Origin of the sequence: Streptomyces sp. NPDC057438 (assembly GCF_042802995.1) — a bacterium.
GTDB lineage: Bacteria > Actinomycetota > Actinomycetes > Streptomycetales > Streptomycetaceae > Streptomyces.
Map to the genome: position 1 here is coordinate 1 of NZ_JBHVDD010000007.1, position 115,343 is coordinate 115,343.

The 115,343-nt window shown below is 71.4% G+C and carries 84 protein-coding genes and 13 pseudogenes (1 of these 97 running past the window's edge); 58 read left to right on the forward strand and 39 right to left on the reverse strand.

From position 1 onward, the window contains the following. The 12 genes and pseudogenes from ACFU5F_RS06460 to ACFU5F_RS06515 form a co-directional block, all read left to right on the forward strand. A pseudogene (locus ACFU5F_RS06460) lies at positions 1-2,584 on the forward strand (molybdopterin-dependent oxidoreductase); the annotation flags it as partial. 1 nt (position 2,585) lies between these two features. Next, positions 2,586-4,154, forward strand: coding sequence for a nitrate reductase subunit beta (narH, locus tag ACFU5F_RS06465; RefSeq protein WP_383882808.1), 1,569 nt, complete (start codon positions 2,586-2,588; stop codon positions 4,152-4,154). Further along, complete coding sequence (gene narJ, locus ACFU5F_RS06470; protein ID WP_383882810.1) at positions 4,151-4,978, forward strand: nitrate reductase molybdenum cofactor assembly chaperone; 828 nt, start codon at positions 4,151-4,153, stop codon at positions 4,976-4,978. Before narH ends, narJ begins: the two co-directional genes overlap by 4 nt. Next, positions 4,975-5,751 carry a respiratory nitrate reductase subunit gamma gene (gene narI / locus ACFU5F_RS06475; protein ID WP_383882812.1) on the forward strand — a complete coding sequence of 259 codons (777 nt, stop codon included), beginning with the start codon at positions 4,975-4,977 and terminating at the stop codon, positions 5,749-5,751. The genes narJ and narI overlap by 4 nt, the downstream gene beginning before the upstream one ends. Before the next feature lie 92 nt (positions 5,752-5,843). Beyond that, positions 5,844-6,151 (forward strand): annotated as a pseudogene (locus ACFU5F_RS06480) (vitamin K epoxide reductase family protein); the annotation flags it as partial. 55 nt (positions 6,152-6,206) lie between these two features. Then, positions 6,207-6,824: pseudogene (locus tag ACFU5F_RS06485) on the forward strand (lipid II:glycine glycyltransferase FemX); the annotation flags it as partial. Beyond that, the gene (locus tag ACFU5F_RS06490) at positions 6,798-7,127 is read left to right on the forward strand and encodes a zinc ribbon domain-containing protein YjdM (RefSeq protein WP_383883118.1); all 330 of its coding nucleotides are present in this window, start codon (positions 6,798-6,800) and stop codon (positions 7,125-7,127) included. The pseudogene ACFU5F_RS06485 and the gene ACFU5F_RS06490, both read left to right, overlap by 27 nt. A 221-nt stretch (positions 7,128-7,348) precedes the next feature. After that, positions 7,349-7,690, forward strand: coding sequence for an ArsR/SmtB family transcription factor (locus ACFU5F_RS06495; protein ID WP_383882814.1), 342 nt, complete (start codon positions 7,349-7,351; stop codon positions 7,688-7,690). Beyond that, a complete protein-coding gene (locus tag ACFU5F_RS06500) occupies positions 7,687-9,420 on the forward strand; it encodes a SulP family inorganic anion transporter (RefSeq protein ID WP_383882816.1) in 1,734 nt (577 codons plus the stop codon). The genes ACFU5F_RS06495 and ACFU5F_RS06500 overlap by 4 nt, the downstream gene beginning before the upstream one ends. Before the next feature lie 209 nt (positions 9,421-9,629). Further along, complete coding sequence (locus ACFU5F_RS06505; protein ID WP_383882818.1) at positions 9,630-10,097, forward strand: hypothetical protein; 468 nt, start codon at positions 9,630-9,632, stop codon at positions 10,095-10,097. A gap of 837 nt (positions 10,098-10,934) precedes the next feature. Beyond that, positions 10,935-11,285 (forward strand): ArsR/SmtB family transcription factor, encoded by a 351-nt coding sequence (locus ACFU5F_RS06510; RefSeq protein WP_383883121.1) that lies wholly within the window; start codon positions 10,935-10,937, stop codon positions 11,283-11,285. A gap of 81 nt (positions 11,286-11,366) precedes the next feature. Beyond that, positions 11,367-11,552 (forward strand): cupin domain-containing protein, encoded by a 186-nt coding sequence (locus ACFU5F_RS06515; RefSeq protein ID WP_383882821.1) that lies wholly within the window; start codon positions 11,367-11,369, stop codon positions 11,550-11,552. A 29-nt stretch (positions 11,553-11,581) separates the two neighbouring features. Here ACFU5F_RS06515 and ACFU5F_RS06520 read toward each other — a convergent pair whose 3' ends face one another. Next, positions 11,582-12,283 (reverse strand): PE-PGRS family protein, encoded by a 702-nt coding sequence (locus tag ACFU5F_RS06520; protein ID WP_383882823.1) that lies wholly within the window; start codon positions 12,281-12,283, stop codon positions 11,582-11,584. 174 nt (positions 12,284-12,457) lie between these two features. Between ACFU5F_RS06520 and ACFU5F_RS06525 the strand changes: the two genes are divergently transcribed. Continuing rightward, positions 12,458-13,042 (forward strand): hypothetical protein, encoded by a 585-nt coding sequence (locus tag ACFU5F_RS06525; RefSeq protein WP_338895174.1) that lies wholly within the window; start codon positions 12,458-12,460, stop codon positions 13,040-13,042. Positions 13,043-13,447: 405 nt separating this feature from the next. Here ACFU5F_RS06525 and ACFU5F_RS06530 read toward each other — a convergent pair whose 3' ends face one another. Next, positions 13,448-13,924 (reverse strand): hypothetical protein, encoded by a 477-nt coding sequence (locus tag ACFU5F_RS06530; RefSeq protein ID WP_383882826.1) that lies wholly within the window; start codon positions 13,922-13,924, stop codon positions 13,448-13,450. Positions 13,925-14,733: 809 nt separating this feature from the next. Here ACFU5F_RS06530 and ACFU5F_RS06535 point away from each other — a divergent pair. Then, a complete protein-coding gene (locus ACFU5F_RS06535; protein WP_383882829.1) occupies positions 14,734-15,630 on the forward strand; it encodes a universal stress protein in 897 nt (298 codons plus the stop codon). 360 nt (positions 15,631-15,990) lie between these two features. Here the strand turns inward: ACFU5F_RS06535 and ACFU5F_RS06540 are convergent. The 3 genes and pseudogenes from ACFU5F_RS06540 to ACFU5F_RS06550 form a co-directional block, all read right to left on the reverse strand. Beyond that, positions 15,991-16,619: pseudogene (locus ACFU5F_RS06540) on the reverse strand (nitroreductase); the annotation flags it as partial. A 193-nt stretch (positions 16,620-16,812) separates the two neighbouring features. Next, the gene (gene gap / locus ACFU5F_RS06545) at positions 16,813-17,841 is read right to left on the reverse strand and encodes a type I glyceraldehyde-3-phosphate dehydrogenase (protein WP_383882831.1); all 1,029 of its coding nucleotides are present in this window, start codon (positions 17,839-17,841) and stop codon (positions 16,813-16,815) included. 143 nt (positions 17,842-17,984) lie between these two features. Beyond that, a complete protein-coding gene (locus tag ACFU5F_RS06550; RefSeq protein ID WP_383882834.1) occupies positions 17,985-18,677 on the reverse strand; it encodes a response regulator in 693 nt (230 codons plus the stop codon). Between the two features lie 353 nt (positions 18,678-19,030). Here ACFU5F_RS06550 and ACFU5F_RS06555 point away from each other — a divergent pair, with 353 nt between their 5' ends. From ACFU5F_RS06555 to ACFU5F_RS06570, 4 genes and pseudogenes are all read left to right on the forward strand, one after another. After that, on the forward strand, positions 19,031-19,942 hold the full coding sequence (locus ACFU5F_RS06555; protein WP_383882837.1) for a universal stress protein: 912 nt from the start codon (positions 19,031-19,033) through the stop codon (positions 19,940-19,942). Between the two features lie 127 nt (positions 19,943-20,069). Then, complete coding sequence (gene adhP / locus ACFU5F_RS06560; protein WP_383882839.1) at positions 20,070-21,080, forward strand: alcohol dehydrogenase AdhP; 1,011 nt, start codon at positions 20,070-20,072, stop codon at positions 21,078-21,080. 111 nt (positions 21,081-21,191) lie between these two features. Next, positions 21,192-23,885, forward strand: coding sequence for a pyruvate, phosphate dikinase (gene ppdK, locus ACFU5F_RS06565; RefSeq protein WP_383882841.1), 2,694 nt, complete (start codon positions 21,192-21,194; stop codon positions 23,883-23,885). Positions 23,886-24,005: 120 nt separating this feature from the next. After that, positions 24,006-25,107: pseudogene (locus ACFU5F_RS06570) on the forward strand (putative PEP-binding protein). A 71-nt stretch (positions 25,108-25,178) separates the two neighbouring features. On the opposite strand, the gene ACFU5F_RS06575 reads toward ACFU5F_RS06570, so the two are convergent. After that, a complete protein-coding gene (locus ACFU5F_RS06575; protein ID WP_383882844.1) occupies positions 25,179-27,968 on the reverse strand; it encodes a cation-translocating P-type ATPase in 2,790 nt (929 codons plus the stop codon). A 2-nt stretch (positions 27,969-27,970) separates the two neighbouring features. Then, positions 27,971-28,852: a universal stress protein gene (locus ACFU5F_RS06580; protein ID WP_383882847.1), complete on the reverse strand. Its 882-nt coding sequence runs from the start codon at positions 28,850-28,852 to the stop codon at positions 27,971-27,973. Positions 28,853-29,136: 284 nt separating this feature from the next. Between ACFU5F_RS06580 and ACFU5F_RS06585 the strand changes: the two genes are divergently transcribed. Continuing rightward, positions 29,137-29,616: a cation:proton antiporter regulatory subunit gene (locus ACFU5F_RS06585; protein ID WP_383882850.1), complete on the forward strand. Its 480-nt coding sequence runs from the start codon at positions 29,137-29,139 to the stop codon at positions 29,614-29,616. 3 nt (positions 29,617-29,619) lie between these two features. Further along, positions 29,620-30,876, forward strand: coding sequence for a cation:proton antiporter (locus tag ACFU5F_RS06590; protein ID WP_383882853.1), 1,257 nt, complete (start codon positions 29,620-29,622; stop codon positions 30,874-30,876). Here the strand turns inward: ACFU5F_RS06590 and ACFU5F_RS06595 are convergent. After that, a complete protein-coding gene (locus ACFU5F_RS06595) occupies positions 30,806-31,693 on the reverse strand; it encodes a universal stress protein (protein ID WP_383882856.1) in 888 nt (295 codons plus the stop codon). The genes ACFU5F_RS06590 and ACFU5F_RS06595 overlap by 71 nt on opposite strands. A gap of 1,022 nt (positions 31,694-32,715) precedes the next feature. Here ACFU5F_RS06595 and ACFU5F_RS06600 point away from each other — a divergent pair. Continuing rightward, positions 32,716-33,441 (forward strand): CBS domain-containing protein, encoded by a 726-nt coding sequence (locus ACFU5F_RS06600; RefSeq protein ID WP_383883124.1) that lies wholly within the window; start codon positions 32,716-32,718, stop codon positions 33,439-33,441. Here ACFU5F_RS06600 and ACFU5F_RS06605 read toward each other — a convergent pair. After that, entirely contained in the window at positions 33,359-34,231 is an 873-nt protein-coding gene (locus ACFU5F_RS06605) for an NADPH-dependent F420 reductase (RefSeq protein ID WP_383882859.1), read from the reverse strand. The genes ACFU5F_RS06600 and ACFU5F_RS06605 overlap by 83 nt on opposite strands. Positions 34,232-34,505: 274 nt before the next feature. On the opposite strand from ACFU5F_RS06605, the gene adhE reads away from it, so the two are divergent. Beyond that, positions 34,506-37,166, forward strand: a complete 2,661-nt coding sequence (gene adhE, locus ACFU5F_RS06610) for a bifunctional acetaldehyde-CoA/alcohol dehydrogenase (RefSeq protein WP_383882862.1) — start codon at positions 34,506-34,508, stop codon at positions 37,164-37,166. Positions 37,167-37,496: 330 nt separating this feature from the next. Here the strand turns inward: adhE and pflA are convergent, their stop codons facing one another. From pflA to ACFU5F_RS06640, 6 genes are all read right to left on the reverse strand, one after another. Continuing rightward, positions 37,497-38,222 carry a pyruvate formate-lyase-activating protein gene (gene pflA / locus ACFU5F_RS06615; RefSeq protein ID WP_383883127.1) on the reverse strand — a complete coding sequence of 242 codons (726 nt, stop codon included), beginning with the start codon at positions 38,220-38,222 and terminating at the stop codon, positions 37,497-37,499. Positions 38,223-38,239: 17 nt separating this feature from the next. Continuing rightward, on the reverse strand, positions 38,240-40,501 hold the full coding sequence (gene pflB, locus ACFU5F_RS06620; RefSeq protein WP_383882865.1) for a formate C-acetyltransferase: 2,262 nt from the start codon (positions 40,499-40,501) through the stop codon (positions 38,240-38,242). 233 nt (positions 40,502-40,734) lie between these two features. Continuing rightward, positions 40,735-41,358: a hypothetical protein gene (locus ACFU5F_RS06625; RefSeq protein WP_383882868.1), complete on the reverse strand. Its 624-nt coding sequence runs from the start codon at positions 41,356-41,358 to the stop codon at positions 40,735-40,737. 153 nt (positions 41,359-41,511) lie between these two features. Further along, entirely contained in the window at positions 41,512-43,896 is a 2,385-nt protein-coding gene (locus ACFU5F_RS06630; RefSeq protein WP_383883130.1) for a phosphoketolase, read from the reverse strand. Between the two features lie 127 nt (positions 43,897-44,023). Beyond that, entirely contained in the window at positions 44,024-44,854 is an 831-nt protein-coding gene (locus ACFU5F_RS06635) for a universal stress protein (RefSeq protein ID WP_383882871.1), read from the reverse strand. Between the two features lie 248 nt (positions 44,855-45,102). Next, positions 45,103-45,543 carry a pyridoxamine 5'-phosphate oxidase family protein gene (locus tag ACFU5F_RS06640; protein WP_383882874.1) on the reverse strand — a complete coding sequence of 147 codons (441 nt, stop codon included), beginning with the start codon at positions 45,541-45,543 and terminating at the stop codon, positions 45,103-45,105. A 283-nt stretch (positions 45,544-45,826) separates the two neighbouring features. Here ACFU5F_RS06640 and ACFU5F_RS06645 point away from each other — a divergent pair, with 283 nt between their 5' ends. Then, positions 45,827-46,207 carry an STAS domain-containing protein gene (locus tag ACFU5F_RS06645; protein WP_383882877.1) on the forward strand — a complete coding sequence of 127 codons (381 nt, stop codon included), beginning with the start codon at positions 45,827-45,829 and terminating at the stop codon, positions 46,205-46,207. 183 nt (positions 46,208-46,390) lie between these two features. Here ACFU5F_RS06645 and ACFU5F_RS06650 read toward each other — a convergent pair whose 3' ends face one another. After that, on the reverse strand, positions 46,391-47,314 hold the full coding sequence (locus ACFU5F_RS06650; protein WP_383882880.1) for a carbamate kinase: 924 nt from the start codon (positions 47,312-47,314) through the stop codon (positions 46,391-46,393). Between the two features lie 126 nt (positions 47,315-47,440). Further along, positions 47,441-47,614: a hypothetical protein gene (locus ACFU5F_RS06655; protein ID WP_383882883.1), complete on the reverse strand. Its 174-nt coding sequence runs from the start codon at positions 47,612-47,614 to the stop codon at positions 47,441-47,443. 194 nt (positions 47,615-47,808) lie between these two features. Here ACFU5F_RS06655 and ACFU5F_RS06660 point away from each other — a divergent pair, with 194 nt between their 5' ends. Both ACFU5F_RS06660 and ACFU5F_RS06665 read left to right on the forward strand, forming a co-directional pair. After that, positions 47,809-48,273, forward strand: coding sequence for a Crp/Fnr family transcriptional regulator (locus ACFU5F_RS06660; RefSeq protein ID WP_383882886.1), 465 nt, complete (start codon positions 47,809-47,811; stop codon positions 48,271-48,273). A 38-nt stretch (positions 48,274-48,311) separates the two neighbouring features. Beyond that, on the forward strand, positions 48,312-49,016 hold the full coding sequence (locus tag ACFU5F_RS06665) for a CBS domain-containing protein (RefSeq protein ID WP_383882889.1): 705 nt from the start codon (positions 48,312-48,314) through the stop codon (positions 49,014-49,016). A gap of 890 nt (positions 49,017-49,906) precedes the next feature. On the opposite strand, the gene ACFU5F_RS06670 is transcribed toward ACFU5F_RS06665, so the two are convergent. The 3 genes from ACFU5F_RS06670 to ACFU5F_RS06680 are packed head-to-tail and all read right to left on the reverse strand — an operon-like array spanning position 49,907 to position 53,864. After that, the gene (locus ACFU5F_RS06670; RefSeq protein ID WP_383882892.1) at positions 49,907-50,404 is read right to left on the reverse strand and encodes a flavodoxin domain-containing protein; all 498 of its coding nucleotides are present in this window, start codon (positions 50,402-50,404) and stop codon (positions 49,907-49,909) included. Positions 50,405-50,420: 16 nt separating this feature from the next. Next, on the reverse strand, positions 50,421-51,155 hold the full coding sequence (locus ACFU5F_RS06675) for a CBS domain-containing protein (protein WP_383882895.1): 735 nt from the start codon (positions 51,153-51,155) through the stop codon (positions 50,421-50,423). 15 nt (positions 51,156-51,170) lie between these two features. Further along, positions 51,171-53,864 (reverse strand): GNAT family N-acetyltransferase, encoded by a 2,694-nt coding sequence (locus tag ACFU5F_RS06680; RefSeq protein WP_383882898.1) that lies wholly within the window; start codon positions 53,862-53,864, stop codon positions 51,171-51,173. 266 nt (positions 53,865-54,130) lie between these two features. On the opposite strand from ACFU5F_RS06680, the pseudogene ACFU5F_RS06685 reads away from it, so the two are divergent. Then, positions 54,131-54,445, forward strand: a pseudogene (locus ACFU5F_RS06685) (polyphosphate kinase 2); the annotation flags it as partial. Here the strand turns inward: ACFU5F_RS06685 and ACFU5F_RS06690 are convergent. Both ACFU5F_RS06690 and ACFU5F_RS06695 read right to left on the reverse strand, forming a co-directional pair. Further along, positions 54,421-54,855: pseudogene (locus tag ACFU5F_RS06690) on the reverse strand (universal stress protein); the annotation flags it as partial. The pseudogenes ACFU5F_RS06685 and ACFU5F_RS06690 overlap by 25 nt on opposite strands. 26 nt (positions 54,856-54,881) lie before the next feature. Then, on the reverse strand, positions 54,882-55,853 hold the full coding sequence (locus ACFU5F_RS06695; protein WP_383882901.1) for a universal stress protein: 972 nt from the start codon (positions 55,851-55,853) through the stop codon (positions 54,882-54,884). Positions 55,854-56,343: 490 nt separating this feature from the next. Between ACFU5F_RS06695 and ACFU5F_RS06700 the strand changes: the two are divergent. The 5 genes and pseudogenes from ACFU5F_RS06700 to ACFU5F_RS06720 all read left to right on the forward strand — a co-directional run. Beyond that, positions 56,344-56,388: pseudogene (locus ACFU5F_RS06700) on the forward strand (hypothetical protein); the annotation flags it as partial. Between the two features lie 44 nt (positions 56,389-56,432). Then, a pseudogene (locus ACFU5F_RS06705) lies at positions 56,433-56,708 on the forward strand (STAS domain-containing protein); the annotation flags it as partial. Between the two features lie 305 nt (positions 56,709-57,013). Next, positions 57,014-58,228 (forward strand): globin domain-containing protein, encoded by a 1,215-nt coding sequence (locus tag ACFU5F_RS06710; protein ID WP_383882903.1) that lies wholly within the window; start codon positions 57,014-57,016, stop codon positions 58,226-58,228. A 41-nt stretch (positions 58,229-58,269) separates the two neighbouring features. Then, positions 58,270-58,692, forward strand: coding sequence for a hypothetical protein (locus tag ACFU5F_RS06715; protein WP_383882906.1), 423 nt, complete (start codon positions 58,270-58,272; stop codon positions 58,690-58,692). A 199-nt stretch (positions 58,693-58,891) separates the two neighbouring features. Beyond that, positions 58,892-60,556, forward strand: coding sequence for an oleate hydratase (locus ACFU5F_RS06720; protein ID WP_383882909.1), 1,665 nt, complete (start codon positions 58,892-58,894; stop codon positions 60,554-60,556). Positions 60,557-61,736: 1,180 nt separating this feature from the next. Here ACFU5F_RS06720 and ACFU5F_RS06725 read toward each other — a convergent pair. Then, positions 61,737-62,702: a pirin family protein gene (locus ACFU5F_RS06725; protein WP_383882912.1), complete on the reverse strand. Its 966-nt coding sequence runs from the start codon at positions 62,700-62,702 to the stop codon at positions 61,737-61,739. Between the two features lie 141 nt (positions 62,703-62,843). On the opposite strand from ACFU5F_RS06725, the gene ACFU5F_RS06730 reads away from it, so the two are divergent. Beyond that, entirely contained in the window at positions 62,844-63,191 is a 348-nt protein-coding gene (locus tag ACFU5F_RS06730) for a tetratricopeptide repeat protein (RefSeq protein WP_383882915.1), read from the forward strand. A 124-nt stretch (positions 63,192-63,315) separates the two neighbouring features. Here the strand turns inward: ACFU5F_RS06730 and ACFU5F_RS06735 are convergent, their stop codons facing one another. Beyond that, positions 63,316-64,749, reverse strand: coding sequence for a PepSY-associated TM helix domain-containing protein (locus tag ACFU5F_RS06735; protein WP_383882918.1), 1,434 nt, complete (start codon positions 64,747-64,749; stop codon positions 63,316-63,318). A 185-nt stretch (positions 64,750-64,934) separates the two neighbouring features. On the opposite strand from ACFU5F_RS06735, the gene ACFU5F_RS06740 reads away from it, so the two are divergent. After that, the gene (locus ACFU5F_RS06740; protein ID WP_383882920.1) at positions 64,935-65,591 is read left to right on the forward strand and encodes a peptide deformylase; all 657 of its coding nucleotides are present in this window, start codon (positions 64,935-64,937) and stop codon (positions 65,589-65,591) included. 26 nt (positions 65,592-65,617) lie between these two features. On the opposite strand, the gene ACFU5F_RS06745 is transcribed toward ACFU5F_RS06740, so the two are convergent. Then, a complete protein-coding gene (locus ACFU5F_RS06745; RefSeq protein ID WP_383882923.1) occupies positions 65,618-67,078 on the reverse strand; it encodes a dihydrolipoyl dehydrogenase family protein in 1,461 nt (486 codons plus the stop codon). A 128-nt stretch (positions 67,079-67,206) separates the two neighbouring features. On the opposite strand from ACFU5F_RS06745, the gene trxA reads away from it, so the two are divergent. After that, positions 67,207-67,590: a thioredoxin gene (gene trxA / locus ACFU5F_RS06750; RefSeq protein ID WP_383882926.1), complete on the forward strand. Its 384-nt coding sequence runs from the start codon at positions 67,207-67,209 to the stop codon at positions 67,588-67,590. 293 nt (positions 67,591-67,883) lie between these two features. On the opposite strand, the gene ACFU5F_RS06755 is transcribed toward trxA, so the two are convergent. Then, positions 67,884-68,918, reverse strand: coding sequence for a LacI family DNA-binding transcriptional regulator (locus ACFU5F_RS06755; protein WP_383882929.1), 1,035 nt, complete (start codon positions 68,916-68,918; stop codon positions 67,884-67,886). Positions 68,919-69,613: 695 nt separating this feature from the next. Here ACFU5F_RS06755 and ACFU5F_RS06760 point away from each other — a divergent pair. The 6 genes from ACFU5F_RS06760 (at position 69,614) to ACFU5F_RS06785 (ending at position 75,762) form a co-directional block, all read left to right on the forward strand. Further along, a complete protein-coding gene (locus ACFU5F_RS06760; protein ID WP_383882932.1) occupies positions 69,614-70,588 on the forward strand; it encodes an alpha/beta hydrolase in 975 nt (324 codons plus the stop codon). Positions 70,589-70,819: 231 nt separating this feature from the next. Further along, positions 70,820-71,842: a helix-turn-helix domain-containing protein gene (locus ACFU5F_RS06765; protein WP_383882935.1), complete on the forward strand. Its 1,023-nt coding sequence runs from the start codon at positions 70,820-70,822 to the stop codon at positions 71,840-71,842. 117 nt (positions 71,843-71,959) lie between these two features. Then, positions 71,960-73,384, forward strand: a complete 1,425-nt coding sequence (locus tag ACFU5F_RS06770) for an amidase (RefSeq protein WP_383882938.1) — start codon at positions 71,960-71,962, stop codon at positions 73,382-73,384. 52 nt (positions 73,385-73,436) lie between these two features. Next, a complete protein-coding gene (locus tag ACFU5F_RS06775) occupies positions 73,437-73,661 on the forward strand; it encodes a hypothetical protein (RefSeq protein WP_012999015.1) in 225 nt (74 codons plus the stop codon). A 160-nt stretch (positions 73,662-73,821) separates the two neighbouring features. Further along, on the forward strand, positions 73,822-75,240 hold the full coding sequence (locus ACFU5F_RS06780) for a flotillin family protein (protein WP_383882941.1): 1,419 nt from the start codon (positions 73,822-73,824) through the stop codon (positions 75,238-75,240). Positions 75,241-75,315: 75 nt separating this feature from the next. Next, positions 75,316-75,762: a type II toxin-antitoxin system PemK/MazF family toxin gene (locus tag ACFU5F_RS06785; protein ID WP_383882944.1), complete on the forward strand. Its 447-nt coding sequence runs from the start codon at positions 75,316-75,318 to the stop codon at positions 75,760-75,762. An 8-nt stretch (positions 75,763-75,770) separates the two neighbouring features. Here the strand turns inward: ACFU5F_RS06785 and ACFU5F_RS06790 are convergent, their stop codons facing one another. Continuing rightward, on the reverse strand, positions 75,771-76,598 hold the full coding sequence (locus tag ACFU5F_RS06790) for a TIGR02452 family protein (protein WP_383882946.1): 828 nt from the start codon (positions 76,596-76,598) through the stop codon (positions 75,771-75,773). 301 nt (positions 76,599-76,899) lie between these two features. Here ACFU5F_RS06790 and egtA point away from each other — a divergent pair, with 301 nt between their 5' ends. The 6 genes and pseudogenes from egtA (at position 76,900) to ACFU5F_RS06820 (ending at position 82,556) form a co-directional block, all read left to right on the forward strand. Then, positions 76,900-78,174, forward strand: a complete 1,275-nt coding sequence (egtA, locus tag ACFU5F_RS06795; RefSeq protein ID WP_383882948.1) for an ergothioneine biosynthesis glutamate--cysteine ligase EgtA — start codon at positions 76,900-76,902, stop codon at positions 78,172-78,174. After that, the gene (egtB, locus tag ACFU5F_RS06800) at positions 78,171-79,517 is read left to right on the forward strand and encodes an ergothioneine biosynthesis protein EgtB (protein WP_383882950.1); all 1,347 of its coding nucleotides are present in this window, start codon (positions 78,171-78,173) and stop codon (positions 79,515-79,517) included. Before egtA ends, egtB begins: the two co-directional genes overlap by 4 nt. After that, on the forward strand, positions 79,517-80,332 hold the full coding sequence (egtC, locus tag ACFU5F_RS06805) for an ergothioneine biosynthesis protein EgtC (RefSeq protein ID WP_383882953.1): 816 nt from the start codon (positions 79,517-79,519) through the stop codon (positions 80,330-80,332). The genes egtB and egtC overlap by 1 nt, the downstream gene beginning before the upstream one ends. After that, positions 80,329-80,964, forward strand: a pseudogene (locus tag ACFU5F_RS06810) (L-histidine N(alpha)-methyltransferase); the annotation flags it as partial. The gene egtC and the pseudogene ACFU5F_RS06810, both read left to right, overlap by 4 nt. Positions 80,965-81,212: 248 nt before the next feature. Beyond that, the gene (gene egtD / locus ACFU5F_RS06815) at positions 81,213-82,193 is read left to right on the forward strand and encodes an L-histidine N(alpha)-methyltransferase (protein WP_383882956.1); all 981 of its coding nucleotides are present in this window, start codon (positions 81,213-81,215) and stop codon (positions 82,191-82,193) included. A gap of 138 nt (positions 82,194-82,331) precedes the next feature. Next, positions 82,332-82,556, forward strand: coding sequence for an ATP-binding protein (locus tag ACFU5F_RS06820; RefSeq protein ID WP_383882959.1), 225 nt, complete (start codon positions 82,332-82,334; stop codon positions 82,554-82,556). Between the two features lie 131 nt (positions 82,557-82,687). Here ACFU5F_RS06820 and ACFU5F_RS06825 read toward each other — a convergent pair whose 3' ends face one another. From ACFU5F_RS06825 to ACFU5F_RS06840, 4 genes are all read right to left on the reverse strand, one after another. Further along, a complete protein-coding gene (locus ACFU5F_RS06825) occupies positions 82,688-83,413 on the reverse strand; it encodes a hypothetical protein (RefSeq protein WP_383882962.1) in 726 nt (241 codons plus the stop codon). A 305-nt stretch (positions 83,414-83,718) separates the two neighbouring features. After that, positions 83,719-86,367, reverse strand: coding sequence for a cation-translocating P-type ATPase (locus ACFU5F_RS06830; RefSeq protein ID WP_383882965.1), 2,649 nt, complete (start codon positions 86,365-86,367; stop codon positions 83,719-83,721). Between the two features lie 47 nt (positions 86,368-86,414). Beyond that, entirely contained in the window at positions 86,415-87,284 is an 870-nt protein-coding gene (locus ACFU5F_RS06835) for a universal stress protein (protein WP_383882968.1), read from the reverse strand. Positions 87,285-87,858: 574 nt separating this feature from the next. Further along, positions 87,859-88,929: a zinc-dependent alcohol dehydrogenase family protein gene (locus ACFU5F_RS06840; protein ID WP_383882971.1), complete on the reverse strand. Its 1,071-nt coding sequence runs from the start codon at positions 88,927-88,929 to the stop codon at positions 87,859-87,861. Between the two features lie 248 nt (positions 88,930-89,177). On the opposite strand from ACFU5F_RS06840, the gene ACFU5F_RS06845 reads away from it, so the two are divergent. Continuing rightward, positions 89,178-89,630 (forward strand): hypothetical protein, encoded by a 453-nt coding sequence (locus ACFU5F_RS06845; RefSeq protein ID WP_383882973.1) that lies wholly within the window; start codon positions 89,178-89,180, stop codon positions 89,628-89,630. A gap of 317 nt (positions 89,631-89,947) precedes the next feature. Beyond that, a complete protein-coding gene (locus tag ACFU5F_RS06850; protein ID WP_383882976.1) occupies positions 89,948-90,613 on the forward strand; it encodes a DUF4389 domain-containing protein in 666 nt (221 codons plus the stop codon). Between the two features lie 244 nt (positions 90,614-90,857). Here ACFU5F_RS06850 and ACFU5F_RS06855 read toward each other — a convergent pair whose 3' ends face one another. Both ACFU5F_RS06855 and ACFU5F_RS06860 read right to left on the reverse strand, forming a co-directional pair. Next, on the reverse strand, positions 90,858-91,367 hold the full coding sequence (locus ACFU5F_RS06855) for a flavodoxin domain-containing protein (protein WP_383882979.1): 510 nt from the start codon (positions 91,365-91,367) through the stop codon (positions 90,858-90,860). Between the two features lie 72 nt (positions 91,368-91,439). Continuing rightward, positions 91,440-94,133, reverse strand: coding sequence for a GNAT family N-acetyltransferase (locus tag ACFU5F_RS06860; RefSeq protein ID WP_383882982.1), 2,694 nt, complete (start codon positions 94,131-94,133; stop codon positions 91,440-91,442). 669 nt (positions 94,134-94,802) lie between these two features. On the opposite strand from ACFU5F_RS06860, the gene ACFU5F_RS06865 reads away from it, so the two are divergent. Next, positions 94,803-95,204: a Crp/Fnr family transcriptional regulator gene (locus ACFU5F_RS06865; protein ID WP_383883132.1), complete on the forward strand. Its 402-nt coding sequence runs from the start codon at positions 94,803-94,805 to the stop codon at positions 95,202-95,204. Positions 95,205-95,228: 24 nt separating this feature from the next. Continuing rightward, positions 95,229-95,876: pseudogene (locus ACFU5F_RS06870) on the forward strand (CBS domain-containing protein); the annotation flags it as partial. Positions 95,877-96,036: 160 nt separating this feature from the next. Here the strand turns inward: ACFU5F_RS06870 and ACFU5F_RS06875 are convergent. Next, the gene (locus ACFU5F_RS06875; protein WP_383882985.1) at positions 96,037-96,855 is read right to left on the reverse strand and encodes a universal stress protein; all 819 of its coding nucleotides are present in this window, start codon (positions 96,853-96,855) and stop codon (positions 96,037-96,039) included. A 253-nt stretch (positions 96,856-97,108) separates the two neighbouring features. On the opposite strand from ACFU5F_RS06875, the gene ACFU5F_RS06880 reads away from it, so the two are divergent. The 3 genes from ACFU5F_RS06880 (at position 97,109) to ppdK (ACFU5F_RS06890) (ending at position 102,120) form a co-directional block, all read left to right on the forward strand. Continuing rightward, on the forward strand, positions 97,109-97,984 hold the full coding sequence (locus tag ACFU5F_RS06880; RefSeq protein WP_383882987.1) for a universal stress protein: 876 nt from the start codon (positions 97,109-97,111) through the stop codon (positions 97,982-97,984). 601 nt (positions 97,985-98,585) lie between these two features. After that, a complete protein-coding gene (locus ACFU5F_RS06885) occupies positions 98,586-99,257 on the forward strand; it encodes a CBS domain-containing protein (protein ID WP_383882990.1) in 672 nt (223 codons plus the stop codon). Between the two features lie 178 nt (positions 99,258-99,435). Then, a complete protein-coding gene (ppdK, locus tag ACFU5F_RS06890; RefSeq protein WP_383882993.1) occupies positions 99,436-102,120 on the forward strand; it encodes a pyruvate, phosphate dikinase in 2,685 nt (894 codons plus the stop codon). Between the two features lie 575 nt (positions 102,121-102,695). Here ppdK (ACFU5F_RS06890) and ACFU5F_RS06895 read toward each other — a convergent pair. Together ACFU5F_RS06895 and ACFU5F_RS06900 are read right to left on the reverse strand one after the other, a co-directional pair. Next, positions 102,696-105,077: a phosphoketolase gene (locus ACFU5F_RS06895; protein ID WP_383882995.1), complete on the reverse strand. Its 2,382-nt coding sequence runs from the start codon at positions 105,075-105,077 to the stop codon at positions 102,696-102,698. Between the two features lie 196 nt (positions 105,078-105,273). After that, on the reverse strand, positions 105,274-106,155 hold the full coding sequence (locus tag ACFU5F_RS06900) for a universal stress protein (protein WP_383883135.1): 882 nt from the start codon (positions 106,153-106,155) through the stop codon (positions 105,274-105,276). 266 nt (positions 106,156-106,421) lie between these two features. Between ACFU5F_RS06900 and ACFU5F_RS06905 the strand changes: the two genes are divergently transcribed. The 5 genes and pseudogenes from ACFU5F_RS06905 to ACFU5F_RS06925 all read left to right on the forward strand — a co-directional run bounded on the left by ACFU5F_RS06905 (position 106,422) and on the right by ACFU5F_RS06925 (position 111,634). After that, positions 106,422-107,294, forward strand: coding sequence for a universal stress protein (locus tag ACFU5F_RS06905; protein ID WP_383882998.1), 873 nt, complete (start codon positions 106,422-106,424; stop codon positions 107,292-107,294). Positions 107,295-107,504: 210 nt separating this feature from the next. Next, positions 107,505-110,327, forward strand: a complete 2,823-nt coding sequence (locus ACFU5F_RS06910) for a cation-translocating P-type ATPase (protein ID WP_383883001.1) — start codon at positions 107,505-107,507, stop codon at positions 110,325-110,327. Beyond that, positions 110,324-110,981 (forward strand): annotated as a pseudogene (locus ACFU5F_RS06915) (potassium channel family protein). The gene ACFU5F_RS06910 and the pseudogene ACFU5F_RS06915 overlap by 4 nt, the downstream one beginning before the upstream one ends. A 14-nt stretch (positions 110,982-110,995) precedes the next feature. Continuing rightward, positions 110,996-111,319: pseudogene (locus tag ACFU5F_RS06920) on the forward strand (potassium channel family protein); the annotation flags it as partial. Positions 111,320-111,439: 120 nt separating this feature from the next. After that, positions 111,440-111,634, forward strand: coding sequence for a TrkA C-terminal domain-containing protein (locus tag ACFU5F_RS06925; protein ID WP_383883138.1), 195 nt, complete (start codon positions 111,440-111,442; stop codon positions 111,632-111,634). A 4-nt stretch (positions 111,635-111,638) separates the two neighbouring features. Here ACFU5F_RS06925 and ACFU5F_RS06930 read toward each other — a convergent pair whose 3' ends face one another. The 3 genes in view from ACFU5F_RS06930 to ACFU5F_RS06940 are tightly spaced (each overlapping or abutting the next) and all read right to left on the reverse strand, a layout consistent with a single transcriptional unit that may run on beyond the window. Continuing rightward, complete coding sequence (locus ACFU5F_RS06930; RefSeq protein WP_383883003.1) at positions 111,639-112,259, reverse strand: V-type ATP synthase subunit D; 621 nt, start codon at positions 112,257-112,259, stop codon at positions 111,639-111,641. After that, complete coding sequence (locus ACFU5F_RS06935) at positions 112,256-113,659, reverse strand: V-type ATP synthase subunit B (protein ID WP_383883006.1); 1,404 nt, start codon at positions 113,657-113,659, stop codon at positions 112,256-112,258. Before ACFU5F_RS06935 ends, ACFU5F_RS06930 begins: the two co-directional genes overlap by 4 nt. Beyond that, positions 113,656-115,343, reverse strand: the 3' portion of a protein-coding gene (locus ACFU5F_RS06940; RefSeq protein WP_383883009.1) for a V-type ATP synthase subunit A. 73 nt of this gene lie beyond the right edge of the window; 1,688 of the gene's 1,761 nt are visible here — the last part of the coding sequence; its start codon lies off the right edge, out of view — the gene reads right to left on this strand; the stop codon is at positions 113,656-113,658. The genes ACFU5F_RS06935 and ACFU5F_RS06940 overlap by 4 nt, the downstream gene beginning before the upstream one ends.

Below are 115,343 nucleotides of genomic sequence, written 5' to 3' on the forward strand. Positions count from 1 at the left end.
CGCCGCCCTCGCACCCCACCCGGCCCCCGCCGCGTCCAAGCGGTTGCGCCGGGCGGGGTTCCGGGGCCACCCGGGGGCCCGGGGGGGCGCGCGGGGCTCCGGGGGGGGGTAAGCCGAGCGAGGCCGCTGGAACCTGGACCTGGGTGACGTGGTACCTGAGCTGAGCCTGTTGGAGCGGGCCGAGGAGACGGCCGAGGTCGCGCTGCCCCGCTTCGACGAGGGTGCCACGGAGGGCGGTTCGGTCATGGTGCGCGGGGTGCCGGTGCGCCGGGTCGGCGGCCGGCTCGTCACCACGGTCTTCGACCTGATGCTGGCGCAGTACGGCGTCGCACGTCCCGGGCTGCCGGGCAACTGGCCCACTTCGTACGAGGACGCGTCCGAGCCGTACACCCCGGCCTGGCAGGAGACGATCACCTCGGTCCCGGCGGAGCAGGCGGCCCGCATCGGCCGGGAGTTCGCCCGCAACGCCGAGCGCACCAACGGCCGGTCCATGATCGCGCTGGGTGCGGGCACCAACCACTGGTTCCACTCCGACACCATCTACCGCGCCTTCCTGGCGCTGATCACGATGACCGGCTGCCAGGGCGTCAACGGCGGGGGCTGGGCGCACTACGTCGGCCAGGAGAAGGTCCGCCCGGTCACCGGGCAGCAGCACCTGTCGTTCGCCTTCGACTGGCAGCGGCCGACCCGGCACATGGCGGGCACCTCGTACTGGTATCTGAACTCCGACCAGTGGCGGTACGAGGCGTTCGGGCCCGACGAGCTTGCTTCCCCGCTCGGGAAGGGCCGGTTCAAGGGCAAGGCGTTCGCGGACACACTCGCGCAGGCCGTGCGGCTGGGCTGGACTCCCGGTCACCCCGGCTTCAATCGCAACCCTCTCGATCTGACCGACGAAGCAGCCGCTGCGGGCCGGCCGGTCACCGAGCACATCGTGGACGAGCTGAAGTCCGGGCGGCTGCGGTTCGCCGTCGAGGACCCCGACGACCCGGCCAACTTCCCGCGCGTGCTGACCGTGTGGCGGGCCAACCTGCTCGGCTCCTCCGGCAAGGGCAACGAGTACTTCCTGCGCCACCTGCTGGGCACCGACGCGGCCGTCCGCTCCGAGCAGACCCCGCCCGAGGGCCGTCCGAAGGAGGTGGTGTGGCGGGAGGAGGCCCCCGAGGGCAAGCTCGACCTGCTCGTCACCATGGACTTCCGCATGACCTCCACCAGCCTGCTCTCCGACGTCGTCCTGCCGGCCGCCACCTGGTACGAGAAGGACGACCTGTCCAGCACGGACATGCACCCCTTCGTCCACGCCTTCACCCCGGCCGTCGCCCCGCCCTGGCAGGCCCGCACCGACTACGACATGTTCCTGACGATGGCCGACAAATTCAGCGAACTGGCCGCCGACCACCTCGGCACCCGCACCGATGTCCTCGCGGTGCCGCTGCTGCACGACACCCCGGACGAACTCGCCCAGCCGGGCGGGGTGGTACGGGACTGGAAGGCCGGCGAGTGCGAACCGGTTCCCGGGCGGACCATGCCGAAGCTGGTCGTCATCGAACGGGACTACGCCGCGATCGCGCAGAAGATGCGCGCCATCGGTCCGCTGCTCGACACGCTGGGCACCACCACCAAGGGCGTCACCGTCCACCCGAACCAGGAGATTGACGACCTCCGGCACCGCAACGGCACCGTCAGGGACGGCATCGCCGCCGGGCGGCCCTCCCTTGCCACCGCCTCCGACATGTGCGAGGCGATCCTCGCCCTGTCCGGCACCACCAACGGCCGCCTGGCCACCGAGGGCTTCCGGGAGCTGGAGCGGCGGACCGGCAGCGAGGGCCTGGTCGAACTCGCCGCCGAGCGCGAGGCCGACCGGATCACGTTCGCGGACACGCGCACCCAGCCCCGTTCGGTGATGACGTCGTACGAGTGGTCGGGCTCGGAGACCGGCGGGCGCCGCTACTCGCCGTTCGTGATCAATACCGAGCACAAGAAGCCCTGGCACACCCTCACCGGCCGTCAGCACTTCTTCGTCCAGCACGACTGGATCGCCGAACTCGGCGAGCAACTGCCCGTCTACCGGCCTCCGTTGAACACGCCCAAGCACTACGGCGACGAGCACCTGGGCGAGAGCGGCCGGGCCGAGGTCACGGTCCGCTATCTGACCCCGCACTCGAAGTGGTCCATCCACTCGAACTACCAGGACAACAAGCACATGCTCGACCTGTCCCGCGGCGGCCCGGTGATCTGGATGTCCACCGCGGACGCCGAGAAGATCGGCGTCAAGGACAACGAGTGGATCGAGGCGTACAACCGCAACGGCGTCGTCGCCGCCCGGGCCGTGGTCACCCACCGCATGCCCGAGGGAACCGTGTACATGTACCACGCCCAGGACCGCAACGTGAACGTGCCGAAGACCGAGGTCAGCGGCAAACGCGGCGGCATCCACAACTCCCTCACCCGGCTCCTGCTCAAGCCCACCCACCTCGCGGGCGGCTACGCCCAGTTCACCTACGCCTTCAACTACTACGGCCCGACCGGCAACCAGCGCGACGAGGTCACCGTCATCCGCCGCCGCAGCCAGCAAGTGGAGTACTGACATGCCCCGTGGCGAAGCCACTATCGGACGAGTGATGGCACAGATCGCGATGGTGATGAACCTCGACAAGTGCATCGGCTGCCACACCTGCTCGGTCACCTGCAAGCAGACGTGGACCAACCGCACCGGTGTCGAGTACGCCTGGTTCAACAACGTCGAGACCAAGCCCGGCGTCGGGTATCCCCGCCGCTACGAGGACCAGGAGCAGTGGAAGGGCGGCTGGATGCTCGACAAGCGCGGGCGCCTCGTCCTGCGCTCCGGCGGCCGGATCAAGCGGCTCCTGTCGCTGTTCTCCAACCCGGACCTGCCGTCCATCGAGGACTACTACGAGCCGGTCACCTACGACTACGACAACCTCGTCAGCGCTCCGGCAGGCAAGGACATGCCCGTCGCCCGCCCGCGCTCGGTGCTCACCGGCAAACCGACGTCCATCACCTGGGGCGCCAACTGGGAGGACGGCCTCGGCGGCGCCCCCGAGAACGCGGGCGACGACCCCAATCTCACCGGGGAATGGGCGCAGAAGGTCAAGTTCGAGTTCGAGCAGACCTTCCTCTTCCACCTGCCACGCCTGTGCGAGCACTGCCTCAACCCGGCCTGCGTCTCTGCCTGCCCGTCCGGCGCGATGTACAAGCGGATCGAGGACGGCATCGTCCTGGTCGACCAGGAACGCTGCCGCGGCTGGCGGATGTGCGTGACGGCGTGCCCGTACAAGAAGGTGTACGTCAACCACGCCACTGGCAAGGCCGAGAAGTGCACGTTCTGCTTTCCGCGCATCGAGGCCGGCCAGCCCACCGTCTGCTCCGAGACCTGTGTCGGCCGACTGCGCTACCTCGGTCTGCTGCTGTACGACGCCGACCGCGTCGGCGAGGCCGCGGCCACCCCGGACGAGAGGGATCTGCTCGACGCCCAGCGCGGCGTCTTCCTCGACCCGCACGACCCCGCCGTGATCACGGCGGCCCGGGAGGCCGGCATCCCGGAGGACTGGCTGGACGCGGCCCGCCGCTCCCCGGTCTACGACCTCGTAATGAGGTACAAGGTGGCGCTGCCGCTGCACCCGGAGTACCGGACGATGCCGATGGTCTGGTACGTACCCCCGCTCTCCCCCGTCCTGGACGCCGTCGACGCCGCGGGCGGAAACCAGGACGACCCCGACCACGTCTTCGCCGCCGTCACCCGGCTGCGCATCCCGCTGGAGTACCTGGCGGAGCTGTTCACCGGCGGGGACGCCGATGTGGTCGCCGGGGTGCTGATGAAGCTCACCGCCCTGCGCTCGTACATGCGTGAACGCACCCTCGGGGAGGACGGCGACGAGGCAGCGCTGAAGGCCGTCGGCCTCACCTCGCGCGAGGCGGAGGACCTGCACCGGCTTCTCGCCATCGCCACATACCAGGACCGCTACGTCGTCCCCGCCGCCCACAAGGAGGATGCCGCCGCGCTCAGCGCGATGGAGAACCGGTGCCCGGTCGAATCGTCCGACGACCCGGCGGACGCCGGTGGCCGACGAGTGATGCTCGGCATCCCCACCCTGCGCCGCCGTGCGCCCGAAGCCCCCGCCGGAGACCGTCCGTGAGCCCGCTGCCCTCCCCCAGTGCCAAACGCCTGGGGGGACCCCCATCCATTCCCGCCCTCGTCCGCACCCGCGTCCGCGCCGCCGTACGCCGCCCGGCCCGCCTCACACCCGAGGAGGCCGAGTCACGCACCCTGCTGCTGCGGCTGTGCTCACTGCTCCTGCAGTACCCGGACGCCGAACTCGCAGCCTGCCGAGCAGTGTTGACCACGTCCGTCAAGACGCTGCCGCCCTCGCCCGCCGCCGAGCACCTGGCCGACTTCACCCCATGGTTCACCGACCGGGAGCCGGAGGCACTGGAGCGCCACTACGTCGAGATGTTCGACCTGCGCCGCAAGAGCAGCCTCTACCTCACCTACTACCTGCACGGCGACACCCGCCGCCGGGGCATGGCCCTGCTCACTTTGAACCAGCGGTTCAAGGCCGCGGGCTGGGACATCGACGGGGGTGAACTGCCCGACCACCTGCCGGTCGTGCTGGAGTTCGCCGCCCTGGCGGGCCCGGGTGGCGGCGAGGCCCCGCTGCGCCAGCACCGCCGCGGGCTGGAGCTGATCCACCGGGCGTTGGCCGACGCCGACTCGCCGTACCGGCACGTCCTGGCCGCGCTGCTCACCCTGCTGCCGCCGCCCACCGAGGCGGACCGCGCGGCGGTGGCCCAACTCGTCGCCGAGGGCCCGCCGAACGAGGAGGTCGGCCTCGACCCCTACGGAACGTACGGGGAAGGGGAGTTCGCCCCTCCGGGCACGTTCGTGCCTCCGATGGCCGCTCCGCCGACGCGTGTACCGCCCGCCGACCCGACCACCAGCCGTATGGAAGGCACCCGATGAACGCCGCATCCCTCTCCCCGTCGGCCGCCGCGGCGGCGAGCGGCACCGACCTCCTGCTGTGGGTCGCCGTCCCGTACATCTGCCTCGCGGTGTTCGTGGTCGGGCACATCTGGCGCTACCGCCAGGACCAGTTCGGCTGGACCACGCACACCAGCCAGCTCCTCGAACACCACTGGCTGCGCTGGGGCAGCCCGCTGTTCCACCTGGGTGCCTTCATGGTGATCGCCGGGCATGTCGTGGGACTCGCCATTCCGGACTCGTGGACCGAGGCCGTCGGCATCAGCGAGCACGCTTACCACACCACGGCCGTCTGGGCGGGCTCGGTGGCGGGCATCGCCATGGTCGCGGGCCTCGGCATGCTGTGCACCCGCCGGCTCCTGACCCGCAGGATCCGGCTCACCACCGACCGCAGCGACAAACTCCTCTTCCCCCTGCTGTCCGCCACCGTCGTGCTCGGCATCACCGCCACCGCCGCCCACAACGTCTTCGGCGCCGGCTACGACTACCGCTCCACCGTCTCCGTATGGTTCCGCGGCCTGTTCGTCCTCCAGCCGCAGCCGGAGGCGATCACCGGCGCCCCACTGCTGTTCCAACTGCACGCCCTGACCGCCTTCCTGCTCTTCGCCGCCTGGCCGTTCACCCGGCTGGTGCACGTGTGGAGTGCCCCGATCGGCTACCTGGCCCGGCCCTACCTCGTCTACCGCAGGCGAGCCACACCGACCGCGGCCCCGACGCACACGCGCCGGACCCGGTCGGCCTCCGGCTCCCGGTGAGCCCCATGAGCCCCGGACCCGCGCTCGCACCGGACGCCACAACCACCCGGCGCCCGCACGCAGTGGGCGCGGGCCGCCGCCCGGGATGGGTGATGGTCCTCACCGGTACCGTCGGCTGGCTCGCGTCCTTCCAGCTCACCGTGGACGACTGGCGGCTCCTCCGCGACCCCTCCTACCAACCGCCGTGCAACATCAGCCCTGTCGTGAGCTGCGGCAGCGTCATGTCCAGCCCGCAGGGCAGCCTGTTCGGCTTCCCCAACATGCTGCTCGGACTCGCGCCTTCGCCGCCGTGACCGCCCTGGGCGTCGCCGTGCTCTCCGGGGCGAGGCTGCACCGCCGGCTGTGGCTCGCGCTGGACGCAGGGGCCCTGGTGGGGGTGGTGTTCGCACACTGGCTGATCGCACAGTCGCTCTACGAGCTCAACAAGCTCTGCCCCTACTGCGCCGTCGTCTGGGTCGCTCGCCGACCCGCAGGCCCGGCGGCTGCGGGACGAGGAGGCCAGCGAGCACGAGCCGCGGGCCTTCGACATCGCCGACCTGCTGCGCCGGACGGGCTGGCGGCAGACCGAGCCCACCGACGACGACGGCTTCGCCGCGGGCCGGCCGCGCTGCGTTCTCCAAGTACCTTTCGCCTGAGGGTCGTTGGAAATCCTTCCGCGGGCATCAACCAGCAAGGGCGCCCCAACATCAAGAAGGCGGAGAAGGCCGGCGTCAAGGTCGTCCAGGGCGACTACGAGGACCTGCCCGCCTTCTCCGACATCTCTGTGGAGACCGCTGAACGGGGCCGGTTCATTCCCCGCCCGCTGGCCTACTTCCAACGGATGGGGACCGCGCCAAGGGGTCCTTGGATCCCGACCGCATGCGCGCCTCTACCTCGCCCAGCACGAGGGCGAGATGCTTGCGGCAGCCACGATGCTGATGGTCGGCGAGCACCTCTGGTACTCCTACGACGCTCTCACCAGCCGCAAGCGCGAGGTCCAGCCGAACAACGCGATCCAGTGGCGGATGATGACCGACACCCCGGAGGACGGCAACCACCTCCTGGGGCTGTCGCGGTTCAAGGCCGGCACCGGCGACGGCCTTGTCGTGTGCCCGGAGTGCGGCCACGAATGGGTTCCCGCGGAGAGCGGTGCGGAGGCCGGGGATGCCGTCGGGGAGCGGGTCGTCAAGGACTCCGTCGGCAATGCGCTCCAGGACGGCGACACGGTGGTCGTCGTGAAGGCGCTCAAGGTCAGGGGGAGCCCGTCGGGGATCAAGGCCGGCACCGAGGTGCGCGGCATCCGGCTGGTCGACGGTGTCGACGGGCACGACATCGACTGCGGGATCGATGGTTTCGGGGCGATGCAACTCAAGTCCGGCGTGGTCAAGAAAGCCTGATCCGCGACTGGTGAGGGGCGACCGGCCCCTCACCGGCCGACGGCCGCCTCGCAACCTGGCCCGCCGTCGCGCCCATAGAACAATCACCCAGGCCGCAGCGGGATGCTGAATTGCAAAATTTTGCAATTGGTTAGATGCTGTGTTGGCTGTACTCGCAGGTAGCCGCGGGCACAGCCTTCGCGGCCTCGGTGGTGGGGCGCTGTCGGGGGAGTCGAGGGGTTGTGTCCGTTCCGCTGTACCAGGCCAAGGCCGAGTTCTTCCGGATGCTGGGGCATCCCGTACGGATACGCGTGCTCGAGCTGCTGCAGGACGGGCCGATGCCCGTACGGGAGCTGCTGGCCGCGATCGAGGTGGAGCCCTCCAGCCTGTCTCAGCAGCTGGCGGTGCTGCGACGGTCGGGCATCGTCACCTCCCAGCGCGAGGGCTCGACGGTGGTGTACGCGCTCGCGAGCGGCGACGTCGCCGACCTGATGGGGGCGGCGCGTCGGATCCTGACAGAGATGCTGGCCGGTCGGAACGAGCTGTTGGCCGAGCTGCGGGATGCCGAGGTCGCCGCGCGATGAGGATCTCCTTTGGCCGGGTCGGGGCTCGGCTCACCGCGCTGCTGCCCGACCGTAGTGATCTGGCGGAGATACGCCGGGATCCGCGCCGGGACCTGCTGGCCGGCCTCACCGTGGCGATCGTCGCGCTGCCGCTCGCGCTCGGCTTCGGCGTCTCCTCCGGGCTCGGCGCGGAGGCGGGGCTGGCGACAGCGGTTGTCGCCGGTGCGCTCGCAGCGGTGTTCGGCGGGTCGAATCTGCAGGTGTCCGGGCCGACCGGTGCGATGACGGTGGTGCTGGTGCCGATCGTCGCCGAGTACGGGCCGGGCGGGGTGCTGACCGTCGGGCTGATGGCCGGCGTCATGCTCGTCGCGCTGGCGGTACTGCGGGCCGGCAAGTACATGCGGTACGTGCCCGCGCCCGTTGTGGAGGGCTTCACTCTCGGTATCGCCTGCGTCATCGCACTGCAGCAGATCCCGAACGCCCTGGGCGTGCCCAAGTCCGAGGGCGACCGCGTCCTCGTGGTGGCCTGGAACGCGCTGGAGGAGTTCGCGAAGAGCCCGAACTGGACCGCCGTCGCCTTCGCCCTGTCGGTAGCCGCCGTGATGCTGATCGGCGCCCGCTGGCGGCCAACGATCCCCTTCTCCATCCTCGCGGTGATCGCGGCCACCGTCGTGACCCAGGTGGCCGGTCTCGACGCGGCCAAGCCGATCGGTGACCTGCCGTCCGGTCTGCCCGCGCCGTCGCTGTCCTTCCTGGACCCGGGCGCGCTCGGCTCGCTGCTCGCCCCGGCGGTCGCGGTGGCGGCGCTGGCAGCCCTGGAGTCACTGTTGTCTGCCTCGGTCGCCGACGGCATGACGGTCGGCCAGAAGCACGATCCGGACCGGGAGTTGTTCGGTCAGGGACTGGCCAACATCGCCGCCCCGCTGTTCGGCGGCGTGCCCGCGACCGGCGCGATCGCGCGAACCGCGGTCAACGTCCGTACCGGCGCGAGGTCCCGGCTGGCCTCCCTCATCCACGCCGTGGTTCTCGCCGTGATCGTCTTCGCGGCCGCGCCCCTCGTCTCCAAGATCCCGCTCGCGGCACTGGCCGGCGTGCTGCTGGCCACCGCGATCCGCATGATCGAGGTCGGCTCACTCAAAGCGATGGCGAAGGCCACCCGCGCCGATGCGCTGATCCTCGTCCTCACCGCCGTCGCGACGCTCGCCCTCGACCTGGTGTACGCCGTGATCATCGGCCTCGTCGCCGCGGGCGCCCTCGCCCTGCACGCGGTCGCCAAGCAGGCCCGCCTCGAAGAGGTCCCCCTCGACCGCGGTGACCACAGCGCCGAGGAGCACGCACTGCTGGCCGAGCACATCGTGGCGTACCGGATCGACGGGCCGCTGTTCTTCGCCGCCGCCCACCGCTTCCTGCTGGAGCTGGCCGAGGTCGCCGACGTACGCGTGATCATCCTGCGCATGTCCCGCGTGACGACCATCGACGCCACCGGCGCCCTCGTCCTGAAGGACGTGATGGAGAAGCTGAACCGGCGCGGCATCGTCGTCATGACCTCCGGGATACGCCCCGGCCAGCGCCAGGTCCTGGACTCCGTCGGCGCGCTGGAGCTGCTGCGCCTGAAGGGACGCGAGTACGCCACCACGCCCGAGGCGATCCAGGGCGCCCGCACCTACCTGGAGGGCACCGGTGTCATGCGGTCGCTGCCCGCCCAGACGTCCCGGCCCGTCAGCGAGGAAGCAGAGCAAACCGCCGGATGAGCACTCCACCCACACCCCTGCCCATGGTCGAGGTCTCCGGGACCGAGTCCGTGGGGCTGTTGGAGGGCAGCGCACTGGCCCCCGGCCGACTTCGAGCCGCTGGAGATGACGGTCGAACCGGAGGGCGGGGTCATCGAGTCGGCTGACGAGCCCTCCTGGCCCCGGGAAAGCCGCGCGAGTGAGCAGGCGTCGGGCCGGAGGGGCGAGGCATGAGCGCGACGGACGCGCCGACCGGGTGCTCCGAGGGCGCGGTGCCTTCGGCCACCGAACCGGTGCGCGCGCCACGGGCGACCGTGTCGACGCTGCACCGTGACCCGCGCGACCTGTGGCCTGAGCACGCCCGCAAGCTCTACGACCACCTGGTCGGCATCTACGGCGAGGACGACGTGCTGCCCATGCTGGCCGCGTCCTGGATCGCCAACCGCCGCTCGGACAACACCCGGCGCGCGTACGCCCGCGGCTTCAAGGTGTTCGAGGAGTTCGCCCGCGAACACGGCACCCACCCGATGGCGGTGAAGTTCGCACTGGCGGACGCGTTCCGGATGTGGCTGGAGCAGACCTGGGTGCGGGTCAAGGGCGGCCGCCCCGGCGAGATGACCCGCGCCGGCAAACCCTACTCGGACGCGTCACGGGCAAACGCCCTGGGAGAAGGACCCGACCGTCTTCCAGACGGGTAACCCCTCCCCTTCTTCGACAGTGCCTGCGGCGCCATCGGCGGCGGCGTCGTCGACCCCGCCGCCGTCTCCCCCGCCATCAACAAGTCCGACTACGTCGGGAAGTATCGCGTCTCCTCCCATCCGCTGAAGGTGGAGGAGGTGCTGGATGGTTGGGCGGCGTGTTCAGCGCAGCGGCTGCCCGGCACGGCGGACCGATCAGATATCTGATCGTCTAGCTTGCTGCTGCCCCCGGCCGGCCAACTTCCGGCGCCGGGGGCCCGGCTCGACCGGTGCCTGGTCGTCGTCGTGGTCGGCCCGCTCGACCAGCAGCAGCCGCGGGGCCTGCTCCTCCTCCGCCGTGGTCCTGGTGCTCATCGGTCCGGCGCCAAGCGCGCGGCGAGGGGTGTTCATGCAGTCTGCCGGGTCGGCGGACCCTCTCACCTGAAAGCGACAAGCGACAGGACAAGCGAGAAGACAAGCCAGGCGGCAAGGGGACGACAAGTCGCGTACGTCATCCCGGTCAACGTATCGCGGCAGTCGGTGACGTATGCACGGAGCATGGCCGGGACCGATCCGCACTTGAGTCAGCAGGCGGGGCACTTGAACCAGATGACATCCGCGCCGCGCAGCGCAAGGATTTTCACGCAAGCCTCCTCATGCCACGTAGGGACTTGCTAATTTGATTAATTGCTCAGGTCATCACCGTTGGTTTCGGGTGGCTCGGTTCTCGTGCGCGGATTCGGCGTGGCCGTCGCCGCGCGTGAGGATGGGGCCCATGTTGTCGACGAGCAGGTGGATGCGATGCCCCGAGGACCGGCCGGTGCGGCCGCGCTGCTGTACTGGGGAGGCGACGGCACGTTGAGCACGCCGCTGTACCAACTGAAGGCCGAGTTCTTCAAGACGCTCGGCCACCCGGCCCGCATCCGGGTGCTGGAACTGTTGAGCAAGCGCGAGCACGCGGTCGCGGAGATGCTGCCAGAGGTGGGCATCGAGCCGACCCACCTTTCACAGCAACTCGCGGTGCTGCGGCGGGCGAACCTGGTGGTGACCCGCAAGGAGGGCTCCACCGTGTACTACTCGCTGACCAGCCCGCACATCGCCGAGCTCCTGAGGGTCGCGCGGACCATCCTCTCCGGGGTGCTGGCCGGGCAGGCCGAACTGCTCGCCGATCTGCAGGCGGCCCAGACGCAGGCGAAACCGCCGTCCTGACGACGACCCTCAAGCGGTGACCGTCTCCCGAGAGTTGACAGCGCTCTGTACCGGGAGGCGGTCGCCTTCACCCCGCGGAACTTGGTCGTCCAGGGCCGCCTCGACCTCGTCCTGGGTGACGAGAAGACCGAGGCGACGCCCGGGAGCTGGATCCACCTACCCGCACGTCTGCCGCACACCGTGCGCGCCACCGAACCCAGCGTCATGCTGCTGACCATGCTGCGCGCCCCGGAGCCGTCCGGATCCGGGACGCCTTCCGCAGCATGACCGACGCCTGGCCGAGTGCCCTGCGCTGATCAGCGCACCAGCGCCGCTGCCACCATGGGCGGCAGTACGTCGCACAGGTCGGTGACCCGGACATGCCCGGCGTGGCGCTCGGTGAACTCCGCGACGGAGACGTCCAGGGAGCCGAAGGACTCCTCGAAGACACGGCGCGCGTGCGGCGTGCGGTCCAGTGCCCAGGCCGCTGTCGCCCTGGAGGTCCGCAGGAAGCGGCCGGGCTCAGGTCCGACGACGAACAACTCGGCGCGCCGGCCCGTGCCGTCGGCGGCAAGCATGACCAGGTCCTTGAACGTCTGCCGCTTGCGCATGGCGTCCGCGCCGCGCCACCGCGCCAGTTTGAACTCCGCCACGCGTCGGTCCGTCTCCAGGTCGAAGGGCCGGCCCGGGTCGTTGCCGGCGGCCAGCGAAGGACGTACGGCGATCTCCTCCCCGTCCTCCAGGAGATGCGGCAACGCCAGCACGATCCCGGCCGCGTGGATGAGGTCGTTCAGCCGGCCGAGGCTCTCACGCACGGTCAGCGCAGCCACCATCAGTTCGGGACTGATTCCCCGAGTGCCAGCCATGTCACCGACCTCCCTCGCGGGCCTTCCCGCCAGGTCCCGCTCCAGTGAGGTGATGGCCGCGGTCAACGGCTCGGCGCCCAGAAAGCCCGCCAACAGCGCCACGGCCTCACCCAGTTGAGGAGCATCCATGCCATCGCCCGCGTCGTCCGTCATGAACGGCATTGTGCCCGGCGCCGCTTCGGCAGCCGATCAGGCCCAGCCGGCCTTTCACAACGGGGCCGTTCGGCCCTCACAAGACGACCCCGTTGGTCACTGCCTCCACCGATCTCCGATCCGGCACCGTAGCGGTGTGATGTTCAGGTCCGTCGCGCTCGGAGGGATGCACGCATGCTGAAACGGGATGGCAGGGTGATGCTCTGGCGTTGGCGGCGCAACCCGCTCAAACGGCGCTCCGACATCGCCGAAGCCTGGATCGGCGGCGCAGCGGCGGCGCTGCTGCTCCTCATGGTGCCTGCAGTGGGCGTGGTGATGGCCGGCGTCGGCGAGCGCTCCGCTCTCGACCAGGCGCAGGGCCTGCACCGCACTGCGGCGCGCCTGGTCGAGAACGCCGCCCCCGCGACGCCGTCACGGTTCTCCGGGCTGTCAGACGATCACGTGCGGACGACTGTGCGGTGGACGACCCCCGACGGCTCTCCCAAGACCGGCGAGGCCCCGGTGGCAGCGGGCAGCAAGGCCGGATCCTCCACCACAGTGTGGCTCGACGACGCCGACCGCCTTCGCCCCGCACCGCCCACCCCCGCCGAGGCCAGGTCACAGGGAGCCGCCCTCGGCGCGGCCGCCGGAGCGGGTGTATGCGTGCTAGTGGTGGGCGGCTGGTGGGTCGCCCGGGTACGGCTGGATGTGCGTCGCATGGCGCGGTGGGAATGTGCCTGGGCCGAGTTCAACGCCAACCGGGGACACCGGCACGCGTAAGACGCCTCCAACAGCGGGGCCGAACACGCCAGGGCGACCCCACTGACCAGCAGCGGGAGAGCGTTCGAGGCACCGCGGGGTGGCGGTGGGGCAAAGCAGCCCCGCCCTGGTTCTTGCGAATCTGCCGCCGGGACGCACCTCCCTTGAGAACAGGATCTCCCTCAAGCAGAGCTGAGCGCCTGGCGCGCCGCCCAGGGAGACTATGTGCCAGTGAGTGTCGAGCCTTGTTTCCGCACGGTTCTCCAGTGACGACATGCCGAACATCCCCACGAGGCACTCCCGGCCGCGGGCCGTCACCGGCAGTCTCGGACCAGAGAGGACCGGGGCGACGTTGGCCGCGTCACTTCAACCTCCAACGCCCCATCCACGCCTGGGTCGAATCCGAGATGGTCACCGGAGGCGAGCTCAAGGGAGCGGGAGCGGCGGCATGCAGTGAACTGCGGCCGCCCGCCTTCCGACTCGTGCCTCGTCGGCAGGGCGTATGCCGCCGGGGTGGAACAGTGAGTCGGATGGAACGGCACGCGCGTCGGAACCCGCCGGCTCGGGTCCGAGGGCGGACGAGGTGTGGCGTGCGCGGCCGCGCGTGGCGTGCGGCCGCCCTCGGGGCCGTACCCGAACCGGATCAGCAACTGCGGGCAACACGGGTTGCCTCGATCCGCCCATCGCCGCCCGCAGATCCAGCCACTCCATCGCCTGGTGCAGCATGGAGGTGCGTACCCCGTGCACCGTCGCTGTGAGCAGTACGCGCTGCAGGGCCTGGCCCGCCCGCAACCAGTCCTCGCGCCGGTCCCACGAGGTCCACAACAGCGCTACCTGGGCGTGGCGTTCGAAGGGCAGGGCGGGCAGGTACGGCACCGGCAGCCAGCCGGTGAAATCCCGCATCGGTATCCGTCCGGACGCATCCCGGGCGCCCAGGGCGGTCACGGGGATGCCGTAGGGGGTGTCCCTTCCCGGGGCGGTGCCAGGTGCGTGCCTCGGCCGTGCGAGCCGGATGGGATGCGTTGCGGGCCTCGGCCGCCTGGGTCAACTGCGGCAGACGCCGGGTTCCCATGATGTCGGGAACGTCCAGGCGCGCGCCCTCGGCGCGGGCGGCGGTGCTCATCTGTGCCACGACCGGTTCCGGCACCGGGCGGCCGGTGAAGGGCATCCGGCTGGTGTGACGCCGCTCGATTGGATCGACGGTGCTGCCACCGCCGCGGCCAGCAGGGACCGAACGGCTGTGGCGTCGACTTCCTGGGTCTGCATGACGGCTCTCCTCTGCAAAGCTCTCCCCCGTACCGCCAACCCTGCGCCACGGTCCCCAGCTCGGGAGAGGGTTGACCGGCCCTTCCGGGCCTGCCATACGGCCTTGACATACGAGCCGGACGCGCCGTGCGGTCCCCTGAAGGGCATGCCCGTCAGCCCCTCGGCCGGTCCGTGTCAGGGGCCTGGTATTGACACCCGTGCTACCGGCCGCGCTCGGGGAGCACTGCCAGGAACTCGCAGACAGAGCCCCCACAACGAGCAGCGGTGAGTTCCGCGGGGTCTTGGGCGGACGGCGAGGCCAGGACCGTAGCTCCGGCCTGTCTGCTCATCAGGGCCGTATGCCGCTACGGGGCGGGCCGATAGGCCCTGCTGCCGCGACGGCCCCGGCTGACACCGTGTCAATGGGTCGCAGCAGGCGCCCCATTCATTTCCAGGAGGTCTCCGCCATGCCCCGTACCGTGACCGTCGGAGTCGACGGCTCGCCGGAAAGTCTCGCCGCCGCGGAGTGGGCCGCGCGCGAGGCGGAACTGCGTAACCTCCCCCTGCACCTGGTGCACGCCTGGGACTGGCAGCCCTACGCCCTGCCGGAGCCTGACAACGCGGCACACCGGCACTGGGGTGGGCGTGTCCTGCGCGAGGCGACCGAGCGGCTGCACAAGCACCACCCCGGCCTGGAGATCACCTCGCAGCAGGTTCCGCAACCGCCCATGACCGCGCTGGTGTCGGCGTCCACGGAGGCCGAACCGCTGGTCATCGGATCGCGGGGCCTCGGTGGCACCGTGGGCTTCCTGGTCGGTTCCGTCGGGCTCGCTCTCGTCGCGCACACCGACCGCCCCGTCGTCCTCGTACGCTCCGGTGTGAGCGCCGAGGACGAGCACCAGACGGACGCGGACGGCCGGCCTTCGAGCACCACGCCGTACCGGGACGTTGTGCTGGGACTGGACCATCGGCACCCCGACGACGCGGTCATCTCGTTCGCGTTCGAGGCGGCGGCCCGTCGTTCGGCGAGGCTGCGCGTGGTGCACGGCTGGAGCCAGCCGCCCTACTTCGCCTACGGGCTCCCCCTGGACCCGGTGGTGAACGCCGAACTCGCCCGCGAGGAGGCGAGCGCCGTCGAGGCGGCCATGGCGCCATGGCGCGAGAAGTTCCCCAACCTCGAGGTCGTCGAGCAGACCTTGGTCGGCAGCGCCGGCGACCATCTGGTCGATGCCGCCCGCGAGGCGTCGCTGGTCGTCGTCGGCCGCCGCATCCGGCGCACCCCGCTGGGGGCCCGCATCGGACCCGTCACACACGCGGTGCTGCACCACGCCACTGCGCCGGTCGCGGTGATCCCGCACGAGTGACCGAAGGACCGAGTGATGGCGACGAGGTGCAGCCGCGTCCTCACGTTCAGCAAGTCGTTCCACCAAGGTGGTCTGATCAACCGGCGTGGAGGCCGGGAAGCCGCCCATCGGGCTCGCCGGCCGCCGCCGGGCAGCCCTTCGGCAGCGATCGGCACCCGCGTCCGTCGACCGCAGGAACAGAGGCCCGCGGCTCCCTGCCAAGCCAGGGAATCTCACTCCCGTCCGGCGGAAACGAGCCCGCTCGCCGCGTGCCCCCACCGAGGCGGATCACACCGGCTGAACCACACGCGGCGCACACGAGCGGCGTCGAACCCGTCGACGGCCGGAGAGCCACCTCTTCCTGCCCGGCCGGGGCCTCGGTCACACGATGTCGGGGACCTCTCTCACCGGGCGACGGGGGGTAGCCGGGGGCCGTAGCCGAGTCGCAGCACCATCTGCACGTGGCCCGTGCCCCATCCCGGGTCGCGGGCCAGCAGGCGCAGCTCGCGGTCTTCCAGGGCATGGAGTCAGGGAGGTGGCCAGGTCGGCCAGGGTGGTTTCCAGCAGAACCCTTTCCAGGGCCTGTCCGGCGCGCAGCCAGTCGGCGGCTGTGTCACCGGGGGTGCTCAGCAGGGCCAGGTGCGGGGTGTGCTCGAAGGCGGTACTGCTGCGGTCGGCAACCGGCCGGCGTCCGGCGAAGTCCCGTACAGGCGCCTTGCCGTCCCGTTTGCGCGGGCCGAAGGCGTACTCGGGGACGGCGGTGTCCGCCTCCGCTCCGAGCCGGGTCCAGCGGATGAGGTCCGCGCGGGCGCCGGAGTCCATGGCGTCTCGGCTCTCCGCGTCGCGGACCAGGTCGAGTACGGTCTCGGCGTGCCAGGGGCCGGGAAGAGGAGGACGGCCGACTCGCGCGCCGCCGCATCCTGCAAGGCGGTCTGGACGTCCTCCGGGATGTCCTTCTCGGCGAAGGGATGGCGGCTGGTGTGCCGCTGCCGGATCGCCTCATGCAACCGGCCAGGTCGTATGACGGTCACCGAGGGCTTCGCCGAACGCGTCGTGCAGCAGCGGCTCCTCGTCCGCCAGGACGCCGTACGCGACGATCTCCATGTGCTCTCCTCCCCTGGGGCGGTTGATCACCCCTCCACCGTAGGGCCGGAACCATCAGCCGACGGCCACCTGCCGCTCCGGGGCCCCCGGCCCGGCCGCTCAGTTCCGCATGAGCGTCCTGGCGACGTACTCGGTGAGGTCGAGCAGCCGGCTGGTGTAGCCCCACTCGTTGTCGTACCAGCCGAAGACCTTGACCAGATCGCCGTGCGCCTGCGTCAGCGGGGCGTCCAGGACGCACGAGGCTGGGTCGCCGACGACGTCACGGGAGACGATCGGGGCGTCCGAGACCCGCAGGATTCCCTTCAGCGGCCCGTCGGCGGCCTCCCGGAACGCGGCGTTGACCTCGTCCGCGGTCACGGGCCGCTCCAGAACCACGCTCAGGTCGGTCAGCGAGCCGTCCTCGACCGGTACGCGGACGGCGATGCCGTCCAAGGTCCCGGTCAGCTCCGGCAGGACCAGGCCGACGGCGCGGGCAGCGCCGGTGGACGTGGGGATGATGTTGACGGCGGCGCTGCGACCGCGGCGCAGGTCCTTGTGCGGGCCGTCGAGGACGACCTGGTCGTTGGTGTAGCCGTGGATGGTGGTCATCAGTCCCTTGACCAGGCCGAAGTGCTCGTCGAGCACCTTCACCATGGGCGCCACGCAGTTGGTGGTGCACGAGGCGTTGGAGACCACGTGGTCGCTCTCCGGGACGTACGTGCCCTCGTTGACGCCCATCACGATCGTGGCGTCGACCCCCTTGCCCGGTACGGAGAGCAGTACCTTCCGGGCGCCCCCCTTCAGGTGCAGACCGGCCTGCTCGCGGGTGCGGAAGCGGCCGGTCGACTCGATGACCACGTCCACACCGAGGTGCCCCCAGTCCAGCTCGGCCGGGTCACGCTCGGCGGTCACGGCGATGCGGTGGCCGTCGACGGTGATCGAGGTGTCGTCGTGCTCTACGGTGCGGCCGAGGCGGCCGTACGTCGAGTCGTACGCCAGCAGATGGGCGAGCGCGGCCGGCGAGGTGAGGTCGTTGACCGCCACGACCTCGACCGGCTCGCCGGTACCGCTCTCCGCGCGCTCCAGCACGCAGCGCAGATAGTTGCGTCCGATGCGGCCGAAGCCGTTGATGCCCACGCGCACGGTCATGTCCGTCGTCCTCCCGATCAGTGCTGCCCGGCGGTGTCCGGGTGTGCTGCCAGCCTGGTGGCCGGGGAGGGGGTTCGGCTTGGGCCGCACGGGGATCAGTTGAGGGACGTTCGGCCCTGCGGGTTTCGGCTGCGAGTGGAGGCTCAGCGCCCTTCGTGCCGGAGCCGGTCCTGGGCCTGCGTGGCGATGACCGCGGCCTGGATGCGTCGCTCCACGCCGAGTTTGGCGAGCAGGCGGGAGATGTGGTTCTTGACCGTCTTCTCCGCGAGGTAGAGGCGCTGGCCGATCTGGCGGTTGGTGAGCCCTTCGCCGATGAGGGCCAGGATCTCCCGCTCCCGGTCGGTCAGGCCCGGCAGGGCGTCGGTCTCGGGCTCCGGTTCCTGGCCCTGGCGCAGGCGGGCCATCAACTGGGCGGTGGCGCTGGGGTCGAGCAGGGACTGCCCGCGGGCCACGGTGCGCACGGCCGACACCAGATCCGAGCCCTGGATCTGCTTCAGTACGTACCCGGACGCACCCGCCATGATCGAGTCCAGCAGGGCCTCCTCGTCGTCGAAGGAGGTGAGCATCAGGCAGGCCAGCTCCGGCATCTGCGAGCGCAGCTCGCGGCAGACGGTCACTCCGTCGCCGTCGGGCAGGCGCACGTCGAGCACCGCCACCTGCGGGCGCAGCGCGGGAACGCGGACCAGTGCCTGCTCCACGTTCGCGGCCTCGCCGATCACGGTGATGTCCGGTTCGTCGTTCAGCAGGTCGTGCACCCCGCGCCGTACCACCTCGTGGTCGTCCAGCAGGAAGACCCGGATCGGGTTGTCGGGTCCGGGTCGCTCGCTGTCCGCCATCAACAGCTCCTGTCCTGTGTCGTCTGTCTGTGGCACGGAACCGCCAGATGGGCGGGACCGGTCCTTCCCTGTCACAGATCCTGCGCGATTCCGGGCCGAACGGCCAGGGCCGACCGGCCCTTTTCGCTCTGCTGTTCCCGCATTCCCCCGCGTACCGGTTTTGATCGCCTGCCCGGCGCCGACCGGTGCCGAACGCCGAGGAGACCCGGGCGGGCCTTCACCGTTGGGCACCATGCCGTCCGAGTCGGGACCATCGGCCCCTGGAACCGCGGCCGCCCTCTCGTAAGGCTCGGGGACAAGGGCCGGCGCCATCGTCCGCAGCCCGCTGGTCCCGTATCCGGAGGTCTCTTCCCATGATTCGCCCCATCACCGTCGGCCTGGACGGCTCCCCCGAGAGCCTGGCCGCCGCCGACTGGGCAGCCCGCGAGGCAAAGCGCCGCGATCTGCCGCTGCATCTGGTGCATGCCTGGATCTGGCAGCCCCACGACGTGCCCGTCGCACAGGACCTGGACACGCAGAAGCACTGGGCCGAGCGAAGCGAGATGGGGGTACCCCCGGCCGAAGGCTGGGGGAGCATTCTGCGGGAGGCCGAGGAGGAGCTGCGCGGGCGGCATCCGGAGCTGACGGTCAGCACCGAGCAGATATCCGAGACCGCGGCCGAGGTGCTGCTGGGCCAGGCGGATAAGGCCGCGGTGCTGGTGCTGGGCTCCAGCGGTCACGGCGCCATTGCAGGGTTCCTGCTCGGCTCCGTGGGGCAGCAGGTACTGGCTCGGGCGAACGGTCCGGTGGTCATGGTGCGGGCGAACGCCCGCTCAGCCGCCAAGCACGACGGTGGGCAGGTCGTGGTCGGGCTCGACGACCTGGGCGACCCGGCCGCGCCGCTGCTGGAATTCGCCTTCGGCGCGGCCGCCGCTCGCAGGACCGCGCTGCGCGCCGTGCACGCGCCGAGCCTGCCGCCGCTGTACGGACATGGCCCGGTGGTGGGACAGCTGGCCAGCCAGGAAGGCGGCATCACGGGGCAGGCGGAGAAGGCACTGTCCGACGCCCTCAAGCCGTGGCAGGAGAAGTACCCGCGAGTCCCGGTCGCCCACACGGTCGATCTCGCCCGCCCCTCCGGAGTCGTACTGCATGCCGCCGTGCAGGCCGGGCTCGTGGTGGTCGGCCGCAGGGTGCACCGGCCCGCTCTCGGTATGCGCGTCGGGCCGGTCGCTCATGCCGTCCTGCACCACGCCGCCGCCCCGGTCGCCGTCGTCCCGCACGACTGAGGGCCGGTTTCCGCACGGCTTGAGGGCCGAGCGGCCCCACAGGCGAGGACCTCCAGGACCTGCCCACCGCGTCGGGGCCCGTTCGACCCTGGAACCACACCGAACAGACAGACTCGAGGAGCATCACATGAAGGCAGCAGTCGTCCGGTCTTTCGGCCAGCCGCTGGTGATCGAGGAGCGCCCGGACCCGGAGCCCGGCCCCGGCCAGGTCCGCATCCGCCTGGAGGCGTCCGGGCTGTGCCACACCGACATCCACGCGGCGCACGGCGACTGGCCGGTCAAGCCCACCCCGCCGTTCATCCCCGGCCACGAAGGCGTCGGCATCGTCGAGGCGCTCGGCGACGGAGTCACCCACCTGGCCGTCGGGCAACGGGTGGCCGTGCCCTGGCTCGGCTGGGCCTGCGGACGGTGCGAGCACTGCCTGTCCGGCTGGGAGACACTGTGCGAGCAGCAGCAGAACACCGGCTACAGCGTGGACGGCGGGTACGCCGAGAAGATGCTCGCCCCGGCCGACTTCGCCGCTGTGGTCCCCGACGGCATCGACCCGCGCGACGCCGCCCCGCTGACCTGCGCCGGCGTCACGACATACAAGGCTCTGAAGGTCGCCGGAGTGCATCCGGCCCAGCTGGTGGCGATCTCCGGTATCGGCGGCCTCGGCCACCTCGCCGTCCAGTACGCGAAGATCGCCGGGGCGACCGTCGCCGCGATCGACGTCACCGACGAGAAGCTCGAACTCGCCCGGGAGCTGGGAGCCGACATCCTCATCGACGCCCGCAAGGAGGATCCGGCCGAGGTGCTCAAGCAGCACGGGGGCGCCCATGCCGCGATCGCGCTGGCTGTCAACGAGCAGGCGTTCGCCTCCGTGTACGGCGGTCTGCGGCGCGGCGGCAAGCTGGTCATGGTCGCCCTGCCCGCCGGCGGCACCATCAGCGTGCCGATCTTCGACACGGTCCTCAACGGCACCTCGGTGATCGGTTCCATCGTGGGTACCCGTCAGGACCTGGACGAGGTGTTCCGGCTGCACGCCGCCGGACGCACCAAGGTGATCTACGAGACCCGTCCGCTGGAGACCGTCAACGACTCCATCGCCGAGGTTCTGAACGGTCAGATCAAGGCACGCATCGTTTTCGAGATGTGAGCCGACCGAACCTGTCCGCCGCGCGTCGTCCGCCGACCTGCCACGAGTCCGGCGGACACGACCGGGCTCCACAACCTCCCCCGGGACAGCAGGACGAAAGGGCATACCGTCATGGTCCGTTACGTGTACGACTTCGCCGCGGGCGGCCGTGACATGGCCGACCTGCTCGGCGGCAAGGGCGCCAACCTCTCCGAGATGACCCGGATGGGCCTGCCGGTGCCACCCGGGTTCACCGTCACCACGGAAGCCTGCCGCGCTTTCCTGACCGCCGGCGCCGAGCCGGACGGCCTGGCCCGCGAGATCTCCGATCATCTGACGGCACTGGAGGAGGCCGCCGGTCGGCGGCTGGGGCAGCCGGACGACCCGCTGCTGCTGTCCGTCCGCTCCGGGGCCCGCTTCTCCATGCCCGGCATGATGGAGACGATCCTGGACATCGGCCTCAACGACGAATCCGTGCTCGGGCTGGCGAAGTCCTCCGGGAACGAACGCTTCGCCTGGGACTCCTACCGCCGCCTCGCACAGATGTTCGGCAGCACGGTCATGGGCGTCGACAGTGCGCTGTTCGAAGACTCGCTGGCCCGCCTCAAGGAGGCCCGGGGCGCGGCGGACGATCTGGGCCTGGACGCGTCCGATCTGGCCGGGCTCGTCGAGATCTACAAGGAGCTGATCCGTCAGGAGACGGGCGAGTACTTCCCACAGTCCCCTGCGGAGCAGTTGCGCCGGGCGGTCCTGGCCGTCTTCGAGTCCTGGAACGGCGAACGCGCCCGGCTCTACCGCCGACGCGAGCACATCGCCGACGACCTGGGCACCGCGGTCAACGTCCAGACCATGGTCTTCGGCAACCTCGGCCCCGACTCCGGCAGCGGCGTCGCCTTCACCCGCGACCCGGCCACCGGCGCCCCAGGCACGTACGGCGACTACCTGTCCAACGCGCAGGGCGAGGACGTCGTCGCCGGCATCCGCAACACCGTGCCGCTGGACGAACTGGGCCGACTGAACCCGGCAGCTTTTGCCCAACTACGCGACCATATGCGAACGTTGGAGACCCACTACCGGGACCTGTGCGACATCGAGTTCACCATCGAGCGCGGCCGACTGTGGATGCTGCAGACCCGGGTCGGCAAGCGCACCGCCGAAGCCGCGTTCGCCATCGCCGCCGAACTGGCCGACGAGGGGCTCATCACCCCGGACGAGGGCCTGGCGCGCGTCAGCGGAGACCGGCTCGCCCGGCTCATGTTCCCCCGCTTCGACACCTCGGGCGTCACCGAGGCTCTCGCTCACGGCATCCCGGCCTCACCGGGCGCCGCCGTCGGTGCCGTGGTGTTCGACTCCGCCGAGGCGGTCCGCCGTGCCGCCGCCGGTGAGAAGGTCGTCCTCGTACGGCAGGAGACCACCCCCGACGACCTGCCCGGCATGATCGCCGCCCAGGCGGTGCTGACCAGCCGCGGCGGCAAGACCAGCCACGCCGCCGTGGTCGCCCGCGGCATGGGCAAGGTCTGCGTGTGTGGCGCCGAGGAGATCACCGTGGACGTGCGGGGGCGCCGGTTCACCGTGGGCGACACCACCGTCGAGGAGGGCACGGTCATCTCCGTCGACGGGTCCGAAGGCGCCGTCTACCCCGGCGCGGCGCCTCTGGTCGACTCTGCGGTGATGCGGTACTTCGAGACCGGCGGGCATGGTGAGCGGTCGGCCGGGCTGGTCGGCGCCGTCGCTCGTGCCATGCAACAGGCCGACGGGGTACGGCGGTTGGGCGTGCGGGCGAACGCCGACACCCCCGAGGATGCCGCCCGGGCCCGCCGGTTCGGAGCCGAGGGCATCGGGCTGTGCCGCACCGAGCACATGTTCCTCGGCGACCGGCGGCAGCTGGTCGAGGCAATGATCCTGGCCCGCACCGACGTCGAACGCGAGCGGGCGCTGGACGCGCTGCTGCCGCTGCAACGGCAGGACTTCATCGGCATCCTGGAGGCGATGGACGGCCTCCCGGTCACCATCCGCCTCCTCGACCCACCGCTGCACGAGTTCCTCCCCGACCGCACCGAACTCGCCGTCCGCCTCGCCACCGCCGAGGCACACGGCACGCCGCCGAGCGCGCACGACGCCGAGCTGCTGGACGCCGTGAACCGCATGCACGAGGAGAACCCGATGCTCGGCCTGCGGGGTGTACGCCTGGGGCTGGTGGCGCCGGGCCTGGTCGCCATGCAGGTACGGGCCATCGCCGAGGCGGTCGTCGAACGCAAGCGCGCGGGCGGCGACCCCCGGGCTGAGATCATGGTGCCGCTCATCGACACCGTCGAGGAACTGAGCCTCGTGCGCGAGGAGGTGGAGCAGGTACTGGCCCAGGTCTCAAAGGAGGCCGGCGTCCCCGTCGAGTGCCCGGTCGGCACGATGATCGAGCTGCCCAGGGCCGCCCTCACCGCGGGCCGGATCGCCGAGGAGGCACAGTTCTTCTCCTTCGGCACCAACGACCTGACCCAGACCACCTGGGGCTTCTCCCGCGACGACGTCGAGGCGGCCTTCTTCTCCGCCTACCTCGACAAGGGCATCTTCAAGGTGTCCCCGTTCGAGACGATCGACCGCGAAGGCGTGGGCCGCCTGGTCGAGATCGCGGTCGCCGAGGGCCGCGCCGCACGCCCCGGACTGAAGATCGGCGTCTGCGGCGAGCACGGAGGAGACCCGGACTCCGTGCACTTCTTCCACGGTGTGGGACTCGACTACGTCTCCTGCTCGCCGTTCCGAGTCCCGGTCGCCCGCCTGGAGGCCGGACGGGCCGCGCTTCCCGGGACCGAGACCAGCGACAGCCGGTGACACACCCCCGCAGGGCCGGAGGTGAAGGCCCCGGCTTCGGCCCTGTGAGCCGCCACTGGCGGCGATGTGAGATGACGATGTGCGGCGGTGCGCCGCCGCACCTATGCGGAGACAGGCAAGATGGAGACAACGTTTCGAGGCGTCGGCGTCCGCCACGGTGTGGCGATCGGCACGGTACGGCACATGGGGACCGCGGTCCTTCAGCCGCCCGACCGGCGGATCTCGGCCGAGGCCGTCCGGAGTGAACAGGGCCGCGCCCGGCGGGCAGTGGAAACTGTCGCCGCGGATCTCACGGCGCGCGGTGACCTGGCCGGCGGTGGGGCACAGGCGGTCCTCGAAGCCCGGGCACTGATGGCCCAGGACCCCGAACTCACAGCCGACGTCGACCGACGTATCGCCGGGGGTAGCTGCGCCGAGCGCGCGGTCTTCGACGCCTTCGCCGCGTACCGGGCGCTGCCGGCCCAGGCCGGCGAGTACCTGGCGGGCAGGGTCGCGGACCTGGACGACGTACGCGACCGCATCATCGCCCGGCTGCTGGGGGTGCCCATGCCTGGGCTGCCGGACAGCGAAGAACCCTACGTGCTGCTCGCCCGCGACCTGGCCCCGGCCGACACCGCGCTGCTCGACCCGGACCTGGTCCTGGGCTTCGGGACCGAAGCCCGTGCGGCTTGAGGTGATGGCGCCGATGGTCGCGGACCGCGCGGACGCGAAGGCGTTCGCCGACGCCTGCCGCCAGGCGGGCCTGCGGGCGAAGACCGGCGCGATGGTCGAGATCCCCTCGGCCGCGTTGCGCGCCCGTGCCGTCCTCCAGGAGGTCGGATTCCTGTCGCTGGGCACCAACGACCTCGCGCAGTAGACCTTCGCCGCCGACCGACAGGTGGGCGCGCTCGCCCGGCTGCAGGACCCGTGGCAGCCCGCCCTCCTCGACCTCATCGCCGCAGCCGCCGACGCCGCGAACGCCGAGGGCAAGACCTGCGGGGTGTGCGGCGAGGCCGCCGCCGACCCCCTGCTCGCCTGCGTGCTCACGGGACTCGGCGTAACCAGCCTGTCCATGGGCGCCGCAGCACTGCCGTACGTCCGCGCCGAACTGGCCCGGCACACCCTCACCCGGTGCCGGCGGGCAGCCGCCGCGGCCCGCGCCGCGGACACCGCCGAGGAGGCATGCGCCGCGGCCCGCACCGCCCTGTCCGGCACGGACGAACCGGTCAGTGCGGCTGCCTGACACCTTTGGCCGCTCCGCGCACCCGGTTCGCCGACAACGGGATCACCAGCACCGCCGCCGCGTCCGGGACGTCAGTGCCCGTGGGGCGCGTCCGTCGGGCGGCCGAGCCATGTCCGGCCGACGTGCCAGGCATGCTCGGTCAGCAGCACGGTGCAGGCGGTGGCGAGGCAGATCGCCCACTGGGCCGGGCTGAGCGACACGGTGTCGAAGACTCCTTGGGCCATGGGCACTTGCACGGCGATGACCTGGAGGGCCAGGACGGTGGCCAGGCAGATCCACAAGGCGCGGTTGTGCAGCTGGTGGCGGCCGAGGACGGGGCCGTCCTCGCTACGCGCGGCCAGGGCGTTGCACAGTTGGAAGAGGACGAACGTGGTGAAGGCCATGGTGGCGGCGGTCGCGGTGTCGGTGAGGTGGCGAGCGCCGGCGAAGACGGCCAAGGTACCGGCGGCCATGACCGCGCCGGAGCGGGTGATGGCGGCCAGGCGGCGGGCGTTCAGGATGCGTTCGCCGGACGGGCGGGGCGGACGCCGCATCACATTGTCCCGCGGGGGGTCGATACCCAGGGCCATGGCGGGCGGTCCGTCCATGATGATGTTGACCCACAGCAACTGGATCGCGGACATGGGCGCGGGCAGTCCCGCCAGCACGGTGGCGAGCAGGGTGAGGATGGCGCCGATGTTGGTGGACAGCTGGAAGCGGACGAAGGTGACGATGTTGTCGTAGATGGAGCGGCCCTCGCGCACCGCGCGGACGATGGTGGAGAAGTCGTCGTCGGTCAGGACCATGTCGGCGGCTTCTTTGGCCACGTCGGTGCCGGTGATGCCCATCGCGACGCCGATGTGGGCGGCACGCAGGGCCGCGGCGTCGTTGACGCCGTCGCCGGTCATGGCCACGATGTGGCCCCTCCGGGAGAGCGCGCGGACGATGGTCACCTTGTGTTCGGGAGCGACGCGGGCGAAGACACCGACATCCTCGACGCGGTCCGCGAGTTCCTGCTCGCTCGTCCGCGCCAGTTCGGCGCCGACGACGACATCGCCGGTGATGCCGAGTTCGCGGGCGATGGCGGCGGCGGTGTCGGCATGATCCCCGGTGATCATCTTGACGGTGACGCCGGCTGCCTGGGCCAGGGCGACGGCGTCCCGGGCCTGAGGACGTGGCGGGTCGGCCATTCCCGCGATCGCGGTCAGGGTCAGTCCCGTCGCCTCCCGAGGGTTCGGCTGGTCGGTGGTGGCGGTGGCGGCCCCGAGAACGCGCAGGCCCTGACCGCCCATCCGTCGGGCGACGTCGATGACCTCACGGCGGCGCTCGGCGTCGAGGGGGGCGCGGCCCTGTTCGGTCAGGACGTGGGTGCAGCGGTCCAGCAGGACGTCGACGGCTCCCTTGGCGTGGACGCGGACGCGGCCGTCCGCGTCGGTGTGGAAGGTGGCCATGTACTTGGCGGCCGGGTCGAAGGGGATTTCACCGGTACGTGGCACGCGGCCGCGGAGCCCGGCGTCGACACCGGCCTTGGCGGCGAGTACGACCAGGGCGGCCTCGGTGGGGTCTCCGATGATGCCGTCGGGGGTGATACGGGCGTCGTTGCACAGCGCGAACGGCAGCACCGCGTCGTGCAGGGCGGGCGGGGCCGCGTCCGGCGTGTGCGCGTCATGCGTGCCCACGTCGTGCAGGGTCGCATCGTGTGGGTCCCGGCCGTGCCGCCCGTCGGCGGGGAGGACGGTGCCGGTGGTGTCGTAGCCTTCGCCGGTCACCTCGTAGGCGCGCCCGGCGGCCCACAGGGCACGGGTGGTCATCTCGTTCAGGGTCAGGGTGCCGGTCTTGTCGCTGCACACCACGGTCGCGGAGCCGAGTGCCTCGACGGAGGCCAGGCGTTTGACGATGGCGCCGCGGCGGGCCATGCGGTGGACGCCCAGGGCCAGGGTGAGCGCGAGAACGGCGGGCAGCCCCTCGGGGATCGCGGCGACGGCCAGAGCCACCGCGCGCAGCGCGAGGTCGGCGAGTTCCTCGCCGCGCAGGAGGGACACGAGCGCGTAAGCGGCCACGGCGATGCCGCTGACCAGGGCCAGTCGTCGGCCCAGGCTGTCCATCTGGACCTGGAGCGGGCTGGGTGGTTCCGCGCCGGTGCGCAGCGCCTCGGCGATCGCGCCGACCTCGGTACGCATGCCGGTGGCCGTGACGATCATCTCGGCGCGGCCGCGGGTCAGCGCGGTGTTCATGAACAGCATGCCGGTGCGCTCGGCGACGGGGACAGGCTCGTCGCCGTCGGCCGTGGTGGGTGCGGTCGTCTTGGCGACGGGCTGGGACTCGCCGGTCAGCGCGGCCTCGGCGGCCTCGACCGACTCGGCGACCACCAGGCGCCCATCGGCCGGGACGCGGTCTCCGGCTTCCAGAAGGACGACGTCGCCAGGCACCAGGGCGCCGGCCGGGATCACCCCCACCTGCCCGTCGCGACGCACACGGGCGGTGGGGACCAGCATCTGGCGCAGCGCCTCCAGGCTACGCTCGGCCCGGCGTTCCTGCAGGTATCCGATGGTGGCGTTGATGAGCAGGACGACGGTGATGACGAGGGCGTCCTTGACCTCGCCGATGATCCCGGCGACGACGGCGGCGGCGAGCAGGATGCCGATCAGCCAGCTGCGGAACTGGTCCAGCAGGCGCAGCCACTGCGGCCGACGGGCCGGTTCGGCCAGTTCGTTGGCGCCCCAGGCGGCGGTCCGCTGCTCAGCGTCCGCCGTGGTCAGGCCCGTGGCCGGGACCACCGCGAGCACGTTCGCCACTTCGGCGGCGTCGCGTCGGTAGGCGTCCGGCTGCGGGAGCGTCTGTGTCGGCAGAGTGTGGTTTCCGGCCGTGGTCTGCTGAGGCACAGTCACTCCTTCCCGCGCACGACGGTGACGGGGCAGTGGGCGTGGTGCAGCAGGGCCTGGCTGACCGAGCCGAGCAGCAGGCCGGTGAAGCCGCCCCGACCCCGGGCGCCGGCCACCACCAGCTGGGCGCCGCGACTGGCGTCGATCAGGGCCGGGCGGATCCGGGAACGCACCAGGCGCCGCTCCACCACGACCTGGGGATGGGCCTTCTGCCAGGAGGCCACCGTCTCGTCCAGCAGGTGCTGCTCGGCCTCACGGAGACGGTCGGCGTCCGCCACCACGGCGGTCAGGGGGTCGCCGGGGCCTTCGTAGGCGCGCTCGCTCCACGTGTTCCACACGTGTACGGCCACCAGCGGCACCTTGCGCAGGGCAGCCTCGGCGAACGCGAACTCCACCGCCGCCTCGCCTGCTTCGGAGCCGTCCACGGCCAGTACCACTGGGCCGGCCGGATCGGGACGGCCCCGCACCACCATCAGAGGGCAGCGGCCGTGGGCGGCAAGATGCACCGCCGTCGAGCCCAGCAACAGCCCGGCGAAGCTGCCCAGGCCCCGGCTGCCGACCACCGCCAGCAGCGCCGACCGCGACTCGATCTCCAGCACCTCAAGCGCATCCCCGGCCACCACCGACCGGGTGATCTCGATGTCCGGCGCGATCGCGTGCGCCCGTTCCTCGGCGCGCGCCAGTGCCCCCCGCACCATCGGCTCCAACCCGTGGTCGGCAGGGTTCCACGGTGGTCCTCCGGTCGGCAGGTGTCCGGGCCCATGGCCGAAGGCGTGCACGATCCGCAGTCCCGCCCCTCGCAGGTGCGCCTCACGGGCCGCGGCCTCGACCGCGCCGATGCTGGAGGCGGAACCGTCCACGCCTACGATCACTGGATCACTCACTGGATGCTCCCGTCCCGGGCCATCGCCGACGCGCGGCCCTTCGGCTTCAAGCCTCGGTGCGGCCACCCTGGTACGCCCAGGGGCCGTCGGGCCGTCGCATGGGGCCACTCGGCCCTGTCGGGTCCCCCCGGGTGCTCAGCACACTGATCACCGGCCGCGCGGGATCGGACACCTGCGGTACGAGGGCTTGAGTACCCCGCGACGCCTGCCGAAGACCTGTGCACGGCGGGCCGGGACCACGGGCCCGCGCGGGAAATCCGGATGCCTGACGACGGGAAGATCACATGGACGTCAACGAGGTGCTGCTGCCCGGAGTGGGGCTGCGCTACGAGTTCGTCAACCACGAGGGCGACCGGATCGGGGTCGTCGCCCAGCGCTCGGGCGACTTCGAACTGGTGGTGTACCCCTGCGACGACCCCGACGAGGCCCACTCGGTCCTCCGGCTCACCAGCCAGGAGGCCGACACCCTCGCCGAGATCCTCGGCGCCCCGCGCATCGCCGAGCGGTTCGCCGACCTGACCCGCGAGGTACCCGGCCTGAGTGCCGGACAGGTCGAGGTGCGTCCCGGCAGCCCGTTCGCCGACCGGGCCCTGGGAGAGACCCGGGCCCGGACCCGCACCGGCGCCTCGATCGTGGCCGTCGTCCGCGGCGAGGACGTGATCGCCTCCCCCGGCCCCGGCCAGACCCTGCGAGCTGAAGACATCCTGGTGGTGATCGGCACCCGCGAGGGCATCGCCGACGTCGAGCGCATCGTCCAGGGCTGACCGGTGCACATGCCCGTCGCCCTGTTGCTGGAGCTGGGCGTCATCCTGGCCGCGCTGAGCCTCCTCGGCACGGTCGCACGACGCTTCGCCCTCTCGCCCGTGCCGCTGTACCTGGTGGCCGGACTGGCCCTGGGCGACGGCGGGATCGCTCCGGTCCCTGCCGCCCGGGAGTTCGTCGACACGGGCGCCGCCATCGGCGTGATCCTGCTGCTCCTGGTCCTCGGCCTGGACTTCACCGTCCGGGAGTTCACCGTCAGCCTCCGCCGCCACCGTTCCTCCGCCGCCGTCGACCTCGTCCTCAACGCCACTCCCGGCGCCGTGGCCGGCTGGCTACTGGGCCTGGACTCCGGCGGGATCCTGGCGCTGGCGGGCGCCACGTACGTCTCCTCCTCCGGCATCGTCGCCCGCCTGCTCGGCGACCTGCGCCGACTGGGCAACCGGGAGACCCCCGCGGTGCTGTCCGTGCTGGTGGTGGAGGACTTCGTGATGGCCGCCTACCTGCCGCTGCTCGCCGTCGTCGTCTCCGGCGGCACCTGGTGGCAGGCGCTGCTCGCCGTCGCGGCGGCCATGACGGCCGTCGCCGCGGCCATCACCGTGTCCTGGCGCTGGGGTCACCATGTCGGCCGGGTCCTGTCCCACCCCGACGCCGAGCAGGTACTGCTGCGCGTTCTCGGTGTCACGCTGATCGTGGCCGCGCTGGCCGAGATCATCCACGTATCGGCCGCCGTCGGTGCCTTCCTGATCGGCCTCGCCCTGACCGGCACCGCCGCCGACCGGGCCCGGGCCGTGCTCAGCCCGTTGCGCGACCTGTTCGCCGCGGTGTTCTTCCTCGCCCTCGGCCTGTCCGTCGATCCGGGTGACCTGCTGCCGATGCTGCCCGCCGCTGTGGCGCTGGCCGTGGTCACGGCCGCCACCAAGCTGGCCTCCGGCTGGTACGCCGCCGGACGCGAGGGCGCGGGCCGCCGCGGCCGGCTGCGGGCCGGAACCGCGCTCATCGCCCGCGGCGAGTTCTCCGTCGTCATCATCGGCCTGGCCGCTCCCACGCATGGCCGCCTTGCTGCGCTGGTCACCACCTACGTGATGCTTCTCGCCGTCTGCGGCCCCGTCCTCACCCGCTTCGCGCCCACCCGGCCGGCCCCCCGCACTTCCGCACGGCGGACCAGGGCGGCGGGCCTCGTACCGGAGGCGATCAGCGCTGCGCACCCGCTCCCCGCACCACCGCGACCGGACAGTGAGCGTGGTGCAGCAGGGCCTGGCTGACCGAGCCGAGCAGCAGCCCGGCGAACCCGCCACGCCCCCGGGCACCGACCACCACCAGCTGGGCGGACCGGCTCGCTTCGATCAACGCCTCCCGCGTCCCGCCATGCACCACCCTGTGCTCCACCACCACACCCGGGTGACGCTCCTGGCGGCCGGCGAGCGCCTCGGACAGCAGGCGCTCCTCCTCCCCGGCCAGGGCGCCCGGCGGGTTGGCGTACGGCGTCGTCGCGTCCTGCGGTGCGGGCAGCGGCGCGTTCCACGTGGTCCAGGCGTGCAGTGCCACCAGCGGCGCCTTCCGCAGCTCGGCCTCGGCGAAGGCGAAGTCCATCGCATGCCCGCCCGCGGCCGATCCGTCGACGCCCAGCACGATCGGGCCCTCCGCACTCGGCTGCTCACGCACGACCAGCACCGGACACCGGCCATGTGCCGCCAGGTGCACCGCGGTCGACCCGACCAACAACCCGACGAACCCGCCCATGCCGCGGGACCCGACCACCACCAGCTCGGCCGCACGCGACTGCGCCTCCAGGACCGTCAGCGGCTCACCGGTCACCACGGCATGGCTGACATCGACCTCCGGTGCCGCGGCACGCGCACGCTCCACCGCCTCGGCCACCAGACGGTCGGCCATGTTCCGGAGCCCGCCGTCGGACGGGCCCAGCGGCGACGGACCCAGGGGTACGTGCATCGCGGGCCAGAAGAACGCGTGCACCACCCGCAATCCCGCCCCGCGCAACCGCGCCTCCCGCGCCGCTGCCTCGACCGCGGCGAGACTCGACGCCGACCCGTCCACACCGACTACCACCAGAGCGCTCATCGTGCCTCCCACATCCAGGACGCCATTGCTGTCACCCCCAGACTCACCCGGCCACTCCCCTTCCGCATGGGGTCTGTTGGCGCCACTGCCAGGGCCGACCGGCACTCCCCTGCAGCGGCAGGCCCAGGCGACGGCCGGCCCTGTACCTGTTGTCCGGCGCGCCGACCGGGCGTCGTGGATCGGGCCTTACCCCCTCCGCTCTGGCGAAGGGCCGTACAGACGCCGAGGAGCAGCCGGGAGCTGCGCACCGCGCCATCAGGATCCGCGACAAGCGAGTGGGCCCTCCTCCCCGACAGCTTCGCGACCGTCCGCCTCACCGCACCGGCGGACAGCCCGCCACGCGGCGGACGGTCCCGGCAATGATCCACTGGGCGACGGCCAAAAAAATGAACCCAGAACTCACCGGAGAATCCACACCACCTGACGAAACGAAACGGATATCCCTCCCGCAACTTCGTGCACGTTTGGTCAGATACCGTCTGGCCGCGTCTACGGCACTCGGCGCCGCAAAGCACGGATGAGCCCGGGCTCAGTCTGGCGGGGCTGGCGGCCGTCACGGACTTCAACCCATGGTCGTTCCGCATCGCCGCCACGCCCTCAGCCGATGCCGGCGCCGTGGCAGCGGTGAGCGCAACTGCCCAGCCCCACCTGACGTTTGCGCTTCCCTTCAGCCTCTGACACCCCCGGCCAGGTGGTCGGCCGTTCCGGTCTTCGCCGTGGCGGTCTCGGCACCGACCAGGTCCAGGCGGCAAGAGGGCAGTTCGGCCCGGAAGCTCGGGACCAGTTGGCCCTGCCCCGTCAAGCCGGTGCGCGGGAGGCTGAAAGGGCATCGAGGGGTCGGCTACCCGGGACCGTCCAACGGGACAGCGGCGACCGGACCGGCCGCCCTCACCCGCGAGTTCCGGCCCCCGATGCCCACCGCAGGAGCACATGGCCCGGCGGGGATACGGGACGGTGTGCGCGGGTCGCACGCAAGGGAAACCGGTCGCGCTCCACTTGCACCGGTGGAGGAGGGAATGGCCGTGAAGACCTGCAAGGTCGGCGAAGTGATGACTCCCAAGGTCGTCGAAGTCCGCCAGGAGACTCCGTTCAAGGACGTGGCACAGTTGCTGGCCCGGCATCGGATCAGCGGCCTGCCGGTGGTGGACGCCGATGACAAGGTCCTCGGCGTGATCTCCGAGACCGACCTGGTCCGCCGGCAGGCGGCGCAGGCCCGACGAGACCAGCAAGGCCGCTTCCGGCTGCCGGCGCTGCGCCGGAAGGCACGTGTCGCCGCTGCCAAGGCCCGTGCCATGACCGCCGGGCAGCTGATGTCGACACCCGCGATCACCGTGCACCCGGAGCAACGCGTCGCGGACGCCGCGCGGGTGATGGAGCGTCACCACATCGAACGGCTGCCCGTGGTGGACGAGGAGGACCGCCTGATCGGCATCGCCACTCGCCGTGACCTACTGCGGGTCTTCCTGCGCACCGACGAGGAGATCCGTCAGGAGATCATCGACCAAGTCCTGACCAGCGCCATGTGCCTGCCGCCCCACACCGTCATCGTCTCGGTCCACGACGGGACGGCCACGCTGGAGGGACGCCTGGAACGCCGCAGCGACATTCCGGTGGCCGTCCAGCTGACCTGGCGGGTGGACGGCGTGGTGGGGGTGATGAACAGTCTCACGTTCCGCGTCGACGACACCCGCCCGCCCGAGAAACACCCCTCACGCCGGATCGCCCACCGCTGGCTCCCCGAGCGGTAGTCCTGGCGCTCGCTTCAGCGACGCACCCGCTGGTACGGCAGCCACGACCGCACTCCGGCGTCCCCGTCACCCGGCGCCGCCCGCACCACCGCCACCTCCCTGAACCCCCACCCCGACCAACCGGCACAGCCCAGTCCGCAAGGAGTGTCGCCCAGGTCGATGACGACGGTGGCCGGCCAGCCGAAGGAGACGAGCAGTTCGGAGACGGCCCCCTTGGCCTTGGCGTCATCGCCGGAGACGAACAGGTGTGCTCGCCCGGCACACGCGCCGGGTCCACCATGATCTGGGCGTTCATGGTGTTGAGGGTCTTGACGACCTTCGCGTCGGGGAAGGCGCGCTGGATCCGCTCGCCGAGGCTGTCGGTGTTGACCGGGGCCGGCAACGGCGGCATGCCCTGCGAGAAGTCCAGGGGGTTCGCGATGTCGATGACTAGTTTGCCGGCCAGGTTCGCGGCACCGGCGGCCTGCAGGCTGCTGACGCCCGCGGTGGTGTTCACCACCACCTCACCGTGGGCCGCGGCGTCGGCGAAGGTCGCCAGACAGCCCTGCGGGTGCTCGGCCTGCCACTGCGAGTACGGCGGATTGCCATAGGCGTCCGGCTCGGTGCGGGCGAGAGTGGCCTGCGGGTCTCGGGTGCCGATGACGGCCTCATGGCCGAGCGAGTCGAGTTTGCCGGCGATCGTCCGGCCGACGACGCCGGTGCCCAGAACTGCGTAACGCATGAGTGCGGGTCCGGCGGTACAGACGCCTCGCTGTGATCTACACGGCGCCAGGACGAAGCGAATATCCATACCCCCACCCTCACCCCGGGACGACCACAGCGCTCACAGGCGCTGGCGAATGCCCGCCCGGTACACGATCCGGTACTTCTCGTCGTCAGGTGGCCGACCGGCCCCGGCGACCCGGGCCTGTCGGGCCCCGGCCGGGACCTTTGACGCCTGGGTGGCGGCTCCCGTCTGCGAGACGGTGGCAGTGGAAGCGGTACCGATCCCCCGCGGTGCCGCTCCCCACACGCCACGCCGCCGGTCTTCCGGCCCACGACCTCGACGATGGAGGCGCAACCCCATGACCCGACAGGACGCCCGAACCCGAGCCGCTGCCCCGGGCGGTGAGCCGTCCGAAGCCGCCATCGCCGTCGACCGGCTGGTCACGAACGGGCGCAAGGCGCTCGCCGACTACGAGGACCTCGACCAGGAGCAGGTCGACCACATCGTCAAGAAGGCGTCGGTCGCCGCCCTGGACCAGCACACCGCGCTGGCCCGCCTGGCGGTGGAGGAGACCGGTCGCGGCCTGTTCGAGGACAAGGCCGCGAAGAACATGTTCGCGTGCGAGCACATCACGCACGGCATGGGCCGTATGAAGACCGTCGGGGTCATCGCCCGCGACGACATCGAGGACATGGTCGAGATAGCGGAACCGGTGGGGGTGGTGTGCGCCATCACGCCCGTCACCAACCCGACCTCCACCACGATCTTCAAGGCACTGATGGCGCTGAAGACCCGCAACCCGGTCGTCTTCGCCTTCCACCCCTCGGCCCAGCGCTGCAGCGCCGAGGCCGCTCGCATCGTGCGTGACGCGGCCGTCGCCGCGGGCGCGCCGGAGCACTGCGTGCAGTGGATCGAGACCCCGTCGGTAGAGGCGACTGGCACACTCATGCGCCACCCGGGTGTCTCGCTGATCCTCGCCACCGGCGGCAACGCCATGGTCAGGTCCGCCTACTCGGCGGGCAAGCCCGCCCTGGGCGTCGGTGCCGGCAACGTCCCCGCCTACGTCCACAAGAGCGCCAAGCTACGCCGCGCCGTCAACGACCTCGTGCTGTCGAAGTCGTTCGACCACGGCATGATCTGCGCCTCCGAACAGGCCGTCATCCTGGACGACGAGATCTACGACGCCGCCCTGGCCGAGTTCCGCACCCTGCACGCCCACCTGGCGACCGCCGAGGAGAAGGCGAAGCTGGAGGCGTTCCTGTTCCCCACCGGTCAGACGGGCGCGGGCTGCGAGCCCAAGGTCAACGCCTCGGCCGTAGGTCAGAGCCCGGCGTGGATCGCCGGACAGGCCGGCTTCACCGTGCCCGAGGACACCTCCCTCATCCTGGTCGAGACCGAACGCGTCGGCCCGGACGAGCCGCTGACCCGCGAGAAGCTCTGCCCGGTCCTCGCCGTCCTGCGAGCTGGCTCCGAGCAGCAGGGCTTCGCCCTGGCCGCCGCCATGGTCGCCTTCCACGGCCAGGGCCACAGCGCCGTCATCCACACCGAGGACAGCGAGCTCGCGGAGGCATACGGCAAGCGCATCAAGACCGTACGGATCATCGTCAACGCGCCCTCCTCGCAGGGCGCCATCGGCGGCATCTACAACAGCCTCCTGCCGTCCCTGACCCTGGGCTGCGGCTCCTGGGGCAGCACGTCGGTGTCCAACAACGTCTCCGCCGCCCAGCTCCTGAACGTCAAGCGGGTCGGCACGCGCCGCAACAACCTGCAGTGGTTCAAGGTCCCGCCGAAGATCTATTTCGAGCCGCAGGCCATCCGCTACCTCGCCTCCATGCCGGACGTCCACCGCGTCACGATCGTCACCGACGCGACCATGACCAGGCTCGGCTTCGTCGACCGCATCGACCGCGTCCTCAAGCGCCGTCCCGAGCCCGTGACACTGCAGATCATCGACAACGTCGAACCGGAACCCAGCATCGATTCCGTGCAGCACGGCGCCCGCCTCATGCGGGACTTCCGCCCGGACACGATCATCGCGCTCGGCGGCGGCTCGCCCATGGACGCCGCCAAGGTGATGTGGCTGCTCTACGAGCACCCGGACATCGACTTCGCCGACATGCGGCACAAGTTCTCCGACATCCGCAAGCGCGCCTTCCGCTTCCCGACGCTGGGCAGCCTGGCCCGCCTGGTGTGCGTGCCCACCACCTCCGGCACCGGCGCTGAGGTCACGCCCTTCGCCGTCATCTCCGACCCGGCCACGGGCAAGAAGTACCCGCTGGCCGACTACGCGCTCACCCCCGGCGTGGCCATCATCGACCCCCTCCTCACCACCGCCCTGCCCCCGGCGCTGGCCGCCGACAGCGGCTTCGACGCTCTCACCCACGCCATCGAGGCGTACGTGTCCGTCTACGCCAACGACTTCACCGACGGGCTGGCGCTGCACGCGATCCGGCTGATCTTCGACCACCTCGAAGCGGCGGTGAACGACCGCGGGGGCTCGGCGGAGGCCCGGGAGAAGATGCACAACGCCGGCACCATCGCGGGCATGGCCTTCGGCAACGCCTTCCTCGGCATCGTCCACGCCATGTCCCACACGCTCGGCGCCACCTTCCACATCGCGCACGGCCGCACGAACGCGGTTCTGCTGCCGCACGTCATCCGCTACAACGGCACCGTCCCGACCAAGCTCACCGGCTGGCCCAAGTACGAGAGCTACCGGGCCCCCGAGCGCTTCCAGGACATCGCCCGCGCCCTCGGCCTGCCCGCCGCCGCGCCGGCCGAGGGCGTGGAGTCGCTCGCCCGCGCGGTGGAGCGCCTGCGGGACGCGGTGGGCATCGAGCCGTCGTTCCAGGCCCTCGGCGTCGACGAGCGCGCCTTCCTCGACGCGCTGCCCCAGCAGTCCCTCAACGCCTACGAGGACCAGTGCGCGCCCGCCAACCCGCGGATGCCCATGCTCGACGACATGCAGGAGATCATGCGAGTGGCTTACTACGGTCCCGCCGGCGTACCTGGGGAGTAGGCCCCATCGGTGGTGGAATTGAGCGCGCCTTTCCATCACAGTCGGCCACAGGACCTCGACCAGCTGCCGGCCCGTCCGGGGCCCTTCGGCTACCCACACAGGGCTGATCGGCCCATACGAGGATCCGTCTCGGCTCGTACCGTCAGAAATGGACCCCAGTGAAGGCTCCTGAACGGTGGCTGGTCATGCCAACGGTCCCCCAGCCCTGCCTCGCCCGAAGCGTCCTGGGCAAGGCTCTCAGCACAGCAGCAGCTCAGAACCCTGGCCGGATCACCCCGGCCGGGGTTCTTCGGGCTTGTGCATCTCGCTCACCCGCGACGGGCCACTCGTTCAAAGGGCCCTCAGCCCATGCTCCCGGAACTGCTCGCGCACCCGCTCCGTCAGGCCCGGATCCGGCGTGGGTGTGTCGCGCAGGGGGAAGGGAAGCCCCAGCCCGTCGTACTTGTGGGCGCCGAGCTTGTGGAACGGCAGGACGTCCACCCGGTCGACGTTGCCCAGCCCGCGGAGGAACGCACCGAGCCCATCGACGGCCACCGGATCGTCGGTCCAGCCGGGCACCAGGACATAGCGGATCCACACGGGGACGCCGAGCCGGTCCAAGCGGGTGGCGAAGTTGAGGGTCGGGGAGAGGTCTTTTCCGGTCAGCTTCCGGTACGTGCGGACGTCGAAGGACTTGATGTCCAGCAGCACCAGGTCGGTGTCAGCGAGAAGCTCGTCGGTGGCGCGGGCGCCGAGGAAGCCGGAGGTGTCGAGCGCGGTGTGCAGACCGAGCTCCTTGCAACGGCGGAAGATCCCGGCCGTGAACGCCGGCTGGAGCAGGGCCTCGCCGCCGGTGAGGGTTACTCCCCCGCCTGCGGTGGTGATGAAGGGCCGGTACTTCTCGATCTCGGCCATCACCTCGTCCACGGTGGTCTGTTTCCCGTCGCGCATGTGCCAGGTGTCCGGGTTGGCGCAGTAAAGGCAGCGCAGCGGGCAGCCGCTGACGAACAGCACGAACCGGGTCCCGGGACCGTCCACTCCCGTGGACAGGTCCCAGGAGTGGACCCGGCCCGTCATCGGCTCGACCGTGGTGCTCACAACGATCCGTGGAAGGTGCGACTGATCACGTCGAGCTGCTGCTCGCGCGTCAGGCGGACGAAGTTGACGGCGTACCCGGAGACCCGGACCGTCAACTCCGGGTACTTCTCCGGGTGCTCCATCGCGTCCTCCAGCGTCGCCCGGTCCAGAACGTTCACGTTCATGTGGAAGCCACCGGAGGCCATGTACCCGTCCAGGATTCCGACCAGATGGCCGGCGCGCTCGGCCGGGTCGTGCCCCAGTCCCTCGGGGGTGATCGTGGTCGTCAGCGAAATGCCGTCCCGGGCCTGCTCGTACGGCAGCTTGGCCACCGACAGCGCGGAGGCGGCCACCCCGTGCCGGTCCCGCCCGTTCATCGGGTTGGCGCCGGGCGCGAAGGGCTCTCCGGCACGGCGGCCGTCAGGGGTATTGCCCGTGTGCTTGCCGTACACCACATTCGAGGTGATGGTCAGCACGGACTGCGTGTGCTCGGCGTTCCGGTAGGTCGGGTGGCGGCGGACCTTGGACATGAAGGACTTCACGAGGCCGACCGCGATGGAGTCGACACGGTCATCGTTGTTGCCGTACGCCGGGAACTCGCTCTCGATCTCGTAGTCGACGGCCAGGCCGGTGTCGTCCCGGATCACCTTCACCCGGGCGTACTTGACGGCAGAGAGGCTGTCGGCGGCCACCGACAGCCCGGCGATCCCGCAGGCCATGTAGCGGTACACCGGGTGGTTGTGCAACGCCATCTCGATGCGCTCGTAGGCGTACTTGTCGTGCATGTAGTGGATGACGTTGAGCGTGTTGACGTACGTCTGCGCCAACCAGTCCAGCATGCGGTCGTACGCGGCCGACAGCTCCCCGTACTCCAGGTACTCGCCGGTCAGGGCGGGCGCCTCGGGCGCGATCTGTTCGCCGGTCATCTCGTCCCGGCCGCCGTTGATCGCGTACAGCAGTGCCTTGGCCAGGTTGACCCGCGCGCCGAAGAACTGCATCTGCCGGCCCACCGCCATCGCGGAGACGCAGCAGGCGATCGCGGTGTCGTCGCCGGTTCGCGGGCGCATCAGGTCGTCGGACTCGTACTGCACGGCGCTGGTGTCGATGGACACCTGAGCGCAGAACTCCTTGAACCCGGACGGCAGCCCGGGCGACCACAGCACGGTCAGGTTGGGCTCCGGGGCCGGGCCGAGGTTGTAGAGGGTCTGCAGGAAGCGGAAAGACGTGCGGGTGACCAGCGTGCGCCCGTCGCCGCCGATACCGCCGATGGACTCCGTCACCCAGGTCGGGTCGCCGGAGAACAGCGCGTCGTACTCCGGGGTGCGCAGGAACCGCACGATCCGCAGCTTGATCACGAAATCGTCGACCAGTTCCTGGGCCCGCGACTCGTCGAGGGTCCCCTCGTCGAGATCCCGCTGCACGTAGACGTCCAGGAACGTGGACGTGCGGCCCAGCGACATCGCGGCGCCGTTCTGCTCCTTCACCGCCGCCAGGAAGCCGAGGTAGAGCCACTGCACCGCCTCGTGGGCAGTGGCGGCGGGGCGGGAGACGTCGCAGCCGTACGAGGCCGCCATCTCCGTCAGTTCACCCAACGCCCGTATCTGCTCGGCCAGTTCCTCGCGATCGCGGATGACGTCCGGGCTGGAGAGGCGCGCGTCCAGCAGCGCGCGCTCAGCCCGCTTGGACACGATGAGCCGGTCGGTGCCGTACAGCGCGACCCGCCGGTAGTCGCCGATGATCCTGCCGCGGCCGTAGGCGTCCGGCAGGCCGGTGATGATCCCGGCCTTGCGGGCGGCGCGCATCTCGGGGGTGTAGGCGTCGAAGACGCCGTCGTTGTGGGTCTTGCGGTAGGTGCCGAAGACGCGGGTGACGAAGGGGTCGGCCTTGTAGCCGTACGCCTTCAGACCGTTCTCGACCATCCGCAGCCCGCCGTTGGGCATGATCGCCCGCCTCAGCGGAGCATCGGTCTGCAGGCCGACGATCAGCTCGCGGTCACGGTCGATGAAACCCGGCCGGTGCGAGGTGATGGTGGACGGGGTGCCCGGGTCGACGTCGAGGATCCCCTTGCGCCGCTCCTCGGGGAAGTACGCGCTGACCTTGCGCCAGACCGTGAGGGTGCGCTCGGTCGGACCGACCAGGAACGACGAGTCACCCTCGTAGGGGGTGTAGTTGGCCTGGATGAAGTCGCGTACGTCGATGTGGTCCCGCCAGCGCAAGCCGGCGAAGCCTCGCCATGCCTCGGTCGCCGTCCGGGCTCCAGCTGTCACTGTTGCCGTCATCGCCGGTCTCTCCCTCGCTCTGCGCGTGAACTTCTGCGCTTTCGATGCTCGTCGCTCGCGATGGCTGCGAGGAGGGCCTGTCGGCGTACCCCGGGCGCGCCAACGGTCCCTCGTCTGCCGGGCCGTTGGGGCCGGTCAGGCCGGGCTCGGCATCGCCTGGCCGCCGGCGCACGAACGACCGGGGCACCCCCGCCGACGAGCGGAGGTGCCCCGGTCCGACCCGCGTGCGGCCATCAGAGCAGCCAGCGGTTGCGGCTGACGAACGGCAGCCGCGCCCACGCCTTGCCCAGTCCCCAGGTGGCGCCGGCGCCCGCGACCGCCAGGGCGATCAGGACCATGGCGTAGATGAGGTGGTAGTCGGCGACCGGGTTGGTCGACATGCTCGCCGAGCCGTCGGAGAGGTGCTTGGCCGGCGGCCACTCCGCGATCCACATGAACGCCATCATCACGGTGCCGGCGACCGCGGCGAGGCGCAGACCGATGCCCGCGATCAGGGCGAGGCCGATGCCGAGCAGGCCCAGCATGAACAGCCAGTCCGCCCAGGCGGCCCCGGCCCAGTCGTGGAAGGTGGACTCCATCGGGCCGACGGCGACACCGCCGAGGAAGCCCTTGGTGGGCGAGCCGCCGTCGATCCAGCCCTTGCCGGAGCCGGTCGCGTAACCGAAGCCGAAGGTCTTGTCCAGGAACGCCCACAGGAAGACGAACCCGGTCAGGAGACGGAGCCCTGCGAACGCGTACGCCCGGGTCGCCGTCGCGGCGGCGGTCGTCGCGTCGGCGGAGGCGGGAGCCGTTCCCGCCCTGTGCCGGGACGGGAAGCGGAATCCCAGATGCCGGTGGGGGTGGTCGTGCACTGCCATGATGCTCATCCCTTTCGAGGGGTACGACGCGCAGGATGTTGGGCGACTCTCGTTGCGCCTTCAATGTCCCGCGTCGTCGACGCCCGCCGTAGGGGCTGCAGGGCCCCGGACCGTGGGCCGAACGACCCCCTGTCCGGGCCCCATTGGCATCGGTCAGCCGTCCCAGGACCAGTCGGCGACCTCCGGCAGGTCGGTGCCGTGGACGCGGATCCACTCGTGGTGACGCAGCCGGGTGTCCTCCATCCGCTGTCGTACGGCCGCGGCGCGCACCGCCAGGCCGGGGACCCGGTCGATGACGTCCATGACCAGCCGGTAGCGGTCGAGGTCGTTGCGGACGACCATGTCGAACGGTGTCGTCGTGGTGCCGATCTCCTTGTAGCCGCGCACATGCAGGTTCTTGTGGCCGGTGCGGCGGTAGGCGAGGCGGTGGATCAGCCAGGGGTAGCCGTGGTAGGCGAAGATGACCGGCTTGTCGGTGGTGCACAGGCCGTCGTACTCGAAGTCACTCATCCCGTGCGGGTGTTCCTCGGCGGGCAGCAGCCGGGCGATGTCGACCACGTTCACGACCCGCACCGTCAGCTCCGGGAGATGGGTGCGCAGCAGTTGGGCGGCGGCCAGCACCTCCTGGGTGGGGACGTCACCGGCCGCCGCGAGCACCACGTCCGGCTCCCGCTCGCCGTTCTCCGTGCCTGCCCACTCCCAGATCCCGGCGCCCCGGGCACAGTGGGCCTTCGCCTGCTCCATGGTCAGCCAGTCGAAGCAGGGCTGCTTGCCTGCCACGATCACGTTGACGTGGTCGCGGCTGCGCAGCGCGTGATCCGCCACCGACAGGAGGGTGTTGGCGTCCGGTGGCAGGTAGACCCGTACGACCTCAGGACTCTTGTTGAGGACGTGGTCGACAAAACCGGGGTCCTGGTGGGAGAAGCCGTTGTGGTCCTGGCGCCAGACGTGGGAGGTCAGCAGGTAGTTGAGGGAGGCGATGGGGGCGCGCCAGGGCAGGCGGCGGGTGACGCGCAGCCACTTGATGTGCTGGTTGACCATCGAGTCGACGATGTGCACGAAGGCTTCGTAGCAGGAGAACAGTCCGTGCCGGCCGGTCAGCAGGTAGCCCTCCAGCCAGCCCTGGCAGGTGTGTTCGGAGAGGATCTCCATCACCCGGCCATGCCGGTCCAGGTGCTCGTCCACCGGAAGCGTCTGTGCCTGCCACGCCTTGCCGCTCGCGTCGAAGACTGCCTGGAGGCGGTTGGAGGCGGTCTCGTCCGGGCCCACGATCCGGAAGTCACGGCTCCCGCGGGTGGCGTGCATGACGTGTTCCAGCACGTCGCCGAGAACGCGGGTGGGCTCGTGCAGGGTCGCGCCGGGCTTGTCCACGGGGACGGCGTACCGCTCCAGCGAGGGCAAGGGGAGTTCGCGCAGCAGGAGCCCGCCGTTGGCGTGCGGGGTGGCGCCCAGGCGCCGGGATCCCTCGGGGACGCAGGCCAGCACCTGCTCGCGGGGGCCGCCGTGCTCGTCGAACAATTCTTCGGGCTTGTATGACCGCAGCCATGTCTCCAGCTGCCCCAGGTGCTCCGGGTTGTCCCGTACGGCGGACAGCGGGACCTGGTGGGCGCGCCAGGTGCCCTCCACAGGGAGGCCGTCGACCTCGGCCGGGCCGGTCCAGCCCTTCGGGGTGCGCATCACGATCACCGGCCAGCGGGGGCGCTCGGTGACGCCGTCCTCGCGCGCGGCGCGCTGGAACGCGGCGATCCGGTCCAGCGCGTCGTCCATCGCGGCGGCCATCGCCCGGTGGACCGTCATCGGGTCGTCGCCGGTGACGTGGATCGGGACGTGGCCGTATCCCCGCAGCAGGGCGTCGAGTTCCGACTCGGGGAGCCGGGCCAGCACCGTCGGGTTGGCGATCTTGTAGCCGTTCAGGTGGAGGATCGGCAGCACCGCCCCGTCGTGCACGGGGTCGAGGAACTTGTTGGAGTGCCAGGACGCGGCCAGTGGTCCGGTCTCCGCCTCGCCGTCACCGATCACGCAGGCGACCAGCAGGTCCGGGTTGTCGAGGGCGGCCCCGTATGCGTGGGAGAGGGAGTAGCCGAGTTCACCGCCTTCGTGGATCGAGCCGGGCGTCTCGGGTGCGACGTGGCTCGGCACGCCGCCGGGAAAGGAGAACTGCCTGAACAGCCTCTCCATGCCGGCCGCATCGCGCGACACGTCGGGATACGTCTCGCTGTAGCTGCCCTCCAGCCAGGAGTTGGCGAGCACCGCGGGGCCGCCGTGCCCAGGGCCCCAGATGCAGAGGGCGTCCTGGCCACGGGCCTTGATGACGCGGTTGAGGTGGGTGTGCACCAGGTTCAGCCCGGGCGAGGTACCCCAGTGGCCGAGCAGCCGCGGCTTGACGTGCTCGGCGCGCAGCGGCTCGGTCAGCAGGGGGTTCGCCATGAGGTAGATCTGGCCGACGGACAGGTAGTTCGCGGCGCGCCAGTGGGCGTCCAGCGTCCTCAGCTCGTCGTCGGTGAGCGGAGCGGACGCCTGCCGCGTGTCGACGGACATCATGAGGTCCCTTCCGGGTCGGGGTTCGGTCGGAGGTGCATGCGGGTCCGTACCTCCTCACCCTCCCCCACCCGCCGAGCACCCGACAGGGCCGACCGGGCCATCCGCTCCACCGGTGTGCTCGTCTTCAGGTCGTCGGCACCAGCACCACGGGGCAGTGGGAGTGGTGCAACAGGACATGCGCGACCGGGCCGAGCGGTGGACCGAGCCGGCCCACGCGCCGGCGCGTGCCGATGACCACCACGCCGGCCTCGCGGGTACCCGCCAGCAGGGCGTGGGCCGGGCCGGTGCGGACCGTGCGGCTGTCGACCTCGACCTCGGGGTACTCCTCCCGCAGTCGGGCGACGCTGAAGCGCGGCACGGCTTCTTCCGCCCGGTCGTTCCGGGCCTGGCGCTGCTGGCCGGGGCTCGTCGCGGCTACCAGCGAGGGCAGTTCGGGCGTGGTGTGCCGGTGCGTTGCGGAGTGCACGACGCACAGCCGGGCCCCACGCCGGGATGCCTCCTGGAAGGCATAGGCGGCTGCGGCCTCATCGGCGTCGCTCTCCAGGCCGAGCAGCACCTCGCGCCCCTCGTCGCGAGGGTGATCCCCACGGGCGACCAGCAGCGGACCGTGCGCGTGCGCGGCCAGGCGCCAGCTCACCGAGCCGGCCAGCAGACCGGAGACACCGCCGAACCCCCGGGTGCCCACGACGGTGAGGACCGCGCCCTCGCTCTCCCCTGCCAGCACCCGCACGGCGCCGCCCTCCACGGCCCTGGTCTCCACCGGCAGACCGGGATGACGCTCGTGGACCCGCGAGGCGGCCGAACCCAGAACCGGCCCGGCCTCGTCGCGGTCGGCCACGGCGTACACGATGCGCAACGCGACGCCGCGGCGCGCCGCCTCCTCCGCGGCCCGGTCCAAGGCCCGTACAGCGACCAGTGAACCGTCCACTCCAACGACCACATGGCGGTCAGTCATTTTCCTGTTCCCTTCTGTCCGTGCGCGGGGTGGGCAGCCCCCGGGGGTGCCGAGGGCGGTGACAAGATCGACGCCGGTCGGCCGGGCGTCGGTCCCGCCGCGGCTCCACGGAGATGCTCGTCGTCCGCGGGCGTTGCGGGCAGAGCCCGACGGAACCCGTCGGCACGCCGTACGGCCCCGTCCCGTCGGGCCGTCCGGCCCCGGACCCGGCCCGGACGAAAAGAAGCGGGAAGACGGAGGAAAGACCTTCAGGCAGTGAGGTCCACCCCGTACAGGGTGCGTCCACCGACGAGCTCACGACCGGTGACCAGTTCGGACTCGATACGGACGAAGACCTCCTGCGGCGCGGGCACCCAGGAGACCGGGCCGGTGCGGGCCAGGCGTTCGTGTTCGGCCGGGTCGGTCACCACCGTGGCCGACCCGGTGACGACGACGCTCCAGCCGGAGTGCCGGGCCGCGTCGACCTCGTCCGCCTCAAAGGCGACCACCGCGCCGTCGATCGCGCGGACCAGTTCCGAGGCTGCGGAGGTGCGCAGCAGGACCGCGCCGTCGCCGTCCAGGCTGAAGTTGACCGGCAGCACGGCGGGCAGGGCGCGGCGCGTGAAGACGATGCGGCCGATGGGCACCTTGGCCAGCAGCCGCAGGCACTCCTGCCGCCCGAGTTCGCGGAAACCGTCATTGGGGTACATCAGCCAGCCCGTCTTTCGCCTGGTACAGCGGTACTGCGTTGCATCCAGCCTGAGCTGGATGCGGCCCGGGGATAAGGGGCCATCGGTCCCGCCCACGCCGGAGAACGACCCGTGTCACATCGCGATCGACGGGGCCGCAAGTCCGGCCCGTCCGGCGCTTGCGGATGCCCGCGGCCCGGTCGGCCGCTGCGCCCCGCCGGACAGGCCCAGCAGATCCGGCAAAACCGGGCGGTAGGGCCGATCGGCCCTTCCCGCACCTCGCCTTGCCCTGTTTCCTCGGACCATGTCCGAAAACGGCCCCAGGTCCGCGCCTCACCACACGGAACGCACCGTCGGTGAAACCACCGTCGTGGAGCTGCGCGGCGAGATCGACATATTCACTGCGCCGTCCCTCGCGGCCCGGCTGGATGCCCTCACCGCCGACCAGCACCCCGATCTGGTCCTGGACCTGCGTGCCACGGCCTTCATCGACTGCACCGGCCTCGGGATCCTGTGCCGGGCACGGAACCGAGCCGGGGCCCGGCACGGCCGGCTCCGGTTGGTCACCGACAGCGCGCACTTCCGGCGCATCCTTCGCGCCGTCGGCCTGGCAGGCGTCTTCGAGCTGCACCCCAGCCTGGGTACGGCCCTGGCCCATACGCCGCAAGCTGCCGCCGCGGGTTGATGACCCGGCGGACGGCTAGCGACTCGCCGGCACGTCGTCGAGCGCCATGCGCAGGCGCGTCGTCCGCCGGCCCGATGCGCTGTACAGGATGTCTTGGAGCGGGTTGGCCCCAAGGACAGGGCCACGGCACGGTGCCCCTCCCCAAGCCAGGGGACCGTCGGTCCAACGCGTTCCGGCCCCATCTCAGCCGACGGCCAGATCGAGGCGCACCAGGGTCCCCGACCTCCCGTGGACGATCTCGTACGCCGCATCCAGGGCGCCGATGGCGGCAAGGCCCCCGGTGCGTTCGACGAACCGGGCGGCGGCCTCCGTCTTGGGGCCCATGGAGTCGGCGGGGAAGCCTGCGCGGCGCAGGTCGTCGGGGGTGGCGTCGAGGACGGGCTGAGGGTCGTGGGTGCCGTAGCCGGTGTAGACGCACGGGACGTCGGTGAGGATGAGCAGGAAGTCGGCCTTGAGTTCCTCGGCGAGCAGGGCGGCGGTGAGGTCCTTGTCGACGACCGCGTCCACTCCGTGCAGGGCGCCGGTGTCGCTGTCGGCGGTGACGGGCACGCCTCCGCCGCCGGCGCAGATGACCAGCGCTCCGCAGGCGAGCAGGTCGTGGATGGTCTCGGTCTCGACGATTCCCTCGGGCGCGGGTGAGGCGACGACTTGGCGCCACCCGCTGGCGTCCTTGGCGATGTGCCAGCCGCGCCTTCGCGCGAGGGTGCGGGCGATGTCCCGGGGGTACACGGGGCCGACGCGCTTCGTGGGCCGCTCGAAGGCCGGGTCGTCCGCCCGTACCAGGGTGTGGGTGACGAGTGCGGCGATCTTGTGACCGGGCAGCGCGTCGTGCAGGGCCCGGACCAGCAGCGAACCGATCAGGCCCTCGGTCTGGGCGCCCAGGAGGTCCAGCGGATAGGGGGCGGTCAGGACCGGGTCGGCCGCGCTCTCCATGGCGAGCAGGCCGATCTGCGGCTCGTTGCCATGGGTGATGACGACCTCGTGTTCGAGAGCGAGAGCGGCAACAGCGGTAGTCACCCGGTCGATGTTCGTCTGCTGCACGGCCGCGTCGGGGCGATCCCCCCGGCGCAGCAGGGCGTTGCCGCCGAGAGCGATGACGATGCGCATGGCTTGAGTTCCTCCATGGGGGCCACAAGTACGGCCTTGACGGTGTCCAGCCGGGCGTCTTGCCGTTGACCTGGTAGGGCGGCCGAAGGCGTCCCCGGCTCAGCGATGGACCGGGATCCGATCAGATCAGCGGGGTGCCTCGGTCGCCCGCACGACGGCCGACCGGCGACGGATGCGGCGCCGCTGTGCCCGCAGCGCCAGCGCGTCGAGCGCGGCGCTGAGCACAAAAGTGACCGCGGTGGAGATCACCAGGAGGACGGCGAACAGCCTCCAGAACTCCGGTGTCAGAGACGTACCCACAATCCACACCCCCTTCTGCCGAGTGGTCTCTCGTCTTCATCGAACATCGAGGACCGCTTCGGCACAGGGCGCCGAAGGACCCGGACGTGGTGCCGGGTGGCCCGGCCATGGGGCCGGGTGGCCCATCGCCCGGCACTGGAGCACGGGAGCACGCTGGACGTGGCAGGTTCGTACGCCCTGACTGGAGGCACGTCATGAACGCTCCCGCGACGGCCAGCATGCTGCAGGCACTGCCGGCCGAGCACCGCCATCGGCTGATGCGCTTTGCCCGGGAGGTGTCGTTCCCGCAGGGCACCCGTCTCTTCGAGGAAGGCGGCAAGGCGGATCGGTTCTGGATCATCCGTACCGGCACCGTCGCCCTCGACATGCACGTGCCCGGCCGCCGCGCGGCTGTCATCGAGGCCCTCGGGCACAACGAACTCATCGGCTGGTCCTGGCTGTTCGCCCCACACAGCTGGCACCTGGGCGCCGAGGCGACCAGCCCGGTGCGCGCCTACGAGTTCGACGCCACCACGATCCGGTCGATGTGCAAGGACGACCCCGCACTCGGCGCGAGCGTCGCCCAGTGGGTGGGCGGTGTCGTCGCTCACCGCCTGCGCTCGGCCCGCACCCGGCTGCTGGACCTGTACGCCCCCTACGGCAGCGGCAGCCTCCTGTGACCGCGCCGAGTCGAAGTGACAGCGCCGAAGGAGGCGTCATGCACGGCACTCCGCACATCGTCAGCGACGTGATGACGCACACCGTCGCCGCCATCGGCCGTGGCGCCTCCTTCAAGGAGATCGTGCGGATGATGCACGACTGGAAGGTCAGCGCCCTGCCCGTCCTGGAGGGTGAGGGCCGCGTCGTCGGGGTCGTTTCCGAGGCGGACCTGCTGCCCAAGGAGGAGTTCCGCGACAGTGACCCCGACCGGTACACCCAGCTGCGGCGCCTGTCCGACCTCGCGAAGGCCGGCGCGGTGACCTCCGGTGAGCTGATGACCTCTCCGGCCCTCACCGTCCACGCGAACGCGACGCTCGCCCAGGCCGCGCGGACCATGGCGCAGGCGAAGGTCAAACGGCTGCCCGTCGTCGACGACGTAGGCATGCTGCAGGGCATCGTCAGCCGCGCCGACCTGCTGAAGGTGTTCCTGCGCGATGACGAGGAGATCGCGCAGGAGGTCCGCCGGGAGGTGGTGTCGTACCTCTTCCCCGCGTCGACGTCAGCCGCACTCGTCACGGTGCGGGACGGGGCCGTTACGCTCAGCGGCCGCATCCGGGACACGTCCCTGGTCCCCGTGGCGGCGCGTCTGATCCGGGCCGTTGAGGGGGTCGTGGACGTGGAGTTCGACGTCTCCGAGCACGGCCGTTCCTCAAAGACGACCCCTGACCCGTCGAGTCACAGCGAGGACGCCTCACCGTCGTGAATCGTCCCGATTGAACGGTGCGACATCGGTCGGCATCGTCCCCTCCGAGGGCAAGCCGGCCGTCGAGGTCGTGCGGCGATGACCTGGCGGCGTTGCGTACGTCCCCGTCGAGCGCGCACCGTCCCTGCGGCGACCACGGCCGCTCCGCGTTGCTGCCTCAGGAGCTGAGGGCCGACTGGACAGCGTGCGGGGTCGACTACTGCACGGTGCACAACACGCTGCGGCAGCCTCCGGGAATCTCCGTCGAGTTCGGCTGTCTCTCTTGTCGCCGGGGTTACGGTTCAAGGCCGTTCGGCCTCTGCGTACGCCCCCAGGCACACGCCAGGCTGGTGGCGTCCCGTAGCGGTGGAAAGGCGGACCGCCATGGAACAAGTGCTTCTTGCCTCCAACGACCCGTCGGCGCCCAGCCGGAAAGCGGCAGACTGCGCCGCGAGAGCCACGGCTGCGCGGTCTGCCGCTTCGCGTGGTCCACGGCTCACAGCAGGAAGTGAGCGAGGCCAAGACGGTCGTGTGCGCCCTGCGCCGGGAGGGCGTCGCCGACTCTCAAACGGCCGGCTCGCCCCTTCCCGCGAACGTCGAAGCTGCGGCCCGGCCGCTCGTGTTCGACTCGGACGATCTCTCCGCCCCTCGCCGCTCCGAGGGGGTCACGCTCGGCGTGCACGCCTGGTCGCTTCCTGTTCACACCGGCGCAGGCCCTGCTCCGCTGCTCCGCGGGCGCCGCACTGGTCGTGGTGGGCCGGAAGCCCGGCGCCGAGTGGGGGTACATGATTCGGTCCCTGTTGCGAGAGGCCACGTGCCCCGTAGCCGTGGTGGCGTCGTAGGCGCGGCCGCGCGGCGACCCCGGTGCCGGACACCGGGGTCTGGACGGAGCGGAGCATTCCGGCCCGCCCTCATGTGTGCGTCAGCTCGTCGGCGACATGTGCCGCCCACGTCTCGATCGCGGTGAAGTCGCGGAAGTCTCCGCCCTTTCCGTTGCGGAGGATCATCCGAGCGACCCATCCCTTCGCACCCTCCTCCAGACGGCCTCCGAAGGTGACGTGCTCCTCGGCGTCGAGCTCGACCATGGCCTTCTTCACGCCGGGTGCGGGCGGGATGTCCCGCTCCGAGGCCGAGGCGTCGAGCGGGCCGCTGCTGAACAGCCACAGTGGGCGTTCGGCCAGGTCGTGGCGGTGCCGACGGAGGAACCGGCGGGCGTGCTTCTGCCAGCGTCCGGCGTACAGTCCGCCACCGACGACCACTGCGTCATACGACGCCACACTCGTCACGGACTGGGCCGGAAGGGCCTCGACCGTCAGTCCGTACTTGCGCAGGACGTCGGCGATGGCTTCGGCGATCTGCTCCGTCGATCCGTTCGTGGTTCCGTAGGTGACCAACACGGTGCCGGTCATGGCGGTACACCTCCTCTCATACTCGGCGCAGCCAGTCGTCGGCCACGCCGTGCAGCGCCTGCTCCTGGGTGCGCAGGTGCGCGTCGTCCGGTCGGTAGGTAAGCCTGTCGACCACGCCGACGACGCCGCTGATCCGCCGGGTCATCGACAGGGCGATCTCCGTCTCGCTCTTGCGTTCCATGTGGCCGGTGAGGGTGACGACGCCTTCCACCACGGACACGTCGATGCTGCGGGGTGGCAGCCACAGGGTGCGCACCAGTACGTCCTCGATCACCTCATTGCGGAGTTCCCCATCGGGCCGCAGGAATACCTGGAGCAGGTCGCGGCGGGTGACGATGCCGACCAGCCGGTCCGTCTCGTCGAGCACCGGCAGACGTTCCACCTGGTGCTGGGCCATGGTGCGGGCGGCCTCGACGATGGTGTCGTCGGCGTGCGCGGTGACGGGCGGCTCGGTCATGAGCCGGCCGGCGGTGCGGGCATGCGCCTTCGCCGCCTGCCGTCGGGCACGGCGCGTAAGCCCGTGGAGGAGCGCGAAGCGACGGCGCGGTTCGTACGGTTCGGGAGTGGCCGCCTGGCGTGCCACCAGGTCCGTTTCGGAGATGACGCCGATGACCTTGTCGTCCTCGTCGACCACCGGCAATCCGCTGATCCGATGGGTCGCGAGCAGCCGCGCGACCTCCTTGAACGGGGTGCCGTACCCGGCGCGGACGACGTCCGTGGTCATCACGGAGCCGACCTTGTTGTGCTTCATGTCCGTTTTCCCTCCTCAGCGGAGCCTGCGCAGATAGGGGTCCTGGGGCCCGCACGGCGCCAGGCGGATCCGCGCGTCCAGCACGGTGACGCCGCCCGGTGTCGCGAGGACCGGGTTGAAGTCGGTCTCGGCGAGCTGCGGCAGGTCCGCCGCCATGCGGGACAGCCGCAGCAGCAGCTGCTCCAGCGCCTCGAGGTCGACGGGTCCGTTGCCGTGCGCGCCGAACAGGAGCGGGGCGCAGCGCGGGGAGGTGATCAGGTCGTGCACGTCGTGGTCGGTGAGCGGGGCGAGCCGGGCCGCGTGGTCGGCCAGGACCTCTGTGGCCGTACCGCCGAGTCCGAACAGGACGAGCGGGCCGAAGACCTGGTCCTGGACGACGCCGGCGAACAGCTCGGTGCCGCGGGCGGCGAGCGGCTGCAGCACGACACCGGTCATCAGTCCGGCGAAGCGGGTCTCCAGGTCGCGGAAGGCCGCCCGGATTTCGGAATCGCCGCGCAGGTCCAGGTGGACGGCGTGCTGCTGGCTCTTGTGCACCAGCCCGGGCCAGTGGGCCTTCATGACCACCCGGCCATCGCTGCCGCGCAGCCGGTCGGCGGCCAGGACGGCGTCGTCCTCGGTCTCGGCCCAGGCCCAGGGGATCTGCGGGATGCCGTAGCAGGCCAGCAGGTCGGCGCAGGTGCGCGGGTCCAGCCAGCCGCCATCCGGGTGAGCGGCGAGGTAGGTTTCGACGACGGTGCGAGCGCGCTCCGTCTCGACGCCGTCGAGGTCGGCGACCATCCCGGCGGGCCTGGCCAGCCAGGCCGCGCGGTGGCCGGCGTGGGCCAACGCCCGTGCGGCGGCCTGGGGTTCGGCGTACGACGGGACGTTGCCGTCATCGGCGGCGGGCAACAGCTCGACGGGCAGGCCCTGTTCGAGCCGTACCACGGCGATAGGTTTCGCCCTCCGACCGGCGGCGCGGGTGAGGGCCCGGACGAGGTCGTCGCCGGTCGCCGCGGCGACCGCCGTGGGGACCAGGGCCACGAGGACGGCGTCGACGCCGCCGTACCGCATGATCCGGTCCACGCAGTCCGCGAGCTGCTCCTCCGTGACGGCGGCGGTGGCGTCGACCGGGTTGCCCACGGCAGCCCCGTCCGGCAGCACGGCGAGCAGGTCGTCGATCAGTTCCGGTGTGGGCGCCGGGAGCGACAGCCCGGCTTCGGCGCAGGCGTCGGCCGCGAGGACACCGGCCCCGCCCGCGTTGGTGACGATCGCCACCCGGCTACCTGCGGGCAGCGGCTGGGAGTGCAACAGCGCGGCTGTCTCAAGGAGTTCGCCGATCGACCGGGTGGCGGTGATGCCGGCCTGGGTGAACAGCGCGCCACGGGTCATCGTGCGGGTGGCGGCGGCCGCGGTGTGCGAAGCGGCAGCGCGCCGACCCGCGTCGGTGCGGCCGGCGTCGACGGTCAGTACGGGCATACGACGGGTCACGCGCCGGGCGGTGCGGGAGAACGCCCGCGGGCTGCCGAACGACTCCAGGTGCAGCAGGGCGAGGCCGGTGCGGCCGTCGCTCTCCCACCACTGGAGCATGTCGTTGCCGCTGACATCGTACTTGTCGCCGAGAGAGGCGAAGGAAGAGACGCCGATACCGAGCCGGGACAGCCCGTCGAGCAGGGCGATGCCGACGCCGCCGGACTGCACAGCGACGCCCGCGGTGCCGGGGCGCGGATGTCCGGCAGCGAACGTGGCGTCCAGGCTCAGCTCCGGGTCGGTGTTGGAGATGCCGAGGCAGTTCGGGCCGACGAGGCGCATGCCGTACGAACGGCAGGCCGCCAGCAGGGCTTGGGCCTGGTCGGCGTGGATGCCTGCGGTGACGACGAGGAGGGCGCGTACGCCCGCCTTGCCGCACTCCGCGGCTGTCTCCGGGATCGCGGCGGCAGGTACGGCGAGCACCGCGAGGTCAGGTGTCGTGGGCAGGGCGCTGACCGACGAGTAGGACGGCACGCCGAGAATCGAGTGCGCGGCGGGGTTCACCGCGAACAGGCGCCCGGTGTAGCCGCCCGAGTGCAGCTGGTGCAGGATCGCCCGGCCCACCGAACCCGGCTTGCGCCCGGCCCCTACGACGGCGACCACCTTAGGCCGCAGCAGCGGCTTCAGGCTGGCGACGTCGGCGGCCCGGCCGCGTTCCTCAACGGCCGTGAGGTAGGGGTCGCTCTGGTCGAGGACGATGGTGCAGCGCACCTCCGGGCCCTCGAAGCGGCGGTCCGTGCGTAGACCGAGGTCGGCGAAGAGCTTCAACACCTCGTGGTTCTCACTCAGCGCGTCGGCCGTGAAGGTCGTGATGCCCTCCGCGCGGGCGGCCGAGACGAGGTGCTCGACGAGCAGGGTTCCCACGCCGCGGTGGTGTAGCCCGTCGGCGACGGCGATGGACACTTCGGCCACGTCCTTCTCGTCCCCGGTGTCGTACTCGGCGAGGCCGATCACCCGGTCCTGCGTCTCGGCCACCAGTGCCCGGTAGCCGGGGCGGGGCGGAGCACAGGCCCGGTCGGCGGCCAGACCGGCAGACCGGTGGCTCGCGGCGAAGAACCTCAGGCGCAGGTTCTCCGGGGACATCTCCTCGTACAGCCCCTCCAACTGATCGTGGTCGCTCGGCACCACAGGACGGATGCACACGGTGGTGCCGTCCGTGAGCAGGGCGTGGACGGGGGGTCGGTCGGTCACGTCGTGCGTCATCGCGGGACTCCTCCAAACCTCTTGTCATTTCGAGCATCCGGCGGATCGGGGGGTGGTCCCATGGGCTGTCTGGGGGCGATGCGAGGGCCGGTAGGCCCAAGATTTCGCCGGTCGTCCCCGGCCCGGACGCGGGAGGCATGCCTGACGGTGCGGGTTCAGGGTGCGCCGCTCCTTGCCGGTCAGTACGGTGCTGTCCCGGTCTCCGACCGGGGCACCAGTGATTGCGTTGAAGTCATCGACGCAAGCCATCGGGCGATGGACGCGGCATGACCGGCAAGAAGGCGGCGAAGGTGCCGCGCACGGCATACGAACGGGAACTGCTGTGCCTGCAGACGGAGTGGGTCAAACTGCAGGAGTGCGTGCGGGCTGAGGGCGCCCGCCTGGTCGTCGTCTTCGAAGGCCGGGACGCAGCGGGCAAGGGCGGCACCATCAAACGGGTCGCGGAACATCTCAACCCCCGCGTTGCCCGGATCGTGGCCCTGCCCAAGCCGACTGAGCGCCAGCGCACCCAGTGGTACTTCCAGCGGCACGCCGAGCACCTGCCGGCCGCCGGGGAGACGATCACCGGGCAGTCGGCGTGGGCGGCGACGGCCAGGCTGACGGAGCCGAGCAGCATCTCGGCGATGCCGCTGCGACCGCGGGTGCCCATGACCAGCGCGGAGGCGTCCCGCCCCTCGCGCACCAGGGCGTACTCCGGCTCCTCGAACACCACGTCGGCGGTCACCTTCAGGTCGGGGTGCCGGGCACGTGCCCGCTGAGCAGCGGCGCCGGCGACGTCCTGGGCCAACGGCAGCGTGGTCGGCTTGCCGAGGTCCCGGGTGAGTGCGGCGCCCTCGTACCGCTCCCACAGGCAGGCGTACACCACCCGCAACGGCACCCCACGCAGCACGGCCTCGTCGGCCGCCCAGTCGACGGCACGCAAGCTCGGCTCGGAACCGTCCACGCCCACGACCAAGGGCCCACCGAGGGCTCGTCCCACCGCTGCGTTCATGATCTCTACTCCTTGAGAGGATGCGTTCAGTCGTGCGCGACGACGGCGACGGGGGCGGTGGCATGGTGCAGTACCGCGTGCGTCACAGGGCCGATGTGGGCGCCGAGCGGGCTTCTGCGGATCCGCCGGCCCACGACGACCAGGGACGCCTCCCGGGAGGCGTCGACCAACTGGACGGCGGCACTGCCGGAACGGGACTCTTCAACGACCCTGACGGCGGGGTACTTCTCCTTCCAGTGATGCAGCACCTCGGCCAGCGTGGCAGCGTCCTGCTTGCCCAGCACCGCGTTGAGCTCGGGGTCGGCGGGCAGGCCGTAGGCGTAGTAGGGCGGCAGATTCCACGCGTGGACGACCCGCAGGGGTGTGACACGGCGGGCGGCCGCCTCGAAGGCGAAGGTGAGCAGGGTGTCGTCGGGGCTGTCGGTGTCGAGCCCGAGGACGACGGGGCCGGACAGGGCCGCAGCGGACGGCATTGCGGACGGATCCATCGCATGGCCGTCCGCGGCCTGCTCCCCCGCCCGCACGAGAACCACCGGCTGCTCGGCGTGCGCCACGACGGACTGGCCCACGGAGCCGACGAGGAATCCTCCGATGCCGCTCGTCCCTCGGGAGCCGAGGACCAGCAGCTCGGCGTCCTTCGCCGCCTCCGTCAGCGCCTCGGCGGGCCGGCCGAGAATCTGCTCCATGTCCACGTGCACGCCGGGGTGGCGCAGGCGGAGTCCCGCGGCCGTCTCGCGCGGAATTCTCCCCCTGGGGGCACCCCCGGCCGAAGGCTCGGGGACTTCCGCCGGGGGTACCCCCATCTCGCTTCGCTCGCTCCAGTGCTGCTGCGTCTCGGCGCCCAGCAGCGGGGCTTGCGCCATGGGCTCCGGGACGGGTTCCCAGACGTGCACCAACCGCAGCGGCAGGCCGCGCAGCTTCGCCTCGCGCGCCGCCCACTCGGCAGCGGCACGGCTCTCGGGCGAGCCGTCGAGGCCCACGGTGACGTTGCGGGACATGTTGTCCACCTCCTGATCGGGGTTCTGACCCCAGGGTGGCGACGAGGAAAGACTCGGTGCAGAGCCCGCAGGTCCCCGGTCTGGGGCCGATAGGCCCCATCGGCCGAGGTGTCCGCGCCATCGCAGTGCCCGCGACGCCGGCCGTGACAGAGCGGTACTTGCGAGCAAAGCGAGGCCAGTGTCGAGCAGACCGTGGGTCACCAGCCCGATCCGCCGAGCCTCGTGCGCTCGGAGCCGAACCGCGTCCGAGAACACCTGGGAGCAACGGCACCTGCGGGCCCGTTCGGCATCTCGCGGCCGACCAGGGTCCCGGAGGATCATGAGGTTCTTCGGCTCAAGGAGGATCATGTCCCAGAGCTCGGTCGGCCGTACTCCAAGGTGGCGCCGCCTGGTGCCCGGGCTCGGTGCGCTGTTCGGCTATCGGCGCTCGTGGCTGCGGGGCGACGTCCTGGCCGGGGTGACAGTGGCTGCGTATCTCGTGCCCCAGGTGATGGCGTACGCGGGGGTGGCCGGCCTGCCGCCGGTCGCCGGGCTGTGGGCGATCCTGCCGGCGCTCGCCCTGTATGCCCTGCTGGGCTCCTCCCGGCACTCGACGAACAGACCGAACCGGTCCGCTGGTTCGTCCTCAACAAAGAGGCCAATGTGGCGGTCGACATCACCGCCCTGGACGCGGTCGACGAACTCCGCCGCGAACTCGCCCACCGCGGCATCGTCTTCGCCCTCGCCCGGGTCAAGCAGGACCTGCTGGACGACCTGACAGCGTACGGCCTGGCGGACACCGTCGGCAGCGAGCGGATCTTCCCCACCCTGCCGACAGCCGTGACCGCATACAGGGAGTGGTCCCGCGATCAGTGAGCCGGCCGGGGATCCGTCCTCCACAGCGCGACGCTTGCAGAGTGCCTGACGATGTCGCCGCTGTCGGCGCTCGCCCAGGACGCCGGTAGCGGACAGGGCCGACGGGAGGTGGACCCGGTGCCGTGCGGCCCCGCGGCGGGGCGGGTTGTGGGGCCGATGTTCCTGAATCGATGGGGCCGTTCGGCCCCTCTTCGCCCAGCGCCGTGAAACAGCGCCGAAACGCAGCCAGGTGCCTGCTACACAGAAGATGCCGCCCGATGCGATGCGGCTGTCCATCCCACCTCATCCCTTGCCCGGGAGGCTTCATGCTGTCCGCAGAATCCGCCGCCGTCGTCCGTGCCACCCTGCCCGCCGTGGCCGGAGCGCTGGACGAGATCACGACACGCTTCTACGGCGCGATGTTCCGCGACCGGCCGGAACTACTCGACGGGATGTTCAACCGCGGCAACCAGGCCAGCGGAGCCCAGCGCCGCGCACTGGCCGGCTCGATCGCCGGGTTCGCGACCACGCTCCTCGACGCCCCGGACACCCGCCCGGACACCCTGCTGGACCGCATCGCGCACAAACACGCCGCGGTCGGCGTCACCGACGACCAGTACACGATCGTGCACAAGTACCTGTTCGGCGCGATAGCGGAGGTACTCGGCGACGCGGTCACCCCGGAGGTCGCGGCCGCCTGGGACGAGGTCTACTGGCTGATGGCCGGCGCCCTGATCGGCCGTGAGGCCCGCCTGTACCAGGACGCGGGCGTTGAGCCCGGCCAGGTCTGGCGGAAGTGGACGGTCGTCGAGCGCCGTACCGAGACACCGGACGTGGTGTCTTTCGTGCTGCGCCCCGCCGACGGCGAACCGGCGCCGCGGGCGCGGGCGGGCCAGTACGTGAGCGTGCGGGTCCTGATGGCCGACGGGGTCCGCCAACCGCGGCAGTACAGCCTGTCCTCCGACCCGGGCGGGGATCTGCGGCGCATCACCGTCAAGCGGGTCGCCGGCACGGCCGACGCGCCGGACGGCGAGGTCTCCAACCTGCTGCACAACCAGGTCCACGAGGGCGACGAACTGACGCTCTCCGCTCCCTTCGGCGACGTCTTCCTCGACGACCCGGCCGACGCCACCACTCCGGTCGTACTGGTCTCCGCGGGCATCGGCGGCACCCCCATGACCAGCATCCTGGCCCACCTCACCGCCCTCGGCTCGATCCGCCCGGTGCTGGTCCTGCACGCCGACCGCTCCCCCACCGACCACGCCCTGCGCACCGAGACGGGCGAGCTGGTCGAGCAACTGCCGGGCGCCCGCGCGGTCTTCTGGTACGAGCGCCCCGGCCCGGAGGAACCCGACGCCCGCGAGGGTCTGATGAGCCTCGACGGCATCGAACTGCCCGACGGCGCCACGGTATTCCTGTGCGGCCCGCTCCCGTTCATGCGCGACGTCCGCGGACAGCTGCTGCGCGCCGGGGTTCCGGCACAACGCATCCGCTACGAGGTCTTCGGCCCCGACCTGTGGCTGCCCGGCCCGGCGGCCTGAACGCCGTCGGACATCCCACCGTACTTCCAGGAGGAACCGACATGACCAGCAAGGACACCCAGGCCACCACTCCCACCGTGCTGCTGCGCTCGGACGGAGAGGTGGACGAGGACACCCTGGCCTACGCCCGCACGAAGATCGACGCCGTCGTGGACCGGCCGGGGCTGCCACCCGTCACCGGCGAGGTGCGGATCACGAGAGCAGCCGCCCACCACGCGGACCGTCCCTGGTCGGCGACGGCCGCCCTGCACGTCGGGCGGCGTGAAGTGGTCGTGCTCGCCGAAGAGGCCACCGGCCGAGAGGTCGTCGACCAGCTCCAAGACCGGCTGCGCCGCCAGACCGACAAGGCGGTCCACGCCGGGCACCACGGCCACCACGCACCGGCACCGCCGTGGCGCGGCGGGGCGGCTGAGCCACGCCCTGCCGAAGTCAGCGGCAGCGCGGCGGACTCTTACCCGGGGTGAGCCCGCGGTGAGTACAGCCCGGTCGGTGACGGTCCACCGACCGGGCATCTGTGCTTCCCCGCGCCTGTGCATGGGAGCCCACATCCCGGGCCGTTCGGACCAGACGGGTGACCAACGGCCCACTGACAGCGCTCGCAGGCGCAGGAAACGCTGGTGTTGTGCGGTTCCCGATCGACGGGCGATGACGAGGAGTTGTGTGATGGCGAAGGCGTATCTGGTGGGCAGCGGTATCGCGGCGCTCGCCGCGGCCACGTTCCTGATCCGGGACGGCGGATTCGACGGAGCGGACATCCATCTCTTCGAGGAGCAGCGGAACATCGGCGGCAGCCTCGACGCGGGCGGCACGGCCGACGCCGGCTACACCATGCGCGGCGGGCGGATGTTCGAGGCCGAGTACCGCTGCACGTACGACCTGCTGTCCGGCATTCCCACCCTCGACGACCCCTCGGTGTCGGTGAAGCAGGAGATCCTAACCGGACACGAGGACTTCTCCTGGGACGACATCGCACGCCTCGTCGACGGCGACGGGAAGATCGTCGACACCCGCTCGATGGGATTCTCCGAACGCGACCGACTGGATCTGGTCCGATGCCTGGCCGCCCCCGAGGGACACCTGGACGGCAAGCGCATCACCGACTGCTTCGGCGAGCACTTCTTCACCACGAACTTCTGGTTCATGTGGTGCACCACGTTCGCCTTCCAGCCCTGGCACAGCGCCATCGAGTTCCGCCGCTACCTCAGGCGCTTCATCCACCTCTTCCCCGAATTCGCCTCTATGTCAGGCATCCACCGCACCCGCTACAACCAACACGACTCCATCGTGCGCCCCCTGACCGCCTGGCTCCACGAACGGGGCGTCACCATCCACACCGGCTGCCACGTCACCGACCTCGCACTCGCACCGGGCCGCAGGAGTACGAGGGTTGAGCGCATCCACCTGTCCCATAGCGGCCGTGACGAGCAGATCGAGGTAGCCCCTGAAGACCTGGTCCTGGTGACCAACGGCTCCATGACCGACGCCTCCAGCCTCGGCTCGCACACCGCCGCACCGCCACCGGCTCCACATCGCTCGGACGCCTGGTTGCTCTGGCACCGGCTGGCACGCGGGCGTGACGACTTCGGCAACCCGGACGCCTTCGACAAGCACGTCAAGGAGTCCCGCTGGGAATCGTTCACCGTCACCACCAAGGATCCTGCCTTCCTCAAAGCGCTGGAGGAGTTCAGCGGCCGCGAGACCGGCAAGGGCGGCTTGATGACGTTCACCGACTCCAACTGGCTGCTCACCATCGTCGCCAACCGTCAGCCCGTCTACCGCGACCAGCCGGAGGACGTCGCGGTCTGGTGGGGCTACGGCCTGTTCCCCGGCCGAGCGGGCAACCACACCCCCAAGCCGATGACGATGTGTTCCGGCCGGGAGATCCTCGAAGAGGTCCTGCACCACCTGCCCTTCGACGCGCCGACAGCAGCCCGTGTCCTGGAGACCTCCACCGTCGTGCCCTGCCTCATGCCGTACATCACCAGCCAGTTCCTGGCCCGCCGCCGCGACGACCGGCCCCACGTCGTGCCCAAGGGATCGGTCAACCTCGCCTTCATCGGCCAGTTCGCCGAGGTGCCCGACGACGTCGTCTTCACCGTCGAGTACTCCGTACGCACCGCCTGGACAGCGGTGGCCCAGCTCCTCAAGCTCGACAAGCGGCCGCCCGCGGTCTACAAGGGCCATCACGATCCCCACGTCCTGGCCTCCGCTCTGGAAACCATGCATCGCGGTCAGCCGGGAGGAGCGTGGCTGCCGTGGGTGTCATTTCGAAGTGAGTTCGGGAGTCACCTGGCGGGCTTCGACATGATCAATGTCGCCCGCGACTGAGAGACGTGCCATGAATAGGGACCGTCGTGGCGCCCGAGGGGTGTCACGAGGCATGCCCGGCTTGCCGGCACCCCACCCAGCCGCCGCCCTCCGCGAAGGTGTCCCCGCACCACCCAGCGCGATCGGAAAGCCGACCACCCCGCACTTTCGGCAGCACGTCCTGACTGCCGGTCGCTTCGGACGGGGTGGTGATGCCGGGGACGGACGCGGGGTACCTGCCTCGCACGCCAGGACCCGCGCCGGTTGTCACCGATCGTGCGCGGGCAGATGCTGGGTGCTCCCATCGGGAGGGGCAAGAGCTGGGGGCGCCTGTGCCGAGCGGTGTGGTGAAGTGGTTCGATCCGGAGCAGGGCCTGGGCGCCATCGCCCAGGAGGCGACGGCTTGGATGCCGTCGCCCACAGTTCGGCGGTGCACGGCGACGCGGAGCGCCTGCTGGTCGCGGGCGGTCGGGTGCGCTTCGACGTCACCCAGGACGCCGCCGGCGTCCGAGCCGACAACATCACTAAGCGCATTTCCCGTCCTTCGCGAGATGGAACTCCGGCCGGATGGTCAGCCCCCACATCCCCGCGGCGAATTCCACGAAGCGAGCACAGTTGGTGAGGCCGGTGTGATAGTGCGTGAGACGACGAGCGATGTCTGCCTCGCCGTGATACCAGGTGCGGACCGAATCAGCCTGGCACTCGACGTCTCCACCCTTTGTCGCAGGTCAGGAGCGAGGTCAGGCGTGTACCACCAGCAGACGAAAAACCCGCTGACCCCCTGAAACACCATCGCCCTCAGCGGAGCAAGACCAGGGCACTCATCACCACGGCCAGCCGCCACTTGTCGATCTTCCACAAAACGACGGGTGAAGCCGAACATTCTCGCCGAGGCACGGCTCAACCGCCCGCAAGGTCAGCATTCGGCCGCCGCCGTTCCGAACCTACAGAGACCGCCGCGTGCCACGAAGCGGCGGCAAAGAAAGACGCCGGCATCTGACGGTTCATCAGAAAAGTTGGCATTGAGTGAGCAAGAGTCCTGCCACAGCTGCCCACACACGGCCAGACTGTGGGCTCACCCAGCCCTCCACAGCGGGCCTGCAGCCAGCGCTGCCACCCTCCCGTGATCGGTCGAAGCGCGGGAGGTAGCACCGCAGGACAGCTCACCCACCCATCACGACGCGTCAGCGATTTCCGCAGGTCAACGGACCCTTCTCCGTGGCTTCAGAGGTGTCGGCGGCAGCTCGGGGGCCGGCAGCGGATCCCCGTCGTACCCCTTCACCTCCCCGAACCGCGACCCTTCCATCCAGTCCCGACGCGCCTGTGCGATCTCCTCCTGCGACCGTCCGATCCAGTTCCAGAACATGATCAGCTCCTCCTCGAAGGGCTCGCCGCCGAGGAGCATGAGGGAGGCGTCCGTGTCGGTGCGCAGGGGGAGTTCGGTGCGGCCGCAGCCGAGGTAGAGCATGGAACCGGGGAGGACGGGGACGCCGTCGACGTGGGCCTCGCCGGCCATGGAGAGGACGGCGTACTCGAAGTCGGGTTCGAGCGGGAGGCGCACGTCGGCGCCGGGGGCCAGCGTGAGGTCGGCGCCGACGATCGGCGTGAAGGTCGTGCCGGGCGAGGTCGCGCCGTCCAGGGAGCCGAGGATGAGGGTGGCGCTCAGGCCGGGGGCCGTGACGACCGGCAGTTCGGCGTGGTGCTCGAAGCGCGGGTCGGTGTGCCGGTGGCTGTCCGGCAGGGCGACCCAGAGCTGGGCACCGTGCAGGTAGCGGGCATGCGAGCGCGGGCTCTCCTCCGAGTGGCTGATGGCCCGTCCGGAGGTCATCAGACCCAGCTCGCGCGGACGGATCGTCTGCAGGCTGCCCGTGGAGTCGCGGTGCAGCACCTCGCCCTGGTGCAGCCAGCTGACCGTCTGCAGGCCCATGTGCGGGTGCGGCGGCACCTGCATACCGGGCTCGTCGGCGATGTCGTCGGGACCGTAGTGATCGACGAAGGCCCAGGCGCCCACCATGCGGCGGCCCAGGTTGGGCAGCAGCCGCCGCACCTCCGTGGACTCGCCGAGCTTCACCCGGCGGGGGCTGAGGAGTTCACGCACCGGCTCGGCCACCACGAAACCCCGGCCGCCGCACACCGCGGGCACCGCTTCGCGATCAAGATTGCTCATGCCGCACAACCTAGTCCCGTCCGGCCGCCCCCGTCAGCCGTCCGCCCGTCGGCAAGGGCCTGCGGCCCTCGCGCGGCACCCGCACGAAGTAGTGGAATATTCAACAGCAGGCGGGGGTTGTGCGCGTCGAAGGAGGCACCGGTGGACACGACGTACTACGACCACGGAACACCCGCCGAGCGCTGGGAGCGCGCCAGGATGTTCTTCGACGCCAAGGACTACGCGGCCGCGGCGCGCGTCCTCGGCCCTCTGGTCGAGGAGGTCCCGGAGCAGACCGGTCCGCGGCTGCTGCTGGCCCGCGCCTACTACCACTCGGCCCAACTGCGACGTGCCGAGGCAGAGTTGCGCGTTCTCGTCGAGCGGGACCCGGTGGAGCAGTACGCCCGGCTGATGCTGGGCCGCACACTGGAGCGGCAGTCCCGGCACCAGGAGGCGGAGTCCCACCTGCGGATCGCCTCGGCGCTCGCGGGCGACTTCGCGCAGCCGTAGGGGGCGCGGAACACCTACGGGTACGCGTGCACACGCGGTGAGGGGGCGTGTCCGGTCCGGACGCGCCCCCTCACGGCGCTTCGCCTCCCCGGAGAGGGCCGCGTCGCACTTCCCTCCGGCCGCCCTACTTCGCCTCCGCCCGGTCGCCCTGCTTCGCCTCGGCCCGGCCGCCGTACGACCGCGTGCCTCGCCGGTGCGCGATCTCGCCCAGGACGACGTCCACCGCGATGAACGCGGCGAGCGGGATGCCGAGGAGGGGGACGAAGTAGCCGAGCACGGCGATGACCGCGAGGGCCGGGACCAGAATCTGCGGCGGCACCTGCTGCCAGGCCCCGCGTGGGATCGGGCGGCCGAACGACGAGGCGCGGCCGCGCTGCCACCACATCCGGTAGCCCCAGAGGATCAGGACGACCAGGGAGGCCGCCAGGGCCATCAGCAGGAGCTGGTTGGCCAGCCCGAACAGCACGCCGGTGTGACCGTCGATGCCCCAGCGGGAGAGCTTGGCGAGGACCGGGAAGTCGGCGAAGCGGAGGGTGTCGGTGACCTCCGAGGTCGCCGGGTCCACGGCCACCGCGTCCTGCTTGGTGGGCCAGCTGCGCTGGACCTGCCTGACCACGTACGCGGAGGACGCGTCGGCGGGCGGCACGATCTCCACCGGGTCGCCGAGGCCCTTGGCCCGTGCGGCGGCGAGGATCTTGTCCAGGTCGCCCTCCGGAGCGGCCCCGCCCTCGGCCGAGCCGTCGCCGTGGTCGCCGTGGTCACCGGCGGCGGCCGAGATCGCCGGGGTCGCCTGATGCAGTTCGGTGCGCAGGACCTCGATGTTGGCGCCCGCGTAGGTCGACCAGGTCAGGCCCGTCGCCGAGAGGAAGAAGAACCCGGCGGCGGCCCAGACGCCGACCGTGCCGTGCAGGCCGAGCGTGCGGCGTCGGCCGCTGGTGCCGCGCACCTTGCGCTGGGTGCGGCGGCGGGCGAACCAGAGCACGAGGCCGCCGCCCGAGATGACCCACAGCCAGCTGGCCGCGAGTTCGCTGTAGAGGCGGCCCGGCTCGCCGAGCTGGAGGTTGGCGTGGAACTTGTCGATCCAGGTCCGCACCGGCAGCGCGCCGGTCGAGCCGTACTGCTCCAGGGCGCCGCGCACCTCGGCGGTGTACGGGTCGACGAACACCGCGAGCGTGTTGGCCTCGTCGATGCCCTCCACGCCCGTCAGCATCACCCGGGTCGTCGCGTCGTCCTCCGGCGAGGGGCGCACGGCGGAGACGGCGCCCTCGGGGTGCGCCTTGCGGGCGGCGGCGATCTGCTCGGATATCGGCAGCTTCTTGTCGCCCACCTCGGCGACGGTGGTCCGGTCCGCGTAGACGATCTCCTCGATCGAGAACGAGGCGGCGTACAGTCCGCCGGTCAGGGCGGCGACCAGCAGGAACGGGGCGACGAGGACGCCCGCGTAGAAGTGCAGCCGCAGCACGAGCGGCCTGAGCGAGGCCCAGCCCCTCGTGGTGCCGTCGGGCTTGGCGACGGGTTCGCGGGACTCGTCCGTCTCGGTCGAGGGGGCGATGGTCATCGGCGGATGCTCCGGGATGCGGGGACGACGTGGCGGTCCAGTAGTCGGATCGTGCGGGCCCCGAGTTCCCGGCCTCTCGCGTGATGCGGGTCACATTCACTCGTCGCAGCCCGCCCCTCCCGGAGCGGACGGGCCTTCGCGTGAGCCGCCTCGCGCCGCACGACGGCGGTTGGCATCCTGGCCCGATGCCTTCCGAACCTGACCGCGCCGACTCCCGCCCCCTGAGCGACCGGGTCGAGGAACTCCTCGCCCACGAGGGGCCGCTGCCGATCGTCGCCGCGGGCGACCCGGTGCTGCGCCGCACCGCCGAGCCCTTCGACGGGCAGCTCGGCCCGGCCCTCCTGGACCGCTTCGTGGCCGCCCTGCGCGCCACCATGCACGCGGCGCCCGGTGTCGGCCTCGCCGCGCCCCAGGTGGGGGTGCCCCTGCGGATCGCGGTGATCGAGGACCCCGCCCCGGTCCCGGAGGAGGTACGGCTCGCCCGGGACCGGGTCCCGCAGCCGTTCCGCGTCCTGGTCAATCCCGCGTACGAGGCCGTGGGGCCGTTCCGGGACGCGTTCTTCGAGGGCTGCCTGAGCGTGCCGGGCTGGCAGGCCGTGGTGGCCCGGCACGCCAAGGTGCGGCTGCGGGCGCTCGACGAGCGGGGAGGGGCGGTGGACGAGGAGTTCTCGGGCTGGCCGGCCCGTATCGTCCAGCACGAGACGGACCATCTGAACGGCACGCTCTACCTCGACCACGCCGAGCTGCGGTCGCTGTCGTCCAACCAGGCGATGGCCGACCGGTGGAACGACCCGACTCCGGTCCGGGCCGCCCGGGCGCTGGGCTTCCTGCTGCCCGACTGAACACCCGGACCGGCCCACGGCGGCACTCAGCCCCGGTACGCCTCCAGCAGCCGCAGCCACACCTCGCCGAGCGTCGGGTACGAGGGCACCGCGTGCCAGAGCCGGTCGACCGGCACCTCGCCGACGACGGCGACGGTGGCGGAGTGGATCAGCTCACCGACGGCCGGGCCGACGAAGGTGACACCGCGCAGGATCTCGCGGTCCAGGTCGACGACCATGCGGGCACGTCCCCGGTAGCCGTCGGCGTACAGGCCCGCCCCCGCGACGGAGGAGAACTCGACGTCGACCGCGCGGACGCGGTGGCCGGCCTGTTCCGCCTCGGCGAGGGAGAGGCCGACGGCGGCGGCCTCGGGGTCGGTGAAGACGACCTGGGGGACGGCGGCATGGTCGGCGGTGGCCGCGTGGGCGCCCCAGGCGTCGCTCTCCAGGAGCGGGACCCCGCCCGCGCGGGCGGCGATGGCGGCCCCGGCGATCCGGGCCTGGTACTTGCCCTGGTGGGTGAGGAGCGCCCGGTGGTTGACGTCCCCGACCGCGTACAGCCAGTCGGTGCCCGTCACCCGAAGGCTGTCGTCGACCGGCAGCCACGAGCCGGGCTCCAGGCCGACGGTGTCGAGGCCGAGGTCGTCGGTGCGCGGGGCGCGGCCGGTGGCGAAGAGGATCTCGTCGGCCTCCAGCCGGTCGCCGGTGTCCGTGAGGGCCACCACGGTCCCGTTCTCGCGGGAGACGGCCGTCACCGACGTCCCCGTCCGCACGTCCACGCCCGACTCGGCGAGCGCCTCGGCGATCAGTTCACCGGCGAAGGGTTCCATGCGGGGCAGCAGGCCCTTGCCGCGTACGAGGACGGTGACCTCGGAGCCGAGCGACCGCCAGGCGGTGGCCATCTCGACGGCCACCACCCCGCCGCCGACGACGATCAGCCGGCCGGGGGCCGTTTGCGCGCTGGTGGCCTCGCGACTGGTCCAGGGCCCTACCTGCGCGAGTCCCGGCAGGTCGGGCAGGAGGGCGCGGCTGCCGGTGGAGACCACCACCGCGTGCCGGGCGGTGAGGACCTGACGCCCGCCGTCGGGGACGTCCACGAGGACCCGGCGGGGTCCGGCCAGGCGCGCGTGGCCGCGGTACAGCACCGCCCCGACGCTCTCCAGCCAGCCGACCTGGCCGTCGTCCTTCCAGTGCCCGGTCTCGTAGTCGCGGCGGGCGAGCACCTCGGCGGTGTCCAGCGGGCCCTCGACCAGGTGGCGCAGCCCGGGAACGCGGCGGGCGTCGGCGCGGGCGATCGCGGGGCGCAGGAGGGCCTTGCTCGGCATGCACGCCCAGTACGAGCACTCGCCGCCGACCAGTTCGCTCTCCACGATCGCGGTGGACAGGCCGGCCGCGCGGGTGCGGTCGGCGACGTTCTCCCCCACGGGTCCGGCACCGAGCACCACCACGTCGTACTCGGCCGGTGTCGCGTCGCCCGCTGTGCCTTCGGTGTTCTCCGTATCCGTCATGGGGTCAGTCTGGTTGCTGGTGTGCGCGGTGGCCAAACGGGTAGGCGCGCGGAATACGCCACGACGGGGTGGCGTTGTCGTGTGCGGCTCGCCCCCGAGCACCGAGACCAGGAAGAGGGATGCACGCCATGAGCAGCACCGTGGAGCTGACCAAGGAGAACTTCGACCGGACGGTCACCGAGAACGAGTTCGTTCTCATCGACTTCTGGGCGTCCTGGTGCGGGCCCTGCCGGCAGTTCGCCCCGGTCTACGAGAAGGCCGCCGACGAGAACCCGGACCTGGTGTTCGGCAAGGTCGACACGGAGGCGCAGCCGGAGCTGGCGCAGGCCTTCGGCATCCAGTCGATCCCGACGCTGATGATCGTCCGTGACCAGGTCGCCGTGTTCGCGCAGCCGGGCGCGCTGCCCGAGGCCGCGCTGACCGACGTCATCGGGCAGGCGCGGAAGCTGGACATGGACGAGGTACGCAAGGCCGTCGCCGAGCAGCAGGCCCAGGCCGAGCAGAACGGCTGACGATCAGGCCGGTTCACCAGGTCCGCGGCAGCCCCGTGCAGTGGACGCCACCGCCGGGCCGGGTGTGCGGCATCCGGGTCGGGTCGTCACCGAAACGCGCCGCCCGCCGGACCCGGTCGAGGCTCGCCCCCGGTTCCCGGTCGAGGAGTTGTGCCGCGCCGATCGGTGTACAGCTCGATGAGGGCGCGCGAGGGCAGTACGCCGGAGGCTTCGTCGTCGGCGGGACGCGCGGCGAGTTCGTCCCGGACACGCCATCGGGCCGGCCGGCGGGGCCGGTGACCGCCGGGGCCCGGTCAGCTCGACTCGCGGTGGACGACCCTGGCGCCCAGGACGTCGTGGGTGGTGGGGACCGACGCGGGGTCGCGCACCACGCGGTCGACCAGTTCCGCGAGGTGACGTCCGGACGGCAGTTCCAGATGGACGGTGCTCAGGCGCGGCCGCAGCAGCCGGCCGAGCATCAGGTCGTCGGCCCCGACCACGGCCGTCTCCCCGGGGATGCCGATGCCCTCGTCCTGGAGGGCCCGCATCACCAGCATCGCGTATTCGTCGTTGTACGCGAACACCGCGTCCAGACCGAGGGAGCGCCAGTCGCGGGCGAGCCGGGCGGCGGCGGCCTCGTCGTAGGCGAGCGGCAGCTCGGTGACCGTGGCCTCGGTGCCCTGGACCGCGCGCCGTACACCGGCCAGGCGGGGCTGGGAGAAGACCCCGAAGCCGGGCTCCTCCGGTACGACGACGCCGATGCGGCGGCGGCCGCTCTCGACCAGGTGCCGGCCCGCGCTGTGGCCGACGCCCGCGTGGTCCAGGATCAACGCGTGGGCGCCCTCGACGGGTTCGGGGGTCAGGGTGACGACGGCCTTGGCGCCGGAGCGCTTGAGCACCGCCACGCCCTGCGGGCCGAGACCGACGCCGGGCACGATGACCGCGACCGGACGCAGCTCCGCCCAGGCCCGGGCGGCGTCGTCGCCGCGCAGACCGATGCCGCCGTGCTGCACGACGGTGTAGTCGAGCCGGCTGAGGGCCCATTGGATCTCGTTGATGAACTGGCTGTAGAGCGGGCCGACCGGAACGTTCGGCGTGGGCATCAGGACCAGGCGGCTGTGGCCGGCGCGCAGACTGCGAGCCGCCGCGTGGGGTACGTAGCCGAGCTCCTTGGCCGCCTCGTGGACCCGGCGGCGGGTCGGCTCGCTGATGCGGACGGCGCTGGTGTTGTTGAGGACGTAGCTGACCGTCGCGCGTGAGACACCCGCGAGCCGTGCCACGTCGGCGCTCGTGGGCACGGATCGCTGCAGGGGCGAGGGCGAGGCGGGCTCTTTCGGTATCTGCACCATGAGGAGGGCATCCTTGCAGAAGCGGTGAAGGTCGTTCCGGCCGGGGGACCGTCGGCCGTGCGAGGCCCGGGTTCGGACCACCGATCTTTGTGGCTGGGCAGTTTGGCGAATGTGTTCGAAATCTGTTCAACCGTGCAGCCATTTCACGCCACCTCCACACGTGAGTGTCGGCCGCGAACCCGAGCAGACGCGTGGCCTGCCCTCCACCCCGGGCCGGCGCGCGGGCGACCGGCTCTCGCCCGGTGCCGCGGCCCGCGGGTGACGCGGCGGCAGATCGCGGTTCCGCCGACGGCGATGGCCGATCCGCTGGTCAGGTTCGGCGGCCGGTGAACGGTCGCGTGCCTGGCCAAGGCCGCGCGACCGGTTCTCTCGGGGTGGGCGCGGGCGCTCGTGCCGCCGGTCCCGTGACCGCCGGCACGGGGTGCGACACCGGGTGCCGCGCCGCGAAAGCTATGGCGCGAACTATGTGTTCGACGCGGGTGCGGACACCGGCGGTACGTCCGTCGGCCGCGCCGCTGCGGGCGACCCGCGGACCACCCACCGGATGGCGGGCAACCACCGCCGTACGACGGCGTCCGCCCGCTTGCCGGCGCGCTCATCATCACGGTACGAACCGTTGGCACCCGTCGCGGTACGCACCGCCGGCACGCGTCGCGGTGCGCGGCGTGGACGCGGAACCCGCACGAGGAGAGACCATGACCCTGACCCCGCCCCCGTTCGATCCGGAGCTCGCGGCGGCCCTGGAGACGATCAAGGACCTGGTGCCGCGCGGGCTGACCATGGACGACATCCCGGCGATGCGCCAGGGGCCCGGCATCGCGCTGCTGGCCCAGCTCGACCTGACCATGGACGGGTTCTTCGAGGTCGAGGACCGGCTGGTGCCGGGGCCCGCGGGAGAGCCGGAGGTCTCGCTGCTCATCTGCCGCCCGGCCGCTCCCACGACCGCGGCCCCGCTGCCGGTGATCTACCACGTGCACGGCGGCGGCATGATCGTCGGCAACAACCGGGTCGGGGTGGACGCGCCGCTGGCGTGGGCGCGGGAGGTGGGCGCGGTCGTGGTGTCCGTGGAGTACCGGCTGGCGCCGGAGCACCCGCACCCGGCGCCCGTCGAGGACGTCTACGCGGGTCTGCTGTGGACGGCCGCGCACGCGGACGAGATCGGCGGTGACGCCGAGCGGATCGTCCTCGCGGGGGCGAGTGCGGGTGGCGGGCTGACCGCCGCGCTGGCGCTGCTCACGCGGGACCGGAAGGGACCCCGGCCGATCGGGCAGATGCTGCTGTGCCCGATGCTCGACGACCGCAACGACACGCCGTCCGCCCACCAGATGGCGGGGCGGGGGGTGTGGGACCGGACGGCCAACGAGACGGGGTGGACGGCGCTGCTCGGGGAGCGGCGGGGCGGGGCCGGGGTGTCGGAGTACGCGGCGCCGACGCGGGCGGAGGATCTGAGCGGGTTGCCTCCGGCGTTCTGGACGTGGGGTCGGCGGAGACGTTCCGGGACGAGGTCGTCGCGTACGCGACGCGGTTGTGGCAGGCGGGTGGGGTCGCGGAGTTGCATGTGTGGCCCGGGGGGGTTTCACGGGTTCGACGGGTTCGCGCCCCAGGCGGCGGTGTCGCGGGAGTGCCGGGAGGCGCACGTGCGATGGGTTCGGCGGTTGCTCGGGGAGTGAGGGGCGGGTGCGGGAGCGCGGGGGCGCGGGGCTTCTTCGCCCCGCCGCCCCTACCCTTCCCACCCTCCTGCGCCCCTTCGCCCCCAGGCGTCCGTCCGGTGGGGGCTGGTCGCGCAGTTCCCCGCGCCCCTGAAAAGCAGGAGCTGCGCCCCGTGCTTTTCAGGCCCGCCACCGGGCTCGCGGACGAACCGTTCTCCCCGCCCGGCGGAGCCATGGCGCACTATGAGGCGTATGAAAGAGCTGGCGGGGCGGCTGACCGCGGTGGATCCGGATGCCGGGGCCGCCGTGCGGGTCATCGCGTACTTCGACACGCTGGCCGAGGCGCGGGCCGGGCTGGAGGCGCTGGTGCGCGGCGCGGCCGTGCTGGCCGGGTGTCCCGCGCGGCTGGCCGACGCGGAGCGGCACGTGCGCGTGCGGGTGGAGCCCGACGGCCGCCGCCAGGACACCGGCCCCGCGCCGGACCCGGCGTGGCCGTCCGCCGCGCTCGTGCCGGGCGGTGCGCCCGCGCTGTGGCTGGAGCGGGCCGGGGGCGGTGAGCCGAGCGTGGTGGACGCGGTCATCCTGGAGCGGGCCGCCGGGGCGCTGCGGGTGGTGCTGGACCGGACCCGGGGCCGGGCGCCCCTCTCCCCCGCCGACGACCCGGCGCTGGTGGAGACCGTCCTGGACGCCTCCGCAGGCGAGCGGGCCCGGCTGCACGCGGCCCGGCGCCTCGGCCTGGACGACCCCGCGACGCCTGCCCGCGCTCTCGCCCCGCTGGGCGGCCGCCCCCGCATCCTGCGAGTGCGCGGGGTCCGGGTCGGCGAGGACGAGCTGCCCGCCGGGCGGGTCGGTGTCGGGCCCGAGGTGCCGGTACTGGGGCTGCCCGGCTCGTGGGCCGGCGCGCGGACGGCGTTGCGGTTCACCGCCGAGGGCACCGCGCAGGACCCCGGTGAGCGTGTGGTCCACGCCGACGACCTCGGCGGGATCGCGCTGCTCGCCCGGTTGATCGCGCCGGGGGCCGAACCGCCGCCGGACGTACGGGACCTGGAGCGGGCCGCGGCCGACGCGCCCTGGATGCTCGCCACGCTCCACGCGGTCGCCACGACCGCGAGCCTGCGGGCGGCGGCCACCGGCGTCAACGTCCATCACTCCACCCTCCAGGACCGTCTGACCCACGCGGAGGCCCTGCTCGGCTGGCCGGTCCGCACGCCCCAGGGGCGGCTCCGGCTCCATCTGGCCCTCACCATGCGGCACCTGGTGCGCGGCGGCGGCTGAGCCCACCGGGCGCCCGCACGAATCGCCGCCCTCGTCAGGCAAGTCGTCCACGCTGTACCGCCGCGCCCGCGCGGACATTACCGTTCGGTAGAAATCCTGCTTCCGGAGGTGTTCCGTATGGGTGTCGACCGTGCGCCGGGTCTCGTGGAGTGTGCTCGGGCGCTGGCCGCCGGTGAGGTGACGTCGCGGGCGCTCGTCGAGGGCGTGCTCGCCCGGATCGAGGCGAGCCAGCCGACCGTGAACGCGTTCCGGCGAGTGCGGGCCGAGGCGGCGCTGACCGAGGCCGACGCCGCGGACAGGGAGCTGGCGCAGGGCGGGCGGCGGCCGCTGCTCGGTGTGCCGGTGGCGGTGAAGGACGACATGGACGTGGCGGGCGAGCCGACCGCGTTCGGCTGCCGGGGCGAGTTCCCCTCGCTGCCGGAGGACGGCGAGGCCGTACGGCGGCTGCGCGCGGCCGGGGCGATCGTCGTCGGCAAGACCAACACGTGCGAGCTGGGGCAGTGGCCGTTCACGGAGGGGCCGGCCTTCGGAGCCACCCGCAACCCCTGGCACCCTGACCACACCCCGGGCGGTTCCTCCGGCGGCTCCGCGGCGGCCGTGGCCGCGGGGATCGTCCCGGCCGCGCTGGGCTCGGACGGCGCCGGATCGGTGCGCATCCCCGCCTCCTGGACGCATCTCGTCGGCATCAAGCCCCAGCGGGGCCGCATCTCCACCTGGCCGCACGCGGAGTCCTTCCAGGGCATCACCGTCAACGGCACCCTCGCCCGTACGGTGGCCGACGCGGCGCTCCTGCTGGACGCGGCGAGCGGCAACCACGAGGGCGACCTGCACCGGCCGGCCCCCGTCGACGCCTCCGCGGCCGTCGGCAGGGACCCGGGACGGCTCAGGATCGCGCTGTCCCTGAAGCCGCCCTTCACCGCCCTGCCCGCGCGGCTCGACCCCCGGGTGCGGGAGCGGGTGCGGGCCGTGGCGGAACGGCTCGCCGGGCTCGGGCACGTGGTGGAGGAGGCGGAGCCCCGGTACGGACAGATCGGGCTGACCTTCATCCCGCGCGCCACCGCCGGCATCGCCGAACGCGTGGGCGCCGTCACCGAGCAGGACCTCCTCGACCCGCGCACCCTGGAGGCCGCCCGCCTCGGCCGGCTGCTCGGCGGGGCGCCCCTGCGGCTGGCCCGGCGCGCCGAGTTCGCCCTGCACCGGCGGATCGGCGCGCTCTTCCGGTCGTACGACGTGCTGTTGGCGCCGACGACCGCCGCTCCGCCGCCGCGCATCGGCTCCATGCTGAACCTCGGCGGGCTCGGCACCGACCGCGCGATGATCGCGGCCTGCCCGTACGCGTGGCCGTGGAACGTGCTGGGCTGGCCCGGCGTCAACGTACCGGCGGGGTTCGTGGACGACGTGCTGCCGGTGGGCGCGCAGTTGCTCGGCCCGGCGGACAGCGAGCCCCTTCTGCTGTCGCTGGCCGCGCAGTTGGAGGCGGACCAGCGCTGGCACGAGCGGTGGCCGCCGCGCCGGAGCACCGCGGACTCCCCCGCGCTCTGAGCGCGCGGGCGCGGGCGGGCGGGTTCGGCGCCCGGCCCGCGACCCGTACGCTGTGACCATGGACGAAGCGTCGATGGTCGGGCTGATGGGACGGGTGACCGGTGCGGTCGGTCCCGGGCTCGTCGGCGAGGTGATCGTCCGGGTACGGGGCGGCGCCGAGCACTTTCTCGCCTACCCCGCCTCCGCGAAGGACCGGATCGCGCCGGGGACGCTCGTGATGGTGATGGAGTACCTGCCGCCCCGGACTGTCTACGTGTCGGCCGCGTACGACAGTTGACGGTCCGTCGGGCCGTCCCGGCGTGGTCTGTCGGGCTTCGGGAACCGGTTCGCATCAGGACTGCAACAACGGTCCCTCGCGCCCTGTACCGCCGCCGGATCGCGCGGGACACTCCCGACGTTCGGTGCCGTCAGGGCACCTGACCAGAGGGGGTGGGCCGATGTTCGTCGGCATCATCGCGGGGGCGGCCGTCGCGGTCGCAGTGGTACTGATCAGTCTCTTCAAGCTCATGTGGCGTGTCGCAGAACCGAACGAGGCTCTGATCATCTCCGGTTCCAAGCACAAGATGGAGGGCCTGACGGAGGGCATGAACTTCCGTATCGTCACCGGGCGCGGCACCCTCGTACTGCCCGGCATGCAGGCGGTGCGCAAGCTCTCCCTCGATCTGAACCAGACCGAACTGGCCGTGGAGTGCGTGACGTTCCAGGGCATTCCGCTGAAGATCCGGGGTGTCGTCATCTTCAAGGTGGGCGACGACTTCGTGTCCATCGCCAACGCGGCGCGCCGCTTCCTCGGCCAGCAGAAGCGGGTCTCGGAGCGGGTGCACAACGTGTTCGCCGGTCATCTGCGGTCCATCGTGGGCGGGTTGACGGTCGAGGACATGATCCGGGACCGCGAGAAGCTGACCGGCCAGACCCGGGCCGCGTGCGGCACGGAGATGGAGAAACTGGGTCTGATCGTCGACTCGCTGCAGATCCACGAGATCGAGGACCCGACCGGTTACATCAAGAACCTGGCCATGCCGCACGCGGCGGCCGTCCAGCGGGACGCCCGGATCGCGCAGGCCGAGGCCAACCGGCTCGCCACCGAGGCCGAGCAGCAGGCCGCGGCGCGCATGGCGGAGGCCACCCGGGACAGCGAGATCCTCCAGGCCGGCTACCAGGCCGAGCGGGACAACGCCTCTGCGAAGGCCAAGCAGGCCGGTCCGCTGGCCGAGGCGGCGGCCCTGCAGGAGGTCGTCGTCCAGGAGACACGGGTCGCGGAACTGGCGGCGGCACGGCGCGAGCAGCAGCTCCAGGCCGACGTCCGCAAGCCGGCCGACGCCAAGGCGTACGAGAAGCGGACGCTCGCCGAGGCCGAGCGTGACGCCCGTATCTCCGCCGCACAGGCCAAGGCCAAGGAGACCGAGCTGGCGGCCGCCGCCGAGGCGACCGCGACCCAGCTGACCGGTGAGGCGGAGGCGGCCGCCCGGCAGGCCAAGGGCATCGCCGCCGCCGAGGCGACGCGCGCGAAGGGGCTCGCCGAGGCCGAGGGAATCAAGGCGCGGGCCGCGGCGCTGGCCGAGAACCAGGAGGCGGTGATCGCGCAGCAACTGGCCGAACAGTGGCCGGAGATCGTGCAGGCGGGCGCGTCCGCGTTCGGCAATGTCGACAACATGGTGCTGCTCAACGGGGCCGACGGGATGGCGGACATGTTCGCCAAGGCCCTCACCATGGGTGGGACGGGGCTGGGCCTGGCCCGGCAGCTGTTGTCCTCGATGAACCAGAACGGGGCGTCCCCCGGAGGCTCCGCGGGGGTCAACGGGGTGCCCGTGGAGAAGGTGGCCGTGGAGAAGGTGCAGGTCGACAGGGAGTCGTAGCACCGCGACGGTCGACGGCGGCCCGTCGGCCGGCTGACCCGCGCTCCTGCTGGGGCGCGGGTTAGCGTGTGCGCTGTGACTTCCTTCGCCGAGCAGGACGTGCCGGGGCGCTACGGGCCCACCGCCACCACCGAGGCCGATCCCCGCGATGTCGGACGGGTGCGCACCGAGTACGCGCCCGCGCATGACGGGGATCCGGATCCCGGCGAGATCGTCTGGACCTGGGTGCCGTTCGAGGAGAACGACGGGCGGGGCAAGGACCGGCCGGTGCTCGTCGTGGCCCGGGAGGCCGGGGGGACCCTGCTCGCCGTGCAGTTGTCGAGCAAGCGGCACGACGGCGACCGGGAGTGGGTGCCGATCGGGAGCGGGCCGTGGGACCGGTCGGGGCGGGATTCCTGGGTGGACGTGGACCGGGTGCTGCGGCTGCACGAGGCAGGGATGCGGCGCGAGGCCTGCGCGCTGGACCGGATGCGGTTCAACTCCGTGGTGCTGCGGTTGCGGGAACGGTACGGCTGGCGGTAGGCCGCCTCTCAGGCGCCGGAGCCGAGCTCCCGTTCGAACGCGCCGCGGACCGCCGCTCCCCTGGTGCGGTCCAGCACCCCGAACACGACGTGCGCGAACGCACCCTCGAACCTGCCACCGTCCATGAGCAGGGCCCGGAACGCCGCCGCCACCTGCACGGGATCGTTGCCGAACACCCCGCAGCCCCAGGCGCCCAGGACCAGCCGGCGGTAGCCGTGCGCCACCGCCGTCTCCAGGACGCGTTCCGCCCGGGCGGCCAGGGCCCGGGGCAGCTCGGCGGCGCGCTCCGGGGCCGTCCGCAGGACGACGGAGGCGTTCGGGGCCGCGGACGTCAGGAAACCGGCCGTGTACGGGGTGTCGAGGAGTGCGCCGCGGTCGTCCCGGAAGACGGGGACGGCGGGTGAGTGGATGACGCGGTCCGTGTAGAACGGGTCCCGGTGGGCGCGGTGGTGGGCGTAGAAGGCGGGAGCCTCCCGGACGCAGGTGTAGAGCGCGGAGGCCCGGCAGAGGGCCTCCTCCTGGGCCTGGGCGCCGTTCAGATAGCCGCCGCCGGGATTACGGGCGGAGGAGAAGTTGTGGACCGCGACCGGGCCGGCGTCGACCGCCCGCAGTCGGCGGGCGGCTTCCAGGCTGCTCTCGCCGGTGACCTCGACGGTCGAGGGCACCGGGCGGACCGGAGGTGTCCGCACCGGGTCCGGGCCGTACAGGCGGGTACCGGCCCGTGCGGCGGCCACCGCGTCCGCGAGGGGGACCTCGTGGCCGGAGGGCGCGCGATAGCGCCCGGCCGCGACGATCTCCTCGGTCTCGCGCGCGATTCCTCGCAGACGGGCGCTCATGGCGCCGTCCCCGTGTGCGGCGCAGGCGCCGCGTCCTCCCCCGTCGTGCTCATGGGCGCATCCTGGGCGATGCTGTTGAGTGACCGCAACGGAGTTTCCTCGTGTGAATGGTCCGGCACGGAAAGGGAAGGCGTGCCGGAAGATCCCGTGAACGGGGATCGCCGATCCGCATTGCCACGATGTGTCCCCTTGTGCGAACGCGGCGTGCGGGTTTGGGTGGGACGAGCGCCACCGGTCCCACCTCATCGGGTGCGGACCGGGAGCCCGGCCGACGAGATTGGCATATCAGGAGGATCCCGACATGTCAGATGCGCTGAGTGACTGTACGGAGCGACGCTCCCCGGTCACCGAGGCGGAGGTGGAAGCCCTGGTTCGGGGCATCTGCTTCAAGACCGGTCCACCCCGGACCCTGGGTGTCGAACTGGAATGGCACGTCCACGAGCTGCGTGACCCGCGGCTTCCGGCAACACCCGCACGACTCGAAGCGGCCTACGCCGCACTGCGGACCCTGCCCCTGAACTCCCCGCTGACCGTCGAGCCCGGTGGCCAGCTGGAGCTCAGCTCGGCACCGGCCGCCTCCCTGACGGAGTGCGTCGGGTCCGTCTCGGCCGACCTCGCCGCCGTACGCGCCACCCTGCGCGAGGCGGACCTCGGCATCAGCGGCTACGGCCACGAACCCTGGAACCCCCCGACCCGCTACCTCCACGAGCCCCGGTACGACGCGATGGAGATCTACCTCCAGCGCTTCGGGCCCGAGGGGCTGGCCATGATGTGCTCCACCGCGTCGGTGCAGGTGTGCCTCGACGCCGGGTACGAGGAGCCCGGCCCCCTCGGCCACCGGCGGCGCTGGTGGCTGGCGCACCAGCTCGGTGCCGTCCTGGTCGCGTCGTTCGCGCACTCCCCGCTGGCGCGGGGCAGGGTGACCGGCCGGCGTTCGACCCGGCAGGCGCTGTGGGCGGCGATGGACCCGGGCCGGACGACCGCGCCGGCCCTCGACGGCGATCCCCGCGAGGCCTGGGCCCGGCTGGTGCTGGACGCGCCGGTGATGTGCGTACGAGCCGACGAGGGCCCCTGGGGCGTCCCCGGGGCGATGACGTTCCGGGAGTGGACCAGATCGGACACCCCGCCTAGCCGCGCCGACCTCGACTACCACCTGACGACCCTGTTCCCGCCGGTGCGCCCGCGCGGCCATCTGGAGCTGCGCATGATCGACGCCCAGCCCGGCGAGGACGGGTGGATCGTGCCGCTCGCCGTGACCACGGCCCTCTTCGAGGACCCGGAGGCCGCCGAGACCGCGTACCGGACCGTCAAGCCGCTCGCGGAGCGGGCGGGTTCGCAACCGCCACCGCGCAATCCGCTCTGGGAGGCGGCCACCCGTGACGGTCTGGCCGATCCGGACCTGCGCGAGGCGGCGGCCGTCTGCTTCGCCGCGGCGGCCGAGGCCCTGCCCCGGCTCGGCGCGGGCGCCGAGGTGCAGGACGCGGTCGCGGCGTACACCGACCGCTATGTGGCCCGGGGCCGCTGCCCCGCCGACGATCTGCTCGACCTGTTCCACGGGAAGGACATCCCCGCATGACCGCACCCCGGACGCCGGCCCCCACGGTCGGCGCCGACCCCGAGATACTCCGGGAGCGCGCGCTGGCCGCCCTGACCACGGCCCGGGCCCGCACCGCGCTCCTGACCACCGCCGTCGACGAACCCGATCTCACCGCGCAGCACTCGCCGTTGATGTCCCCGCTGGTCTGGGACCTCGCCCACATCGGCAACCAGGAGGAGCTGTGGCTGCTGCGCAACGTCGCCGGGCGTGAGGCGATGCGGCCCGAGATCGACGGCCTGTACGACGCCTTCGAGCATCCGCGTGCCGCACGGCCCTCGCTGCCGCTGCTCCCGCCCGAGGAGGCCCGGCAGTATCTGCGCGAGGTGCGCGGACGGGCGCTGGACGTGCTGGAGCGCGCCGACTTCCACGGCACCCGGCTCACCGACGCAGGCTTCGCCTTCGGCATGATCGCTCAGCACGAACAGCAGCACGACGAGACGATGCTGATCACCCATCAGCTGCGGCAGGGGCCCGCCGTGCTGTCGGCGCCGGATCCCGAGCCCGCCCCGCTGTTCACCGGGCCGTCCGAAGTGCTGGTGCCCGGCGGTGAGTTCACCATGGGCACCTCGACCGAGCCGTGGGCGCTGGACAACGAGCGGCCCGCGCACCGGCGGATCGTCCCGCCGTTCCACATCGACACCACGCCGGTGACGAACGGCGCGTACCAGGCGTTCATCGCGGACGGCGGCTACGACGACGCGCGCTGGTGGACCGCCGACGGCTGGGACCACATCCGCGCGCACGGCATCCACGCACCCCTGTTCTGGCGGCGCGACGGCCGGCAATGGCTGCGGCGGCGCTTCGGCGTCACCGAGGTCGTGCCGGCCGAGGAGCCGGTGCTGCACGTGTGCTGGTACGAGGCGGACGCGTACGCCCGCTGGGCGGGCCGCCGGCTGCCCACCGAGGTCGAGTGGGAGAAGGCCGCCCGGCACGACCCGGTCACCGGCCGCTCGACCCGCTACCCGTGGGGCGACGCCGACCCGGCGCCCGAACACGCCAACCTCGGACAGCGCCATCTGCGCCCGGCCCCGGCCGGCAGCTATCCGGCGGGGGAATCGCCGCTGGGCGTACGCCAGTTGATCGGTGACGTGTGGGAGTGGACGTCGAGCGACTTCCTGCCCTACCCGGGGTTCACGGCGTTCCCGTACAAGGAGTACTCGGAGGTGTTCTTCGGCTCCGAGCACAAGGTGCTGCGCGGCGGTTCGTTCGCCGTGGACCAGGTGGCGTGCCGGGGGACGTTCCGCAACTGGGACTATCCGATCCGGCGGCAGATCTTCAGCGGATTCCGCACGGCCCGTGACGCTTCCCCGGAGGCCGTCTGATGTGCCGGCACATCGCCTGTCTCGGCATCACCGACCTGCCGCTCGGCAGGGTCCTGGTGGACCCGCCGCACAGTCTGTTCCGGCAGTCGTGGGCACCCCGGCGGCAGCGGTACGGGACGGTCAACGCCGACGGGTTCGGGGTCGGCTGGTACGCGGAGGGCGACCCGGTGCCGGGGCGCTACCGGCGGGCCGGGCCGATCTGGGGCGACCAGTCCTTCGCGGACCTCGCCCGGGTGGTCCGCACCGGGGCACTGCTGGCCGCCGTACGGGACGCGACGGTGGCCGGCGCGGACGACGAGGCCGCTGCGGCACCGTTCTCGTCCGGGCCGTGGCTGTTCAGCCACAACGGGGCGGTCGCCGGGTGGCCCCGGTCCCTGGCGCCGCTCGTGGCCTCGCTGCCCGCCGTCGAGGTGCTGTCGATGGAGGCCCGCAACGACTCGGCGCTCGTGTGGGCCCTGGTCCTGAACCGGCTGCGGGCCGGCGACACGGAGGGCCAGGCCCTGGCCGACACGGTCCTTGAGGTCGCCCGGGCGGCCCCCGGGTCGCGGCTCAACCTGCTGCTGACCGACGGCGAGACGATCGCCGCGACGGCCTGGGGAGACACGCTCTGGTACCTCACCGAGCCCGGCCTCGGCACGGTCGTGGCCTCCGAGCCGTACGACGACGATCCGCACTGGGTGGAGGTGCCGGACCGCACGCTGCTCGCGGCGAGCCGCACGGACGTCCTGCTCACCCCGCTCAAGGAGCCGGAGGAAGCCACCGGCCCGCACGACCACGACCCGTCACCCGCACATCCGAAGGAGCCCCCTGCGTGAGCCCGTTCCTTCTCACCCGCACCCTGCCGGAGGACGCCACGGACGCGGCGCTGCGCGCCGACGTCCTGGACGGTCTGACCCGCACCCCGAAGACACTGCCGCCCAAGTGGTTCTACGACGCGCGCGGCAGCGAACTGTGCGAGCGGATCACCGAGTTGCCCGAGTACTACCCGACCCGTGCCGAGCGCGAGATCCTGGTCGGCCGGGCGGCGGAGATCGCCGCGGCGAGCGGCGCGCGCACCCTGGTCGAGCTGGGGTCCGGCTCGTCGGACAAGACCCGGCACCTGCTGGACGCGATGCCGGGCCTGCACACATACGTGCCGGTCGACGTCAGCGAGAGCGCGCTGCGGCTGGCGGGCGAGGCACTGGTCGCCGAGCGGCCGGGGCTGAACGTGCACGCCCTGATCGCCGACTTCACCGCCGGGCTCGTGCTGCCCGAGACCCCGGGGCCGCGGCTGGTGGTGTTCCTGGGCGGCACGATCGGCAATCTGGTGCCCGGGGAGCGCGCCGCCTTCCTGGGCGCCGTGCGGGCCCTGCTGGCGCCCGGTGACGCGCTGCTGCTGGGCACGGACCTGGTCAAGGACGAGGCGGTGCTGGTCGCCGCGTACGACGACGGGGCCGGGGTGACATCCGAGCTATGTGGGGCGTTCATCCTGTCCGTTGTCCGCACTGCAACGCCCACCTGTGTGCCCAGGCCCAGGCAGAGAACCCGGATCGGTAACGGAAGGACTCGGCCTGCGCTCCGGTCCCGTCGGTCATCCCGGGCGCCCAGCGGCCCGGTGATGGGGAGGGTGCCCGCTGCTGCCGGCGTTGCGCGCTCGACAAGGAAACTGCGATCCCGGCACTCCGCCGATGTGGCGTCGACCGAAGAGAGGCACGCATGACCGATAACCGGGCCTATGGCTACACCGACACTCTCGAGGCCGAGCACTACGCCAAGGCACTGCGCGCCGACATCAGCGACGGGCTGACCCGCACCCCGAAGTCCACGGCGCCCACGTGGTTCTACGACGCCCGGGGCAGCGAACTCTTCGAGGAGATCACCCAGCTCCCGGAATACCCGCTGTGGCGAGCCGAACTGGGATTGCTCCAACTCCATGCCCAGGACATCGCCGTGCGGACCGGAGCCCGCAGCCTCGTCGAGCTCGGGTCCGGGAGCTCAACGAAGTCCAAGCTGATCATCGAGGCACTGGATCCGGTCGGCCTGCACTACGTCCCTGTCGACGTCAGCGCGGACGCCCTCCATCAGGCCAGCGCCCAACTCGTCCGGGAATACCCGGGGATACGTCTGCACGCCCTCCGCGCCGACTTCACGACTCCCCTCGTCCTGCCGACGCTGCCCGAGGACGGAGCACGCCTCATCGCCTTCCTCGGCAGCACGCTGGGGAATTTCCGGCGACCCGCCCGTGGCCCGTTCCTCCGCGGGCTCCGAGACATCATGCGTCCCGAGGACTTCCTGCTGATCGGCGCCGACCTGGTCAAGACCGAGCAGGAAATGACTGCCGCCTACGATGACGCTCAAGGCGTCACGGCTGCGTTCGACATGAATCTGTTGCACGTCTTGAACCGCGAACTGAACGCCGACTTCGATCCGGATACCTTCGACCACGTATCGGTGTGGAACGACACGGAAAGTCACATCGAAATGAGGCTGCGCAGCCGAGTCGAGCAGCTCGTCAAGATTCGAGGCCTTGATCTGGCAGTACACTTCACGCGCGGAGAGGAATGGGTCACCGAGCGGAGCGCGAAGTTCACCCAGGGCGGACTCCAGGAAGAAATGACTGAAGCGGGTCTCCGTACGAAACAGCTCTGGGCAGACACCAACGCGGGCTTTGCCCTCATTCTCGCCACCGCTCGCTGAACAAGCTGGTGCACGATTCTCCATGAGTCCAGATCGCTGCTCTGCTGACGGGACAGCAGAGCAGCGACTGCTGGTAAGCGACGCGTGCTCGCGACCCCGACTTCAACGGAACATCGACCGGCAGGATCCTGCCATTCGGTGGCTGAAGTCCGTGACGGCTCCGTGGACGTAGCCGTCTGGGACAGCAACCCGGATCCACCGACAATCCTGCCTCCTGACCCCGCCCGAGTGGGACAGCACGGTCTGGAGATCATCATGGCCGCAGCCCTGACCTTTCAGATCCACCGCGAGCCCGTCGGCAAGCGCATCACAGCCTCCATCATGCTGGCCGACGACAAGGACGCCGACGTCGCAGGCCGATGAAGCGCGTCCGGACCCGGCCGGCGTGCTGTGGCCAAACCGCCTGCCTATGCGCCAACTGTCGCGCTTCGGCTCAGCTTGCGGGACAGTCGCGGTCCCAAACTGGGGAATGGGATTACCGCGGTCGCCACGGCCTACTCGGATTGCAGCTCACGAACTCGGGCACGGAACACGCGCCAGCGCCTCTCGTTCTCATGCACAAGAATTGCTGATTCCGCCATCAGGTCGGCAGCCCTGTCGAGCAGCTCGGAAGCCGAATAGAGGTAGGCAGGAGCCGTCCGCTCGCCTCGCAGGTCGGCCCGAAGTGCTGTCGGCGAGAAGTCGACCTGGGCCAGCAGGTCCAGGGCCCGGCGCAGCAGTCGCGCGATCAGAGCCTGCAAACCCGCCGACTGCCAGTCATTGGCGATGATCCGGTGGCGCTCTCCCAGCAGGTCGGCAAGGGCCGGATAGGCAGCCAAGTTTCCCGCCATGCTCCAAGCGTTCTCCATCGCCTGGGCCAGCCAGTCACCGCCCTGCTGGGTCTCATCGGCGAGCAGGGCGACTTCACTCTTCAGCCTCTGGAGTTCGGCAGGCTCGCCCTCCCCTTCCATGAAGAGGATTCCCGACTCCGCTACGAGCCCTGGCGCATTCAGGTCATCCGTGCCGGCGAACGCAATCGGCGACGTCTGCCCACCGGCCTCGACCACGGTCCACCTGTCGGCCAGTGACTTCAGCGCCCGAGCCCGCGCCTGGAGCTCTCCCGCCTGCCGCAAAGGCGCTTGCGAGTAGTACTCCTCATGCTCTCGATGGAACTTCGAGAGGTTGTCGATCACCTGCAGCAGTGACTCCGGAGGGGTGAGGTGCGCCTCGTCATCGGGCATGCCGGCAGCTTGCACCTCATCTCACTCCAAGGGCGGCGGGGCACGCCCTCCAAGGCAGACACCAACACCCGTTCGGTGGAAACGAGATCACGTGCCTCGCCCGCGACGCCACCACCGCCCACCGCTTTCCGCTGGAGCAGGGTGGAATGGTCGGCAGGAACGTCCGGTCCCAGCGCCCACCGGCCACGACTCCGTCGGCGCCCCAACCGTCCCGAGCGAGTCCGGCCCCCTGACCTGTGACCTCAAGGATCCTATCGACGTCGATCCCTCACCGCTGGCTCGCAGCGCCTCACCGCACGTCGTCCTCACGTCGACGACCACCGCCCTTGACCGCGCCCGCCTACACGCGCGGCAAGATAGCCGAGTCCACCTGCTGCGACCGCCAGGGCGATCTCTGTCCAGTCGAGCGCGACCGTACTGAGCACCGCGCGGAGGAAGGGCACATACAGGGCAGCGGCCGCGAGCCCGGCCGAGGCGGCGACCGCCGCCGGCAGGAACAGGTTCTCCCGGGTCAGTAGGCGGTCCCGCAGGCCGAGCACGACTCCGAGCTGTGCCGCGAGCAGGGACAAGAACAGCACGCTCTGCCAGGGCAGGTCCATGGCGCGTGCGGCGAGCCCCGCCGTGAGGGACCCCGCGGTCACCACCGCCGCGAGGAACAGCATCCGCTGCCACAGTCCGTCGCCCAGCACATGCTGGCCAGGGGGACGCGGCGGTCTGCGCATGGCTCCCGGTGACACGGGCTCGGCGCCCATGGCGACCCCGGTCAGGCCGTGCGTCAGCAGGTTGATCCACAGGATCTGTCCGGCGCGCAGGGGAAGAGACAGGCCGAGCAGAGGTCCGAGCAGCATCACCAGGATCTCGGCTGTGCCGCCGGCCAGCGCGTACAGCAGGAAGCGGCGGATGTTGTCGTAGACGCGTCGGCCCTCTTCGACCGCGGCCACCACGGTCGACAGCTCGTCGTCCGTCAGGACGAGATCGGCGGCCTGCCGCGCCACTTCGGTCCCCCGGCGGCCCATCGCGACGCCGATGTCCGCGTGCCGCAGCGCCGGGCCGTCGTTGACGCCGTCGCCCGTCATCGCCGTGACATGTCCGTGAGCCCGCCACGCCTCGACGATGTCGAGTTTCTGCTTGGGGTCCGTGCGCGCGAAGATCCGTACCTCCGTGGGATCCGGCACGTCCCCGGCTGCCATTGCCTGGCCGGTGACCACCCGGCCGTGCGCCGTACCGAAATCGAGCAGCCCCACCCGGTCGGCGATCGCCTCCGCGGTCGCGGGGTGGTCACCCGTGATCAGTACGGCGGTGATGCCGGCGGCTCTGCAGTCGGCGAGGGTCCTGGCAGCGGCTTCCTTGGGCGGGTCGCTGAGCGCTGCAAGGCCCAGGAGCCGTAGGCCCGTCTCGGCGTCCCGTGCCCGGCCGGGCGTGCCGTCTCGCAGACCTGACGCCACGGCGAGGACGCGGAAACCCTGGGCGGCCAGCTGTGCGGCGTTCCGCCGGGCGACGTCGACCAACAGTTCCGGCTCTTCCAGCACGGCGTGGTCGAGTACTGATTCCGGGGCACCTTTCAGGCACACGAGCACGGCGCTGTCCGGGGTGCGATGCAGCGTGGTCATCCTTTTGCGGAGGCTGTCGAAGGGCTCCTCGCCCGTCCTCGGGTACCTCCGGTGCAGTGTGCGGCGGTCCTCGCAGCCGGCTTTGACCGCGGCCGTGAGGAGCGCAGCCTCCATGGGGTCCCCGAGTGCCGCCCAGCCGCTCTCCGCACCATGCGGCGGCCGCAGCTCGGCGTCGTTGCACAGGGCGGCAGCGGTGAGCAGTTCCCGTACAGCCGCGAGCTCGCGGCCGCCGGCCGGTTGCCCGTCGACTCGTACCTCACCGACCGGTTCGTATCCGGAGCCGGTGAGGTCCGCCTCACCCTGAGGCGTCCACACACGCTCGACCACCATGCGGCCTTCGGTGAGCGTGCCGGTCTTGTCGGTCGCCAGCACGCTCACCGACCCCAGAGTCTCCACGGCCGGCAAGCGGCGCACCAGCGCGTGCCGGACGGCCATGCGCCGTGCGCCGAGGGCCAGAGCCAGGGTGACCACGGCGGGCAGCGACTCGGGTACGGCGGCCACAGCCAGACTGATGGCCGTCACGGCCATCGTCCCCGGGGCGGTGCCACGGACGAGCCCCAGGGCGAAGACCAGCAGACACAGGGCGAGCGTGACCAGTGCGAGGACCCGCCCCAGTGCGGCCAGCCGGTGTTGCAGCGGTGTGGTCTGGGGACGCGTGTCCAGCAGTTCGGCGATTCTTCCCAGCGCGCTGGCCTTCCCGGTGGCCGTCGCCAGTGCCACACCTCTGCCCCGGACCACGATCGTGCCGGCGCGCAATGCCCCGGTGTCCTGCTGGGGCTCAGTGGCATCCCGTTCCTGTTGCCCGGAGGAGTCCGGCCCGCGGGACGGCACAGCCTTGTCGACGGGCACGGACTCGCCGGTCAGCATGGACTCGTCGATCAAAAGCGACGACGCATCCGTGAGCCGAGCGTCGGCAGGCACGATGTCGCCCTCGCCGAGCAACAGGACGTCACCCGGCACCACCGCCGAGGATGGCACCTCCGTCGCGGCGCCGTCCCGGAGCACACGCGCGCTCGGTGCCGACAGCGCCGACAGCGCGGCGACCGCCTGATCTGCTCTGATCTCCTGCACCACGCCCACGGTCGTATTCGCCACGATGACGAGGGCGATCACAACGGAGTCGGCGTGGTCGCCGATCGCCAGGGTCAGGGCGATGGCCGCGAGCAGCACCATGATCAGCGGATCGCGGAGCTGCGCCGCCACACGTGCGTACAGGGGAACGGCGCGTTCGGCGGTCACTTCGTTGGGGCCGTACCGAGTCAGGCGACGCGCCGCCTCCTCATGGCTGAGCCCGGTGTCACCCGCGTCCGACGCCGGAGCGGTGTCGGTCCGGTGAGGTGACACGGCTTCTCCCGTCCAGTTCCGGTTCACTCGACGGTCCGAGTTCCGGCTCAGCCGTGCCGGGACTCGGGCACGGTGATCACCGGGCACTCCGCTCGGTGCAGCAGGCCATGAACCACCGACCCCAGCCTCATGCCGGAGTACCCCCCGCGCCCCTGCCTGCCGACGACGACCACCAAGGCGCTGACCGAAGCGAGTGCCAGTTGCTCCACCGGGTGGCCGCGCAGGACTTCATGGGTGATCTGCACATCCGGATACTTGTCCGCCCATCCCGCCACGGTCTCGGACAGGATCCGGCGCCGTTCCTCAAGCCCCGCCGCTTCGTCGCCGAAGGACACGACGGGCCGCCGCCACACCCACACGGCCCGCAGGGCAGCGCCGTGCAGCGCTGCCTCTTCTACAGCGAACTCCACGGCGGCCCTGGAGGATTCGCTCCCGTCGACACCCACGACGAGATGGGGATGCCGCTCACCCGCGTGCTCCGGCTCCCTGACCACAACAACCGGGCAGTCCGCCTGGGCACTGACCGGCACGGCCACCGAGCCCGCGCTGAAGAGCTCCTCCGGTCGAGTGAGCCGACGGGAACCGACGACGATCATCTGGGCCTGCGCCGCCTTCTGGCAGAGCACCGCCGACGGCATGCCGTCGAGCAGTTCCGTCGTCAGAGGTACTTTCGCGTGCAGTGCCCGCACCGTGGCGACCGCCTCAGAAAGCGCGTCTTCGCCCTGGGCCCTGAGCATTGTGCGACGCCAGGGTGTGTCGATGTGCTGCCCGCCGGGCAGGGGCGGTACCGCCATCACCAGCCGGAGGGACAACCGCCTGCGGACAGCCTCGTCGACCGCCCAGGCGAGCGCCGGAACGGACTGCTCGCGCGGGTCGATGCCGACCAACACCTCGTTGCGTACAGCGGTGTTCTTCATGGCTCCTCCTGCCACCTCATGCCGTCGTGGGGAACGCCCTGCAACGAGTGGGCTCGACATCGCTGTAATGCCCTCGGCCATGCCCCGTCCGGTGACGCTTGGACGGGCGCGCCGTTCACGCTGTCATCGCAGCCGCACGAGAGCCAGGGCCGGCAAGCCTGCGTCCGCAGGCCGAAGGTCCTGCATGCAGCCTGTCCCGCCATTCTTTCCTCGGACGGGCTCGCCCGCCGCCCCACGCAGCCGGGTCGGGCGTGCCCGGCGTTGTCGTCGACTGACGGACGGCAGAACAGCCGCAGTGCCGGTGGTCGCGCCGCCGTCCAGGACGAACTCTGTGCCCGTGGAGTAGGACGCTCGGCGATCACGCGGGTGGCCTCGTCCAGCTCCCCAAAACGCAGGAGGGGCTGTGCGGAGGATGTCGGCGGCTATCGCCGTGCACGTGCCCGGCGGCCCACCGCCGCCGGACCGCGCCCTCGTGCTCGCTCTGTTCCGCCGCCAGACCGGCCCCCGCAAGGCCGTCGCGCAGCCGCAGAATGCAGTGCCGCCGCAGCGCACGGCCGGCCCTCACTTCCTCCTGTCATGACGCCCGGATCGTCAGGGCATCGTGCTGCTCCCCGCCGAGGACGACCTTGAGCGCACCGGTGTCGCCGGCCCGTGAGAAGACGTCGTACGCCTCTTCCATACGATCCTGCGGGAAAGTATGGGTGACCATGGACGCCGCAGTCAGACGGCCGGCGGCCAGCATGCGCAGCAACATGGGAGTGGAGTGCGTGTCGACCAGGCCGGTGGTGATCGTCACGTTCTTGATCCACAGGTCTTCGAGGTGCAGTGTCGCGGGCTTGCCGTGCACGCCGATGTTGGCCACATGCCCGCCGGGCCGCACCATGCGCGTGCACGTCTCGAAACTTTCCGGCACCCCGACCGCTTCGATGACCACGTCGGCTCCGAGTCCTTCGGTGAGGTCGGCGACCAGCTGCTCGGCTTCTTCGCCCGCGGCGGCCACGGCATCGGCACCCAGGCGCTGCGCGGCCTCCAGCCGGGACCGCGCGAGGTCCACGGCAATGATCTTCTCGGGCGTGTACAGCCGGGCGGTGGCAATCGCGGCGAGCCCGATGGGTCCCGCTCCGACCACGGCGACGGTGTCTCCTGGCCGTACACGTCCGTTCTGCACACCCACCTCGTAGGCGGTGGGGAAGATGTCGGCCAGCAGGACGGCGTCCTTGCTGTCCACCGCACCGGGAAGCGGGTACACGGACAGATCAGCGTGCGGCACGCGGACGTACTCGGCCTGGGTGCCGTTGATCAGATGGCCGAGGATCCAGCCTCCGCCGCCGCGGCACTGTCCGTATGCCCCCTCCCGGCAGAAACGGCAGCGGCCGCACGCCGTGATGCACGAGACCAGGACGCGGTCTCCGGGGCGGACACTGCGCACGTCGCTGCCCACCTCGACGATCTCACCGACGGCTTCGTGCCCGAGCACCGTGCCGGGGCGTACCTCCGGCACATCGCCCTTGAGAATGTGCAGGTCGGTCCCGCAGATGGTCACGGCGTCGACCCGGACGATCGCGTCGGTGGCCTCCTGGAGGCCGGGATCCTCGGTCTCCTCCCAGGCGGACTCGCCGGAGCCGTGGAACACGAGTGCTTTCATGACGATCCCTTCCTGCACCTTCCGGGTGCTGGTCGCGGGGCACAACAGCGACCGGGGCCCGCACGCGCGGACATCCACTGCCCCTGGGAACCACCGGCGTCGTTGATGGCGGGACGCCACGGCGGCCGCCTTCGAACGGAGTGACCTCGTCTTTCCAGCCTGCCCCTGACGGCCTCCGTCCGCAGGGGCAGACGGGTCCACATCGCCTGAGCGGACGGGGCCCTTCGGACCGAGCGACCCACCGCACCATGCAGTACGGCAGCTTCGTCGCGCTCGGTTATGGCGGCCCCGGCTACCGCTTGCGCAGCGGGGCTGAACCGCCCAAGGCTGGACGTGAGGGGGCGGCCCACGCGGCCGATGAGTCCTTCGCGCAACTGCGGCGCGAGCGCCACTCGGTTCCAGCCGTCCTCGTGGAAGGTACGGCCGAAGCGGTACCGACGGCGAAAGGTGCGGCATCCGAGCGGGTCCGGGCACAAGTCCGATGGATGGCGTCGGACGGTTCCACTCGTACAGGCCGGACCCTGGTCGACTCCGAGCATCAGGCCGGATCGAAGGTCGTGATCTGGCTGAACAGCCGCGGGCAGCTCACCACGGAGCCGCTGACCGCGGGCGCGGCGGCCTTCGAAGCGGCCCTCTTCGGCACCGGGGCCGCGCTCACCTTCAGTGGCCTGACATACGCCACCGGACGCCTCGCGCAGTGACGGTTCGACCAGGGGCGTTCGAACAATGGGGCCGTGAGTGGGACCAGGCCGGACCTCAGTGGGGGCGTAAGGCCACATGATGCGGATACGGGCGCGGCTGCTGCGGACCGACCACCCGGGTGAGCCCGGTGCGGCCTGTTCGACACCGTCGCCCCGTCTCCGCGTCTCCGCGCAGGCGCACCCCGAGCCGGCGGCTGCGTATGCCGACAGGTCACCGCAATGGACCCGCCTGCCCTCGCGGGGTAGGGCGGAAGCAGCCAGGCTGGTCATATGAGCCCGCCGGCGTGGCACACGCCGGGGAGAGGGAGCTGATCACCATGACGACGCCGGTGGGATTCCACGATCGCCCGGTCCAGGTGAACGCGCACATCGACTCGCCACTGTCCCGATGGCTGTGGCTCGTGAAGTGGCTCCTGGCCATTCCGCACTACGTGGTGCTGTTCTTCCTCTGGATCGCTTTCACCGTGGTGACCGTGATCGCGTTCTTCGCCATCCTGTTCACCGAGCGCTACCCCCGCGCCCTGTTCGACTTCAACCTGGGCGTACTGCGCTGGAGTTGGCGGGTCTCCTACTACGCGTACGACGCCCTGGGCACCGACCGGTACCCCCCGTTCAGCCTCGGCGAAGCACCGGACTACCCCGCACGGCTGGACATCGCCTACCCCGAGCGGCTCTCCCGCGGCCTGGTGCTGGTGAAGTGGTGGCTGCTGGCCATCCCGCACTACATGGTCATCGGCTTCTTCCTCGGCGGCGCCCACCTCGGCTGGTGGTCCGGTGGCCTGATCGCCCTGCTGACGGTCATCGCGGCCGTGATCCTGACCTTCACCGAGAAGTACCCGAAAGATCTCTTCGACCTGATCATCGGCCTCAACCGGTGGGTCCTGCGAGTCACCGCGTACGCCGCTCTGATGACGGACGAATACCCACCGTTCCGCCTGGACCTGGGCGGCTCGGAGGCGGCCACTCCGGAAGATCGGGCGTAAGCGCCGCGCCAGTGGCCGCACTCCCGATCGTGCACGGGCTGAGCACCCCGATGTCCGAACAGCGCCCGCGCCTTCTCCGAACCGCCGCCCTTCGGCGCCGGACGCTAGAGACTCGTGGACGCTATCCACGAGTCCAGACAGTGACCAGGGCCAAGGCGCTCGGCACCGGGTTCGTATCCTTCCCTCCACGCCCTCGTCACCAGGCGAGGGACTGGAGGCCGGCGACGGGTGCCAGCTGTCCGATTCAGGTCCTGGGCGACTCCTTCACCAGTTCGCTGCCGATGCGTGCTGCCCACGCCTCGATCTGATCGAAGTCGCGGAAGTCCCCGCCCTTCCCGGAGGAGACGATCTTCCGGGCGATGAATCCCTTCGCTCCCTCTTCGAGGCAACCGCCGAACGTGACGTGTTCCTGGACGTCGAGCCGGATCATGGCGCGGCGAACGCCGGGAACAGGTGGGATGTCGCGTTCCGAGGCCGAAGCGTCGAGCGGACCGCTGCTGAAGAACCACAGCGGACGCCGGGAGAGCTCGCGGGCGTGCCGCCGGACGAAGCGGCGCGCGTCCTTGTGCCATCGTCCCGCGTACAGGCCGCCGCCGACCACCACCGCGTCGTACGATCCCACATTCGTCACGGACCGGGCGGGCATCGCCTCGACCGTCGCTCCCTCCTTACGCAGGACATCGGCAATGGCCTCCGCGATCTGCGCGGTCGACCCGTTCGTCGTCCCGTACGCCACCAGCACCTTGCTCAGCATGATGGTCCGCCTCCTCTCACCGCCTTCGCAGGCCAGCCCTCATGTCGACCACCGCTTCATGTGCCTTCCTCCTCAGCGCAGTCGACGCAGATAAGGGTCCTGGGCCCGACGCGGCAGCAGGCGTACACGTGCGTCGACCACGGTGACCTCGCCGGGTGTCGCCAGGACGGGGTTGAAGTCGGCTTCGACGAGCTGTGGCAGGTCGCTCGCCATCCGCGACAGGCGCAGAAGCAGCTGTTCGAGCCCTTCGAGGTCGACGGGTCGGCCGCCGTGCGTGCCGAACAACAGCGGAGCGCAGCGCGGTGCCGTGATCAGGTCGTGCACATCGTGGTCGGTCAGCGGCGCGAGCCGTGCGGCATGGTCAGCAAGGACCTCGGTCGCGGTGCCGCCGAGCCCGAAGAGGACGAGCGGACCGAAGACTTGGTCCTGCACGACGCCCGCGAACAGTTCGGTGCCGCGCGCGGCGAGCGGCTGGACCACCACTCCGGTCATGAGCCCGGCGAACCGGGTCTCGAAGTCCCGGAAGGCGGCACGCACTTGGGCGTCGCCCTGCAGATCGAGATGAACGGCGCGCTGTTCACTCTTGTGGAGCAGGCCCGGCCAATGTGCCTTCAGGACCACCCGGCCATCGGCACCGCGCAGCCGCTCGGCTGCCAGAACTGCGTCGTCCTCTGTCTCGGCCCAGGCCCAGGGCAGTTGCGGGATGCCGTAGCGAGCGAGCAGTTCGGCGCAGGTGCGCGGGTCGAGCCAGCCACCGTCCGCGTGCGCCGCCAGGTACGTCTCGGCGACCGCGTGCCCGCGCTCCGAATCGACCTGGACCAGTGCCGGGATCGTCCCCGCGGGGCGGCTCAGCCACGCCGAACGGCGGGCCGCGTGCGCCACCGCTCTTGCCGCCGCCCCGGGTTCGGCGTACGAGGGGATGGTTCCGCCGTCCGTGGCGGGCAGCAGCCTGACGGGCAGGTCCTGTTCGAGCCGTACCGCGACGACCGGCCGTGCCTGGGGCCCGGGAACGTCGGTGAGAGCCCGGATCAGGTCGTCACCGGTCGCCTCGGCGACCGCGGTGGGAACAAGGGCCAGGAGTACGGCATCGACGCCCGGATGCCGCCTGATCCGGTCCACGCACTCCCTGAGCTGCTCCTCCGTAACAGCGGCGGTGGCGTCCAAGGGGTTGCCGACGGCGGCTCCGTCGGGCAACACGGCAAGCAAGGCGTCCATCGTCTCGGGGGTGAGCGGCGGCAGATCGAGCCCCGCCTCGGCGCAGGCGTCGGCGGCCAGGACGCCCGCGCCGCCCGCATTGGTGACGATCGCGACTCGGCCTCCTGCCGGGAGTGGCTGGGAGTGCATGAGAGCCGCCGTTTCGAGGAGTTCGCCCACCGACCGAGTGGCAGTGATGCCGGCCTGGGTGAACAGGGCCTGGCGCGTCATGGTCCGCGTGGCGGCGGCCGCGGTGTGGGAGGCGGCGGCACGCCGGCCCGCGTCGGTGCGGCCGGCATCGACGGTCAGCACCGGCATCCGGCGGGTCACGCGCCGGGCAGTGCGGGAGAACGCCCGCGGGTTGCCGAACGACTCCAGGTGCAGCAGGGCGAGGTCGGTACGGCCGTCGCTCTCCCACCACTGGAGCATGTCATTGCCGCTGACGTCGTACTTGTCACCGAGCGAAACGAAGGAAGAGACACCGATCCCCAGGCGGGACAGCCCCTCGAGCAGGGCGATGCCCACCCCTCCGGACTGCACGGCGACGCCTGCCGTGCCGGGGCTCGGATGAGCGGCCGCGAAGGTGGCGTCGAGAGAGAGTTCGGGGTCGGTGTTGGAGATGCCGAGGCAGTTGGGGCCCACCAGCCGCATGCCGTACGTCCGGCACGCCGTCAGCAGCGCCTGAGCCTGGTCTTTGTCGAGTCCGGCGGAGACGACGACGAGTGCCCGCACTCCTGCTCTGCCGCACTCCTCCGCAGTGGCGGGGAGCGCCGCTGCGGGCACCGCGAGGACCACGAGATCGGGGACCTTGGGCAGCGCGCTCACCGAGGGATGGCACGGCACACCGAGAATGGACGTGACCTTCGGGTTCACGGCGAACAGCCGTCTTGTGAAGCCGCCCGCACGCAGATGGTGCAGGAGAGTCCGTCCCACCGACCCGGGCCTGCGCCCGGCACCGACCACCGCGATCGCGTCCGGCCGTAACAGGGGTATCAAGCTGGCCACATCCGCAGCCCGGCCACGTGTCTCCACCGTCGACAGGTACGCCTCATCCTCCGCGAGTTCGACGGTGCAGCGCACCTCCGGGCCCTCGAAGTGACGGGCAGTACGCAGTCCCAGATCGGCGAAGAGCCGGAGCACTTCGTGATTCTCGCTGAGCGCGTCAGCGGTGAACGTGCTGATTCCGTCCGCGCGGGCAGCCGAGACCAGATGTTCGACAAGGAGGGTACCGATGCCCCGGTGGTGCAGTCCCTCAGCCACGGCGAGGGAGATCTCGGCCGACGCCCTGTCCTCTCCGGTCTCGTACTCGGCCAGGCCGATCACCCGACCTTGCGTCTCGGCCAGCAGCGCCCGGTATCCGGGGCGCGGCGGTGCACAGGCCCGGTCGGCCGCCATCGCGGCGGAGCGCCGGCTCGCCGCGAAGAAACGCAGCCGGAGGTTCTCCGGGGACATCTCCTCGTACAACCTCTGTAGCTGTTCGTGATCTCGCGGCGTCACGGCCCGGATGGACACAGTCGTGCCGTCCGCGAGCAGGGCGTGAACCATGGGTCGACTGCGTGCGTCGTCCGTCATCGCGGGCCTCCTCAATGCCTCTCTGGACTTGAGCATCCGGCCACCCAAGGTCCCCGCCCCAGGTGCTGGTCGCAGCGTCCTCGAGCCACGCCTCGCCGGAGACCTTCAGCTCCGGGTGTCGCAGCCGCGCATGTTCCGCGCCCGACGCGGCGACGCGCTCCGCCATGATCACTCCGGACGGGCCGTCGGTGCCGAAGGCGGGAAGGCGTCGCTCGCACCGCTCCCACCGCGAGCCGTGGACAAGCCGCACCGCCAGTCCGTGGCGCGCCGCCTCATCCACGGCCTCCAGGCTGGAATCCGATCCGTCGACCCTCACGACCAGCGGGCGCTCCATCGTCCCACCGCCCTTCCGCCCAGCCACGGTGAGAGTCCCCTGTGAATACCGTCGCACCGGCCTGAACCCCCCGCGACACGCGCTTCGGCTCTCGGAGTGCCTCCGCCCGGGTTGCGCCACGCCGGTTTGCGGCGATGGTGGAGTCATGCGGCCGGGAGTAAGACACCGCTGGGGGTCCCACACCCCGCCACGGCTTTCGCATCGGCCGCGTGATGAGACGTCCGTGACCGGATAGGAGCCCGTCTCCACTTTGAGGTCGCGGAGAAGGGACGGTCATCGTGGTTGCGAGGACCGGCGTTTTCGGCGCCCTGACCAAGGAGCACCGCGAACAGCTCATGTCGCTCGCTCATGAGGTGTCGTTCGCGGCAGGCGAGCGCATCTTCAACGAGGGCGGCAAGGCCGACCGCTTCTGGATCATCCACACGGGCACGGTCGCTCTCGACCTTCAAGTGCCCGGCAGGGGGGCAGCGGTTGTCGAAACCCTCGCTGCCGGAAGACTGCTGGGCTGGTCCTGGCTGGTCCCTCCCCATCACTGGCATCTGGGGGCCGAGGCCGACAGCCCCGTGCGCGCCTACGAGTTCGACGCGGCGGCGGTTCGTGAGATGTGCGCGAAGGACCCGGGGCTGGATCACGAACTGTGTACATACGTCTCCGGCGTGCTCGCGCGCCGGCTCAGGTCCGCCCGGGTACGGCTGCTCGACCTGTACGCGCCCCACGGTGCGGGCGAGGTTCCCTGACGAGGCGAGACGAGGTGCTTCGAAGTGCCGCAGACCCCGCACATCGTGAGCGATGTGATGACTCAGACGGTCGTGGCTGTCGGACGCGACGCGCCCTTCAAAGAGATCGTGCGGACCATGGAGCAGTGGAAAGTCAGTGCCGTGCCCGTCCTTGAGGGCGAAGGTCGCGTCATCGGTGTCGTCTCCGAGGCCGATCTGCTGCCCAAGGAGGAGTTCCATGACAGCGACCCGAGCCTCTTGGAGGAACGCCGGCGTCTGTCCGACGTCGCCAAGGCGGGGGCAGCAACGGCGGAAGAACTCATGAGCACCCCCGCTGTCACCGTCCACCCCGGGGTCACCCTGGCCCAGGCTGCCCGGATCATGGCCGTCCGGCACGTCAAGCGTCTGCCCGTGGTCGACGACATCGGCATGCTCCAGGGCATCGTCAGCCGTGCCGACCTGCTGAAGATCTTCCTTCGGCCGGACGAGGACATCGAGGAGGAAGTCCGCCGCACCGTGGTGTCCTACCTCTTCCCGGCCTTCAGCCACGCCATCCACGTGAACGTGCACGAGGGAGTCGTCACCCTCCGCGGACACATCCGCGACACCTCACTCATCTCGGTCGCCGTGCGCCTCGTGCGCGCGGTGGAGGGCGTCGTGGACGTCGAGCCCCAACTCACCGGCGAGTCCGCCACTCCGTCTGAGGGGGGGCGCGCAATGAAGGTCAGGCAGTGCGGCCCCGCCACCAGGGTGGGAAAGGGCCTGCGTCGGCGCTGGTCACGACGTGGTCGGGCACAGTTCTCACCGGCCTCTCGACCGAAGTAACACTGAGCCCCGTCCGGGCCCTACCTGGTCATATCTGCGGAACGACCGCGATCGGACACGGCGCGTGATGCAGCACCGCATGGTTGACCAGGCCCAGCTGCAGACCGACGTGCCCATGTCGTCTGCGGGCTCCGACGACGAGCAGATCGGCAGCGGACGCGGCATTCAGGAGCGCCCGCCGTGCCGGGCCCTCGACCACCTCGCTGCTCACCGGCACGTCCGGATACCGCTGTTCCGGGCCACGCAAGGCGTCGGCGAGCACCTGGGCAGGCGGGCGACCGAGGGCTTGGAGAGCGTAGCCGGACAGTCCCGGAGGCCCAGGGTTCCCTACCGGGACACTCCAGGCGTGCACCGCCAGGAGCCGACAGCGCCGCACCTGGGCCTCGCGGGACGCGAAGTCCACGGCCGTACCGCTGCCCTCCCCGTCCTCGACTCCGACAACGACGCACCCGAACCGGCCGTGCCGGTGCTCCACACCGCCGCGCACGACGACGACCGGGCAGTCGGCACGGGCCGCCACAGCCAGGCTGACCGAGCCGAGGAGCATCCCGGCGAGACCTCCGAGCCCTCTGGACCCGAGTACCAGAGCGAGGGCGTTGCGTCCTGCGCCGACCAGCGCGGACGCCGCGTCCTCGGACAGCACCTCACTCGACAGTCGTACCCCAGGAGCACTCTTGCCGGCTCGCTCCGAGGCTGTGGCGACCAGGTCAGACGCGTCATGGCCCGCTGCGGCCGCGTGCAGGAGACGGAGCGGCACCTCGTGCCGGGCTGCCTCGTCCGCAGCCCAGTCCACCGCCTCAAGGCTCGCCTCGGACCCGTCGATGCCGACCACCAGGGGAACCGCCATTGCTTCCGCCTCCTCATGCCGGACTTCACGTCCGTCCGTTCGCCGCCGTTCCGGGGCCGCATGCGCCGCGAGGAGATCTGGGGTACTCCTCAAGGGAGAAGCGCCGTGGTCAACGCGTCGGCACAGATGCTCATGCGCTGCGCCGACTACGTACCACAGGCAGCCCGCACGGCCCTCACCGAAACCGCAGCAGTCCGGACAGCGGCCACACTCACCGTCCTGTCCAGCTTCGTACGAGACGGAGGCAGTCGCCATGGAACGAGTCCTCACCGTGGGCCTCGACGGCTCACCCGAGAGCCTCGCCGCTGCCCACTGGGCCGCCGACGAAGCCCAGCGGCGCAAACTCACCCTGCGCCTGCTGCACGCGTGGCCGCTACTGGCGCCGGAACCGACCGCCGTCCCCTCGGAAATCGACCAGAACTACTGGGCGAAGCGGCTCGTGCACAACGCCCGGACAGAACTCCAGGCACACCACCCGGGCCTCACCGTCGTGGGCAACCTGGTCGCCGACGACGCGCAGGACGCACTGATCCAAGCGGCGTCCGAGTCGGAGATGCTCGTGCTCGGCTCGCGCGGCCTGACTCCTGTGGAGAGCTACTTCCTCGGTGACATCAGCATGTCCGTCGTGGCGAGCGCCGAGGGGCCCGTGGTCCTCGTCCGCGCCGACAAACGTGCAGAAGGCCCCTCGGCGCCTGAGTCAGGTGCGGCAGGCGCAGTGGTGGTGGGGCTGAAGCTGCACGGCCCGTGCGACGACCTGCTCGAATTCGCCTTCACCACCGCAGCAGCTCGGGGCGTGCCCCTCCGCGCCGTTCACGGCCGCGCCATCCCGATCCACGCGTACGCCCCTTGGGGCCTGGACCACACCGTGACCCGGGAGATCATCCAGGACGCGCAGAAGCACCTGAGGCAGGCCCTCCGCCCCTGGTGCGAGAAGTTCCCGGGCTTGGCCGTGACGGACGACATCCGCCTCGACAGCCCCGCCAGGGTCGTCGTAGCAGCCGCCGAGCGCGCCGAACTCCTGATCGTGGGCCGACGCAGCCACCACGCCCCGGCACCACGACTGGGCTCCGTGGCCCAGGCCGCCGTCCACCACGCGCGCTGCCCAGTGGCCGTCATCCCTCATGAGTGAGCCGAGCCGATACAGGAAGCCGGTGGTGTCGGACCCACTCGGCGTCACGGACGCACTGCTGCCGTCCGCCGTCGGGGCAATCGCTACGCGGGACCTGCGGCAACCCGGCGGCGACGCCACCTGCACGGGTCCAACTCTCGCCGGCTGCGCACCGGGCGGGAGCCACCGCGAGCACCCGACATTCCCGTAGCCGCTGACACCGGTAACCCGGTCCTGCTCGGTAGTGTGCTCTTGGGTGAGCCCGCGTGGCAGGAGTGGCCGGGACCGTGACGACGGGCAGACGAGATCGCCGGTTCTCGCCCCCTGCGCGGCCAGCGCCCGCGCCTGCGCCCGCGCCTGCGCAACAGCCGAACGACCCCGCTGTCGAGACCTCTGGCAACGCCGAGCGCCAGGTGTCAGCCGTGGGGGCTCTCTGCCGTTACGCCGTCAACGGCGATGACGACGCCGGTGATCGAGTCGGCCCCTTGAAGCGCCGGGCCGCAAGCACGAGCCGGTGCCGCTCGGCGGAGGCAACTCCCGGAACGCGTGAAATGCAGGCGCTCTCCAAGGGGCGGACAGTGGAGAGTGAACCTGTGCCGCGAGGACGTGAGGAGGGAGCGAAATGCTGCATCGACTGGTCGGAGACCTCATGACCACGGCTGTGGTGAGTGTGCGGCGTGACATGGGCTTCAAGGACATCGTCCAGAACCTCACGGAGCACGACATCACCGCGGTACCCGTCGTCGATGATCAAGGCCGCCCGATCGGCGTGGTGTCGGAGGCCGACCTGCTACGCAGACAGGAAAGCCAGGCGGATCCGGGCGGACACCTGAGCGCCGCGCACCTCTTGCCGGCGGAGAGCGCCAAGGCGCACGCGCTGACCGCCGGGGAGCTGATGACGAGCCCCGCCGTCACGGCGCGGCCGCAGTGGTCGGTCGTGGAAGCGGCCCGTGCCATGGCCCGCCACCACGTCAAACGGCTGCCCGTCGTGGACGACCTCGGCCTGCTGGTGGGCATCGTCAGCCGCGATGACCTGCTGCACGTCTTCCTGCGGCGAGACATCGCCATCCAGGAGGAGATCACCACGGATGTCATGACCCGGAGCCTCGGCCTGCGACCCGGCGAGGTCAGCGTCCGGGTCGCCGACGGACGGGTGACACTCGACGGCACCGTGCCACAGGAAAGCCTCATCCCCATCGCGGTACGCCTGTCCGAAAGCGTCGACGGTGTCGTCGACGTTACACATCATCTCCGCGCCGGCAGCGAGACCACAGCCGGTGCACCGGGGCGGTGAACCCCATCCGCCGTGGACGAGGTGCGGCCACCGCCCTCCGGAGGAACACGGGCATCGGCTCTGCGGGGCGGGAGGCGCCGGGTCTGTCCACCATGGATACCCCCGATGTCCCGGTCGAGCTTGGCGTCGAGGTCCCGGTGCCCGGTCGGCCCGAAGCCCGACGGAGGAGCCCGGCGTCATGGTCCGTTACGTGTACGACTTCGCAGAAGGCGGCCGCGACCAGGCCGACCTGCTCGGTGGCAAGGGCGCGAACCTGGCCGAGATGACCCGGATGGGCCTGCCGGTCCCGCCAGGCTTCACCGTGACCACCGACGCCTGCCGGGCCTTCCTGGCCACCGGCAGCGAGCCGGACGGTCTGGGCCGTGAGATCTCCGCGCACCTGGCCGCTCTGGAGCAGGCCGCAGGACGACGGCTGGGGCAGCCCGACGACCCGCTGCTGCTGTCCGTCCGCTCCGGGGCACGGTTCTCCATGCCTGGCATGATGGAGACGATCCTCGACATCGGCCTTGACGACGGCTCCGTCCTCGGCCTGGCGAAGGTGTCCGGGAACGAACGCTTCGCCTGGGATTCCTACCGTCGGCTCGTGCAGATGTTCGGCACCACGGTGATGGGTGTCGACGGCTCCCTGTTCGAGAACGCCCTGGCCGACCTCAAACGGGCCCGGGGCGCGGCGAACGACCTGGGCCTGGACGCGGCAGACCTGGCCGGGCTCGTCGGAACGTACAGGACTCTGATCCGCCGGGAGACCGGCGAGGACTTCCCGCAGTCCCCGGACGAACAGCTGCGCCGGGCCGTCCTCGCCGTCTTCGAGTCCTGGAACGGCGAGCGCGCCCGGCTCTACCGCCGACGCGAGCACATCGCCGACGACCTGGGCACCGCGGTCAATGTGCAGACCATGGTCTTCGGCAATCTCGGGTCCGGCTCCGGCAGCGGCGTCGCCTTCACCCGCGACCCGGCCACGGGGCGGCCCGGCCTGTACGGCGACTACCTGGCGAACGCGCAGGGCGAGGACGTCGTCTCCGGCATCCGCAACACCGTCGCACTGACCGCCCTGGGGGAGCTGGATCCCGTCTCCTACGAGCAACTCCGCGGCCACTTGCAGACGTTGGAGACCCACTATCGGGACCTGTGCGACATCGAGTTCACCATCGAGCGCGGCCGGCTGTGGATGCTGCAGACCCGGGTGGGCAAGCGCACCGCCGAGGCCGCGTTCGCCATCGCCGCCGAGCTGGCCGACGAGAACCTGATCACCGCCGACGAGGGCCTGGCCCGCGTCAGCGGGGACGGCCTCGCCCGTCTGATGTTCCCCCGCTTCGACACCGCGGCCGTCGGCGAGGCGCTCGCGCACGGCCTGCCTGCCTCGCCCGGCGCGGCCGTGGGCGCTGCGGTGTTCGACTCGGCCGAGGCCGTCCGCCGGGCCGCCGCGGGCGAGAAGGTCGTCCTCGTACGTCAGGAGACCACCCCTGACGATCTGCCCGGCATGATCGCCGCACAGGCGGTTCTGACCAGCCGCGGCGGCAAGACCAGCCACGCGGCCGTGGTCGCCCGCGGCATGGGCACGGTGTGCGTGTGCGGCGCCGAGGCACTCACCGTGGACACCGCGGCGCGGCGCTTCACCGTGGGCGACACCATCGTGGAGGAGGGCACGGTCGTCTCCGTCGACGGCTCGGAGGGCGTTGTGTACCTGGGCGCCGCTCCACTCGTCGACTCCGCGGTGATGCGCTACTTCGAGACGGGTGAGCGGTCCGCCGGACTGGTGGATGCCGTGGCCCGCGCCATGGAACGGGCCGACGGCGCCCGGCGGCTGGAGGTACGGGCCAATGCCGACACCCCCGAGGATGCCGCCCGCGCCCGGCGGTTCGGCGCACAGGGCGTCGGGCTGTGCCGCACCGAGCACATGTTCCTCGGCGAGCGCCGCAAGCTGGTCGAGGCGATGATCCTGGCCCGCGACGAGACCGAGCGGGAGGGGGCACTGAGCGCGCTGCTGCCGCTCCAGAGAAAGGACTTCACCGGCATCCTGGAGGCGATGGACGGCCTGCCGGTCACTATCCGGCTCATCGACCCTCCCCTGCACGAATTCCTGCCCGACCGCACCGACCTCGCCGTGCGCATCGCCACCACCGAGGCACACGGCTCTGTGCCTGACCCGCACGACACCGAGCTGCTCGAAGCCGTCAAGCGGATGCACGAGGAGAACCCGATGCTCGGTCTGCGCGGTGTCCGCCTGGGCCTGGTCGTGCCGGGACTGGTCGCCATGCAGGTGCGGGCCGTCGCCGAGGCGGTCGTGGAACGCACGAGGGCCGGGGGCTCCCCCGAGGCGGAGATCATGGTGCCGCTGGTCGGCACCGTCGAGGAACTGCGCATCGAGCGCGAGGAAGTGGAACGAGTCCTCGCCGAGGTCTCCATCAAGTCCGGCGTCCTCGTGCACTGCCCGGTCGGCACCATGATCGAGCTGCCCCGGGCCGCGCTGACCGCCGGCCGGATCGCCGAGGAGGCGGAGTTCTTCTCCTTCGGCACCAACGACCTCACCCAGACCACCTGGGGCTTCTCCCGCGACGACGTCGAGGCGGCCTTCTTCTCCACCTACCTCGACAAGGGGATCTTCGCCACCTCCCCCTTCGAGACCCTGGACCTCGACGGAGTGGGCCGACTGGTCCGGATCGCGGTCGACGAGGGCCGCGCCGCACGCCCCGACCTGAAGATCGGCGTCTGCGGCGAGCACGGCGGCGATCCCGAATCCGTCCACTTCTTCCACGCCGCGGGACTGGACTACGTCTCCTGCTCGCCGTTCCGCGTCCCCGTCGCACGGCTGGAGGCCGGACGGGCCGCGCTTCCCGAGACGGGAACGAGTGACAGCAGGTGACAAGCAAGGAGGTGGTCGGCATGGCCCGCATCGTCGGTGAAGTGATGACCTGTGACGTCGTCGAGGCGCGCCGGTAGAGCCGTTCATGGACGTCGTGCGGCTGCTGGACCGGCCTCGGAACAGCGGGCTGCCCGTCGTGGACGACGACAAGCTCGTCGAAGTGGTCTGCGAGACCGACCTGATCCGCCGCGAGGCGGCCCGGTCCCCAGACGCCCGGGCACGACGGTTGCGGATCCCCGCACCGAACCGGTCCGCCCGTCGCGCCACCACCGCCGCGCACGTCGGCACGGCGGGGGAACTCATGACGCCTGGCGTATGCCCTTCCTGCTCCGCCCGGCGGATAGCTGACCGGCGCCGCGGCCCGTGCGGGCCAGTACGTGAGCGTCGGGCGGGATGTCCCGCTCGGAGGCCGAGGCGTCGAGCGGTCCGCTGCTGACGAACCGCACGGGCCCCGATCGACCTCCTGGGTGCCTTCCTCGGCACGGTGGAGGGCGGCGCGCAGGTAGCTGCGGCGATGCCGTCGGTGCCCCCGCGTACGGTCATGGCGGTGAGCTCCTTTCGGGGGTGAGGGGCGGTCAGGCGTTCCAGGTCCAGTCGGCGACCTCGGGCAGGTCGGTGCCGTGCTCGCGGATCCAGGCGTGGTGGCGGGTGCGGGCGTCGGCCATCCGCTGGCGTACGGCGGCGGCGCGCACCGCGAGGCCGGGGACGCGGTCGATGACGTCCATGACCAGGCGGTAGCGGTCGAGGTCGTTGCGGACGACCATGTCGAAGGGTGTGGTCGTGGTGCCGGACTCCTTGTAGCCGCGAACGTGCAGGTTCTTGTGGCCGGTGCGGCGGTAGGCGAGGCGGTGGATCAGCCAGGGGTAGCCGTGGTAGGCGAAGATGACCGGCTTGTCGGTGGTGCACAGGCCGTCGTACTCGAAGTCGCTCATGCCGTGCGGGTGTTCCTCGCGGGGCAGCAGACGGGTCATGTCGACCACGTTCACCACGCGGACGGCAAGGTCCGGGAGGTGCCGGCGCAGCAACTGCGCGGTGGCCAGCACCTCCAAAGTGGGCACGTCTCCGGCACAGGCCAGGACGACATCGGGTTCACCGCCGTTCTCCGTGCCGGCCCACTCCCAGATCCCGGCGCCCCGGGCACAGTGCGCGCGGGCAGCGTCCATCGGCAGCAAGTCGAAGCAGGGCTGCTTGCCGGCCACGACGACATTGACGTAGTCGCGGCTGCGCAGCACGTGGTCCGCCACCGACAGCAGCGTGTTGGCGTCCGGAGGCAGGTAGACGCGCACGACCTCGGGGCTCTTGTTGAGGACGTGGTCGACGAAGCCGGGGTCCTGGTGGGAGAAGCCGTTGTGGTCCTGGCGCCACACGTGCGAGGTGAGCAGGTAGTTGAGGGAGGCGATGGGCGCACGCCACGGCAACTCCCGGGATGTCCGCAGCCACTTGATGTGCTGGTTGACCATGGAGTCGACGATGTGGACGAATGCCTCGTAGCAGGAGAACATCCCGTGTCGGCCGGTCAGTAGGTAGCCCTCCAGCCAGCCCTGGCAGGTGTGCTCCGACAGGATCTCCATCACCCGGCCGTGATGCTCCAGGTGTTCGTCGACCGGCAGGTGTTCGGCCTGCCACGCCTTTCCGCTGATGTCGAAGACGGCCTGGAGCCGGTTGGAGGCGGTCTCGTCCGGGCCGACAAGGCGGAAGTCCCGCCGTCCGCCGGTGTCCTTCATCACCCGCGCCAGAAGGTCGCCGAGGACCCGGGTCGGCTCGTGCAGGGTCGTGCCCGGCTTGTCGACAGGTACGGCGAACTCGTGGAGCGGTGCGAGGGGCAGGTCCCGGACGAGCAGGCCGCCGTTGGCGTGCGGGGTGGCACCCAGCCGCTTGGCGCCCTCGGGAATGCAAGCGAGCACGTCGGCCACGGGTCGGCCGTCGGCGCCGAAGAGCTCCTGGGGTTTGTACGAGCGCAGCCAAATTTCCAACTGGCGTAGGTGCTCGGGGTTTTCGCGGACGCCCGCCAGCGGGACCTGGTGGGCGCGCCACGTTCCCTCGACGGGCACGCCGTCCACCTCGGCGGGACCGGTCCAGCCCTTCGGAGTGCGCAGCACGATCATCGGCCAGTGCACTCGCTCGGTGACGCCGTCCTCGCGGGCGGTCTGCTGCATCACCGCGATGCGGCCCAGGGCGTCGTCCATCGCCGCCGCCATGGCCCGGTGCACCTTGACCGGGTCGTCACCGGTCACATGGACCGGCACGTGACCGTATCCCCGCAGCAGTTCGTCGAGCTCGGCCTCCGGGATCCGGGAGAGCACCGTGGGATTGGCGATCTTGTATCCGTTGAGGTGCAGGATCGGCAGGACGGCGCCGTCGTGCGCGGGGTCGAGAAACTTGTTGGAGTGCCAGGCGGCGGCCAGCGGTCCGGTCTCCGCCTCGCCGTCGCCGATCACGCAGGCGACCAGCAGGTTCGGGTTGTCGAAGGCGGCGCCGTACGCGTGCGCCAGCGAGTAGCCGAGCTCACCGCCCTCGTGGATCGAGCCGGGCGTCTCCGGTGCCACGTGACTGGGCACACCGCCGGGGAAGGAGAACTGCCGGAACAGCCGCGCCATGCCCTCCCCGTCCCGCGACACGTCCGGATAGGTCTCGCTGTAGCTGCCCTCCAGCCACGAGTTGGCCAGGATCGACGGACCACCGTGCCCCGGACCCCACACGCACAACGCGTCCAGCCCTCGGGCCTTGATCGCCCGGTTGAGATGCGTGTACACGAGGTTGAGGCCAGGCGAGGTGCCCCAGTGGCCCAGCAGCCGCGGCTTGATGTGCTCGGACCTCAGAGGCTCGGTGAGCAGCGGGTTGGACATCAGGTAGATCTGGCCCGCCGCAAGGTAGTTGGCGGCCCTCCAGTGCGCGTCCAGCGTGCGCAGCTCGTCGTCGGAAAGTACGGTGGCGTCCTGGTGTTCGGCCTTGGGCATGAGGACTCCGGATGTCATCGGGCGGTGGAGATGGCATGGCCGGCAAGAAGGCGGCGGACTTGCCACGCAAGTCGTATGAGAAGGAACTGCTGCGTCTCCGAGGAGGAGGCAGTTACGACCAAGCCGCAGTACGCGGCCGTGGCCGAAGATCCGCCGCGCACAGCTGCCTCCGGATCCGTCGCGCACCACCCGGCGGTCATGGCCGCTCCCCGGCTCGTACGACGGCGACCGGGCAGTGCGCGTGGTGCAACAGTGCCTGGCTGACCGAGCCGAGCAGCAGGCCCGTGAAGCCGCCACGGCCGCGGGCGCCGACCACGACGAGCTGCGCATCGCGGCTCGCCTCGATCAGGGACGGGCGCACACGGGAACGCACCAGGCGCCGCTCGACGACGAGCCGGGGACGACGCTCCCGCCACGGGGCCACGGTTTCGTCCAACAACCGCTGCTCCTCCTGGCGGAGCCGCTCGATGTCCACCACGGCGTTCAGCGGATCACCAGGGCCCTCGTAAGCCCGCTCGCTCCGGGTGTTCCAGGCGTGCAGCGCCAGCAGGTCCACGCCGCGAAGCAACGCCTCGGCGAAGGCGAACTCCACGGCTGCCTCGCCCGCCGGCGAGCCGTCAACCGCCAGCAGCACGGGACCACTCGGGTCGGGCCGGCCGCGCACCACCAGCACCGGACAGCGGCCGTGCGCGGTCAGATGCAGGGCGGTGGAGCCGAGCAGCAGGCTGCCGAACGCCCCGAGGCCCCGGCTGCCGACCACGACGAGCGAGGCGGTCCGCGACTCGATCTCCAGGACCATCAGCGGTTCGCCGACGTTGACCGCGCGCGTCACATCCACCTGCGGTACGGCTCTGCGGGCTCGCTCCTCAGCCTCGATCAGCGTGCCGTCCACCAACTCCCGCACCCCTGCCATCGCCGGATTCCACGGGGGTCCGCCGGGCGGCAGATGTATCGACGGCCACCCGAAGGCGTGCACCAGCCGCAGTCCCACGCCGCGCAGTCCGGCCTCACGGGCCGCGACCTCCACCGCGTCGAGGCTCGACGGCGAGCCGTCCACTCCCACGACGACCGGGTCCATCACGACACCTCCATGATTCGCCGCGGGCCCAGCCGGCCCGCCGCCGGCTGCCCCGTGTCCCTCCTGCCAGGCTCCACCAGGCTGCGCCGCCCCGCATCAAGTGGCTGCACATCGCGCAGCCATCCACCTCAGCCACCCTGCGGCACCACAAATCCGAGAACCGCTAGATCAGCCCCCACGAGGCCGTGACGTGGCGGCTGCGGACGGCTGGGGTCACGCTGGAAGGCAGCGAAAGGACGGCGGCAGGGGAGTCTGCTGGAGGTGCCATGAGCAGTGCGCACGGGCGTGAGCCGATCGTCGTGGGTGTCGACCCCGATCCCTCGAAGCGGCTGGCACTCGCCTGGGCCGCGGACGAGGCGGAACGCCGTGGCCTGCCGGTGCGGCTCGTCCACGCCCAGGGTATGCCGACGGGTGGATACCGCACGGGCGAGGCACGGCCGTCCTGGGAGGAGTGGAACCGGACGCTGCACGAAGCGGGTGCCGAGGTACTCAAGGAGGCGGTCGCCTTCGTCGAGTCCCGGCGGCCGACAGTGGACGTGTCGACGGTGCTGGCGGAAGGAGAGCCCGCGTGGGTTCTGCGGGAGGAGGCGCGGAACGCCTCGCTGGTCGTGGTGGGCTCCTGGCATCTGCGCACCCGGCGCGAAATATTCACCTCCGCCTCCGTGGCGCTGCCTGTCTCCGCCCACGCTCCCTGCCCGGTCACCGTCGTTCCGGAGCCGGAGCACACCACCCAGGAGCCCGCGTACTTCGTCGTCGGCGTGGACGGCAGTCCGCACGCGGCCGCGGCGGTGGACGTGGCGTTCGAGGAAGCGGCCCTGCGCGGAGCGAACCTCAGGGCCCTGTACGTGTGGCATCCGCCGCTCCTCGGTGTCCTGGACGAGGACGCCGCGGTGCGGGAGTGCCGCCGGGTGCTGTCCGAGACGGTCGCGGGCCGGACCGCGCGGTACCCGGGAGTGGAGCTGCACCACGAGGTCGTCCTCGGCCACCCGGTGCGGGTCCTGACGGAAGCCTCGGAACACGCGCTGGGTCTGGTTGTGGGAACCCGCGGGCACGGAGGTTTCACGGGCTTGCTGCTGGGCTCGGTGAGCCAGGGAGTGCTGCACCACGCCCACTGCCCCGTCATCACGGTCCCGGTGTGAGGCCGAACGGCGCCATCCCTTGCCCCGTACGGCCCTGGTGGTGCCGGACGGCCCGTTCCACGATGAGAGGGCGCTGCCGCTCGGGGACGGCACGCCAGCCGGAGGGCCGCCGAACTCACTGGAGTCCGTGATGGAAGCCTCACGCAAGGCCCTCCGCGCGATCCGCCCGGTTCCGCCGGAACCGAGTGGCTCGGCACCGTACGGGTTCGGATGATGCGCACCGGTGCGGACCCGCTGGTGCCCGGCGGAGGAACGGACGCGGCGGTCGACGCCACGTCCGGTTCCGGTCCGCGTCCTCCGGTACGGGAACTCGCCGCCGGTGAGGTGTTCACCGCGCTGGGCACCTCACGGAGCGGCTTGTCGGCGGATCGGGCACGGGCGGGGCTGGAGCGGTACGCGGCCAACGAGATGCCACGTACCAAGCGCCGCCCTGTGTGGCGGCAGCTGGGGGCGCAGTTCACGGACCTCTTCGCGGTCGTGCTGGTCGTCGCGTCAGGGATCACTTTCCTGGCCTACTGGCTGGAAGAGCCGCGTGAACTGGGCACTGTTCAGCTCGCGGCGGCGATCCTGGGCGTTGTGCTGCTGAACGCCGCCATCGGCTTCGCGCAGGAGTACTCGGCCGAGCGGACGGCCCAGGCGCTGGAGGCGATGGTGCCCCACGCCTGCCGGGTGCTGCGCGACGGCAGGCGGCTGGAAGTGCCCGCCCGGGACCTGGTGCCGGGCGACTTGGTGGTGCTGGAGGCCGGGGACGCCGTGCCGGCGGACTGCCGGGTGGTCGAGGCGCACGAGCTGGCGGTGAACAACGCGCCGTTGACCGGGGAGAGCAACCCCGTGAGCTGTACGGCCGACCCGGTGGCGGGCGGGTCGCCGCTGGAAGCCCGCAACTGCGTGTTCATGGGAACCGACGTCGTCGCCGGATCCGGACGCGCCGTGGTCTACGGCACGGGCGCGACGACCGAGTTCGGGCGCATCTACCGGCTGGCCGCGGCGGCCCCGCGGCAGAAGACCCCGCTGCAGCACCAGGTGGCCTCCATGGCGCGGCGGGTGGCGGGAGCGGCCCTGGCGATCGGTGCCCTGATGTTCGCCGTACGGCTGCCCACCGGGGAGTCCGTGGTGACCCTGTTCGTGTTCGCGCTGGGGGTGATGGTCGCGCTGGTGCCGGAAGGACTGCCCGCCACCCTCTCGGTGTCGCTGGCGATCGGTGTACGACGGATGGCGCGCCGCCATGCTCTCATCAAGCAGCTGCTGGCCGTGGAGGCGCTCGGGTCGACCACGGTGGTGTGCACCGACAAGACCGGGACGCTCACGCAGGCCGAGATGACCGTCACCCGGGTGTGGGCGGGGGATGCGACGCACGCGGTGACCGGTGTCGGGTACGCCCCGGGCGGGGAGGTCGCCGACACGGCGCCGGTGCGCGAGCTGCTCCGGGTGGCGGTCCTGTGCTGCAACGCCCGGCTGGTCCCGCCCGACGGCGTGCAGCACTGGCGGGTGCTCGGCGACACCACGGAGGGCGCTCTGCTCGTTGTCGCGGCCAAGGCCGGTCTCGACCTCGGCGTGGAGGAGGCTGCGGCTCCGCGAGTCACCGAGTTCCCCTTCGACTCTGACCGCAAGCTGATGACCACGGTGCACAAGAACGGCGCGGGCTACCAGGCGTGCGTCAAAGGAGCGCCGGCGGAACTGCTGGCGCGCTGCGCCGAGGTGGGGTGGGAGGGGCAGGGCGGGCCGCTGACCGAGCAGGACCGGGCGGCAGTGCTCGCGGCGACTGACGCGCTGGCGTCGCAGGGGTTGCGGGTGCTGGCCGTCGCGCGGCGGGAGCTGGACGGACCCCACCCCGCGCAGGACGAGGCCGAGTCGGGACTCACGTTCCTGGGACTGGTCGGCATGCTGGACCCTCCGCGTCCGGAGGTCACCGACGCGGTCGCCGCCTGCCGCCGGGCCGGCATCCGCATCGTCATGGTCACCGGCGACCACCCGCTCACCGGGGAAGCCGTGGCCCGGCGGGTCGGCATCGTACGCGGGCCGGAACCGGTCGTGGTGACAGGCGCACGGCTCGACGCGATGGACGAGGAGGCGCTCGACGCTCTGCTCGCCGAACCGTCCGAGCTGCTGCTGTGCCGGGTCAGTCCGGAGCACAAGATGCGTGTGGTCACCGCCTTCCAGCGACGGGGCGAGGTGGTGGCGGTCACCGGGGACGGAGCGAACGACGCCCCCGCGCTCAAACACGCCGACATCGGCGTGGCGATGGGGACGTCGGGCACCGACGTGGCCCGGGAGGCGGCCTCGATGGTGCTCCTGGACGATTCGTTCGCGTCCATCGCCACGGCGGTGCGGCTGGGCCGGTCCGTCTACCAGAACATCCGCAAGTTCCTGGTCTACGTCTTCAGCAGCAACATCGGCGAGCTCGGCCCGATCCTGGCGGCGACGTTCGCCGGGTTCCCCCTGGTGCCCGTCAGCGCGGTGCAGATCCTGGCGATCGACCTGGGCTCGGACGTGCTGCCCGCCCTGGCGCTGGGCGCGGAGCGTCCCGAGCCGGACGTGATGGACCGCCCGCCGCGCTCCAGGCGCGAGCGGCTGTTCTCCTCCGCGGTGGTGGGACGCATCCTGTTCCTGGGCGGCATCCAGGCGCTCGGCGTATGCGCCGTGTTCTTCTGGCACATCCATTCCGCCGGCGTCCCGTTCGAGGACTTCACCGAGGACGATCCCGTCTACCGGGAGGCCGTCACGCTGGCCCAGGGCGCGATCGTGTTCAGCCAGTTCTTCATCTCTCTCGCGGTGCGCACCGACCGGCAGAGCATCCTGAAGGTGGGGCTGCTGTCCAATTTGGCCCTGCTGGCGGCCGGCGGCTTCGGCATCGCCCTCATGGCCGCGATCAGCTATGTGCCGCTGCTCCAGGCCGTCTTCAACACCGCCGCGCTCGACGCCGTCGACTGGGCGGTTCTGGCCGGGCTCGGGACCCTGCCCCTGATCGCGGACGAGGTCCGCAAGTGGTGGCTGCGCCGCCGCGCCGACCCCTCGAAGGGAGCGCACCAGTGAAGGTGATCGTCGTCGGCTGCGGACGGGTGGGGGCCGCCCTCGCCGGTCTGCTTGCCTCGGAAGGGCACGACGTGCAGGTCGTCGACCGGCGTCCCAAGGCGGCCCGGCGGCTGCCCGACAGCCCCCGCATCCGCTTCCACGAGGGCAACGGCTTCAGCCGCGCCGTGCTCGAGGCCGCCGGTGTCGAGCACGCGGACGCCTTCGTCGCCGTCACCTCCGGGGACAACAGCAACATCGTCAGCGCGCGCACGGCGAAGGAGACCTACCGCGTACCGAACGTCCTCGCCCGCATCTACGACCCCCGACGCGCCGACATCTACCGCGAACTCGGCATCCCCACCATCACCAGCGTCCGCTGGACGGTCCACCAGATCCACCAGATGCTGCTGCACCGCCACCTCTCCCCCGAAATCAGCTTCGGCAACGGCGAGCCTGCTCTACCGCTCCGAACTGCCGGCCTATCTGACCGGGCGACCGCTGACCGAGTTCGAGGTCGACGGCGAGATCCGCGTCGTCGAGGTCACCCGCGCCGGCCGCTCCCTGATCCCCGCGCACAGCACGCCCGCGCGGGCGGGCGACCTGGTCACCTTCGCCGTCGCCGCGACCGCGCTCGGCAGGCTGCGCGGCTTTCTCGACAAGGAGCTGGGCACGTGAACGTGATCATCGCCGGAGCCGGACGGCTCGGCACCCAGATCGCCCAGGTGCTCGCCGCCGCCCACAACGAGGTGACGCTGGTCGATGCCGACGACGACCGCGTCGCCGAACTGGAGGGGCGCGTCCCGGTGCGGCTCATCGCCGGGGACGCGTGTGAACCCACACTTCTGGAACACGCCGGCGCTCTCACCGCCGACCTCCTCATCGCCACCACCGGGGACGACGAGGACAACCTCGTCATCAGTCTGCTCGCCAAACGGCAGTTCTCGGTGCCCCGCGTGGCCGCTCGGTGCAACGATGCCGACAACGCCTGGCTGTTCGACGGGCGTTGGGGCGTCGACGTCGCCGTCCCCGCCGCCACCCCGCTGATCTCCCTCATCGAGGAGGCCACCGGGGCCACCGACACGGTCGCCCTGCTGCGGCTCAGCAAGGCCGGCGTCGACGTCATCGAAACGGCCATCACACCGCAGTCCAGTTCGGCGGGTCGTGCCCTGGGCGACGTCCCGTTGCCCGAGGGGACGGTCGTCGCCACGATCGTCCGCGACGGAGAGCCGACGGTGCCGGATCCGGCGGTGCGGCTCCGACCCGGTGACGAGATCCTGCTCGTCTCGCACAACGCGACCGAGCATGAGATCCACACGGCGTTCCAGTGAACGGTCACCGCTCGGGGCTCCGACCGGCCCAGCGCCGCCGGACGCCGTCCTCGTGCTCGGCCTGCTCCAGGGCGAGGTCGGCCCGGTCGAGCGCCTCCCGCAGGCGGGGAATCCAGTGGCGACGCAGGGCACGGACCCGGTGCCGGGTGCTGATGACCTCGGCGCCCAGCAGTTCGGCGGCGGCATGAGCGGCCGCGTACTCGCCGCCGGCGCGCAGGGCACGGCCGTAGGCCGCTTCGGCGTGCACGAGGGCGGTGTTCGTGGGAGCGGCGGCGGTGGGTGATCGGGCGGGTACGGACACAACGGCCGCCGCGGGGTGGCGTACCCCCATGGAGGTGGTCCAGCGCAGTGTGACCTCGGCGGGACCGATACCCGCGGCGGCCGCGTCGAGGGCCTGTTCCCCGCCCAGGACGAGCCCCTTCAGTAGCCAGTTCTCGGCCTCGGACAGCAGGTCCCGCCAGGCGCGGGCGGCTGACCTCTCCGCGCGCAGCAGCCGCTCGTGCTCGGAGCGCAGGATACGGAGCTTCTGCTCCAGCAGGTCGGCTCCGCGTTCGGCGACATCGAGGCTGTGCCGCAGTCGCAGCCGTCCCGCCCGACCGGGCGGTACACGGCGGGCGCCGGTCATCGGGACGCCTCCGTGTCCGGTGCGTCCTTCGCCCCGTGGGCGTCGAGGAGCCCGGTGGGGAGCATGGAGAGCTGGCTGCGGGGCAGTGTGAGCAGGGCCCGCCAGCCGCGTTCGAGCGAGCCGGCGAGGCTGCGGGACTCGTCACTTCGCTGGTCGGCGAAGTCCCTCAGGAACGCCTCCTCGAAGTCGAGGTAGCGGCGGTCGGTGGAACTCAGCGCCGCCTGGCCGACGAGGTCCGCGAGGTCACGGACCTGCCGGGCTCGTGCCAGGGCGGCCAGCAGCTGGGCCGCGACGTCGAGGTGGTCGTCACGGGTACGCCCCGGGCCGGCGCCCTTGCGCATCAGCCGGGAGAGTGAGGACAGGGCGTCCAGCGGTGGGTACACGCCCCGCGCGTGCGTCTCCGGCGAGAGCACGATCTGTCCCTCGGTGATGTAACCGGTCAGGTCGGGTACGGGATGGGTGATGTCGCCCGCGGGCATGGTGAGCACCGGCAGCACGGTGACCGAGCCCGGTCGCCCGCGAATGCGTCCGCAGCGCTCGTACAGGGAAGCCAGATCGCTGTAGAGGTAGCCGGGGTAGGCGCGGCGGGCGGGGATCTCCCCGCGGGCGGCGGAGACCTCGCGCAGGGCTTCGGCGTACGTCGTCATGTCGGTCATCACGACCAGGACGTGCCGTCCCTCGGTGAAGGCGAGGTGCTCGGCGACGGTGAGCGCGATGCGGGGGGTGAGGATCCGTTCGATCACCGGGTCGTCGGCGGTGTTCAGCAGCAGGACCAGTTCCCCGGCGGCGGACCGTTCCTCCAGGGCGTCGCGTACGAAGGAGGCGTCGGCGTGGGTGAGCCCCATGCCCGCGAAGACGACGCTGAACGCCTCTCCGCCGGCGGTGGCCTGCGCGGCGATCTGGGCGGCCAGTTCCAGATGCGGCAGCCCGGCCACCGAGAACACCGGCAGTTTCTGCCCCCGTACCAGCGTGGTCAGGGCGTCGATGGCCCCGACACCGGTGAGCACGGCTTCGGACGGGGGCTCACGTCGCACCGGGTTGACGGGGGCACCGCCCACCTCGGCCTGGTGGGCGCCGAATATGGGCGGCCCGTCGTCGACGGGGGCCCCGCGGCCGTTGCAGACGCGGCCGAGCCAGTCCGTACCAACCGGGACGCGCAAGGGGCTGCCCGTGAAGACCGCGCGGACGCCCTGCGGGTCCATGCCCGCGGTGCCCTCCAGTACCTGGACGACCGCCAGGCCACGGTTGGCGTCCAGCACCACGCCGTGGCGCCGTTCGCCCGAGGCGAGGGTGATGTGCGCGTACTCGTCCCAGCCGACCCCCGAAACACCCTCGACGATCGCGAGCGGACCCCGGAGTTCACGCACCGCGGTGTATTCGATTCCACCGGAGAGGCTCATGACCGCACTTCTCCCAGCCTGGCGAGCATGGCGTCACGCCGCGCCGCCACCCCGGTGGCGTCGTGCGGGCCCGTGTCCTCCCGGGCGCGCAGCAGCGGGCCGAAGTCGACCTCCTCGACCGACGCCGCCGGCACACCGGAGTCCACCAGTTCCCGGCAGCGGTCGACGATCATCAGGACGGCGTCAGCCAGTGCGGCCGTCTTCTCCGGCCCGCAGTACGCGTCATGCTCCGACAGCGCGCTCTGCTGCAGCACGCCCTCCCGCACCAGCCTGCCCGCGAGCACGCTGATCCGCTCCCGCGCCGGGAGGGCGGCGATCCCGATCAGGTCCACCAGGTCGGCCAGTCGGTCGGCCTCCGCCAGTGCCGCACCCACCCGGTCGCGGTGCCGGGACCACGCCGGATCTCCGGCCGCCCGGTGTCCGGCGGCCAGCACGGGGACGTCCCGGGAGAAGGACCCCGCCCAGGAGAGGGCCGGGTAGTGGCGGGCGTAGGCGAGGTCGCGGTCCAGGGTCCACAGGCAGCGGACGAAGCGTTCGGTGTGGGCCGTGACCGGTTCGGTCATGTCCCCGCCGGGCGGGGACACCGCGCCGATCACGGTCACCGAGCCCCGGTCACCGCCGAGTGTGGTCACGGCGGCGGCCCGCTCATAGAAGGCCGCGATGGCCGAGGCCAGTCCGGCCGGATAACCCTCCTCGGCGGGCAGCGCGCCGGTACGGGAGGCGAACTCGCGCAGCGCCTCGGCCCATCGGGAGGTCGAGTCGGCGATGACCACCACGTCCAGGCCCATGTCACGGAAGTACTCGGCGACCGTCACCCCTGTGTGGACACTGGCCTCGCGCGCCATCATCGGCATGTTGGAGGTGTTCGCGATCGTCACCGTGCGGTCGGCCAGGCGTCCGCCGGTGCGCGGGTCCTGAAGCTCCGACAACTCGGTGATGACGTCGGCCATCTCGTTGCCGCGCTCTCCGCAGCCGACGTAGACGATGACGTCCGCGTCGCACCACTTGGCGATCTGCTGGAGCAGCACCGTCTTGCCGGTGCCGAAGCCACCGGGCACCGCGACCGTGCTGCCCCGGGCCACGGGAAAGAGGAGGTCGACCACTCGCTGACCGGTGTTGAGGGCCTCGTGGGTGTCGACGCGCTCCCGCACGGGGCGGGGCCTGCGCGCCGGCCACAGAGCACCCAGCCCCACTTGGGTACCGCCCACCACGGCCACCACAGCGTCCTGTGACCGGCTCCCAGGACCGGCGATCTCCGTCACGATGCCCCCGCAGCCGGGTGGCACCAGTACCTTCACCCGTACCGGCCCCGCGTCGCGGACCTCCCCGAGTGCCTGGCCCTCGGCCAGTTCCTCGCCCTCCGCTGCCAGGGGGGAGAAGGACCATGTGCGTTCCGCTGCCTCGGTCCGCCGCGTGTCCGGGAGCAGCCAGTCGCCGGCGCCGGACAGCGGACGGAGCAGCCCGTCGAAGATCCCGCCGAGCAGCTCCGGACCGAGCCGCACCGACAGCGGCCGACCCCGAGCGAGCGCCGACTGTCCCGGAGCGAGCCCGCCGGTGTACTCGTACGCCTGGACGGTGACGACGTCACCGCTGATGGCCACGACCTCGCCGGGCAGTCCGGCAGGGCCGATCGAGACCAGGTCGTACATCGCGGTGCCGCCCGCGTACTCCATCTCGACCAGCG

Bases quoted from the DNA above. Each gene is read 5' to 3' on its own strand.
- trxA (WP_383882926.1), top strand. From the start codon at position 67,207: ATGAGCAGCACCGTGGAGCTGACCAAGGAGAACTTCGACCGGACGGTC.
- ACFU5F_RS06640 (WP_383882874.1), bottom strand. From the start codon at position 45,543: ATGTACCCCAATGACGGTTTCCGCGAACTCGGGCGGCAGGAGTGCCTG.
- ACFU5F_RS06735 (WP_383882918.1), bottom strand. From the start codon at position 64,749: ATGACCATCGCCCCCTCGACCGAGACGGACGAGTCCCGCGAACCCGTC.
- ACFU5F_RS06885 (WP_383882990.1), top strand. From the start codon at position 98,586: ATGCTGCATCGACTGGTCGGAGACCTCATGACCACGGCTGTGGTGAGT.
- adhP (WP_383882839.1), top strand. From the start codon at position 20,070: ATGAAGGCAGCAGTCGTCCGGTCTTTCGGCCAGCCGCTGGTGATCGAG.
- ACFU5F_RS06520 (WP_383882823.1), bottom strand. From the start codon at position 12,283: ATGACGGACGACGCGGGCGATGGCATGGATGCTCCTCAACTGGGTGAG.
- ACFU5F_RS06585 (WP_383882850.1), top strand. From the start codon at position 29,137: ATGGACGTCAACGAGGTGCTGCTGCCCGGAGTGGGGCTGCGCTACGAG.
- ACFU5F_RS06535 (WP_383882829.1), top strand. From the start codon at position 14,734: ATGCCCCGTACCGTGACCGTCGGAGTCGACGGCTCGCCGGAAAGTCTC.
- ACFU5F_RS06880 (WP_383882987.1), top strand. From the start codon at position 97,109: ATGGAACGAGTCCTCACCGTGGGCCTCGACGGCTCACCCGAGAGCCTC.
- ACFU5F_RS06680 (WP_383882898.1), bottom strand. From the start codon at position 53,864: ATGACGCACGACGTGACCGACCGACCCCCCGTCCACGCCCTGCTCACG.
- ACFU5F_RS06675 (WP_383882895.1), bottom strand. From the start codon at position 51,155: ATGAAGCACAACAAGGTCGGCTCCGTGATGACCACGGACGTCGTCCGC.
- ACFU5F_RS06910 (WP_383883001.1), top strand. From the start codon at position 107,505: ATGATGCGCACCGGTGCGGACCCGCTGGTGCCCGGCGGAGGAACGGAC.
- ACFU5F_RS06860 (WP_383882982.1), bottom strand. From the start codon at position 94,133: ATGACGGACGACGCACGCAGTCGACCCATGGTTCACGCCCTGCTCGCG.
- egtA (WP_383882948.1), top strand. From the start codon at position 76,900: ATGTCAGATGCGCTGAGTGACTGTACGGAGCGACGCTCCCCGGTCACC.
- ppdK (WP_383882841.1), top strand. From the start codon at position 21,192: ATGGTCCGTTACGTGTACGACTTCGCCGCGGGCGGCCGTGACATGGCC.
- ACFU5F_RS06645 (WP_383882877.1), top strand. From the start codon at position 45,827: ATGTCCGAAAACGGCCCCAGGTCCGCGCCTCACCACACGGAACGCACC.
- gap (WP_383882831.1), bottom strand. From the start codon at position 17,841: ATGACCGTGCGCGTGGGCATCAACGGCTTCGGCCGCATCGGACGCAAC.
- ACFU5F_RS06695 (WP_383882901.1), bottom strand. From the start codon at position 55,853: ATGTCCCGCAACGTCACCGTGGGCCTCGACGGCTCGCCCGAGAGCCGT.
- ACFU5F_RS06635 (WP_383882871.1), bottom strand. From the start codon at position 44,854: ATGACTGACCGCCATGTGGTCGTTGGAGTGGACGGTTCACTGGTCGCT.
- ACFU5F_RS06660 (WP_383882886.1), top strand. From the start codon at position 47,809: ATGAACGCTCCCGCGACGGCCAGCATGCTGCAGGCACTGCCGGCCGAG.
- adhE (WP_383882862.1), top strand. From the start codon at position 34,506: ATGACCCGACAGGACGCCCGAACCCGAGCCGCTGCCCCGGGCGGTGAG.
- ACFU5F_RS06745 (WP_383882923.1), bottom strand. From the start codon at position 67,078: ATGACGGATACGGAGAACACCGAAGGCACAGCGGGCGACGCGACACCG.
- ACFU5F_RS06630 (WP_383883130.1), bottom strand. From the start codon at position 43,896: ATGTCCGTCGACACGCGGCAGGCGTCCGCTCCGCTCACCGACGACGAG.
- ACFU5F_RS06930 (WP_383883003.1), bottom strand. From the start codon at position 112,259: ATGACCGGCGCCCGCCGTGTACCGCCCGGTCGGGCGGGACGGCTGCGA.
- ACFU5F_RS06550 (WP_383882834.1), bottom strand. From the start codon at position 18,677: ATGGCGGACAGCGAGCGACCCGGACCCGACAACCCGATCCGGGTCTTC.
- ACFU5F_RS06670 (WP_383882892.1), bottom strand. From the start codon at position 50,404: ATGACCGGCACCGTGTTGGTCACCTACGGAACCACGAACGGATCGACG.
- ACFU5F_RS06720 (WP_383882909.1), top strand. From the start codon at position 58,892: ATGGCGAAGGCGTATCTGGTGGGCAGCGGTATCGCGGCGCTCGCCGCG.
- pflB (WP_383882865.1), bottom strand. From the start codon at position 40,501: ATGACGGCAACAGTGACAGCTGGAGCCCGGACGGCGACCGAGGCATGG.
- ACFU5F_RS06835 (WP_383882968.1), bottom strand. From the start codon at position 87,284: ATGAAGAACACCGCTGTACGCAACGAGGTGTTGGTCGGCATCGACCCG.
- ACFU5F_RS06715 (WP_383882906.1), top strand. From the start codon at position 58,270: ATGACCAGCAAGGACACCCAGGCCACCACTCCCACCGTGCTGCTGCGC.
- ACFU5F_RS06935 (WP_383883006.1), bottom strand. From the start codon at position 113,659: ATGAGCCTCTCCGGTGGAATCGAATACACCGCGGTGCGTGAACTCCGG.
- ACFU5F_RS06650 (WP_383882880.1), bottom strand. From the start codon at position 47,314: ATGCGCATCGTCATCGCTCTCGGCGGCAACGCCCTGCTGCGCCGGGGG.
- ACFU5F_RS06770 (WP_383882938.1), top strand. From the start codon at position 71,960: ATGGGTGTCGACCGTGCGCCGGGTCTCGTGGAGTGTGCTCGGGCGCTG.
- ACFU5F_RS06725 (WP_383882912.1), bottom strand. From the start codon at position 62,702: ATGAGCAATCTTGATCGCGAAGCGGTGCCCGCGGTGTGCGGCGGCCGG.
- ppdK (WP_383882993.1), top strand. From the start codon at position 99,436: ATGGTCCGTTACGTGTACGACTTCGCAGAAGGCGGCCGCGACCAGGCC.
- ACFU5F_RS06850 (WP_383882976.1), top strand. From the start codon at position 89,948: ATGACGACGCCGGTGGGATTCCACGATCGCCCGGTCCAGGTGAACGCG.
- ACFU5F_RS06595 (WP_383882856.1), bottom strand. From the start codon at position 31,693: ATGAGCGCTCTGGTGGTAGTCGGTGTGGACGGGTCGGCGTCGAGTCTC.
- ACFU5F_RS06780 (WP_383882941.1), top strand. From the start codon at position 73,822: ATGTTCGTCGGCATCATCGCGGGGGCGGCCGTCGCGGTCGCAGTGGTA.
- ACFU5F_RS06555 (WP_383882837.1), top strand. From the start codon at position 19,031: ATGATTCGCCCCATCACCGTCGGCCTGGACGGCTCCCCCGAGAGCCTG.
- ACFU5F_RS06625 (WP_383882868.1), bottom strand. From the start codon at position 41,358: ATGGCAGTGCACGACCACCCCCACCGGCATCTGGGATTCCGCTTCCCG.
- ACFU5F_RS06875 (WP_383882985.1), bottom strand. From the start codon at position 96,855: ATGGCGGTTCCCCTGGTGGTCGGCATCGACGGGTCCGAGGCGAGCCTT.
- ACFU5F_RS06855 (WP_383882979.1), bottom strand. From the start codon at position 91,367: ATGCTGAGCAAGGTGCTGGTGGCGTACGGGACGACGAACGGGTCGACC.
- ACFU5F_RS06505 (WP_383882818.1), top strand. From the start codon at position 9,630: ATGAGCGCGACGGACGCGCCGACCGGGTGCTCCGAGGGCGCGGTGCCT.
- ACFU5F_RS06740 (WP_383882920.1), top strand. From the start codon at position 64,935: ATGCCTTCCGAACCTGACCGCGCCGACTCCCGCCCCCTGAGCGACCGG.
- ACFU5F_RS06525 (WP_338895174.1), top strand. From the start codon at position 12,458: ATGCTGAAACGGGATGGCAGGGTGATGCTCTGGCGTTGGCGGCGCAAC.
- ACFU5F_RS06755 (WP_383882929.1), bottom strand. From the start codon at position 68,918: ATGGTGCAGATACCGAAAGAGCCCGCCTCGCCCTCGCCCCTGCAGCGA.
- ACFU5F_RS06790 (WP_383882946.1), bottom strand. From the start codon at position 76,598: ATGAGCGCCCGTCTGCGAGGAATCGCGCGCGAGACCGAGGAGATCGTC.
- egtC (WP_383882953.1), top strand. From the start codon at position 79,517: ATGTGCCGGCACATCGCCTGTCTCGGCATCACCGACCTGCCGCTCGGC.
- ACFU5F_RS06840 (WP_383882971.1), bottom strand. From the start codon at position 88,929: ATGAAAGCACTCGTGTTCCACGGCTCCGGCGAGTCCGCCTGGGAGGAG.
- pflA (WP_383883127.1), bottom strand. From the start codon at position 38,222: ATGACGGGCCGGGTCCACTCCTGGGACCTGTCCACGGGAGTGGACGGT.
- egtD (WP_383882956.1), top strand. From the start codon at position 81,213: ATGACCGATAACCGGGCCTATGGCTACACCGACACTCTCGAGGCCGAG.
- ACFU5F_RS06865 (WP_383883132.1), top strand. From the start codon at position 94,803: ATGTCGCTCGCTCATGAGGTGTCGTTCGCGGCAGGCGAGCGCATCTTC.
- ACFU5F_RS06845 (WP_383882973.1), top strand. From the start codon at position 89,178: ATGCAGTACGGCAGCTTCGTCGCGCTCGGTTATGGCGGCCCCGGCTAC.
- ACFU5F_RS06500 (WP_383882816.1), top strand. From the start codon at position 7,687: ATGAGGATCTCCTTTGGCCGGGTCGGGGCTCGGCTCACCGCGCTGCTG.
- ACFU5F_RS06825 (WP_383882962.1), bottom strand. From the start codon at position 83,413: ATGCCCGATGACGAGGCGCACCTCACCCCTCCGGAGTCACTGCTGCAG.
- narH (WP_383882808.1), top strand. From the start codon at position 2,586: ATGCCCCGTGGCGAAGCCACTATCGGACGAGTGATGGCACAGATCGCG.
- ACFU5F_RS06760 (WP_383882932.1), top strand. From the start codon at position 69,614: ATGACCCTGACCCCGCCCCCGTTCGATCCGGAGCTCGCGGCGGCCCTG.
- egtB (WP_383882950.1), top strand. From the start codon at position 78,171: ATGACCGCACCCCGGACGCCGGCCCCCACGGTCGGCGCCGACCCCGAG.
- ACFU5F_RS06530 (WP_383882826.1), bottom strand. From the start codon at position 13,924: ATGCGGGATTTCACCGGCTGGCTGCCGGTGCCGTACCTGCCCGCCCTG.
- ACFU5F_RS06710 (WP_383882903.1), top strand. From the start codon at position 57,014: ATGCTGTCCGCAGAATCCGCCGCCGTCGTCCGTGCCACCCTGCCCGCC.
- ACFU5F_RS06900 (WP_383883135.1), bottom strand. From the start codon at position 106,155: ATGGACCCGGTCGTCGTGGGAGTGGACGGCTCGCCGTCGAGCCTCGAC.
- ACFU5F_RS06605 (WP_383882859.1), bottom strand. From the start codon at position 34,231: ATGGATATTCGCTTCGTCCTGGCGCCGTGTAGATCACAGCGAGGCGTC.
- ACFU5F_RS06905 (WP_383882998.1), top strand. From the start codon at position 106,422: ATGAGCAGTGCGCACGGGCGTGAGCCGATCGTCGTGGGTGTCGACCCC.
- narI (WP_383882812.1), top strand. From the start codon at position 4,975: ATGAACGCCGCATCCCTCTCCCCGTCGGCCGCCGCGGCGGCGAGCGGC.
- ACFU5F_RS06895 (WP_383882995.1), bottom strand. From the start codon at position 105,077: ATGCCCAAGGCCGAACACCAGGACGCCACCGTACTTTCCGACGACGAG.
- ACFU5F_RS06665 (WP_383882889.1), top strand. From the start codon at position 48,312: ATGCACGGCACTCCGCACATCGTCAGCGACGTGATGACGCACACCGTC.
- ACFU5F_RS06765 (WP_383882935.1), top strand. From the start codon at position 70,820: ATGAAAGAGCTGGCGGGGCGGCTGACCGCGGTGGATCCGGATGCCGGG.